General features: G+C 72.6%; 78 protein-coding genes, 1 tRNA gene and 1 pseudogene (1 of these 80 only partly in view). 39 read left to right on the forward strand and 41 right to left on the reverse strand.

Annotation, left to right across the window (positions count from 1 at the left end):
- Positions 1–1,803 carry the 5' portion of an AAA family ATPase gene (locus GC157_07520; protein ID MBI1377314.1) on the reverse strand. It extends 882 nt beyond the left edge of the window, so the window shows 1,803 of its 2,685 coding nt (coding positions 1–1,803); its start codon is at positions 1,801–1,803; its stop codon lies off the left edge, out of view.
- Positions 1,804–1,922: 119 nt separating this feature from the next.
- Between GC157_07520 and GC157_07525 the strand changes: the two genes are divergently transcribed.
- From GC157_07525 to GC157_07535, 3 genes are all read left to right on the forward strand, one after another.
- Entirely contained in the window at positions 1,923–2,447 is a 525-nt protein-coding gene (locus GC157_07525) for a hypothetical protein (GenBank protein ID MBI1377315.1), read from the forward strand.
- A 145-nt stretch (positions 2,448–2,592) separates the two neighbouring features.
- The gene (locus GC157_07530; protein MBI1377316.1) at positions 2,593–3,195 is read left to right on the forward strand and encodes a hypothetical protein; all 603 of its coding nucleotides are present in this window, start codon (positions 2,593–2,595) and stop codon (positions 3,193–3,195) included.
- Between the two features lie 257 nt (positions 3,196–3,452).
- Complete coding sequence (locus GC157_07535; protein ID MBI1377317.1) at positions 3,453–4,679, forward strand: FAD-binding protein; 1,227 nt, start codon at positions 3,453–3,455, stop codon at positions 4,677–4,679.
- Positions 4,680–4,717: 38 nt separating this feature from the next.
- Here the strand turns inward: GC157_07535 and GC157_07540 are convergent.
- The 17 genes from GC157_07540 to GC157_07620 form a co-directional block, all read right to left on the reverse strand.
- Positions 4,718–4,790, reverse strand: a tRNA-Arg gene (locus tag GC157_07540).
- Positions 4,791–4,930: 140 nt separating this feature from the next.
- On the reverse strand, positions 4,931–7,402 hold the full coding sequence (locus tag GC157_07545) for an FAD-dependent oxidoreductase (GenBank protein MBI1377318.1): 2,472 nt from the start codon (positions 7,400–7,402) through the stop codon (positions 4,931–4,933).
- Positions 7,403–7,430: 28 nt separating this feature from the next.
- Positions 7,431–9,029, reverse strand: a complete 1,599-nt coding sequence (locus GC157_07550; GenBank protein MBI1377319.1) for an amidohydrolase family protein — start codon at positions 9,027–9,029, stop codon at positions 7,431–7,433.
- A gap of 7 nt (positions 9,030–9,036) precedes the next feature.
- A complete protein-coding gene (locus GC157_07555; GenBank protein ID MBI1377320.1) occupies positions 9,037–10,416 on the reverse strand; it encodes an amidase in 1,380 nt (459 codons plus the stop codon).
- Positions 10,417–10,601: 185 nt separating this feature from the next.
- Positions 10,602–12,458 carry a hypothetical protein gene (locus GC157_07560; protein ID MBI1377321.1) on the reverse strand — a complete coding sequence of 619 codons (1,857 nt, stop codon included), beginning with the start codon at positions 12,456–12,458 and terminating at the stop codon, positions 10,602–10,604.
- A gap of 1,776 nt (positions 12,459–14,234) precedes the next feature.
- Positions 14,235–14,588: an EthD family reductase gene (locus tag GC157_07565; protein MBI1377322.1), complete on the reverse strand. Its 354-nt coding sequence runs from the start codon at positions 14,586–14,588 to the stop codon at positions 14,235–14,237.
- A gap of 17 nt (positions 14,589–14,605) precedes the next feature.
- Positions 14,606–16,009 (reverse strand): amidohydrolase family protein, encoded by a 1,404-nt coding sequence (locus GC157_07570; protein MBI1377323.1) that lies wholly within the window; start codon positions 16,007–16,009, stop codon positions 14,606–14,608.
- A complete protein-coding gene (locus GC157_07575; GenBank protein MBI1377324.1) occupies positions 15,891–16,634 on the reverse strand; it encodes an MBL fold metallo-hydrolase in 744 nt (247 codons plus the stop codon). Before GC157_07575 ends, GC157_07570 begins: the two co-directional genes overlap by 119 nt.
- Complete coding sequence (locus tag GC157_07580) at positions 16,631–17,440, reverse strand: SDR family oxidoreductase (protein ID MBI1377325.1); 810 nt, start codon at positions 17,438–17,440, stop codon at positions 16,631–16,633. The genes GC157_07575 and GC157_07580 overlap by 4 nt, the downstream gene beginning before the upstream one ends.
- A gap of 5 nt (positions 17,441–17,445) precedes the next feature.
- Positions 17,446–18,429: an acetoin dehydrogenase gene (locus GC157_07585; protein ID MBI1377326.1), complete on the reverse strand. Its 984-nt coding sequence runs from the start codon at positions 18,427–18,429 to the stop codon at positions 17,446–17,448.
- Entirely contained in the window at positions 18,413–19,279 is an 867-nt protein-coding gene (locus tag GC157_07590) for a thiamine pyrophosphate-dependent dehydrogenase E1 component subunit alpha (GenBank protein MBI1377327.1), read from the reverse strand. The genes GC157_07585 and GC157_07590 overlap by 17 nt, the downstream gene beginning before the upstream one ends.
- Before the next feature lie 127 nt (positions 19,280–19,406).
- On the reverse strand, positions 19,407–20,069 hold the full coding sequence (locus tag GC157_07595; protein MBI1377328.1) for a hypothetical protein: 663 nt from the start codon (positions 20,067–20,069) through the stop codon (positions 19,407–19,409).
- Positions 20,066–20,983, reverse strand: coding sequence for an ATP-binding cassette domain-containing protein (locus GC157_07600; GenBank protein ID MBI1377329.1), 918 nt, complete (start codon positions 20,981–20,983; stop codon positions 20,066–20,068). Before GC157_07600 ends, GC157_07595 begins: the two co-directional genes overlap by 4 nt.
- On the reverse strand, positions 20,848–21,861 hold the full coding sequence (locus GC157_07605) for an ATP-binding cassette domain-containing protein (protein MBI1377330.1): 1,014 nt from the start codon (positions 21,859–21,861) through the stop codon (positions 20,848–20,850). Before GC157_07605 ends, GC157_07600 begins: the two co-directional genes overlap by 136 nt.
- A complete protein-coding gene (locus GC157_07610) occupies positions 21,858–22,799 on the reverse strand; it encodes an ABC transporter permease subunit (protein ID MBI1377331.1) in 942 nt (313 codons plus the stop codon). Before GC157_07610 ends, GC157_07605 begins: the two co-directional genes overlap by 4 nt.
- Positions 22,754–23,689 carry an ABC transporter permease subunit gene (locus GC157_07615; GenBank protein ID MBI1377332.1) on the reverse strand — a complete coding sequence of 312 codons (936 nt, stop codon included), beginning with the start codon at positions 23,687–23,689 and terminating at the stop codon, positions 22,754–22,756. The genes GC157_07610 and GC157_07615 overlap by 46 nt, the downstream gene beginning before the upstream one ends.
- Before the next feature lie 53 nt (positions 23,690–23,742).
- Positions 23,743–25,413, reverse strand: a complete 1,671-nt coding sequence (locus tag GC157_07620; protein ID MBI1377333.1) for a twin-arginine translocation signal domain-containing protein — start codon at positions 25,411–25,413, stop codon at positions 23,743–23,745.
- A 670-nt stretch (positions 25,414–26,083) separates the two neighbouring features.
- Between GC157_07620 and GC157_07625 the strand changes: the two genes are divergently transcribed.
- The 10 genes from GC157_07625 (at position 26,084) to GC157_07670 (ending at position 36,245) form a co-directional block, all read left to right on the forward strand.
- Positions 26,084–27,061 carry a LacI family DNA-binding transcriptional regulator gene (locus GC157_07625; protein MBI1377334.1) on the forward strand — a complete coding sequence of 326 codons (978 nt, stop codon included), beginning with the start codon at positions 26,084–26,086 and terminating at the stop codon, positions 27,059–27,061.
- A gap of 144 nt (positions 27,062–27,205) precedes the next feature.
- A complete protein-coding gene (locus GC157_07630; GenBank protein MBI1377335.1) occupies positions 27,206–27,919 on the forward strand; it encodes a GntR family transcriptional regulator in 714 nt (237 codons plus the stop codon).
- A gap of 115 nt (positions 27,920–28,034) precedes the next feature.
- Positions 28,035–28,733, forward strand: coding sequence for an EthD family reductase (locus GC157_07635; GenBank protein MBI1377336.1), 699 nt, complete (start codon positions 28,035–28,037; stop codon positions 28,731–28,733).
- Between the two features lie 55 nt (positions 28,734–28,788).
- A complete protein-coding gene (locus tag GC157_07640) occupies positions 28,789–29,889 on the forward strand; it encodes an aminotransferase class I/II-fold pyridoxal phosphate-dependent enzyme (GenBank protein MBI1377337.1) in 1,101 nt (366 codons plus the stop codon).
- Positions 29,890–29,904: 15 nt separating this feature from the next.
- The gene (locus tag GC157_07645) at positions 29,905–30,705 is read left to right on the forward strand and encodes an SDR family oxidoreductase (protein ID MBI1377338.1); all 801 of its coding nucleotides are present in this window, start codon (positions 29,905–29,907) and stop codon (positions 30,703–30,705) included.
- Between the two features lie 2 nt (positions 30,706–30,707).
- Positions 30,708–32,165: a hypothetical protein gene (locus GC157_07650; protein MBI1377339.1), complete on the forward strand. Its 1,458-nt coding sequence runs from the start codon at positions 30,708–30,710 to the stop codon at positions 32,163–32,165.
- A gap of 28 nt (positions 32,166–32,193) precedes the next feature.
- Positions 32,194–32,943: an MBL fold metallo-hydrolase gene (locus tag GC157_07655; GenBank protein ID MBI1377340.1), complete on the forward strand. Its 750-nt coding sequence runs from the start codon at positions 32,194–32,196 to the stop codon at positions 32,941–32,943.
- 35 nt (positions 32,944–32,978) lie between these two features.
- Positions 32,979–33,830, forward strand: a complete 852-nt coding sequence (locus GC157_07660) for a fumarylacetoacetate hydrolase (GenBank protein ID MBI1377341.1) — start codon at positions 32,979–32,981, stop codon at positions 33,828–33,830.
- Entirely contained in the window at positions 33,830–35,119 is a 1,290-nt protein-coding gene (locus tag GC157_07665; protein ID MBI1377342.1) for a M20/M25/M40 family metallo-hydrolase, read from the forward strand. Before GC157_07660 ends, GC157_07665 begins: the two co-directional genes overlap by 1 nt.
- A gap of 25 nt (positions 35,120–35,144) precedes the next feature.
- Positions 35,145–36,245 carry a class II histone deacetylase gene (locus GC157_07670; GenBank protein ID MBI1377343.1) on the forward strand — a complete coding sequence of 367 codons (1,101 nt, stop codon included), beginning with the start codon at positions 35,145–35,147 and terminating at the stop codon, positions 36,243–36,245.
- Positions 36,246–36,288: 43 nt separating this feature from the next.
- Here the strand turns inward: GC157_07670 and GC157_07675 are convergent, their stop codons facing one another.
- The 9 genes from GC157_07675 to GC157_07715 form a co-directional block, all read right to left on the reverse strand.
- Complete coding sequence (locus tag GC157_07675; GenBank protein MBI1377344.1) at positions 36,289–37,947, reverse strand: sulfatase-like hydrolase/transferase; 1,659 nt, start codon at positions 37,945–37,947, stop codon at positions 36,289–36,291.
- A 66-nt stretch (positions 37,948–38,013) separates the two neighbouring features.
- The gene (locus GC157_07680; protein MBI1377345.1) at positions 38,014–38,475 is read right to left on the reverse strand and encodes an AsnC family transcriptional regulator; all 462 of its coding nucleotides are present in this window, start codon (positions 38,473–38,475) and stop codon (positions 38,014–38,016) included.
- Positions 38,476–39,945 (reverse strand): aminotransferase class III-fold pyridoxal phosphate-dependent enzyme, encoded by a 1,470-nt coding sequence (locus tag GC157_07685; GenBank protein MBI1377346.1) that lies wholly within the window; start codon positions 39,943–39,945, stop codon positions 38,476–38,478.
- Positions 39,946–40,097: 152 nt separating this feature from the next.
- A complete protein-coding gene (locus GC157_07690; protein MBI1377347.1) occupies positions 40,098–42,215 on the reverse strand; it encodes an AAA family ATPase in 2,118 nt (705 codons plus the stop codon).
- A gap of 156 nt (positions 42,216–42,371) precedes the next feature.
- Positions 42,372–43,370, reverse strand: coding sequence for a DNA topoisomerase IB (locus GC157_07695; protein MBI1377348.1), 999 nt, complete (start codon positions 43,368–43,370; stop codon positions 42,372–42,374).
- A gap of 67 nt (positions 43,371–43,437) precedes the next feature.
- A complete protein-coding gene (locus GC157_07700) occupies positions 43,438–44,283 on the reverse strand; it encodes a hypothetical protein (GenBank protein ID MBI1377349.1) in 846 nt (281 codons plus the stop codon).
- Entirely contained in the window at positions 44,280–45,611 is a 1,332-nt protein-coding gene (locus tag GC157_07705; protein MBI1377350.1) for a sulfate adenylyltransferase, read from the reverse strand. The genes GC157_07700 and GC157_07705 overlap by 4 nt, the downstream gene beginning before the upstream one ends.
- Before the next feature lies 1 nt (position 45,612).
- Positions 45,613–46,539: a sulfate adenylyltransferase subunit CysD gene (cysD, locus tag GC157_07710; GenBank protein MBI1377351.1), complete on the reverse strand. Its 927-nt coding sequence runs from the start codon at positions 46,537–46,539 to the stop codon at positions 45,613–45,615.
- A gap of 26 nt (positions 46,540–46,565) precedes the next feature.
- The gene (locus GC157_07715; protein MBI1377352.1) at positions 46,566–51,032 is read right to left on the reverse strand and encodes a DUF2309 family protein; all 4,467 of its coding nucleotides are present in this window, start codon (positions 51,030–51,032) and stop codon (positions 46,566–46,568) included.
- Here GC157_07715 and GC157_07720 point away from each other — a divergent pair.
- Positions 50,851–51,291, forward strand: a complete 441-nt coding sequence (locus GC157_07720; GenBank protein MBI1377353.1) for a MarR family transcriptional regulator — start codon at positions 50,851–50,853, stop codon at positions 51,289–51,291. The genes GC157_07715 and GC157_07720 overlap by 182 nt on opposite strands.
- 45 nt (positions 51,292–51,336) lie before the next feature.
- Here GC157_07720 and GC157_07725 read toward each other — a convergent pair whose 3' ends face one another.
- Positions 51,337–56,352 carry a hypothetical protein gene (locus tag GC157_07725; GenBank protein MBI1377354.1) on the reverse strand — a complete coding sequence of 1,672 codons (5,016 nt, stop codon included), beginning with the start codon at positions 56,350–56,352 and terminating at the stop codon, positions 51,337–51,339.
- 288 nt (positions 56,353–56,640) lie between these two features.
- Between GC157_07725 and GC157_07730 the strand changes: the two genes are divergently transcribed.
- Positions 56,641–58,116 carry a hypothetical protein gene (locus GC157_07730; GenBank protein MBI1377355.1) on the forward strand — a complete coding sequence of 492 codons (1,476 nt, stop codon included), beginning with the start codon at positions 56,641–56,643 and terminating at the stop codon, positions 58,114–58,116.
- A 30-nt stretch (positions 58,117–58,146) separates the two neighbouring features.
- On the opposite strand, the gene GC157_07735 is transcribed toward GC157_07730, so the two are convergent.
- The 5 genes from GC157_07735 to GC157_07755 all read right to left on the reverse strand — a co-directional run bounded on the left by GC157_07735 (position 58,147) and on the right by GC157_07755 (position 62,394).
- Entirely contained in the window at positions 58,147–58,518 is a 372-nt protein-coding gene (locus GC157_07735; protein ID MBI1377356.1) for a glyoxalase/bleomycin resistance/dioxygenase family protein, read from the reverse strand.
- Between the two features lie 68 nt (positions 58,519–58,586).
- A complete protein-coding gene (locus tag GC157_07740; protein ID MBI1377357.1) occupies positions 58,587–59,096 on the reverse strand; it encodes a MarR family transcriptional regulator in 510 nt (169 codons plus the stop codon).
- 56 nt (positions 59,097–59,152) lie between these two features.
- Positions 59,153–60,775 (reverse strand): alpha-D-glucose phosphate-specific phosphoglucomutase, encoded by a 1,623-nt coding sequence (locus GC157_07745; protein ID MBI1377358.1) that lies wholly within the window; start codon positions 60,773–60,775, stop codon positions 59,153–59,155.
- 217 nt (positions 60,776–60,992) lie between these two features.
- On the reverse strand, positions 60,993–61,631 hold the full coding sequence (locus GC157_07750) for a 3-oxoacid CoA-transferase subunit B (GenBank protein ID MBI1377359.1): 639 nt from the start codon (positions 61,629–61,631) through the stop codon (positions 60,993–60,995).
- 1 nt (position 61,632) lies between these two features.
- Positions 61,633–62,394: a 3-oxoacid CoA-transferase subunit A gene (locus GC157_07755; protein MBI1377360.1), complete on the reverse strand. Its 762-nt coding sequence runs from the start codon at positions 62,392–62,394 to the stop codon at positions 61,633–61,635.
- Between the two features lie 237 nt (positions 62,395–62,631).
- Here GC157_07755 and GC157_07760 point away from each other — a divergent pair, with 237 nt between their 5' ends.
- From GC157_07760 to GC157_07770, 3 genes are all read left to right on the forward strand, one after another.
- On the forward strand, positions 62,632–63,051 hold the full coding sequence (locus GC157_07760) for a TIGR03618 family F420-dependent PPOX class oxidoreductase (protein ID MBI1377361.1): 420 nt from the start codon (positions 62,632–62,634) through the stop codon (positions 63,049–63,051).
- A gap of 63 nt (positions 63,052–63,114) precedes the next feature.
- Complete coding sequence (locus tag GC157_07765) at positions 63,115–64,095, forward strand: aldo/keto reductase (GenBank protein ID MBI1377362.1); 981 nt, start codon at positions 63,115–63,117, stop codon at positions 64,093–64,095.
- A gap of 92 nt (positions 64,096–64,187) precedes the next feature.
- On the forward strand, positions 64,188–65,777 hold the full coding sequence (locus tag GC157_07770) for a hypothetical protein (protein MBI1377363.1): 1,590 nt from the start codon (positions 64,188–64,190) through the stop codon (positions 65,775–65,777).
- A gap of 73 nt (positions 65,778–65,850) precedes the next feature.
- Here the strand turns inward: GC157_07770 and GC157_07775 are convergent, their stop codons facing one another.
- From GC157_07775 to GC157_07785, 3 genes are read right to left on the reverse strand one after another with little or no spacing between them, the layout of a single operon-like run.
- A complete protein-coding gene (locus GC157_07775) occupies positions 65,851–66,423 on the reverse strand; it encodes a TetR family transcriptional regulator (GenBank protein MBI1377364.1) in 573 nt (190 codons plus the stop codon).
- A complete protein-coding gene (locus GC157_07780) occupies positions 66,416–67,228 on the reverse strand; it encodes an alpha/beta fold hydrolase (GenBank protein ID MBI1377365.1) in 813 nt (270 codons plus the stop codon). Before GC157_07780 ends, GC157_07775 begins: the two co-directional genes overlap by 8 nt.
- 44 nt (positions 67,229–67,272) lie before the next feature.
- Complete coding sequence (locus GC157_07785) at positions 67,273–67,596, reverse strand: hypothetical protein (GenBank protein ID MBI1377366.1); 324 nt, start codon at positions 67,594–67,596, stop codon at positions 67,273–67,275.
- A gap of 76 nt (positions 67,597–67,672) precedes the next feature.
- Here GC157_07785 and GC157_07790 point away from each other — a divergent pair, with 76 nt between their 5' ends.
- The 8 genes from GC157_07790 (at position 67,673) to GC157_07825 (ending at position 78,526) form a co-directional block, all read left to right on the forward strand.
- Complete coding sequence (locus tag GC157_07790) at positions 67,673–68,398, forward strand: TetR family transcriptional regulator (protein MBI1377367.1); 726 nt, start codon at positions 67,673–67,675, stop codon at positions 68,396–68,398.
- 105 nt (positions 68,399–68,503) lie between these two features.
- Positions 68,504–71,536, forward strand: a complete 3,033-nt coding sequence (locus GC157_07795) for an EAL domain-containing protein (protein MBI1377368.1) — start codon at positions 68,504–68,506, stop codon at positions 71,534–71,536.
- 145 nt (positions 71,537–71,681) lie between these two features.
- Positions 71,682–72,341, forward strand: a complete 660-nt coding sequence (locus GC157_07800; protein ID MBI1377369.1) for a hypothetical protein — start codon at positions 71,682–71,684, stop codon at positions 72,339–72,341.
- A gap of 102 nt (positions 72,342–72,443) precedes the next feature.
- On the forward strand, positions 72,444–74,195 hold the full coding sequence (locus GC157_07805) for an STAS domain-containing protein (GenBank protein ID MBI1377370.1): 1,752 nt from the start codon (positions 72,444–72,446) through the stop codon (positions 74,193–74,195).
- Between the two features lie 89 nt (positions 74,196–74,284).
- Entirely contained in the window at positions 74,285–74,599 is a 315-nt protein-coding gene (locus GC157_07810) for a hypothetical protein (GenBank protein MBI1377371.1), read from the forward strand.
- An 82-nt stretch (positions 74,600–74,681) separates the two neighbouring features.
- On the forward strand, positions 74,682–76,082 hold the full coding sequence (locus tag GC157_07815) for an FAD-binding protein (protein ID MBI1377372.1): 1,401 nt from the start codon (positions 74,682–74,684) through the stop codon (positions 76,080–76,082).
- A 67-nt stretch (positions 76,083–76,149) separates the two neighbouring features.
- Positions 76,150–77,391 carry a methyltransferase domain-containing protein gene (locus GC157_07820; protein MBI1377373.1) on the forward strand — a complete coding sequence of 414 codons (1,242 nt, stop codon included), beginning with the start codon at positions 76,150–76,152 and terminating at the stop codon, positions 77,389–77,391.
- 94 nt (positions 77,392–77,485) lie between these two features.
- Complete coding sequence (locus GC157_07825; protein ID MBI1377374.1) at positions 77,486–78,526, forward strand: IS30 family transposase; 1,041 nt, start codon at positions 77,486–77,488, stop codon at positions 78,524–78,526.
- 20 nt (positions 78,527–78,546) lie between these two features.
- On the opposite strand, the gene GC157_07830 is transcribed toward GC157_07825, so the two are convergent.
- Together GC157_07830 and GC157_07835 are read right to left on the reverse strand one after the other, a co-directional pair.
- Positions 78,547–79,545, reverse strand: coding sequence for a diguanylate cyclase (locus GC157_07830; protein MBI1377375.1), 999 nt, complete (start codon positions 79,543–79,545; stop codon positions 78,547–78,549).
- Positions 79,546–79,766: 221 nt separating this feature from the next.
- Positions 79,767–80,765 (reverse strand): diguanylate cyclase, encoded by a 999-nt coding sequence (locus GC157_07835; GenBank protein MBI1377376.1) that lies wholly within the window; start codon positions 80,763–80,765, stop codon positions 79,767–79,769.
- A 610-nt stretch (positions 80,766–81,375) separates the two neighbouring features.
- Here GC157_07835 and GC157_07840 point away from each other — a divergent pair.
- Positions 81,376–83,391: a DEAD/DEAH box helicase gene (locus GC157_07840; GenBank protein MBI1377377.1), complete on the forward strand. Its 2,016-nt coding sequence runs from the start codon at positions 81,376–81,378 to the stop codon at positions 83,389–83,391.
- Positions 83,392–83,636: 245 nt separating this feature from the next.
- On the opposite strand, the gene GC157_07845 is transcribed toward GC157_07840, so the two are convergent.
- Positions 83,637–84,494 (reverse strand): methyltransferase domain-containing protein, encoded by an 858-nt coding sequence (locus GC157_07845; protein ID MBI1377378.1) that lies wholly within the window; start codon positions 84,492–84,494, stop codon positions 83,637–83,639.
- 112 nt (positions 84,495–84,606) lie between these two features.
- Here GC157_07845 and GC157_07850 point away from each other — a divergent pair, with 112 nt between their 5' ends.
- The 3 genes from GC157_07850 to GC157_07860 all read left to right on the forward strand — a co-directional run bounded on the left by GC157_07850 (position 84,607) and on the right by GC157_07860 (position 86,603).
- The gene (locus tag GC157_07850; protein ID MBI1377379.1) at positions 84,607–85,284 is read left to right on the forward strand and encodes a transcriptional regulator; all 678 of its coding nucleotides are present in this window, start codon (positions 84,607–84,609) and stop codon (positions 85,282–85,284) included.
- A gap of 194 nt (positions 85,285–85,478) precedes the next feature.
- A complete protein-coding gene (locus GC157_07855; protein MBI1377380.1) occupies positions 85,479–86,093 on the forward strand; it encodes a hypothetical protein in 615 nt (204 codons plus the stop codon).
- Positions 86,094–86,207: 114 nt separating this feature from the next.
- The gene (locus GC157_07860) at positions 86,208–86,603 is read left to right on the forward strand and encodes a DUF1992 domain-containing protein (GenBank protein ID MBI1377381.1); all 396 of its coding nucleotides are present in this window, start codon (positions 86,208–86,210) and stop codon (positions 86,601–86,603) included.
- Between the two features lie 352 nt (positions 86,604–86,955).
- On the opposite strand, the gene lexA is transcribed toward GC157_07860, so the two are convergent.
- On the reverse strand, positions 86,956–87,678 hold the full coding sequence (lexA, locus tag GC157_07865) for a transcriptional repressor LexA (GenBank protein MBI1377382.1): 723 nt from the start codon (positions 87,676–87,678) through the stop codon (positions 86,956–86,958).
- Between the two features lie 911 nt (positions 87,679–88,589).
- On the opposite strand from lexA, the gene GC157_07870 reads away from it, so the two are divergent.
- Together GC157_07870 and GC157_07875 are read left to right on the forward strand one after the other, a co-directional pair.
- Positions 88,590–88,844, forward strand: a complete 255-nt coding sequence (locus GC157_07870) for a LysM peptidoglycan-binding domain-containing protein (protein ID MBI1377383.1) — start codon at positions 88,590–88,592, stop codon at positions 88,842–88,844.
- A 5-nt stretch (positions 88,845–88,849) separates the two neighbouring features.
- A complete protein-coding gene (locus GC157_07875) occupies positions 88,850–89,035 on the forward strand; it encodes a hypothetical protein (protein ID MBI1377384.1) in 186 nt (61 codons plus the stop codon).
- Here the strand turns inward: GC157_07875 and GC157_07880 are convergent.
- Positions 89,004–89,090 (reverse strand): annotated as a pseudogene (locus GC157_07880) (PE family protein). The gene GC157_07875 and the pseudogene GC157_07880 overlap by 32 nt on opposite strands.
- Before the next feature lie 535 nt (positions 89,091–89,625).
- Here GC157_07880 and nrdR point away from each other — a divergent pair.
- The 7 genes from nrdR to GC157_07915 all read left to right on the forward strand — a co-directional run.
- A complete protein-coding gene (nrdR, locus tag GC157_07885; GenBank protein ID MBI1377385.1) occupies positions 89,626–90,111 on the forward strand; it encodes a transcriptional repressor NrdR in 486 nt (161 codons plus the stop codon).
- A 203-nt stretch (positions 90,112–90,314) separates the two neighbouring features.
- Entirely contained in the window at positions 90,315–93,179 is a 2,865-nt protein-coding gene (locus GC157_07890) for a vitamin B12-dependent ribonucleotide reductase (GenBank protein ID MBI1377386.1), read from the forward strand.
- 245 nt (positions 93,180–93,424) lie between these two features.
- Entirely contained in the window at positions 93,425–98,653 is a 5,229-nt protein-coding gene (locus GC157_07895; GenBank protein ID MBI1377387.1) for a DEAD/DEAH box helicase, read from the forward strand.
- Complete coding sequence (locus GC157_07900) at positions 98,650–101,529, forward strand: DEAD/DEAH box helicase (GenBank protein ID MBI1377388.1); 2,880 nt, start codon at positions 98,650–98,652, stop codon at positions 101,527–101,529. The genes GC157_07895 and GC157_07900 overlap by 4 nt, the downstream gene beginning before the upstream one ends.
- Entirely contained in the window at positions 101,526–105,521 is a 3,996-nt protein-coding gene (locus GC157_07905; GenBank protein ID MBI1377389.1) for an N-6 DNA methylase, read from the forward strand. Before GC157_07900 ends, GC157_07905 begins: the two co-directional genes overlap by 4 nt.
- 75 nt (positions 105,522–105,596) lie before the next feature.
- Positions 105,597–106,340 carry a hypothetical protein gene (locus GC157_07910; GenBank protein ID MBI1377390.1) on the forward strand — a complete coding sequence of 248 codons (744 nt, stop codon included), beginning with the start codon at positions 105,597–105,599 and terminating at the stop codon, positions 106,338–106,340.
- A partial coding sequence (locus GC157_07915; protein MBI1377391.1) for an ATPase occupies positions 106,337–107,025 on the forward strand: 689 nt, incomplete at its 3' end. The genes GC157_07910 and GC157_07915, both read left to right, overlap by 4 nt.

Consider the following 107,025-nt stretch of genomic DNA (forward strand, 5'->3'; position numbering starts at 1 on the left):
GACGCCGCTCGGCTCGCCCGTGGCGGTGCGCAGCTCGATCGCCTCGGCCAGCATGGCCTCCGCGCGCGCCCAGTCCCCCTCCCTGCGGTCGCGCTCGGCGGAGAAGAACGCCGCCACGGCCACGAGCTCGGGCTGTCCGGACGCGCGCAGGGCGCGGTCGAGGCTGCGCATCCGCCGGTCGTGCTCCGCGTCGTCCCCCAGCCAGCCGGCCACCGTGGCCCAGTCGACCGCGCGCTCGGGCGGCAGGGACGCGGGATCCACGTCGGCGGACCGGGCCTGCGCCTCGCGCAGCAGCGGGACCCCGCGGTGGTGACGGCCGAGGAAGGTGAACGCCATCCCCAGGGCGGCGGTCGCCAGCCACGACGAGCCGCCGAGCCGCTCGGCCTCGGCACCGACGGCCAGCTCCTCGAGCCTGGCCACGTCCGAGGCGTGGATCGCCGCCCACACCGACGCGACGCTGCTGCGCAGCGCCAGGGGCTCCGGCAGGTCGAGGTGGTCGAGCTGGCGGGTGAGCTCGACGAGCTGCGCCGGGTCGGCCCGCTCGTCGGCGTCCACCCGCACCATCACGCAGCGGGCCAGCAGCACGGGCTCCTGTGTGGAGGCCTGCACCTGCTCGGCGAGCTCGACGGCGCGCAGGCCCACGGAGCACTCGGCCGCCAGCACCCGCAGCCGGTCCCGCTGCGCCGGGCCGGAGGCGAGGCGCGCGCCGGCGAGCGCGAGCGCCGCAGCCGACGGGCCCGGGCGCTCGGCCGCCGCGACCTCGGCGAGGCGGACGAGCGCCTCGGCGAGGTGCTCGTCCGGACCGGTCGCGGCCAGCGCGAGGTGCCGCACCGCGAGCTCCTCCTCGTCGCGCGCACGCAGCACTTCGCCGAGCGCGGCGTGCGCGGCGCGCCGTTGCGCCGGGTCCGCGGCGGAGTGCACCGAGGCCCGCGCCAACGGGTGCACGAACTGCGGCACCGCACCCAGCCGCACCAGGCCGGTGCTCTCGGCGCGCTCCCACAGCCCGGCGCCCAGCCCGAGCCGCTCGCGGGCCTCGGACACCAGCGTCGGGTCCGTGCCGTCGTCGGCCGCGAGCAGCACCAGCAGCCGGCGGGCTGGCTCCTCCAGCGAGGCGAAGCCTTGCGCGTAGCGACTCTGCACCGCGTCGCTCACAGGCAGTGGCTCGGGCAGCGGGTCGCGGCCGAGCAGCTCGTCCTCGGTGAGCAGCCGCCCCACCTCCACCAGCGGCAGCGGCACGTGCCCCAGCGCGTCGGCCACCTCGTCCGCGCGGGTGGTCGTCATCGCCGGGAACCGCGCGCGCAGCAGCTCGCGGCTCGCCTCCCGGTCGAGCGGGGGCACCTCGGTCGCTGGGAACGCCTCGAGGCTACCGAGGTCGCCGGGACGCGACGACAGCACCATCGCCACCGGGTCGGCGAGCAGCCGGCGGGCCGCGAAGCCGAGCGCCTGCCGGGTCGCGACGTCGAGCCACTGGGCGTCGTCGACCGTGACCAGGAGCGGCTGTTCGCGGCTGGCGGCCACGAGCGCATCGAGCACCGCGTGCACCGCGGTGTCGGCGGGATCGGCGTCGAGCAGGCGCAGCAGCAGGCCTGTCCCGGCGGCGGTGATCGCCGACTCGGCCTCAACCGCGACCAGGCGGACGACGCGCATCCCCGCCGCGACCGCCTGCTCGGCGGCCCAGTCCAGGAGCGCGGTCTTGCCCAGCCCGGGCTCGCCCACCAGCAGGAGGGAGGCCGACCGGCCCGTGCGGGCCCACGCCAGCACGGCGTCCAGCGCTGCGCACTGAGGCGCACGACCCACGAGCACACCCGGATGGTGGCACGGCTCGAGAACCTGGGGATTCACCCGAGGAGGGGATGTGCGTTCGGCTCCCAGTCTGGGAGCAGTCCCGGCCGACCGGCCGGACCGTCCGCAAGGAGAAGGCCATGCACCGCACCCGCGCCCTCGTCACCGCCGCCGTCGCCACCCTTGTGGTGGCCGGCACCGTCGTCGCCGCCGACGCCGCCAGCGCCAGCGACCATGACTCCGACGGCCGCTCCGGCTGCCGCTACGGCGCCGGCCCCGTCGGCACCTGGAACGAGACGGTCGACCCGGTCGGGCCGCCTCCCCCGTTCGTGTCCCTCGTGCAGTTCCACTCCGACGGCACGATGGTGGACGCCGTCTCCTCGACACCCCTCAACCCGGCGCTCGCCCCGCTGCACCCGGACGGCGCGACGAGCGGCCTGGGCAGCTGGACCCGCGACGGCGACTCGTTCCGCTTCGCGTTCGAGCGGTTCATCACCTCGGGCGGGGTCAACGTCATCGACCAGCGCATCGAGGGCACGATGACGGTCGCCTCGGACTGCATGTCGACGCAGGGTACGGCCCACGTGACCTTCACCCGCGCCTCCGACCACAGCGTGCTCGCGCAGGCCGACGTCGTCACCGGGGGGACCCGCCTCATGCCGTGACCGGGCGCGGACACGGGGACGGGGCGGGTCACGTGCGACCCGCCCCGTTCCGTGTCCCCTGGGTCTGCCCCACGGCCGCTCGCGGCTCGGCCCGCCGGCTCGGCACGGCGCGCCTCGGCATCGGGCACCGGCCTACCGTGGAGTCGTGAGGACGGGCCGTGGCTCCCGTTCCGCCGCGATCGCCGCGACGGCGGTGGCGTTCAGCCTCCTGGCGCTCGGCTGCTCCACGACGTCGGAACCGCCGGCCGGCCCGTCGGGATCCCCGTCCGCCTCCCCCAGCGCGACGTCGGCGAGCCCGACCACGTCCTACTCCACGGACCCCGTGGAGCGGCCGCCGGGCCAGGCGGGCTTCGCGCTGCTGACGGCCGTGCGGCTCGCCGGTCACGTCGGCTACGACCGGTTCGTCGTCGAGTTCGATGATCACGTGCCGGGCTACCGCGTCGAGTACGCGAGCAAGCCCGTCATCGCCGACCCGTCCGGTGAGACGGTCGCCGTGGCCGGCGACCACGTGATCCTCGTGCGCCTCGAGCCGGCCGGGACCTTCGACACGGCAGGCTCCGGGACGCAGGGCTACGACGGACCGCGCCGCGTCTCGGCCGACACGTCGGTGGTCACCGAGGCGGTGCAGACCGGTGACTTCGAGAGCGTGCTGGCCTGGGTGCTCGGCGTCGACGGCATGGCGCCCTTCGCCGTGAGCACGCTGCAGGACCCGGCCCGCCTGGTCATCGACGTCCAGGCTGCCGGCTGACCTGGGCGCGGTTCGGGGCGACAGGGTCGGTCGGGACCACGTTGCGAGGTGTCTCCGCTCGTGGACGCCGAGCCACGTGGCCGGCAGCCCGTATCTCATGACCGGCCACCGCGACGGCCCCGGACCACGCGGAGCGATCCGCGGACGTCCGCACCACGGTTGGCCAGGCGGCGCACATTCCAGCCGTCCGCCTGCCAGGGTCGTGCACGGGCAGCGGCACGGTGGTCGGGCTGGCCAGACGTCTCCCGGGAGGCCGTATGACGCAGTGGAACTGGGCGCACAACCACGCCTACGCCCATGAGCGATGGGCCGAACCGGCCGACGTCGACGAGCTGGCCGGGCTGGTGACCAGCGCGACAAGGGTCCGGGCCGTCGGCTCGCGACACTCCTTCAACGAGCTGTGCGACAGCGACGACCTCGTCGTCGACCTCGCTCGCCTGCGGCAGCCGCCCGCCGTCGACCCGGAGCGCCGGGTCGTCACCGTCAGCCCCGGAGTGCGGTTCGGCGACGTCGCCCGCGCCGTGGCCGAGCACGGCCTCGCGCTGCGCAACCTCGGCTCGCTGCCGCACATCTCGGTGGTCGGGGCGACCGCCACCGGCACCCACGGATCAGGGATCGCGAACCCGGTCCTGGCCACCGCCGTCTCGAGGGTGCGGCTGGTCCGCGCGGACGGCTCGACCAGCGAGCACCGCCGCGGCGACGCCGGCTTCCCGGCCACGGTGCTGTCGCTCGGCGCGGCCGGGATCGCCGTGGACATGGACCTCGACCTCGTGCCGGAGTTCTGGATCCGGCAGACGCGAGAGCCGGTGTCCTTGCCCGACCTGCTCGACGACGCCGAGCACATCCTGAGCGAGGGGTACAGCGTCAGCATCTTCACCCGGTGGGCTGCCACCGAGCAGTCCGAGGTGCTCCGCAAGACCGCCGTCGACCCGGGCTCGCCTGGTCCACTGCCGGCGGCGTCGGTGCCGAGCCTGCTGCTCGGCGACGGCGACAACCTCACCCCGACCGACGAGCCACTGCTCTGGCACGACGGCCTGCCGCACTTCCGGCTCGACCATCAGCCCAGCTTCGGCGCCGAGATCCAGTCCGAGTGGTTCGTCCCACGCGAGCGCACAGCGGCGAGCCTGCACGCCGTGGCTCAGCTCGCGCCCGAGCTGGCACCGCACCTGCTCGTCAGCGAGATCCGCTCGATCGCGGCCGACGAGCTCTGGCTCTCGCCGGCCCAGGGCCGCGACAGCACCTGCCTGCACTTCACCTGGAAGCAGCACCCCGAGGCCGTCGCCCGGTTGGTCCGTCAGGTGGGGACGCTCCTCGAGCCGCACTCTGCCCGCCCGCACTGGGGCAAGGTCTTCACCGCGGACCAGCCCGACTGGGCCAGCCTGTACCCGCACCTCCCGGACTTCGTCCACGTGGTCGAGGAGCTCGACCCCGCAGGCACGTTCAGGAACAGGTTCTTGAACCAAGTGCTGGGGACCGAGGCATGACCCCACGAGGGATCGGCGCTCCGATGTCCCCGATCCGGTGCCCCCGAGAGGATTCGAACCTCCGACACACGGTTTAGGAAACCGTTGCTCTATCCCCTGAGCTACGAGGGCGGGGCCAGACACTGACCCACGTCCTGGGTCGTGGGGGCGTCGCGCCCCGCACCGGCTGGATTCAGGCTGGCAGCACAGCCTAGATCACGGGCACGCCGCCCAGAGCCTTGGCTCGGGCAGCGCAGCGTTCTCGGCGGACGTCAGGCCCGCATGCGGGTGCCGCCGGGATCGTAGGCCGGGTCGAGCGTCGCGACCGCAGGGAACCGCTCAGCGGCGACCTCCACCTCGAACGCGTCCACCAGCCCGCCGTGCCGCGGGTCCTCGCCCGGCTCCAGAGTCACGTAGCCGAGGCCCATGCTCCGATCGAGGCTGTGCCCGTATGCCCCCGACGTGATCCGCCCTACCGCCACCCCATCGCGCAGGATCGGCTCGTTGTGGTGGAGCAACGGGGCGTCCGACGCCAGCTGGAACTGGAGCAGGTGCCGGCGTACCCCTCGAGCGCTCGCGGCGGACAGCTGGTCCCGCCCGATGAAGCCCCCAGGCTTGTCCCAGGCGACAGCGAAGCCGAGGCCGGCCTCGAGCGGTGTGTCGTCGGTGCCGATGTCGTGCCCCCAGCTCCGGAACGCCTTCTCCACCCGGAGGGAGTTCAGTGCGTTGTACCCCACCAACGCCGCGGTCCCGTCCGCGTCCCTCACCTGGTCGAGAACGTGCACCGCATACTCGGTCGGGATGTAGAGCTCCCAGCCCAGCTCCCCCGTGTAGCTGACCCGGCTGGCTCGGACCCGCGCATAGCCGATCTCGACCGTGCGGGAGCCGCCGAACGGGAATGCCGCGGTCGAGAAGTCGTCGATGGAGGCGCGGGAGAGCACCGCCCGGGATCCAGGACCGAAGACGCCGAGGACCGCATAGGCCGACGTGACATCGAAGGCCGTGCAGCCGGCCTCCTCGCCGAGCTGCCGCTCGAGCCACGCGAAGTCCCGCCGCTGAGTGGCCGCAGCGGTGACGACGAGGAAGCTGTTCTCAGACTCCCGGGTCACGGTGACGTCCGCCTCGACGGTCCCTCTGTCGTTGAGCCACTGCGTGTAGACGATGCGCCCGACAGCGACGTCGACCTCGTTGGCGCAGATCCGGTTGAGCGCCCGGCACGCCCCGGGGCCCTTGACGACGAACTTCCCGAAGGAGGACAGGTCGATCAGCCCGACCGCGTTGCGTACGGCGAGGTGCTCGGAACGTGCGTGCGGGAACCAGCCCTCCCGGCCGTAGCTGTAGTCGTACCGCGGTTCGCGACCGGGTCCCGCGTACCAGTTGGCCCGCTCCCACCCGGCGACCTCACCGAAGAAGGCCCCCTCAGAAGCGAGCTGCGCGTGGAACGGCGTGCGACGCACGTCGCGTGCTGTCTCGTACTGACGGCTCGGCCAGTGCATGGCGTACAGGAGCCCGAGCGACTCCGTCGTGCGATCACGGAGGTAGTGGCTGGTGCCTTGGAAGGGCATCATCCGCCGGACGTCGACGTCCCACAGGTCCATGGGCGGATACCCGTCCACGATCCAGTCGGCGAGGACACTGCCGGCGCCGCCGGCGGACTGGATCCCGATCGAGTTGAACCCACAGGCCAGGAACAGCCCGTCCACTTCTGGGGTGGGCCCCAGCAGGTAGCGGTCGTCCGGCGTGAACGATTCAGGGCCGTTGAAGAACAGCTGGATGCCGGCGTCCCCCAGGACCGGGACGCGACGCACCGCCTGCTCCATCAGCGGCGCGATGTGGTCGAGGTCCGGCGGCAGCGTGCCGAAGGCGAACCCGTCCGGGATGGCGGGCACACCACGGACCTTCTGCACCGCCCAGGGCTTGGCCACCGGCTCGAACCAGCCCACGAGCAGCTTGCCCGCGTCCTCCTTGAAGTAGGAGCAGCCGTCGGGATCCCGGAGCACGGGCATGCCAGGAGGCAGACCCGGCACCGGCTCCGTCACCACGTAGAAGTGCTCGGCAGCATGCAGCGGGACGTCCACCCCGAGCGGATGCATCAGCTCGCGCGCCCACATCCCGGCAGCATTGACGACCGTCGAACAGCTGATCTCGCGGTCCACGCCGTCCAGGTGGTAGCGGACTCCTCGGACCCGGCCGCTCTCCACCACGACCGAGGTCGCTGCAGCGTGCTCGACGACCGTCGCGCCCCGCGCCTTGGCCCCGAGAGCGAAAGCTCGCGTGGTGTCGACGGGGTTGGTGGACCCGTCGCCCGGGAGGAACACTCCTCCGACCACGTCCTCCAGCTCAGCGATCGGCACCAGCTGCTCGATCTCGCGTGGACCGAGCCGGTGCGCCTCGAGGCCGAACAGGCGAGCCGCCGACACGTTCCGGAGGAGCTCGTGCATGCGCTCGCCCGAGGTTGCGACGCTCACCGAGCCGCGTTGCTGGAACCCGGTGGCCTGACCTGTCTCCCGCTCCAGGTCCGGAAGCAGCTCCGCCGTGTACTTGGCGAGCCGCGTGAGGTTCTGGCTCGACCGCAGCTGCCCGACCAGCCCCGCAGCGTGCCATGTCGTCCCGGACGTCAGCTCCGCCCGTTCGAGGAGCACGAGGTCGCTGACACCACGTCGGGCCAGGTGGTAGGCGACGCTGCAACCGACGATCCCCCCGCCCACCACGACGACCTGTGCCTGCTCAGGGACAGGGGTCATGCTCGGGGCTCCGTCCCTCGAGCGGGGCTCACTCGCCCCCGCGATCGCTGTTCCACACACACTCCCCTCCGAGATGCGTGCTGAGCACACGGACCCGGCCCAGCTCCAGGGGATCCACCTCCCGCGGATCCTCCGACAGGAGCGCGAAATCCGCCCTCTTGCCGACGGACAGGCTTCCCACGTGGTCCTCGAGGAACCCGCCATATGCGGCGTTCGTCGTGAACAGCCTGAAGGCGTCCTCGACGTCGAGGGACTCGTCTGCGTGCAGGACGGTCCCGTCGGTCCGCCGGCGGGTCACGGCCGTCGCCACGTTGCCCAGGATGGACACGCTCGACGGCACCGTCCCGGTGCTGTCCGTCCCGCCGAGCACCCGGATGCCCGCCGCTGCGAGCGAGCGCACGGGCGCTCGTGGCCCCGTCTCGTCGGCGCTCATGCTGTGCAGGAACTGAGGTGTGGTCACCATGAGCGCCCCGCTGGCCGCGATGAGCCCGAGGTCCTCGAGGTCCACGTAGTCTCCGCCGTGCTCGATGCGGTGACGTCGCGGGTTCCCGCGGTGGCCACCGGCCTCGAGGATGGCGCGCGCCGCCATGCGCACGCCGTCCGCGGTCAGCGAGTGCAGCCACACCTGGATCCCCCGACGATCCGCCTCGACCACGAAGGCGCTCAGCTCGCCCTCGGTCCATTTGACGTCCTCGAGCCGCGAGCCAAGGCCGTCGTGCCCGCACCCGTTGACGAACACCTTCAGGCCGCCGAACGAGAACGTGTCCGTCGGTTGCTCCGCCCGCAGGAGCTGCGAGGCCTCGTCCATCGTCGCGACGCCGGGTGAGATCAGGTAGTACCGCTGCCGCAGACCGAGACCGCGTTGCCGGTGGAGCTCCCTGAGCAGGTGCACCTGACGAACCGACTCGGGCATCGTGAGCACCGTCGTGGTGCCTGATGCACCGAACAAGTCGTGGCCGTGGCGCTGCACCGACCGGAGGAACTCGTCGTCCGACCCCGGCGAGGGAACCATCATGAACACTTCGGTGACCACGCCCGTCGGCGTCCCGTCGCCGTCCCGGTGGACGACTCCGTGGAAGGGATGGGGCGCCGAGGAGTCCCACAGACCCAGACGGCGCAGTGCGACCGTGTTCAGCGACGCGACGTGCAGGCTGGCGAAGACTGCGAGAGGCCGACGATCCGACAGACGGTCCAGCTCCTGTCGTGTGAAGAGTCGCTGCTCGCGCACCTTCTCGTGGGCGGCGAAGCTCGAGCGGCAGAGCAGCCACTCGTCGCTCGTCTCGTCGTCCTCCTCCAGACGCTGCCCGATGGCTTCAGCGATCTCCGTCAGCGAATCGAAGGGCGGCGTGTGGACGTTGAGCCAGCGATCCGTGGTCACGCACGTGAGCTCGAAGTGACAGTGCCCGTCGACGAAGCCGGGCACGACGGTCGCCCCGCTGCAGTCCAGAGTCCGCGCCTCTCGACCGGCCGCACCGAGGATCTCGGCCGTGGAGCCCACCCGGGCGATGCGCCCGTCCACGACGAGGAAGGCAGAGGCGGACGGCACTACCGCGTCGAACGTCCACACGCGAGCGTTGACCACCGCGATCGGCAGCGGTCGGGCGACGTCCGTCTTCGCCTCGGTCACGGCCACGTCACCCGTCGACGACGACGTCGGGCGCGGTCAGGGCGGTCTCGAGGTGGCTGCCGATGCCGAGCAGCAGTCCATCGGCGAACCTTCCCCCCACGAGCTGCACGCCGATCGGCAGCCCCTCGCTGCTGAGCCCGCACGGGACGCTCAGCGCCGGATTGCCGGTGAGATTGAACGGATAGGTGAAGGGCGTCCACGACATCCAGTTCGCGTCCGGCCACCCGGGAGGCACGTCGCCGCCGGCGTCGAACGCGACGATCGGCATCGTGGGAGTGATGAGGACGTCGACCTCCGACAGGATCCGGTCCACGGCAGCGGACAGGGTCACCCGTGCCTCGAGAGCGGCGACGTAGGAGGTGGCCGGGATGTGCCGTCCCACGTCAGCGATCGCTCGCAGTCCGGGGTCCACCACGGCCAGGTCCGCAGGAGTCAGCTGGTCGAGAGCTCGCGCCGCTCCGGCGTTCCAGATCGTCTCCACCTCCTGGCGCGGATCCTCGAAGGGCGGCTCCGCGAGCAGCCGTACCTCCGCGCCGAGCGAGGCCAGCGCGTCGACCGCCGCCCCCACGACGCGCAGGATCTCGTCGTTGACCGGGACGTCGCCCGGCCGCGGGCAGTAGGCCACGCGGAGCGAGCCGGGGGGGACAAGAGGACCATCGGCCCATGGGTGCCCATCGCGTCGCACCGAGTGCGGGTCCAGTCCCGAAGGGCCGGCGATGGTCGCGAGCAGCAGCGCCGCGTCCTGCGAGGTCCTCGCATGCGGCCCCAGGTGCGACAGGATCCCGAACGGGCTCGGGGGCCACTGCGGCACGAGACCGTGGGTCGGCTTCAGACCGACGACTCCGCAGAAGGACGAGGGGATCCGCACCGATCCGGCACCGTCGGTGCCCAGAGCGAGAGGGACCATCCTCGCCGCTACCGCGGCCGCACTTCCGCCCGACGACCCGCCCGCCGTCCTGGCTGTGTTCCAGGGGTTGCGCGTGACGCCGGTCAACGGGCTGTCCGTGACCGCCTTCCACCCGAGCTCCGGCGTCGTCGTCTTCCCGGCGAGCACGGCGCCGCCGGCGCGCAGCCGCTCCACGGCCGGCGCGTCCGACGAGTCCACCTCCGTGGTGGGGGTCCGCGACCCCTTCCGCGTCGGCCACCCCGCCGCTCGGATCACGTCCTTGACGGCGACCGGCACTCCGTCGAGAGGCCCGAGCGGTGCCCCACGGCGGTGGCGGTCCTCGGACCGCCGTGCGTCCTCGATCGTCGCGGTCTCGTCCAGCCAGCAGAACGCGTTGATCGTCGGGTCGACCCGCTCGATCTGCGCCAGGCAGGCCCGAGCCACCTCGACCGGCGACAGGTCGCGCCGACGGTAGGCCTCCGCGAGCGCGACCGCGGTCATGCCCAGGACATCTCCCGACCCGGGTTCCCTCACCGACGCCACCGTCCTGTGCCGCGGTCCGGCACGCATCACTGGGACTCGCCGGGCCTGCGACGAACGGCCTCGCCGCGACCCGCCACGCGGCACACCGCCGCGCTCGGAGACGGTAGCGCAATACGAGCGCATTCTCGCGATTTTGCCCCAATCTAGTGCAGAATCCGGTCTGTCCACGGTGCAGCTCCGGCTTCCGCGGACACGCTCACTCCCTGGTAGAGCGGATACAGGATGTGCGGCGACGGGACGTAGCCCGTCACGCTCGTGCGCCACGCCCACACGTCGTTCGGGGACAGCAGGGGGATGTAGGGCAGCTCGGTGGCGAACACCCGCTGCACCGCGGACGCCGCCGACGCCAGCTCGTCGTCGGTCTCGGCGCGCAGCCAGTCGGTGGTGCACCGGTCCAGCGCCGGGACGGATGCGCGCGACCAGTTGGGGAACGGCGCAGTGCTCGTGGACGAGAACCCGATGAGCGCATCGAGGGGATCGGGCCACAACCACTTCGAGATCGAGCTCGCGGGCCCCGCCGCGCACGCGTCGTAGAACTCGGCGAAGGGTCGTGCGTACCGGATGCCCAGCTCGACCCCGATCGCTCGCAGCTGATCCGCGAGCAGCGTCGCCACGTCTCGGAACACCGGGTCGTCCTGCACCACGCACTCGAACGACAGGCGCACCCCGTCCCTGCCCCGGACCCCGTCGGCGCCCCGGGCCCACCCCAGGGAGTCCAGAGCCGTCTCAGCCCTGCCGACATCGGGCCTGCGCCCCGAGTCGACCTCGGGGTCGTAGTACTCGGTGCCCGGAGGCACCGGGCCCCAGGTGGGGCTCCCGTGGCCGGCCAGGGCCCCGCGCACCAGTCCGTCGCGGTCGATGGCCGACGACAGCGCCCTTCGAAGACGCACGTCGTCGAAGCCCAGGTCCCGCCGGTCCCAGTTGAGCGAGAGGTACATGCTGGACGCCTGCCCCGCCTCGTAGACCTCGAACCTCGGGTCGTCCGCGAGTTCGTGCACCCGGTCGTAGTCGATACCGTGCACGCAGTCGACTGCCCCCGCGCGCAGGGCCTCCCAGCGGTCGGCGGGATCGGGGAGCGCGAGCCACTCGACGCGGTCGAGGTCCGAGGAACCCCGGGGCAGACCGGGCACCGCCAGGTTCGGGTAGCCCTCGACCCGGTCGGCGATGATGCGGTCGGCGTCCAGAGAGGCAAGCCTGAAGGGGCCGGTCCCGTCACAGATCGACACACCGAAGTCGTCGGGATGTGCCAGCTGCGCGGCACGGTTGAAGACGGCCGTGTGAGTACCCCACAGCAGCGCAGGCAGACGCCGGTACGGGTGATGGAGCGTGAACCGAAGTCGCCTGTCGTCGAGCGGTTCGACCCGGTCGACCGGGTCCCAGTACCACAGCTGACGATCACCGGGCACGTGCCAGCGCAGCGCATCGAGGCTCTCCGCGACCGCACGGGAGTCGCAGACCGCCCCTGAGTGGAAGACCGCGCCGTCACGCAGCTCGAGCGTCCAGGCGAGCCTGTCCTCGGATATCTCGGCAACGCGGGCGAGACAGGGGTGGCCTCGACGGTCGTGGCCCTTCACGAGCAACGTGTCGTACAGCGCGATGGAGGGCGGGTCGATGTGGGCGCCCATCGGATCCAGGCGTGAGAAGGGGTAGTCGAAGGCTTCGCGCAGGACTCGCATGTCTCTCGCTCTCAAGACGGTCGGTGCCATGCCCCGGTCAGGCTCTGTGCGTGGCGGGCGGGGGCTCGAGCATGCGGTCGACCGCGTTGCGCACGACGCGCGCCAGACCACGGTCACGACGGCTGGTGAGGCACCCGCTCGCGGTGATGGAGCCGAGCGCCAGGACCAGGCCACCCGCCGGCGTCCGGGTGAGGACGACATCGCACCGCACGGAGGGGGCGGGGGCGCGTGCGCCGTCGCGCTCGAACGTGCCGAAGTGATCGCCCGTCGCAGGGCGCGACGTCGCGATGACGACCGACTCGCCGGGCGGCAGGCGGCCCGCATCGAAGACGTCGAACTCGTTGCCCGCGCCCCCGTTCAACCCGCCGCCACCGAACTCGTGGCCGTCCAACCCGTCGAAGATCCACGACCATCTCGGGTCGAAGCTCTCCGGTGTCCGCGAGAAGACCATGGAGGCACCGTTGCCGAACCCGCCGAAGCCGACGCCGACGATGGAGTTGGGAGGACGGCCGGCCTCCTCCCACAGGCCCCCCGTGCGGGATTCGAACTGGTGCAGGCGATCAGCCTCGTCGATCGACCAGGTCTGCGAGCCGCCCCAGCGCCGGATCTCCATCAGGTGCGGCTTGGTCGGGTGAAGCGACGAGACCCAGTACAGCCCGTTGCCACCGAGGTACACCGCGCTGCCACCACCCGCCAGGAATTCCTCGAGCGCATCGAGCATGGTGGCGGTCCAGTACTCGGGATGCGCCGACAGCACGACGACCTTGGCACCGGCCAGTGCTGCGGCGCCGCGCAGGTGAAGGTCCCGGTCGTCGATGGCACCGCACCGGCCGGGGAACTCCTGCCGCATCCAGTGCCAGGCGTAGAGATCGGCCATCATCAGGTGCGTCGCGTTGACACCCGTCGCGAAGCCGTCCCCCGGGTCCACCTCCAGACGTGCTGTCGGCGCGAACGTCTGGGTCGGTCGCAGAGAGGTCGTCACGGTGACGGGAGACCCGTCCTCGTGCAGCGAGTAGTGGGACAACCCCGGCCAGGTGCCGTCGCGACCGAGATTCGCGTAGGCCTGCCATGTGAGCGTCGGCACGAGCAGGGTCACGTCGTCGGCCCCTGAGACGACGAAGGGGAGCTCGTAGGCGACGGCCTCCGACCCCAGCCTGATCGCGTAGAGCCCCGGGGCTGCGTCTTCCGGCACAGCGACCTGAGCGACCGCCGGCCAACCGCAGTCCTCCGTGTCGTCGCGGTGGAAGTGGACGGAGCCCGCTCGGCAGAGCATGCGGCCGGAGGACTCCAGCGGCGACGGGACGGCCGTGCTTCGCATGGGGGCATGGCGCAGGAGCAGCGCCGTTCCGGGGCCGGCGATGACCGGGGCGCGATCAGGGTCGGAACGGTCCGCGAGATCCCATTCCAGGTCGGCCGCGGCCCCGACCCCGTTCATGACGTTCATCAGGTCGACGACATCCAGCGCGCGCCGATGCAGACGAAGTCCTGCGACCTTGCCGTCCAGCTCTCCTCCGTCCCCCCGCGTTCCGATCCACAGGGCCCCCGAATCCGGACGCAGGTCGGCGTCGAGCGGCATCGACTGGAACGGGCCACCTGTCCGTCCCCACACCGAGGCGAGCAGCGTGGCGCTCGCAGCGCCGCCATCCACGCCGGGTGCGCACGTCACACCCACGAACATCCAGGCGCGCTCGCGGATGCGGTAGTCGAGGAGGTGGCGACTGTCCGTGCCCACGAGGGACAACCGTGACCCCGTCACGCACAGGGAACGCGCTCCCCCGGTTGTGCTCCAGGTGGCGAGCACCACGTCGCGGCTCAGGTCGGTGAGCCACACCCACATCGAGAGCGTGAACTCGTCGGTCCCCACCAACGCGTCCTCCGCCGAAGCGAAGGAGCCGACGCTGGGCGCGACGAGCGGCGCCTCGATGGTTCCCGCGCCCCAGTCGCAGTCGTGGACCACGATGCCCGGTCCGTCGGGGTGCGGGTCTCCGTGCAGGTGCTCGCGCACCGTGGCCCGGGAGGTCGGGATGCCGGACCCGTGGATGTCGAGCGAGCCGCCCGGAGGAACCGAGAGCCTGCTCAGGTATGCACGCATCGCTCTCCTCAGGATGACTCGGTCGGTCGGCGGGGTCGCTCGGGTGCACTGCCGAGGCCGGGGTCGACGACGACGCGCACGGCCGATCCGGGCTCCGCGAACGTGGCGGTGTGCGCACGCAGCGCGAGCGCCTCCTCCGAGGCGAGGCTGCGTCTCAGATCCTCCACGGAGTCGAAGTCGAGGAACCCCACCCCGTCATACGCCTGGTCGATCCCCGGTACGTTCGCGGTCGGCTGGAACAGGACGCTCCGCACGTGCGGGAGCGCGCTCGCCAGAGCGCGGTGCTCGCCCAGCCAGGCCGCGAGGAACTCCTCGGTCGTGGAGCCGGGACGGCGTCGCAGGACGGCGATGTAGCGGATCATCACGCACCTCCCGGAAGTCAGCCGAACGTCAGCAGTCCGCCACGGGCGACCAGCTCCCCGCCCTTCCAGACGGCCAGCGGCCGGTTCACCGCCTCGATCTCCTTCCCCACGTCGCCGTCGACGAGGAGCAGGTCGGCCCACAGGCCGGCCCGGATCGAGCCGACACGGTCGTCGAGGCGGAAGGCCTCCGCCGCCGTCGTCGTGGCCGCCGCGAGCGACTGGGCCGCCGACAGCCCGACCTCGCGGTGCAGCGCGATGATCGAGCCGGCCACGGAGCCATGAGCCACTCCGGGCACCCCGGCATCGGTTCCTGCGAGCAGGGGGATCCCGGCCTCGCTCATCGCGGCGAACAGCGGGAGCATCGCGCGGCGCTGCTCAAGCCGCCGCTCGGAGCTGTCCGAGCCGTCGCCGTTGCCGGGCCGGGCCACCATGAGCGTGGGGTCGACGTAGCACCCGGCGTCGAGCACTCGCTTGATGGTCGCGGCCTCCAGCGAGATGGAGCCATCAGGGTTGGTGCAGGTCGCGTGCGCGATGACCCGCGCCCCCACCGACGCCGCGAGCTCCACCGCCTCCGCCGTATGCGCGTGGGTCACCAGCGGGCGGCCGAGGCGGTCGCACTCACGCGCCAGCGCCTCGATCGCCTCGGGCGGGAACTGCAGACGGGTCGGGTTGCTGCCCTCCGTGATGTTGCCGCCCGTGACCATGACCTTGATGACATCGACCCCTGAGGCGACGTGCGACCGCATCGCGCGCACGAGGTCCTCCTGCGAGTCGGCGGTTCCGCCCAGCCAGTGGCAGTGACCCGCCGTCGTCGTGAGCGGAGCCCCGCTGACCAGCAAGCCCGTGCCCTGGAGCCGTCCCGCGGCGATGCCGTCCCGCAGGGCGAGCACGACCTCCGTCGTACCCCCGCAGTCGACCGCTGTCGTGACCCCCTTGGCGAGACCGCGTTGCGCGTTGCCCACGGCACGAGCGAGCTGCGCCGCCACCGACTCCCGGAGGATGTTGTCCACCACGTGCCCGTCGGAGCTGAACGTGAGGTGCACATGGGAGTCGATGAGGCCCGGGAGCAGCGTGGCTCCCGGCGCCTCGACGACCTGCATACCCCGCGTGGACGCATCACCACGGGCGACGACGGAGTCGATGACCCCGCCTCGCACCAGGACGTCGTAGCCGTCCGCGACGTCGCCCCCAGGCAGCAGGACGTGCCCGGGGCGGATCGCCCACACTTCGTCGGGCATCGGAGGTCGTAGCCCTCCGGACAGGCCCGGACCTTCCTGCATGGTGAACCCCTGTCTCCCGCTCCTAGAGCAGGCTGGGCGGCAGCCCGATGCGATTGAACTGGTCGGCGGCGGACTGGACGTGCCGTCGGCCGTTCTCGAGGGAGAAGTTGAGATGACCGGGCATGAGCGCCTGGAAGTCATACTCGAGCAGGAGGTTCATGGACTTCGCGTAGTCCTGGACGCTGGAGTCGGCCACGTTCTGCAGGATGATCTTCCCGCCCCAGAACACATGGTCGCCGCTGAAGAGGTAGCTGCGCTCGCCGCCGGTCACCAGGAAGTTCATGTGACCGTTGCAGTGCCCGTTCGTCTCGATCGCGGTCAGCTGGAAATCGTTGCGCTGCACGGCCTGGTTGTGCGTGAGCTCCACGTCGATGTCGCACGGTTCCCAGGTGAAGTCGCTCGGGTAGAAGTTGAAGGACTTGGCCCATCTCAGGCCGATGACCTCCTCGTCCGCGACGCGGACCGCCGGCGCTGCACGTTCGCTGATGCAGATCTCGAGGTGGTCGTCCAGCGACTCGCGCATGTAGGCGAGCGCACCCGCGTGGTCGGCGTGGTAATGGGTCACGAACAGCTTGGTGATCCGGTTCAGGTCCAGTCCGTCGGCGCGGATGTTGGCGAGGACGCGGTCACCACCGTCGAACCCGGCGTCGATCATCCAGAGCTCGTCACCAGTGTCGATGACGTACACGTTCGAGTCGAGCCGGTTCGACAGGTTGTACCCGTAGTCGCCGCCTCCGACGACGTAGAGATGGTCGTTGATCTTCACTTGGCCAACAGCTCCTCAGGGATGGAGTAGGAATGCGCCCGCAGGCCGCCGTCCACGACGATGTTCTGACCAGTGATGTAGGCGGCGTCGCCCGAGGCCAGGAACGCGAACGTGGCAGCGATCTCCTCGGGCTTGCCCAGCCGCTTCATCGGCACCAGCGGCCAGTACTTCCTCGCCGCCTCCATGGCCTCGTCCGAACCGAGAACGTCCCGGGACTGAGGGGTGTCGAGAGGGCCAGGGCTGACGGCGTTGACACGGATGCCGTGGTCGACCAGCTCGATAGCCATGGTCTGCACCAGGTTCACGATCCCTGCCTTGGCCGCGCCGTAGTGGGCGTACGAGATCGACGCACCCAGGGACGAGACCGAGGACGTGTAGAGGATCGACCCGGGTGTCCCCGACGCGACCATCGCGCGAGCGGCGAGCTGACCCAGCACGAAGCTGCCGCGCAGCATCACCGCGATCGTCCTGTCCCACTCCGACCGCTCGAGCTCGAGGAACGGCGCCGAGGAGTGCGCAGGGGCGTTGCTGACGAGGATGTCGAGCGCGCCACCCACCTCTACCGCCCTGGCGACGACGGCGTCGCAGTCGGCGTCGACGGACACGTCGCCCGGGACTCCCACAACGTTGGCCCCCGTCGACTCGTGGACCTCGGCCACGACCTCGGGGAGGGCCGCAGCGTTGCGGTCCATCAGGACGATGTTCGCGGCGCCTTCCTCGCCGAAGCGGTGCGCCGTGGCCCGGCCGACACCACTGGCACCCCCCGTGATGAGCGCGGTCTTGCCTTCCAGTCGCCTGCATGACATGCGCGTCAAACCTCCATCAGAGCTGACATTGCCTCGGACACTCGGGAAACCGTGGGGAGCACCGCCTGCGCCAACGGCGGCGCGGCGGGCACCGGCGTGCCACGCAGGCCGACGCGTCCGCTGGCGCGCAGCCCGCTCCCCAGCGCGGAGGAGACGGTGCTGACGACCTCGGCGCCGAAGCCGCCGGTCTCGTTCGCCTCGTGGACGACGAGCAGCCGACCCGTCCGCCCCACCGACTCGATGACTGCACCGGAGTCCCACGGGGACAGCCACCGCAGGTCGATCAGGTCCACGGAGGGTGCCGCCGCGTCGGCCAGGGACTCCTCCACCAGAGCGCGTCCCGTGCCCCACGTCACGACCGTGAGTTCCGAGCCCCTGCGCACGGTCTCCGAGACACCCAGTCCCGCGTCGGCCTCTCCGGGAGCCACGTCGCCCTTCGTCGGGTAGAGGCGACGCGACTCGAAGATCATCACCGGGTCCTCGGACTCGATCGCCAGGCGGAGCATGGAGTAGGCGTCGCGGGGTGTCGACGGGACGCCGACCCGCAGACCGGGGACGTGCGCGAACAGCGCCTCCAGGGACTGGCTGTGCTGGGCGCACGCGCCGGGCGTGTGACCCTGCTGCGTCCGGATCACCAGCGGCGCCGTGAGAGCACTGCGGGACACGTACCGTGCGTTCGCCACCTGGTTCACGATCTGGTCCATGGCGACGAGCAGGAAGTCTGCGTAGATCACTTCGAGCACGGGGCGCAGACCACCCATCGCAGCCCCGAGAGCCGTGCCGACCATGGCCGACTCCGAGATGGGCGTGTCGATGACGCGGTCGCCGAAGGCGGCGTGCAGGCCCTTGGTCGCACCGAAGGGCCCGTTGGGGAGAGCCACGTCCTCCCCGAGGACGATCACGCTCGGGTCGGTTGCCAGAGCGTGCTCCAGCGCGAGATTCACCGCGCGGATGTAGGACAGTGCCTGGACGTCAGCGAGCGTAGACATGCGTCCCCGCCTCCTCGGCCTTCGGTGCCGCGATGGCCACGGCGCGTTCGAACGCGTCCTCCACGAGCATCGCGACGTCCGCCTCGACTCGTCCTGCCTGCTCCTCGGAGAGGAGCTTCCTGCCCTGGACCAGGGGGTCCGACTGCCGGTGCTTCTCGAGCTCCCCGGCCGGGCGGTAGGCCTGGGCGTCGCCTGAGTAGTGCCCACCGAGCCGATGCGTGTGAGCCTCGACGAGAACGGGACGCCCGGACTCGAGGGACGTCGAGCGAGCGCCGGCCACGACGTCTCGGACTGCCTGGGGATCGTTCCCGTCGACCTCGAGACCCACCATCGCGTACGCCGCAGCACGCTGGGCCGCAGGGACCGCCGTGAGCATGGCTGAGGGAGTCATCTCGGCGTAGCCGTTGTTCTCCACCACGACGATCATCGGGATGCGCAGCACCGACGCCATGTTCAGCGACTCGTGGACGTTGCCCTGGTTCATCGCACCGTCGCCGATGGACACGACAGGGATCCGGCCGTCCCCGGCCCGGCGACAGGCGAGACCGAGTCCGACGGCGATCGGGACCCCGGCACCGACGATCGAGTTCTCGCCGTACACGTGGTGCTCGGCCGCTGACATGTAGGCCGATCCGGCCCGCCCGCCGTTGAGCGCCGAGTCGCGTCCCAGGATCTCGGCGAAGAAGTCGACCGGATCGACGCCACGCGCCAGCAACCACCCATGGCCTCTGTAGGTGGTGATCAAGGGGTCGTCGTCGCGCAGCGCTTCGCACGCGCCCACGGGAACGGCCTCCTGGCCGATGCACAGGTGCGTCGAACCGCTGACCAGGCCTTGGGTCAGAGCCTGCATGACCCGTTCCTCGATCGTGCGGATCGTCAGAATCGAGCGGTAGTAGCCCTCGGCGTCGGTCACGCCTGTCACCTCCTTCGGTGGCTCGGATCTCCCGAGCCGCGAGCCGCTCGGGACCGGGTTCGCATCACCTGTGCACGCCCGGTGGCACGGGTGGGTGCAGCGCGGGCTCGCCGACGGACGCGTAGGCGATCTGCTCGGCCACGAACGCGGCAACGGAGTGGGTCATGTGGGCGGTCCACCTGTCGCGGGCTCCGTCCGGTGGGTCGAGGTAGTGGACGTGCAGACGCAGCGACCACGCTCGGATCCACCGTCCCAAGCGCTCCATCGACTGGGCTGGCACCTCGTCGCAGGGATCCGCGAGAGCGATGGCGGGGATGACGCGCCACGGCTCCGCACCGGCGAGATCGGCGTCGTCCAGGGTGGGCGCGACGAGTGCGGTCGCCAGCACCGAGGCCGGCGGCACCGCGTAGAGCAGCTCGCATGCCGATCCCACCGCGACCGTCGCGATGTGGGGATGCAGACGTCGGCACTCGTCGAGCGCCGCACCCACGGCCCGGGCTCCGTCGGCGTCCCAGTCCCCCTCGCTGAGCCCGTGACCGGGCAGATCCAGGAGGACCGTGGTCAGCTCCAGCCTGGCGAGCGATGCGGCGAACGGGCGCACGAGATCCAGGTCCGAGCCTCGGTCGTGCAGAAGGAGCACGCACCCTCGGGCGTCCGGCTGCTCTGTCACCTCGCCGAAGACGGAGACATCGGGTCCCAGCGTCAGCTCGAGCGAACGCGGCTTCATCGCTCGACACCTTGCGTCGGCAGCATCGGGATGGAGGCCACGAGCTTCTTGGTGTACTCGTGCTCGGGAGACGTGAGGATCGTCGTGGGATCTCCCCGCTCCACGATCTGGCCCTGGGACATGACGACCACGCGATCGCAGAACTGCCGGACGACGCCGAGGTCGTGGCTGATGAGGACCACCGTGAGCCCCAGGCGCAGCCTGAGGTCCGCGATCAGGTTCAGCACCTGCCCGCGCATGGACACGTCGAGCGCGCTGACCGGCTCGTCCGCGATCAGGACACGCGGGTCCATGGCCAGTGCTCGGGCGATGGCGACGCGCTGCCGTTGACCCCCGGAGAGCTGGTAGGGGTGCAGCGACGCGTACCTGCTCGGCAACCCGACGAGCTCCAGCAACCGCTCGGCCTCGCCCCGGCGCGCCCGCCTGTCGACGTCGCCACGGATGCCCTCGAGGAGGATGCGCTCGATGGTCATGCGTGGGTTCATGGACGAGTACGGGTCCTGGAACACCACCTGCACGAGCCTCGGCAGCTGCCTGCGCTCGGCGCGCGATCCCTCCCACACGTCGATGCCGCAGATCCGCGCCGATCCCGACGTCGGCGCCACCAGGCCCAGGAGGATCCGGGACACGGTGGTCTTGCCACTCCCGCTCTCGCCGACGATCCCGAACGACTCGCCGTCCTCGACCGCGAACGACACGTCGTCCACCGCCCGGTGCAAGCCCTTGCCGGCCCGGGACCTGAACTCCTTGGTCAGTCCGCTGACCTCGACGACGGGACTCACGCGAGCCCCCTCTCGTCCAGAGGGTGGTGACAGCGCACACCGTGGAACTCCGAGCCCGACACCTCGGGGTGGACCTGGCACTGGGAGTCCGCACGCGGGCACCGGTTCGCGAACCGGCAGCCCGCGAGCCACTCGGCAGGCTCGGGAACCACCCCATCGATGTAGCCGAACGGCACCCCGCGCTCCCCGTGGCTCGCGCAGTCGAGCAGCCCTCGCGTGTAGTGATGGCGCGAGACCGCGAAGATCTGCCCGGTGTCACCGGTCTCGACGATCTCCCCCGCGTACATGACGGCGACCCGGTCTGCGAGCTGCGCGACGACCGCGAGGTCGTGCGAGATCCACAGCACGCTCATGTCGAGCTCGTCGCGGAGCCGGTGGACGAGTCGCAGGATGCTCGCCTGAGTCGTCACGTCCAAGGCCGTCGTCGGCTCGTCCGCGATCAGCAGCTTCGGTTCGAGCAGGAGGGCGGTGGCGATCATGACGCGCTGCCTGAGGCCACCGGACAGCTCGTGCGGGAAGGCATCGAACCGACGCTGCGGCTCCGGCACCCCCACGTGGCCGAGGAAGTCGATGGCGCGCCTGCGTGCCGCGCCCTTCGACACGCTCTCGTGCTCCGTGATGGCCTCCACCATCTGCCGACCGATCCGGAAGCACGGATCGAGGCTGGTCATGGGGTCCTGGAAGATCATGGCCATCCGTGGCCCGCGCATGCTGCGCAGACCGGCGCGGCTGGCGGACACCACGGAGGCGCCCGCCGCACGGATGTCGCCTTGGGTCGCTGCCACACCGTCGGGCAGCAGGCCCATGCAGGCGAGCGCGGTCAGACTCTTGCCCGAACCGCTCTCGCCGACCAGGCCCACGATCTCGCCGTCGCCGACCGTGAGGGAGACGTCGGTCACGAGCGGGCGGTGATGCTGGCCGTGCACGACCGAGATCTCCAGCCCGTGGACCTCGAGCGCCGGCTCCGGCACGACTCCGGGCCTCTCCTGAGTGCTGGTCGCCTCGGTCATCGCGAGCTCCGGTTGCGCGGGTCGAACCGATCCCTGAGGTTGTCGGCGAGGGCGTTCATGAGCAGCACGAGGACGGTCAGCGCGCCTCCCGCGAGGACGACGGGCCACCAGCTCTTGCTCAGGTAGTCCCGTCCGTCGGCGAGGATCACGCCGAGGCTCGGCGTGGGCGGCTGTGCGCCCAGTCCGAGGAAGGACAGGCCGGACTCGGCCACGATGGACGTCGACACGAAGAAGACGGACATGACCACGGTGACCGGGAACAGGCTGATCAGAAGGTGCGTCAGGCTGATCCGGATCCGCGAGACTCCGAGCACGCGAGCCGCCGAGATGAAGTCGCGCTCGCGCAGGGACAGGATCTCCCCGCGCACGATGACGGCGAAGCTGGCCCACCCGGTGAGGGCGAGGGCAAGGATCACCGCCGGCAGCCCCGGACCGAGCCAGCCGGCGAAGACGATCGCGAGGAGGATCGCCGGGAACGCCCAGGTCACGTCGACCACCAGCGCCGTGCCCACCGAGGCCGCCCGCCCGAAGAAGCCTCCGAAGACCCCGAGCGCCAGGCCGAGGACGACGGAGATGATCGCGACGCCCACGCCCACGCAGATGGACACACCGAGACCACCCAGGATCCGCCACATCAGGTCGCGCCCCAGGCTGTCGGTGCCCAGCGGGTGGCCCGGCGACAGCGGCGGCTTGAAGGTCGCCAGCAGATCCTGGTCGGTCAGCAGGTGGTTCAGGCTCGGGACGGTCAGGACGATGATCCCCACCAACCCGGCAACGCCGTACACCGTGAGGCCGCCGACGACCCACGGGTTGATCCGCGCGCGGCGGGACTCGCTGCCGACCGCGGTGTAGATCGCGCGGCCGGAGGACACCGGCTCGGAGGTAGGGGCGCTCATGCCGCCTCGGATCCGGTCAGCCGCACCCGCGGATCGGCCCATCGGTAGACGACGTCGGTGATGGCGCTGGAGATGATCACGACCGCAGCGAGCAGGAGCGCCAGGGCCTCCGCCACCGGGTAGTCGCGATGCAGGATGCTGTTCACGAGCTGGGTGCCCAGGCCCGGCCAGCGGAAGATCACCTCGACGATCAGGGTGTATCCGAGCAGCGTCCTGATCTGGATCGATCCGAGCGAGATGATCGGCGAGAGCGAGTTCCTGAGCACGTGCACCCAGTGGATCCTCACCTGACGCACTCCACGTGCCCAGAGGGTGCGGGTGTAGTCGGCGGTGAGCTGTTCCAGCACCGCCGTACGACCCACCCGCACCGTGAGCGCGCAGGGCTCAGCAGCGAGGATCAGCGCCGGCAGGATGAGGTTCTTGAAGGAGCCCGAGCCTGAGACCGGTAGCCACTTGAGGTAGAGGCCGAACACCAGCACCGCGACCAGGGCCAGGACGAAGTTGGGGATCGCCAGGAAGAAGCTGGCAATGGTCAGCGAGAGACGGTCGAACCATCCCCCCTTGTTCAGCGCGGAGACAACGCCGATGGGGACCCCGAGGCCGAAGGCCACGACGAAAGCCGCGAGCGCGAGGATCACGGTGTACGCCGCCGAGTTCGCGATCACGGTGGTGACAGGGAGCTTCGTGACCAGCGAGACCCCGAGGTCCCCGCCGAGCATGCCGGTGAGGTAGTTCCAGTACTGCTGCCAGAGCGGCAGGTTCAGACCGAGTCGGTCCTTGAGCTGCTCCACGACCTCCGGCGGCGTCGTCGCGGGGTTGACGATGCTCGCGACGACGTCGCCGGGCGTGGCTCGCAGGGACACGAAGGTGACGATCGAGGCGAGGAACAGCACGAGGACGGCGTACGCGAACCGCTGCAGTACATACCTCACCTGAGATGCGCTCCTCGATGCCCGTCGCTGTCACTGCTGCCTGAGACGTGGGGTCAGGTGGAGAGCCACACGTCGTTGTAGAACGGGTACAGGTTCGCCTGGTTGGGCGTCCAACCGACGACCTTCTTGGTGGAGGCCCAGATGGTGTCCGGCGTGACCAGCGGGATCAGGGCCAGCTGCTCCGCGAAGGTCACCTGGTAGTTCTCCGCCGCGGTCTTGAGCTGCTGCTCCGTGGCCGCCTGCTCCCAGGGTTGGTACGCCGCCAGGGTCGCCTTCGCGCCCGCGGCGTCCGTCGGCTGGTAGAACTGCACGAACAGCGCGCTGACGTCGACGACTCCGGACCAGAGCCACTTGAATGCGTAGGAGTCCAGCGTGTTCGTGAGCTTCGGGAAGAACGCCGCACCTTCGAGAGCCTCGACCTTCATCTCGATGCCCACCTTCTTGAGCATCTCCACGACGGCCTGCATGACCTTCTCCTCCGTCGACTCCGCCATCTGCAGCGTCGTGAAGGACATGCGCGTCCCGTTCTTGGTGCGGACGCCGTCCGACCCGGCGACCCACCCGGCCTCGTCGAGAAGCTGGTTGGCCTTGCCCGTGTCGTACGCGTTCATCGGCTCGACCGCCGGGTTGTACCACTTGAACCCCGGAGGCACCGGCCCGTAGGTGGCGGCCGCGTGACCGAGGTAGATGGAGTCCACGAGGGCCTGCCGGTCGATCGCCGCGGAGATCGCCTGACGGACCTTGATGTCGTCGAAACCGAGCTTGGAGTTCCCGAGGTTGACGCTCAGGAAGAAGTTCGAGAGCTCTTGGAACTCCACGACGACGAGATCGCTGTTCGACTTCAGACGATCGACGTCCTGGGGCGGGGCGTTCTTGACGGCGTCGACGTTTCCGGACTCCAGCTCGTTCGCGCGCTGCGACGCCTGGGTGATCGGCACCCACTTGATGCCGTCGAGGTACGCCTTCCCCTTGTTCTGGAAGAAGGGCGTGATGGAGCCGGGGTAGTCCTCCCAACGGGAGGCGACGCAGCTCTGCGGCGAGAACGAGTCCATCTTGAACGGCCCCGTCCCGTCGACGACGGACGCCCCGTACTGCGCGCCGGCCTTCTCACGCGCGGCAGGGTTGAGGATGAAGGCGTACTCCGTCGTGATGGTCTCCTGGAACGCCCGGTAGTCGCTCTTCGTCTCGCACTTGATCACCTGGCCCTCGCTGGTGATCTTCGTGATGGGCGCCCACCACGGGAAGTTCTGACCCGTCTTCGGGTCCGCGAAGAGCTTGAAGTCCGTGACGACCACGTCCGGGGTCACGGGAGCTCCCGAGTGGAACTTCAAGCCGTCCCGGAGCGTGAAGTCCCAACCGGTGGGACCGCTGGTGAAGCTGCTGGCCAACATCGGCACAGGCGTGCCGTCGGGGTTGCGGATGATCAGCGCCTCGTAGAAGGCGTAGAACGTGGGGTCGGCCCAGGCGTTCTGGACGGGATCCGGCGGTGTCAGATCGCGGTCGTAACCCTCGCGGAAGGTCCCACCCGGGGTGGGCGAGCCCGTGGGCGTCGGGGTCGAGGAGGAGTCCGGGCTCGGCGACGAGCAGGCGGCGAGGAATGACGACGCGAACGCTGCGGTCAACCCCATCGAGGCAGCGCCCTTGAGGAAGCCGCGTCGCGAGATCCCGGTGTTCGCCAGTTCCCGTAGCCGGGCCTCGCTACTACCACTTCCCTGTTCTGTCATGACAGTCCTCCTTGGCCGGTCGGTGGAAGGGACCTTAAACAAGCGCTTGTCTCGCGTCAACACCTCGTCTATCGTCACTTCGGAGAGGCTGGGGCGCGCGGCACACACTAAGGCGGCAGTCACGTGATGTCACGCGATTCTCGCGATTTCGTTACTTTCGCGATTCCGTCTCGTTGCGCTCGAGCGAGCGCCGACTGCCGGGGAGGGCACGTGCAAGCGGGTCGGGCAGGGCTCGGGTACCGCCGGTCCGCACGCTGGCGACGCCGCCGACAGGCTTGCGTTCTCCCGTGCGCGGGCGGTCCGGGCGCACGAGGTCTATCCTCCGGGACGGCTCCGGAACGGCGTGCGGTCCCGGAACCGGTGCGAGCGGCTCGGCGCGTCAAGTGTGGCCCGCCAGCGAGTCTGGCCGGTGCCGCGAGAAGCGCCCTCGGGTCGGAACGCGGGACGCGCCGCAGGATGCGGTCGGCCACGGGGGAGAGGACACGATGGACATGCCGCGTGCAGCGCATTGCCACGGGCGCACCCGCCGGATTCCGCCTCGGCCGTCCACGGGGCCCGCATCGCGATCCTTCCGGCCGCGGGAGATGACGTGAGCCGGACAGCTCCCCCGCCGCGCGCGGTTCGCCGGCGCACCTCAGTGACCCTCGTAGACGTCGCGCGCGAAGCGGGCGTGGACCAGTCGACCGTCTCGCGCGTCCTGCGCAGCGATCCACGCGCCACCATCTCCGACGCCACACGGGCCCGCATCCGCGAAGTCGCGACCCGGCTCGGCTACGTCCCCAACGCCACGGCGCGGGGACTCGCGATGCGCCGGACGTCCACGATCGGGCTGCTCGTCCCCAACGCGATGAGCCTGGTGTTCACGGACATCATCCGAGGGGCGACAGACGCAGCTCTGGAACTCGGCTACGTCCTGGTGCTGGCGGACGCGTCGGAACTCGGTCGGGCGAGCGATGCCGTACGCAAGCTCGTCCTCGAAGGCCGCGTCGACGGCCTCCTCATCGCGAGCGGAACCATCACCGACCGGGTCACCGACGACCTCATCGAGGGGTTCCACAACTGCGTCGTCCTCAACCGGCGCATCGGCAGCCGGGCCCCGAGCGTCATCGAGGACGACGAGTTCGGCATGTACCTCTGCACGCAGGAACTGATCGCGGCCGGGCATCGCGAGATCGCGTGCCTGGCCGGCCCGGAGGACATCGACACCTCGCGTCGTCGCGTGGCCGGATACCGCAGGGCCATGCGCGAGGCGGGTCTGCCCGTGCGTCGGGGCTCCACCGTCCACGAGCCGTTCGACGAGGCCGGAGGCTACGCCGGGATGTCCACGATCCTGGGGCGCCCCTCCCGACCGACAGCGGTCGCCTCGGCCAGTCTCGCTGCCGCGGTCGGCGCCATGGCCGCCGCCCGCGACCACGGGATCGCCATTCCCGACCAGCTGTCCCTGACCGGCTTCCACGACGCTCCGATCGCGAACTACCTCTCCCCTCCCCTGACCACGGTCTCGATGCCGCTGAGCCAGGTGGGTCGCGAGGCCGTGCTCATGCTGGACCGTCGGCTGCGCGGCGAGCCCGGACGGCTGCACATGACGGTGCAGGAGCCAGCGCCCCAATTGGTGCGCCGGATGTCGGTCGCCCCACCACCACGCTGATCCGGCTCGCTGGACGACCACGCCACGTGATCCGCCTGCGCGCTGCCGCGATTCACGTGTTCCGGCACGAGACTCCGGGAGTGCGACGGATCGCGCGCAACTCCCGAATTGACCAACGTTGGTGAAGTCGGTCTACTTCGTCCCATGCCGACCGCATCCGCAGGGAATCCGCGCGCTCGGACGGGGGAAGGGTCCAGCCGCACCGACCAGGCCTTCCAGCGCCTCCGAGCCGACATCCTCCACGGGCGTCTCCAGCCGGGCTCGCGGCTCCGGGTCGAGTCGCTCAGCCAGATCTACGGGGTCAGCAGCGGGGTGATCCGGGAGGCACTGCCTCGACTGGTGGGCCAGGGGCTCGCTGTCGCCATCCCCCAACAAGGCGTTCGCGTCGTCTCGGTGGACCTCGACGACCTGCGCCAGCTCACCGAGGCGGCGGTCGAGGTGGAGACACTCGTGCTCAGGCGCTCGCTGGAGGAGGGCTCGGTCGAGTGGGAGTCCTCGGTCCTGGCTGCGCACCACCGGCTCAGCCGACTCACGCTGCGCGACGAGGACGGGTCGATCAACGACGACTGGGCCACGGCGCACACCCACTTCCACATGGCGATCCTCGACGGCTGCAGCAACCGCAGGCTGACCGGTCTCGCCGCGACGCTGCGCGACGCCGGCGAGGTCTACCGCCGCTGGTCTGACCGACCGGCGGCGATGACCGAGAAGCAGCACATCGACAACCACCGGCGCATCTGCGACCTCGTCGTGGAGCGCAAGACGGACGCGGCGGTGGCCGAGCTGCGGCGGCACATCGAGCTGACCTCCGAGCTCATCGTGGCGAGCTCCGGGGGCGACGCCTCGGCAGACACCTGAGATATTTCGAGATTTTTGCGAGATTTTCTCGACCCGTCGAGATCTTCTGACTAGTCTCCCCGTACAGCCCTCGGCGCGCACGGCTACCCGCGCGGCCGCTGCGGAAGGAGACCACATGTCGAAGATCATGGTGCTGGTACGCGCGTCCTCCGGACCCGCCGCCGAGGCGGTGCGGGAGTCCGTCATGGCGCGGATCGAGGCGCAGGCACGGACCTACGCCCTCGCGCACCCCGAGGTCACGGGGCTGGTTCTCTCGCACGTGGTCAAGCCGCTCGCCGAGGACGACCCGCTGGTGAGCCTCGTCGCGGTCTGGGGCGAGCAGGTCGACCGGGACGACCTGCTCGCCCACCTCGTGCCCTCGGATCTCCGGGCCGAGTCCGCGCTGACTGCCACCGCCGCCCGGTGCTCGGAGATCGTCTTCCGCCGGGTGCGCGGGTTCGCGGGCGAGGGATCGCCGTGGACCATCAAGCTGGCCGGCACGGCACTGCGTCGTGACGACTTCGAGCCCGACGCGTTCTTCGAGTACTGGACGAATGTGCACGCGCCGATCGGTGGGCACCTGCCCGGCATCGGCGGCTACGTCGTGACGCGGGCACTCGACGACGGGCTGGGCGAGGAGTCGGCCGACGCCATCATCGAGCAGTGGTACCCGGACGAGCAGTCCTTCAACGATGCTCAGAGCACCGAGATGGCACAGGCCGCGTGGAACGACGTGGGCAATTACGCCAAGACCGTCGGCACCGCGTTCTGGCTCATGACCGAATCCGTCGTCGTCGAGCCGCCGGCCACCGGGCCCGGCACGCTCGAGGTGTGACGTGCCGGAGGTGCGTCCGTGGATCCTGGAGACCCCTCACTCAGGCATCCGCCGCATGCTCGAGCATGCCCGCGACGTGGACTCCCCGGTCATGCTCATCAACGGCGACCCGAACTTCACGACGCCGTCCCACATCATCGACGCCGCGGCTTCGTCCGCACATGCCGGGGCGACCGGGTACGCGCCAGGGGACGGCCTCGTTCCGTTGCGTGAGGCGATCACCGACAAGCTGCGCCGCGTGAACGGGATCGACGTCGGCCGCGATCAGGTCTGCGTCACGACCGGTGCCTGCGGAGGCCTCTACACCACGTTCCTCGTCCTCGTGGGGCCCGGAGACGAGGTCCTGGTGCCTGATCCCGGCTGGTCGAACTACGCGGCGATCCTGCACTCGCTGAACGGGAGGGCGGTGCCTTACCCGCTCCGTCCTGACGCCGGATGGACGTTGGACGCCGACGCCCTGGAGGCGTCCATCACCCCGCGCACCCGGGCGATCCTGCTCAACTCGCCGAGCAACCCGACCGGGTCGGTCGAAGGTGCCGAGTCCCTGCGGAGAGTTCTCGAGATCGCCCAGCGGCACGACTTGTGGATCGTCTCCGACGAGGCATACGACGAGCTCGTGTTCGGCGCTCCGGCCACGTCGATCGCGAGCTTGGGCGGTCACGACCGCGTCATCAGTGTCTTCACGTTCTCGAAGACCTACGCCATGACGGGCTGGCGTGTCGGCTACGTCGTCGGTCCGGCGTCGCTCATCCGCCAGGTGGGCCTTCACCAGGAGCCTGTCGTGTCCTGCGCCTCCACGATCTCGCAGAACGCTGCGCTGGCAGCCCTGCAAGGTCCCCAGGACTGCGTCAGCACCATGGTGTCGGCGTACGACCGGCGGCGTCGCCTCGCCTCGGACATCCTGGCGACAGGGGGTGTGCCGTTCGTGGATCCCCGAGGTGCGTTCTTCTTGATGATCGACGTGCGAGCCTCGGGTCTCGACTCCTGGGAGTACGCGCTCAGGGCGCTCCGCGAGCTCGGCGTGGGAACAGTCCCCGGCGCGGCGTTCGGGCTGCGTGGCGAGGGCTTCCTGCGGGTCACCCTGGCAGCGTCGGACGAGGCGATCGAGGACGGCCTCACCCGCCTGACCGCCGCATTCCAGAACCTCACCGCGTAGGGAGCAGGAGTCACCATGGGCTGCGAACGGCTGGTCGGCACATCGGCGCTCATCACCGGCGCCGGCAGCGGGGTGGGGCGGGCGACCGCGCTCCGGTTCGCGCAGGAAGGCGCGTCCACCATCGGAGTGTTCGACCGCGACGAGGCTGCCGCGGTGGAGACCGTCGCCGCCGTCGAGGAGCAGGGGGCTCACGGCATCGCGCTCGTCGGCGACGTCAGGTCGCGACACACGTGCCAGTCGGCGGTGGACGCGGTCGTGGATGCGGCGGGCCGGCTCGACGTACTGGTGAGCAACGCCGGGGCCGACGGTGACGCGCCCTTCCTGGAGATGACCGACGAGGAGTGGCACAGGGTCATCGACGTGAACCTGACGGCGTCCTTCATCCTGGGTCAGGTGGCCGCGCGCGCGATGGTCGCCGCCGGCACGGGAGGTGTGATCCTCTACACGGCGTCCATCTCCGGGCTGGGGGCGTCTGACGGCGATGCGCACTACGGCGTCTCCAAGGCGGGCATCGTCAATCTGGTCCAGACGATGGCCATCGAGCTGATCCCCCACCGCATCCGGGTGAACTGCGTGAGCCCGGGCCCGCTCGACACACCGCTGTCCCGCGCGCTGCTCGGGAGCGACGAGGCGATGGAGGCGGCACGATCGCACTACCCGCTGGTGCCGATGGGTCGCCTCGGGATGCCGGAGGAGATCGCTGCGGCGTATGCGTACCTCGCGTCGGCGGACGCCGCGTACACGACGGGCCAGAATCTGATCATCGACGGTGGGAACCACGCCACCGTCTTCGTGAATCCCGTCGGGAGCTTCTAGTCTTGCCCGATCTCGACGAGGTCTTCGAGTACCGGTTCAGCCCACTGGATCCGGTCCGTGGCGATCACATCGACCCGCCCACGATGGCGATCTACGAGACGCTCCTCACCAAGGGCCCGGATGGCCGGCCGCGGCCCGGCCTCGCCACCTCGTGGCAGGTCTCGGACGACGGGCTGACCTGGTTGCTGAGGGTCCGCGACGGCGCTCGCTTCCACACGGGCAGGACGTGCGACGCGGCAGCCGTCGTCGAGGCGCTCGAGCTGTGCCGCTGGGGCGAGGGCTTCCCCCGTCAGGTCTGGTACTGGGACCCCGTCGACAACGTCACGGCCCGGGACGACACGACCGTGGTCATCCGTCTCCGGCAGCCCACCCCACGCCTCCCGGTCCTGCTGTGGGGCACCCACACCGCCGTGGTCAATGCCCGCAGCTGGGGCCGTCTGGGAGCGGACTTCGGCGTGGCGCTGGCCGATGGGACCGGCCCCTATCGCATGCGGAGCTATCGGCCGGAGGAGGTCGTCGCCGAGCGGGTCGACGCCCGTCCCGGCGCCCCGACCGTCCTCCGTTGGCGTTCGGTGCCCGACGAAGAGGAGCGGGAGGCCATCGCCGAGCGCGGCACCGCGGACATCGTGCGTCAGGTGCCACGGCTCCGCCCTGATCGGACGGCTGGGTGGTCCGTCCAGCGCCAGCCCGAGAACTCGCAGTTCTACCTGGCCCTGAACTGCGCCGATCCTCGCTTTAGCACCGCCCTGGTCCGGCGGTGCATCGACGCGTTCGTCGATCGCGACGAGCTGCTGCAGCGGGCCCTCGCAGGGGAGGGCGATGCCCGACGCTCGCCGGTCCCGGCCGCCGACGAGTTCGCCGGCGCGTACGACCCGCGCGAGGTCCCCCCGATGAGCCGCGGCGAGGCGCGGGAGGCGCTGCGCTCCCTCGGGTGGCTGCCAGGACCCGACGGCGTGCTGGCACGAGACGGCGTCACGATGCACGTCGAGACGGTCGCGCAGGACACCGAGGTCTGCCGCCGGATCGCGGAGGGTCTGACCTCGGCCCTGCGGGACGTCGGGGTGGCGCTCGACTTCCGGTTCGAGGAGCTGTTCGGGCCGTTCTACCGCGCCGTGGAGCAGGGCCCGGCCGCCTTCCTGAACAAATGGCTCTGGCCGGATGCGATGGAGGCCGTCTACGGCTTCAGTCGGACGGACTGCATCGAGCCGGCTGGCGGCAACTGGCAGTCGGCGTCGTGCCCGGTGGTCGACGAGGCCTTCGACGACTTCGGCCGTGCACGGACGGATGCCGATCTGCGCGCCGCGAGCGCCGCCCTTCAGCGCGACTTCATGCTGGAGCTGCCCTACCTGCCGCTCGTGTCTCCGGTGGAGACGCTCGCCACGGGCCTCGCCGTCGGTGGGCTCCGGCTGACCCCACGGACCCTGTACCCGACCTACGAGGGCGTCGTGGTGTCGCGATGACGCGTCTCACCGTGACGGAGGTGGCGTCGTGCGTCTGACGTCGGACGTGTGCCTGGTGGGCGGAGGACCGACCTTCGGCTTCGGGCTCACGCCCGGCACCGACGCCCACGTCTACCTCCTGGACGGCGGTGACGAGGCGGCGCTCGTGGACTGCGGGATGGGGTCCGACGCCTCGTTCGACCAGTTGGTCCGCAACGTACGCGGCGACGGGGTCGACCCTGACTCCGTGACCAGGCTCTTCATCACTCACTACCACGCCGATCACTGCGCCGGGGCGTCTCGGTACCGACATGCCCTCGGCCTCGAGGTGCTCACCGGCCACGACACTGCTGACGCCCTGGAGGCGGCCGACCACCGAGCCACCAGCTACGACGCGTCGCGGGCGCTCGGCGTCTATCCGGCCGACTCCTCCTTCCCGCCATGCGCGGTCGACACCCGGCTCGGTGACGGCGACGAGGTCCGGGTCGGGCGGTTGTCGGTCACCTTCGTCGCCACGCCGGGCCACTGCGCCGGGCACGGCTCCTACGTGGTCTCCGGCGGTGACCGGACCTACCTGCTCTCCGGTGACGCGCTCTTCGCCGGGGGCCGGCTCCTGCTCCAGGCGACGCGCGATTGCGACCTGCAGCGGTCCTTCGCGTCGGTCCGGACCTTGGCGGCGCTGGATGTCGACAGCCTCCTGCCGGGGCACGGCCCCGTGGCTCTGACAGGGGGGCGCGACCACGCTCGTGCCGCGCTGGCCACTATCGACGCGCTGGGTGTTCCCGCGAGCCTGGTCTAGCCGCGGAACCCCTCGAGCGAGAAGAGGAGCACGACGTGAGGATGACGACGATCGCGGATCGAGTGACGATCGTGCTCGGCGGAGGCCTGGTCGACGTCGAGCGCGCGAGCGGGGGCCGATTCGGCCACGCCGCCGAGGACGCGTTCGCGCGATGGGGGGACCTGCGTGCCTGGGTAGACAGCACAGACCTCGCTCCGCACGCCGAGACGGGCATCGCATCCGGGATGCCCTCCCCGCGACCTCGCCAGGTCTTCGCCATCGGTCTCAATTACGCCGACCACGCTGCCGAGTCCGGCGTACCGGTGCCGGCGTTCCCGCCGACGTTCACGAAGTTCGCCACCTGCCTGACGACTCCGGGTTCCGACCTGGTCCTCCCCAGCGACCAGGTGGACTGGGAGGCCGAGCTCGTCGCTGTCATCGGGGTACGAGCGCACAGGGTCTCCGTCAAGGACGCGTGGGACCACGTCGCGGGGCTCACGCTCGGGCAGGACTTCTCCGAGCGCGAGGTGCAGATGAGGGGCGCTGTCCCTCAGTTCTCGCTCGGCAAGTCCTACCCGGGCTTCGGACCGATCGGGCCCTACCTGGTGTCGCCCGACGAGTTCGCCGATCCCGACGACCTGGCCATCGAGTGCGAGATCAACGGAGAGGTGGTGCAGTCCAGCCGGACCTCGCGCCTGGTGTTCTCGGTGGCTGAGCTCGTCTCGATCCTCTCGGGCGTGTGCCCCCTCCTCCCGGGCGACGTGATCTTCACGGGAACGCCGGGAGGCGTCGGGGTGTCCCGGGAGCCGGCTCGGTTCCTCCAGCCCGGCGATGTCGTCGTGACGCGCATCGAGGGCATCGGCGAGATGCGCCAGCGCTGCGTCAGCCCGGGGGAGACCGCGGCCTGATGGACGGCACCGACGACGAGGTCGTCAGCATCCTCAGCGACCTGATCCGGATCGACACCACGAGCACGCATCGGCCGGAGCGACCAGCGGCAGAGCTGGTCGCGACCCTGCTCGACGAAGTCGGGATCGGATCGCGCATCTACGAAGGTGAGCGCGGTCGGGCCAATCTCGTGGCGCGCATACCGGGTGCCGACGCGTCGAGGCCCGCGCTGCTCGTGCACGGACACCTCGACGTCGTCCCGGCTGAAGCCGCCGAATGGTCCGTGCATCCGTTCAGTGGCGAGGTCGTCGACGACTGTGTGTGGGGTCGTGGCGCGGTCGACATGAAGGACATGGACGCCATGGTCCTCGCGGTGCTCCGGGGATGGGCCCGCGAGGGCCGGCGGCCATCCCGCGACCTCGTGGTGGCCTTCCTCGCCGACGAGGAGATGGGAAGCGTCGCGGGCGCGCGCTGGCTCACGGCCGAGCACCCCGACCTGTTCCGGGACTGCACGGAGGCCATCGGCGAGGTCGGCGGGTTCAGCGTCTCGCTCGATGACGAGGCCCGGCTCTACCTCCTGCAGACCGCGGAGAAGGGGCTCGCCTGGATGAGGCTGAAGGCCACGGGACGGCCGGGCCACGGAGCCATGGAGCACCACGACAACGCGGTCGTGCGACTGGCATCCGCCGTCACGGCCATGGGGACCCACAGGTTCCCCACGCACGTGCGACCCGAGGTCCGCCGCCTCCTGGATGAGCTGGAACCGATGGTGGGCCGCCGCCTCGACCCCGACCTTGCGGAGGAGTGGCTGCCCGAGCTCGGCGCGCTGGCCAGGATCGTCGGGGCGAGCCTGCGCAACTCGGCCAACCCGACCCGGCTGGAAGCCGGGTACCAGAACAACGTGGTCCCGTCCACGGCCTCCGCTGTGATCGACGCGAGATTCCTGCCGGGCCAGGAGGACGAGCTCATGACCGACCTGCGCCAGCTCGTGGGCGAGAGCCTGGACCTCGAGGTGCTCACCCACGGCGTAGCGGTCGAGACGGAGTTCTCGGGCGCCACCGTCGACGCCATGTGCGAGGCGATCCGTGCGGAGGACCCCGAGGGGATCCCCGTCCCGTACATGCTCACCGGCGGTACCGACGCCAAGGTCTTCGCGCCATTGGGTATCCGGTGCTTCGGCTTCGCACCCCTGAAGCTGCCTCCCGAGCTGGACTTCCCGTCGCTGTTCCACGGCATCGACGAACGGGTGCCCGTGGAGTCGCTTCGCTTCGGGGTCCGCGTGCTGGACCGCTTCCTCTCCCGCTGCTGATCCCCGAGCCGGCCGGAGGTCGACCATGGCTCCTGCACTCTCCGTGCGACGCGTCGCGCTCGTCCACGAGGAGGACTACTTCTGGCACGAGTCCCGCGTCGACTTCGGGCCGTGGGTGGAGGGGGATGCGCAGTTCGAGACGCCGGAACCACGTCGACGCCTCCTTCAGCTGCTGCAGCGCACCGGGTTGGCCGACCGGTGCGTCCGCGTGCGCGCCTCCGAGCTCACGGACGACGACCTGGTTCGGGTGCACACCCCCGCCTATGTCGCGAGGATCCGTGCGGCCGACCTCACCGGTGGCGAGGCGGGCGAGTCGGCACCGTTCGGGCCGGGCTCGTTCTCGATCGCACGTCGCTCCGCCGGGGGCGTCCACGCGGCCGTCGCGTCGGTGCTCGACGGCACCACAGACTGCGGGTTCGCACTGGTTCGGCCGCCAGGCCACCACGCCGAGGTCGACCGCGGGCGCGGATTCTGCATCTTCGCGAACATCGCGGTCGCGATCGAGAAGGCAAGGGTGTCCGCCGGGGCCGCACCCGTCCGGGTCGCCGTCGTGGACTGGGACGTCCACCACGGCAACGGCTCTCAGAGCATCTACTACGACGATGCCGACACCCTCACCGTCAGCATCCATCAGAGCGGGCTCTACCCCAAGGACAGCGGCAGGATCGAGGAGGTCGGCGGTCCGGCTGCCCCGGGGACCAACATCAACATCCCCCTTCCTCCTGGCAGCGGCGAGGGCGCGTACCTCTACGCCTGGGACACGGTCATCGCGCCGGCCGTCACCGCCTTCAAGCCCGACCTGATCGTGGTCGCCTGCGGGTTCGACGCCTCCCAGCTCGACCCGAGCGGACGGATGCTGCTCACAGCCGGCTCGTTCGCCGCGCTCACCGCCCGGGCTCTCGACCTCGCCGGCTCGCTCTGCAACGGCCGGCTCGTGCTGGCGCAGGAGGGTGGCTACTCCCCCATCTACGTGCCGTTGTGCGGTGCGGCCGTCGTGAGCTCGCTCCTGGGAATCGAGTCGCTCGACGACCCGCTGTCCGGGATCGGTGGCACCGAGCAGCAGCCGCTCCAGGAGCACCAGCGCGAGATCGTCGACCGGGCCGCTCAGGTGCATCAGCTGGCTTGATCCGCGCAGGAGGCACGCGCCCTTCGACGGCTGTGGTTGGAGCTCAGGAGGCTTGGGCGTCGCCCTGCCAGGTGGGGTAGCCGGCGAGCCGGGGGCGCTCGGTGATCCAGGTGTGCTCGTCGGGGCCGATCTCGGCGTCGATCAGCGACTCGAGCCTGCCCAGCAGAGTCGCGACCGTGTCCTGGTGCTCGGGCTCGTAGGCCAGGTTCACCATCTCGTGCGGGTCGGAGTCCCGGTCGTAGAGGACGACGTCGTTCGCGCCCACCAGCTGCTCGACGTTCCGCGGCCGGTTGGGCTCGAGCGGGGAGAAGTAGCGGCCGAAGGTGTAGCGGCCGTCGGTGTAGCCGCGCAGGAAGCCGCGCTTGGTCCAGTCGGGACGCAGCTGCCCTGCCTGCATGCGCGCGGGGCCGTCGGGGGTGCCGAACTCGCGCCAGTACCCGTCGTCGAGCGTCGTGACGATCTCGACGGCGGTGAGGACGCCGTCGCGGACGGCAGCGCCCTCGAGGGCGGGCACCAGCGAGCGGCCATGCAGGCCGGGGAAGCGCTGCGCCACGGTCGCGCCGTCGAGGCCGGCCATCTCGAGCAGCGTCGGCGCGAGGTCGACGGCCGAGGCGAGCGCGTCGCTGGTGCCGCCGCCCGCGACGTCCGGGTGGCTGACGACGAGCGGCACGTGGAAGTTCTCGTCGTAGACGAGGTTGCCCTTCTGCCGCAGCCCGTGCGAGCCGGCCATCTCGCCGTGGTCGGAGGTGAAGACGACGACGGTGCGGTCGGCCTGGCCCGAGGCCTCGAGGGCGTCGAGGACGAGCTCGATGCTGCGGTCCACGTCGCGCGTGCAGTTGAGGTAGAAGCTCATGCCGCGCCGCCATGCGTCCGCGTCCGGCACCGGCCCGAACATGGTCTCCATCGCCGCGGCGTACTCGCGCACCGCCGGGGCCGCGCCGGACAGGTCGTCCCCCGCGCTCGCCGGGACGTCGACGTCCCACGCCTTGCGGTACACGGGGATGTCGGCGGGCGGCCGCACCACCATCGCCTCGGCGAGGTTGGGCGGCGGCGCCACCAGGCGGCGGCCGCCGTAGTCGTAGCTCATGATGTCGTGCGGGTTCACGAAGTTGACCGCCATGAACCACGGCTGGTCCGCGGCGACGACGGGCGCGCGGTTGCGCAGCCACGCGACCGCCTGCCCCGCGATGACCGGGTCGATCTTGAGCCCGGCCCAGGCGCCGCCGTCGAGGTCGCCCCACGCGTTGAACTCCGAGAAGCCGTAGGGCTCGAGCGCGTCCGTCGTCGGCCGGGGGTCGGCCGGGTCCTTGTAGGCCTTCGACAGGTGCCACTTGCCCTGGTACGTGCAGTAGTAGCCGGCCTCGCGCAGCATCGTGCCGATCGTGCCGAGCGCCGGGTCGAGCGGGCGGATGTAGGGCATGGCGTCGTTGTCGTAGATCTCGGTCACCGGCATGTGCCGGCCCGTGTAGATCACCGACCGCGACGAGCTGCACTGGGCGGAGGCGACGTAGTAGCGGTCGAACGAGACGCCCCGCTCGTGGATGCGCTCGCGCGCCGGGAGCGCGAAGCCGGCCGGGCGCGGCAGGCGGTAGCGCTCCTCGTCGGTGCAGATGAGCAGGATGTTCGGGCGCGATCCGCCCTGCGCTCCCACCGTCGACATCCCGGCCACCGTCCCCTCCTCGACCCCCGGACGCATCCTCACCCACGCGCGGCCCTCCCGGGGAGTGGCTCACGATTCCCGCCCACGGCGTGTCGGCGGCTGCGGTGCTCAGTCGGTGCCGGCGTAGCGGTACGCGTCCTTGGTCTCGCGCAGGATCGTCACGACGTCGAGACTGTCGACGCCGGGCACGGTCCTGATGCGCTCGGTCACCAGCTCAGCCACGCCCTCCTCGTCGTCGCAGGCGGCCATGAGGAGGATGTCGTAGGCCCCCGTGGTGATCGCGGCGTAGTCGACCTCCGGCATCACACGCAGCCGCGACTCGACGTCGGCGACGGTGCGGCCCCGCACCCGCACCCCGATGAGCACGCGCCGCAGCCCCAGCTGGAGCGGGGCGATGACGGCGACCACCTGGATGACGTTGCGCCGCTCGAGGCGACGCAGCCGCTGACGAACCGTGGCCTCGGCGAGCCCGAGGTCGCGCGCGATCTCCGTGACCGGACGGCGCCCGTGCGCCTGCAGGGCCGCGATGATCGCGCGGTCGGTGTCGTCGACGGCGCTGTCGCGGCTCACCTACCGGACCTCCTCCGCCACCGACTCGAGCAGGGTGCCGCGCTCGACGGGCGGCTCGGCCGCCACGGCGTGAACAGCGTCGACGATCCTGGCACAGCTGTCGCGGAAGACGGCGGGCGGCATCGTCAGCGCCGGCTGGAGGCGCATGTGCCACTTGCCCCGCTGGGTGATGCCGAGGACGCCGCGCTCGAGCGCGGCCCGGTGCACGGCCACCTGGAAGCGGGGTGCCGGGCGGATCGTGTCGCGGTCCTTCACGAACTCGATCGCCGCCAGCCCGCCGGCCGCCCGCACCTGCCCCACCTGCTCGACGTCGGCGAGCTCGGGGGCCATCTCCTCCAGGAAGATCCGCTCGAGCTCGCGCACGTTCTCCAGCACCCCGCCGCGCTGGATCCGCTCGATGCCGGCAGTCGCCGCCGCGCACGCGGCGGGCGTGAACCCGTAGGTGCTCCCGAGGTGCAGCTCGGTCCCCGCCATCACCTCGTCGGTGCCGAGCACCGCGGCGATCGCCTGCCCGCCGGCCGAGAACGCCTTGCCCAGCAGGATCAGGTCCGGGTCGATGCCGGACCAGCGCTGCATCGCGAACATCTCGCCGCAGCGGCCCATGCAGGTCTGCACCTCGTCGAGGCAGATCAGCCAGCCCCAGCGGGAGGCCAACGCGCCGAGCCGGTTCCAGAAGGCTTGCGACGGCACGTGGACGCCGCCCTCGCCCAGCACCGGCTCGACGATCACGCCGGCCACCTGGCCCGGGTGGATCTGCTGCACGAGGACGTAGTTCTCGAGGTAGTCGAGCACCGCCGTGTCGTCGAACGGCCCCGGGCCCGGCGTGAACGGCGAGCGGTACCGGTTCGGGTACGGCACCGTCACCACCCCGGCGACGTACTGGGCCCGCTGGCTGGTGACGTTGGACAGGTCGCTCGACGTGCCGGCGGTGAGGTACGTCGACTCGCCGTGGTACTGGCCGCCGAACGTGATGACCAGCGGTCGGCCGGAGCTCTCGCGCATGAGCTTCACCGCCGCCTCCACCGCCAGCGTCCCCGTGACGGAGTACTCGACCCGCGTGAGCCGCGGCGTCGGCGCGATCTCGACCAGCTTCTCCACGAGGTCGAAGGCCGGGACGTTGGCGACCCACCCGCTGATCTGCATGCCGTGGCGGTCCCACGCGGTGGTCATCGCCTCGCGGACGTCCGGCGGGGTGGGGCCGAACGGCGAGGAGCCCCAGGCCGACATGTGGTCGGCGAAGGTGTTCCCGTCGACGTCCTCGATGAGGTAGCCGGTCTTGCGCGCCTCCACGAACGGGATCAGCTCGTGGTCGGAGTTCGCGCCGGTGAGGTGCGGGTCGAGACGCTCGAACCACGCGCGGCTGGCCGGGCCGGGCAGCTCGGTCACCACCTGGGGCAGCGCGAGGTCCGCCGCGGTCGGCTCGGGAGCCCTCGCCTGCCCGGTGCCGTCGGTCGCGGGTGCCACGGACATCTCGTCCTCCTGTGCCTCGGCCGGCTGCGGTGCCGGCCCGTGGGCCCGACCGTACGAGCACGGGCCCGGCCGTGGCGCCACGAGATCGAGCAGTGGCGCGTCCGGGAACTGCGCGACTTCGTGCCGGTGGACGCCGTACGCCACGACCCAGGTCAGTCGCGGCGGAGCACGACGAGCCGCTGCGTCGCGCGGGTCATCGCCACGTAGCGGTCCACCGCACCCTGCACCCCCTCACCGAACGAGTCCGGGTCGACGAGCACCACGAGGTCGAACTCCAGCCCCTTCACCAGCTCGGGCGGCAGCGAGCCGACCCTCGCCGTGGGCCGGAACGCCGGCAGACCCACGACGCACGCGACGCCCGCGGGGTTCTCCGCCTCCCACGCCGCGATCAGCCCCGGCAGCGCGTCGAGCCGGCCGTTCTCCACCGCGACGCCGGTGCTGCGGATCGAGGTGGGCACGTTGGCATCCGGGATCGCGGCACGGATCACGGGCTCCGCCGCGTCCATCACCTCGCTCGGCGTGCGGTAGTTCACCCGCAGCGTCGCCACCTGCACCCGGTCGAGCCCCACCCGCTCCAGCCGCTGGACCCACGTCTCGGTGAAGCCGTGCCGCGCCTGGGCCCGGTCCCCCACCACGGTGATGCTGCGGGACGGGCAGCGGCGCAGCAGCATCTGCCACTCGGCGTCGGTGAGCTCCTGCGCCTCGTCGACCACCACGTGCGCGAACGGCCCCGCGAGGAGGTCGGCACCCGCGGTCGGCAGAGCCGCCTCGTCGACGAGCGCGTCGCGGATGCCCGGCTGGCGCAGCTGCGCGAACAGGCCCTCCTCGTCGGCCTGGAGCAGCTCGGCCACCACGAGGTCCATGGCGGCGCGCTCGGCCGCCTCGGCCGACCCGCGGCGGCGGGCCAGGCCGGACGCCCCGCGCTCGCCGAGCCGGTGGCGGGCGGCGTCGAGCAGCGGGAGGTCCGCCGTGGTCCACGCCTGGGCGTCGGGCCGCTGGAGGCGCCGGACGTCGTCGGGGCCGAGCCCGGGCGCGCACCGGCGCAGGAACGCCGGCACCGACCACAGGTCGCCCACGACGTCGGTGGCGTCGAGCAGCGGCCAGGCGAGGTTGAACGCCGAGCGCAGGCCGTCGTCCGCCGCCAGCTCGCGCCGGCACTGCTCCTGCGGGACGCCGCCGGCGTGCCGGGCGACGAGGATCTCCAGCAGCGCCTCCCACACCTGCTCGCGCGCCTCGTTGTGCGGCGTCCCCGCTTCTGGGGAGTCGAACGCCGCGGTCCAGTCCGCCGCGGTGAGCGTGACGTCGTCCCACGGGGTCGAGACGGTGAGCGGGTCGGTCGGCGGCTCCTCGTAGAAGCGGGCCGCCGACTCGATCGCGTCCACCATCGCCAGGGACGACTTGAGCCGGGCCACCTCGGCGTCCGCCTCGTCCGGCGCGCCCTCCCCCTCGGCGACCAGGTCGCGCACGGTGCAGGCCTGCACCCCCTCCTCGCCCAGGCTGGGCAGCACGTCGGACACGTAGGCCAGGTAGGGGCGGTGCGGCCCCACGAACAGCACGCCGCCGCGGCGGTGCCCCAGCCGCGGGTCGGAGTAGAGCAGGTACGCCGTGCGGTGCAGGGCGACGACGGTCTTGCCGGTGCCGGGGCCGCCGTCGACGACGAGGGCCCCGCGCGAGCCTGCGCGGATCACGGCGTCCTGATCGGCGGAGATCGTGGCGAGCACGTCGCGCATCCGGTCGGAGCGGTCCGCGCCGAGGCTGGCGATGAACGCCGAGTCGTCGTCCGGGAAGACGCCGTCCGGCACCGGGCCGGGGACCAGCACCTCGTCCCAGTAGTCGCGCACGCGGCCGTCCGACCATCGGTAGCGGCGGCGGCTCACGATGCCCATCGGGTCCGCGTGCGTAGCCGCGAAGAACGGCTCCGCCCCGGGCGAGCGCCAGTCGACGAGCAGGCGCCGTCCGTCGGCGTCGGTCAGCCCCAGCCGCCCGACGTGCACCGTCGTCCCGTCCTGCGCGACGGTGCGGCCGAGGCAGGCCTCGAGCCCGAAGCGGCTCAGCGTGCGCATCCTGCGGCGCAGCCGTTCGACCTCCTCGTCGCGGTCCATGGCCTCGCGGCCGATCCGCACCGTCTCGTGCAGCGCGGCGTCGATGCGCCGGCCGAGATCGGCGAGCGCGGCCTCGAGCGTCGCGGCCACCGCGGCGAAGTGCTCCTCGTCGGCCGCGATCAGCCGTGGGGCCGCCTTCGCGGACAGGCTGCCGGGGAGGTCGAACACGGTGGCGTCCACGCGCTGCTCCTCGTCGTCGCTTCACCGAAGACCGCGAGGCTAGAGGAGGAACGGACGCCTCATGAGGGCCGCCGATCCGTGCTACAACGGAACCAGGGGGACGACGACGCGAGACGCCGCCGACGCCGGTCCGCCGCGGCGGGGTCAGCCCCCGGCCAGCCCGTCGAGCGCCGGGCCCTCCCCCGCCCGGGCGTCCTCCAGGTCGCCGCGCTCGAAGTCCTCGATCACGCGAGGGTCGACGTAGGCGCGCAGCGCGACCGCGGGGGTGTCGCCCAGTTCCGCAGCGGCCGCCTCGGCGGCCTCGCGGCGTCCCCTCGCGCGCTCCCGCGCGGACGCCGGCGCCTCGTGCCGCACGAGCGCGTCGCGGGCGGCCACCGTGGCGTGCCACGTGCGGAAGTCCTTGGCGCTGAAGCCTTCTCCCACCGTGTCGTGGACGTAGTCGTTGATGTCGCTGCTGCGCAGGCCGTGCCACTCGTCGTCGTCCTCGTAGGCCAGCAGCCGTCCGGTGCGACGCCGGCCGCCGCGCTCGAGCATCGGCCGCAGGGCCGCGGCCAGGCGCCGGTCGCGCAGCTCGACCTCCTGCGCCACCCCGGACTTGCCGGTGAACGCGAGCCGCACGCGGTCGCCGTCGAGCGCGACGTCCGTACGGCGCAGGGTCGCCGCGCCGATCCCGCCGCCGTCCCGCGCGTACTGCTCGCTGCCCACGCGGATGCAGCCGCGGTCGAGGATCCGGAAGGCGGCCGCGAGCGCGCGCCGCCGCGTCGGTCCGGCGTCGCGCAGGTGCCGGGCCACGCGACGCCGCGCCGCCGGCAGCCGCGCGGCGAACCGCTCCATGCGCTCGAACTTCGCCGTGTCCCTCCGGCGCCGCCACTCCGGGTGGTACAGGTACTGCACGCGTCCGGCGTCGTCGACCCCGGTCGCCTGGAGGTGGCCGGAGGGGTCCCGGCAGATCCACACGTCGCGCCAGGCCGGCGGGATCGCGAGCCCGCGGATGCGCTCGCGCGTGGTGGCCGAGGGCGCCCAGCCGGTCACGTCGTCGCGGTAGGAGAAGCCCGTGCCACGGCGGCGGCGGCGGATCCCGGGATCGTCGGGAGAGCTGCGGCGCAGGCCGGTCGGGCGGGTGGTGCGGCGGTCAGCGGGCACCTCGTCCTCCTCGCGTCGACCGGCCACCTACCCGCCGACCGGCCGCCCACACAGGACCGACCTCCGCTCAGGGGTTGCACCGGTCGCAGTGCGCGGGGTCCGCGGCCTCGCGCACGGGCTCGCGCCGTTCGTGACCGCACCCCGGGCAGCCCAGCAGCCGGGCGGCGGCACGACGCGTCGGGGCGCCGCACGCTCGGCAGGGCAGGCCCGGCTCGACCCGGGCGACCCCGAAACCGGGCCGCTCGCACGACGGGCACGGCGTCATCAGTCGCCGGGCCAGTCGCTCGGCAGCGCGCCTGATCACGGGACGGCGGGTCGGGCAGAGGTGGGCCCGCAGGTCGGTCTCCACGATCGCGCGCCCGTCGCGGGACGCGTCCGCGGCGGCCACCACCGCGCGGCGCAGCGCCTCGGGCTCGACGATCCCCTTGGTGATCCGCGCCGGGGAGTCGTCGGCGGGACGGCAGACGAGCGCCTGCGACGGGAAGCCCACACGCGCGAGGAACTCGGCGGGGTCGTGCCCGGGCGTCACCGTCACGGAGGCGGCCGCGGTGTCGAAGGACACCTCTCGCTCCACCACGACCAGCCCCAGGCGGTCGTCGACGAGCAGGACGACCTCGACGTCGACCGTGGTGAACGGGGCGTCGGGGTGCGGTCCGAAGCTGCCCTCCGAGGCGAGGCCGGCGTCCAGTCCGCTCACCCGCATCCCGGCGCGGGCCTTGCGCTCGGCCACCGCGACGGGGTCGCCCGCCCGCGGCTTCTCGCCGGTGAAGGTGCCGAAGGCGTCCGTGTCGACGTCGGCCACCACCACCGTGAGGCTGGTGGGCCGCAGCGCCGGCGCGATCTCGCCCTCCTTGCCGTGCCGCGTGGCCAGCGCCGCGGTGCGACCCTCGAAGGGAGCGGCCGTCGGGCTCACCGGCCGAGCGCCGCCATGCCGGCCGCCAGCGTCGTCCCGTCCTGACGGTCGACGAGCAGGAACGCACCCGTGCGGCGCAGCTCGCGGTAGTCGTCGATCGGCAGCGGCTCCGCGAGCCGCAGGGAGACCCGGCCGATGTCGTTGAGCGCCAGCGGTTTCCCGTCGTCGACGTGGTCGAGGGTCACGAGGTCGAGCCGGCTGCGCACCGCACCCACCCTGGCCAGCGTCGTTCGGGTTCCGTGGTGCACCAGCAGCTGGGCGCCCTCCTCGACGACGCGGTCGGCCAGCACGCACACGGTGGCCTCGAGCTCGCGCACGGGCAGCGGACGCCCGGCGACGCCGGCCAGCAGGTCGCCCCGCGCCGCGTCGACATCGTCGGCGAGCCGCAGCACCACCGACTGCATCGCCGACGCCGCGTCCAGCGGGCCGTCGAGGCCGTCGATCGCCGCCACCCGCGTCTCGCGCCCCGACGGCAGCACGACGACGGGATCGCCCACCCGCACGACGCCGTGGGCGACGCGGCCGGCCAGCCCCCGGTAGTCGGGGTGCTCGGCGGTGCGGGGCCGCAGCACGACCTGCACCGGGAAGCGGAACGGCTCGAGGTCCGGCTCCGTGCCGACCGGCACGCCCTCGAGGTGCTCGAGCAGCGTGGGCCCGTGGTGCCACGGCATCCGGTCCGACCGGGTGACGACGTTGTCGCCGTGCAGGGCGGAGACGGGCACCGGCACCACGTCGTCGAGCCCCAGCGCCGACGCCACCGTCGCGAAGTCCGCCCGGATCGCCGCGTACACCTCCGGGTCGAAGCCCACCAGGTCCATCTTGTTCACGACCAGAGCGACGTGCCGCACGCCGAGCAGGGCCGTGACCGCCGCGTGCCTGCGGGTCTGCTCGACCACGCCGCGGCGCGCGTCGACGAGCACGAGGGCGAGCTCCGCGGTGGAGGCGCCGGTCACCATGTTGCGCGTGTACTCCACGTGCCCCGGTGTGTCGGCGAGGACGAACGAGCGGCGCGGTGTCGTGAAGTAGCGGTGCGCGACGTCGATCGTGATGCCCTGCTCGCGCTCGGCGCGCAGGCCGTCCGTGAGCAGCGCGAGGTCGGCCTCGACGAGCCCGCGCTCGCGGCTGGCCCGCTCCACCGAGGCGAGCGTGTCGGACAGCACGGAGCGGGTGTCGTGCAGCAGCCGCCCGACGAGCGTGGACTTGCCGTCGTCGACGGAGCCGGCGACGGCGAGCCGGAGCAGGTCGCGCGGCGCCGGGTCCACGAGCGGCCGCGGCGACGCGGGGCCGTCCGGGTGGAGCACCGCGGCGGACAGGAGCGGCTCGGTCATCTCAGAAGTACCCCTCACGTTTGCGGTCCTCCATCGCCGACTCGCCGGCCCGGTCGTCGGCACGGGTGGCCCCTCGCTCGCTGACACGGCTCCCGACCAGCTCGGCGATCACCTCGTCGACCGTGCGCGCCTCGGACGCGACGGCGCCCGTGCACGACATGTCGCCCACGGTGCGGTAGCGCACGGTGCGGCGGACGACGGCCTCCCCGGGACGCGGTCCGCCCCACTCCCCCGGGGCCAGCAGCATGCCGTCGCGCTCGAAGACGTCGCGCTCGTGCGCGAGGTAGAGGGAGGGCAGCTCGATCGACTCGCGCGCGACGTACTGCCACACCGCGAGCTCGGTCCAGTTGGAGAGCGGAAACACGCGCACGTGCTCCCCGGGACGGTGCCGGCCGTTGTAGAGGTCCCACAGCTCCGGGCGCTGCCGGCGCGGGTCCCACTGGCCGAACTCGTCGCGGATGCTGAACACCCGCTCCTTGGCCCGCGCCTTCTCCTCGTCGCGGCGCCCGCCCCCGAGGACGCCGTCGAAGCGGTGCTCGGTGATCGCGTCGAGCAGCGGGACCGTCTGGAGCGGGTTGCGCGTGCCGTCCGGACGCTCCCGCAGGACTCCGCGGTCGATGTAGTCCTGGACGGAGACGACGACGAGCCGGGCCCCGTACCTCCCGACGAGCCGGTCGCGGTGCTCGAGCACCTCGGGGAAGTTGTGACCGGTGTCGACGTGCAGCAGCGTGAACGGCAGCGGCGAGGGGCGGAACGCCTTGGCGGCCAGGTGCAGCATCACGATGCTGTCCTTGCCGCCGCTGAACAGCAGCGCCGGCCGCTCGAACTGGCCGGCGGTCTCGCGCAGCACGTGCACCGCCTCGGACTCCAGGACGTCGAGCTCGCCCGGGTACGGCGCCGGCGTCTCGGTGGCGCCGTCAGCGACCATGACGAGCCGGCCGTCGGTGACCGTGCTCATCGGCGTCCCGCCTCACGCGCCATGGCCGGTGCCGCGTCTGCGTGGCCGTCCTCGCCGTCGTCGACCGGTCCGGTCACCTCGCCGTCGGGCACCCACGCCCCGTGCGGGGTGCGCCGCCGCACGGAGCGCCCGCCCGGGTCCACGGCGCACAGGGTGATCCAGCCGCCCGTCACCAGGGCCGCCACCGCGGGCCGACGCGAGAGCGCCGCCTCGATGCGGTCGACCGGCGCGCACACCGTCGCCAGCAGCCGCTGCGGCACGTGGCGCGCCGCCGCGACGCCGCGGTCGGCGCGCGGCGCGTCCGCCATGACCGCCTGCCAGGGCAGGCCGATCCTCAGGTCGCCACGTGCACCGGTCACGACGGCGGACACCGCGGTGCCGTCGCCCACCACGTTGTGCGTGGTCTTGTCGCCCGCGCCGAACCGCAGCGGGTCCACCGTGGAGGCCCAGTACTGCGCGGTGATCCACTGCGCGACGACCACCGGCGCGGCGAGCAGCGTCTCGAGCACCGAGCCGTCGGGGTCGTCCTCGGCGCGGTAGGACTGCAGGAACACGCGGCCGTCGAGATCGGCACCGGCGGTGAGCGAGCGCGGGCCTACCACGATGGCGGCGGCGCCGGCCAGACCCCACTCGGGGCGTGGCTGCGCCCAGTCGACGGCGCGCGCCGCCACGTGGGCGGTCAGCGTGGCGCCGGACGGTGCGGGCGGGGCGTCGGTGAGCTCGCCGGCGCGCTCGGCCCTCGTGGCGGTCGCGGCCGCCGCGAGGTCGGACCGCAGCCGCGCCAGGGTCTCGCGCTGCTCCGGCGAGAGGCGCGCCTCGTTGACGTCGAGCAGGTGCACCACGTCGCGCGTGGTGTCGTGCAGCGCCGCGACCGCGCGGGTGCCCTCCGGGACGACGATCCCGCGCGCCCGCAGGACGTCGCGCACCCGGGAGTCGTTGATCGCGGCGGCGACGGCGCGGGCGCTGACATCGCCCGCCGCACCGCCGCAGGCGCCGCAGTCGTAGGCGGCGACGTGCGGGTTGTTGGCGACGGCCCCGCCGTGACCCGCGACCACCAGCAGCGGCGCCGGGTGCGTGAGCGCGGTCGTGGCGAGGAAGCCCGCGACCGCGTCGGCGAGGGCGTCCACGCCGACGTCGGCCACGACGTCGAGCCGCCCGCCGCCGGCGGGGGCGGCGTCACCGCGTCGCGCGAGCCGGCCAAGCAGCCGGGGGCGCCAGGCCACCACGGCCAGGACCGGCGCCTGGATCCAGCCCACCGCCTCCGCCCACGCGAAGGGCAGGCCCGGCGCCGCCTCCACCGCCCGCACCGCCGAGGCCAGCGCCGCGGTCCACCCGTCGGCGCCGTGCGGGGCGGCGGCGCGCTCGCGGACCGTCGCCGACGGGCGCAGCAGCGCGGGGGCGCGCTCGGTCACGGTGCCGTCGGCGCCGACGTGGCGCAGCGGGAGCCCGAAGAAGCCGGCCGTGCCGAAGGTCTCCCAGGGCCCGACCGACTCCAGGTGCCGCCGGAGCCGCTCGGAGCGGACGTCGATGCACGTGACCACCTGGGCGGCCGCGGCACCCGCGGCGCCGACGTCGGGCCGCAGCGACCGGTGCAGGTCGCGCCGGTAGGCGCCGTCGAGCAGGTCCGCGCGCACGGCCGCCAGACCGCCCTCGGCCAGCGGCGCCACGAGCGCGGCCAGCTCGCGCAGGTCGGTCGCGGACAGCGCCCCGAGGTCCAGCCCGAGGGTGCGCGCCGCCGCCGCTACGAGCCGGCTCGTGGACGGCGCCGGGCGCAGGTCGACGAGGTCCGTCGCGACCAGACGGCGACCCAGCGCGCGCGGGGCGCAGGCCTCGGCCACCACCACCTCGAGCGCGAGCCGGGTGGCCACCAGCTCCGTGAGCAGCGGGTCGCCGGTCGCCGCGGCGTCGCTCGGCCCCGGTCCCGTCTCGAGGCCGGCCTCGCGCCCCAGCCGGGCGTGGCGGGCGCGCCAGGAGAGGTGGCCCGGCCAGCCCGGGTCGCGCAGCAGCAGCCGGGAGAGCAGGGCGGCCCGCTCGCGCGGCTCGAGCCCGAGGTGCTCGAGCAGGGCGGCCACGGCCGCGGCGGGGTCCTCGGGCAGGCCGGAGACGACGGACGCCGCGCCGCGCACCCGCAGCAGGTCGTCGAGGGCGGGCGCCGCGCCGCGCAGCTCGCGCCAGGGCCCGGGCTCCCCCGGCCACGGAGCCCCCGCGAGCGCGCGGGCGCAGCAGTGGTGGCCCAGGGTGCGCACCCGGCGGTCGAGCGGGCCGTCGGCCAGGCCGGCTGCCTCCATCGGAGTCCGGGCCTGCCGCACCAGGGCGAGACCGGCGTCCGCCAGCATCCCCGCGGCCTGCGCGACGTCGGCGTCGGGGACCTCGTCGTCGAGCACCAGCGCGCGCAGGAGCGGGCCGGGGTCGATGCTGCGGCCGGCGACGGCGCGCGGCCGGGTGCCCTCGCCCAGCAGCGCGGTCACCGCGCGGTCGAGGTCCTGCGCGCCGGTCGAGCCCAGCGCGTCGCGGAGGACGGCCCCGGACGGGCCGGCCTGCGCGCCCCACAGCTGCTCGGCGAGCGCCGTGGCCCGGGGGAAGCCGAGCGCCTCCACCCCGGCGAGCGGGTTGCTCGCCACGAACGAGGTCAGCGGGTACACGGGGGCCACCGCCTCGCCGGCCACCGCCACCGCCTGGCGGGCGCGCTCGGCGTCGCCGTCGGCCACGGGCGGCACGGCGAGCGCGGCCACGGGCCGGGGCGCCAGCCGCTCGCGCACCGGCCAGGGGCGCAGCGAGGCGCGGGCCACGCGGCGGGGCAGGCCGGTCGGCAGCGCGCCGCGGCGCACCGCGGTGTCGAGCCACCACGCCGCCGCGCCCACGGCGACGAGCCCCGCGACCGCGCCGCCGAGGACGGGCCCGGCGGGGTCGGCCCAGCCGGCCGGCTCCCCGAAGGCCGGGGCGAGCAGGTGGGTCAGTCCGCGCAGCCCCACGAGGTAGGCCGCGCCGCCGAGCAGCACGGCGGCCGAGGCGAGCAGCCGGGCGCCGGGCGCGGTCGCGCGGGTGGCGAGGTGGGCCAGCGCCAGCCAGAGGACGCCGAGCACCAGCACGAGCGGCAGCAGCTCCGCGGGGGCGCCGAGGGCCGGCCACGGACCGAGCGGCCCGGCGGCCGCGGCGGCGACCACCGCGGCGCTCGCGGCGCCCGCGCCGGCCAGCGCGCGCGCCGACAGCGGCCGGCCCGCCGGCACGGCCGGGCGCCGGGACCGGTCCACGGCACCGCCGGCGCGCAGGAACAGGGTGGCCTTCCAGACGCCGTGGCCCACGATGTGGGCCAGCGCGGCGGCCGGCAGCCCGAGGCCGACCTGCACCGCGAGGTAGCCCATCTGCGACGACGTGGACGCCGCGAGCCGGCCCTTCACGTCCGCGCGGGTGCGCAGCTGGGCGGTGGCCACGAGCGCGGTGGTGGCGCCGAGCAGCAGCAGCGCCGCGCGGGCGGTCCACGTCGCCTGCACCAGCGGCCAGAGCAGCAGGGCGAGCACCCCGAGCCCGTTGACCAGCCCGGCGTGCAGCAGCGCGCTGACCGGCGACGGCGCCTCGGCCGTCTCCGGCAGCCAGCGGTGGGCGGGCACCAGCGCGCTGCGCACGGTCCCGGCCGCGACGACGAGCAGCGCGGCGATCGCGACGACGGCCCCGCCCGACGCGACGGCTCCCGGGAGCGCCGCGAGGTCCCACGTGCGGGTCGTGACGCCGAGGAGCACGACCGCGGCGGCGAGCAGCGCGTCGCCGATCAGGAGCCGCGCGCGAACCAGCCGCGCCGCCTCGCGCGACTCCGCGGTGCCCGCGTGCGACACCAGCACGGGGAGGGCGAGCGAGGGCACCGCCCAGGCGATCGCGAGGAGCGGCAGCGACGCGGCGCTCACCGCGACCACGAGCGCGAGCACCACCGCGAGCAGCGCCACGGCGTACCGCGCCACCCGGTGCTGGCCGGTCAGGTTGCGGACGCTGTAGGACGCGACGACGGCGCCCACGCCGGTGACGAGCAGGAGCAGCACGGCGGTGGCCGCCGTCGTCCGCAGCCCCACGTCGACGGTGCCGCGGTCGCCGAGGCCCACGGTGAGCAGCGACACCTCGCCCTCGCGCCCGCTGAGGGCGAGCAGCAGTGCGGCCAGCGCCCCCGCGGCCAGCAGGGACAGCACGCCTCGGACGACCCGCAGCACCATCATGTGAAGGACAATACCTGAAAGAGATTTCCGGTCAACTCGAACCGCCGAGGGTGCCCGTCGCAGCCGCGGTTCGGGCAGGATGGCGGTCGTGACGACGGCGTCCGGACGTGGCCGCCCCGGCCCCGCAGGGGCCGGTGGCGCGACGGGCACGGAGCCCGGCGCCGCGGAGGAGCCCGCCGGGCGGGGCTGGACGCTGCTCACCTCGCACGGCCGCGTGCTGCTGCTCATCGCGCGCCAGCCCGACATCCGCATCCGCGACATCGCCGAGCAGGCCCGGATCACCGAGCGCTCGGCGACCGGCATCGTCAGCGACCTCGAGCGGGCGGGCTACCTCACGAAGAGCCGCACCGGCCGGCGCAACACGTACGCCGTCAACGCCGACCGGGCCTTCCGCCACCCCGCCGAGGCCCCGCACCACGTCGGCGAGCTCATCGACATCTTCACCGGCAGCGACGCCGCCAGCCCGGACGGCCATGTCCCCGCACCGCGTCCGCGGACCGCGCGCGGGCGCCGGACATGACCGTCCGCCCCACCGGGGGGCCGTGGGGCGGACGGGGAAGGGGCGTCAGCGGGCGGTGACCGCCGCCGACATGCCCGAGTAGGCGCCGGTGCCGACCGCGTTGATCGCGGCGACGCGGAACCGGTAGGCCGTCCCGGCCCGCGGGCCGGTGACGGAGCGGGTGACCGCGGTGGTCCCGGAGTTCGACGTCACCGTCGTCCAGCTGGTCCCGCCGTTGGTCGTGTACTGGAGCGCGTACCCGGTGATCGGCGACCCGCCGTCGGCCGGTGCGACCCAGGTGACCGTGATGCGCCGCGTCCCCGTCGCGCCGGCCACGCCCGTGGGCGCGGAGGGCGCCGAGGGCACCGTGACGTTGGCGCCGGGCCGCACGGCGGCGGACGCCGCCGACCACGCGCCGCCGCCCATGGCGTTGATCGCGGCCACGCGGAACCGGTACGACGTGCCGTTGGTCAGCCCGGTGACCGTCGCCGAGAGCGCCGTGCTCCCGGTGTCGGCCACGGCCGAGCTCCACGTGAGCCCGCCGTCGGTGCTGCGCTCCACCGCGTACCCGGTGACGGCCGAGCCGCCGTTCGGCGCCGGCGCGCTCCAGGTCACCGTGACCTGCGTGTCGCCCGCCAGCACCGACGACACCGTCGGCGCGGCCGGCAGCACGTCCGGCGTCGCGAGGGCGCTGGCGTCGGACCACGCGCCCGTGCCGGCGGCGTTGACCCCGGCCACCCGGAACACGTACGACGTCCCGTTGGTGAGCCCCGTGGCCATGCCGCTGGTGGCGGACGACCCGCTGTCGGCGGTGATCGTGGTCCACGTGGTGCCGTCGGTGCTGCGCTGCACGGCGTAGCCCGTCGCCGGCGCCCCGCCGTTGTCCGCAGGCGCGGTCCAGCTGAGGGCCACGCGGCCGTTGCCCTGCTGGGCCGTCAGCGCGGTCGGCGCGCTCGGCGGCAGGGCCGAGGTGACGACGTCGGACGTCACCTCGCCGGACTCGTTGTAGGCGCTGACGCGGTAGAACCACTTGACCGAGCCGGCTGCCGCGTCCGTGGTCGTGACCTGGTTCGCGAGCGGCGACTGGATCCGCGTCCACGCCCCCGGCGTGCCGTCGGCGGTGATCGGCGCGCGCTCGAGGTGGTAGCCGATCTCGGCCTGCGTCTCGTGGGTGGTCCACGTCGTCGGGTCGTTGTAGTCGACCGGCGTCCCGTCCGTCCACGTCAGCGCGACCGGGTCGGCGTTCTTGTCGATGGTCAGCACCGGCTTGGCAGGCAGGGCCGTCGGCACGTGCAGCACCATCGGCCGCATCATGTCCATCTCCTCGTGGCTGAGCATGTGGCAGTGCCACACGTACTCCCAGCCGAAGTCGGTCATGACGTTGGCGATCGGCCGCGTCATCGGGTTGCCGTTGACGTCGGTGTTGTTGAAGCCGGCCTCCTGGCCGTTGAAGCTGCCGTTCAGGTCGCCGACGGCGCCCTCGGGCATCATCGGGTTGAGCAGCCGCTTGCTGGTGGGCACGCCGAACGGGATCGTCGGGACGATCGGCCGCGCGACGACGTAGGTGTCCTCCAGCGGGCTCACCCGCACGGTGTCCTTCCACCCGAGCTCGTTGGGATCGGGCGGGATGATGATGTTGTCCCACGTGACCCAGTTGAGCAGCTGCACGTCGAACAGGTGGAAGTGCACCGGATGCGTGTCCACCCCGTTGTGCGTGATCTTCCAGATCTGCGTGCCGTCGTCGGCCGAGGCGATGGGTGTCACGTCGAGGCTGCTCGGTGTCGCCTCGCCCCACAGCTCCTCCGTCGCCGGGTTGACGAACGGGTACAGGATGATGTTCTGCGTCAGCGGCGTGGCGCCCGGTGCCTCCACACCCATGTTGGCGCTCATCCGTCCGTACTCGTCGAACGTCGCGGCGTTCATCTCGTCGTGGATCGCCTTGGAGGTCAACGGGATCGAGAGCTTCTTCCCGTCCAGCGTGTCGAAGGTGAACGGGTCGCCGCCCTGCTGCTGGATGCGCGCGTAGCCGTCGCACTTGGCCGGCTGCTTGTCGGCAGGGAGCGCCTTGATGTCGCAGTAGCCGCCGCCGAACGAGGTGCCGTAGGCGGAGTTGTAGGCGGCCTGGCCCACCACGATCGGGTTCTGGCCGGACTCGAAGACGCCTGCCGGCTTGCCCGTGACGGGGTCGACGTGGTGCCCGAACGCCGCCTCGAGCGCGCCCATGCGGTCGTTGGTGGTGTTGGGCCGGTCGAACGCGACGCTCGGCGTCGCCGTGCTGATGCGCACCTGCATGAGCGTGCGGGTGTTGGGCCCGTAGCCCGGCAGCGTGGTAGGCGCACCACCGGTGTCGGTGAGGTCGGCGTCGTCGGTGTAGTAGTCCTGGTTCGCCTGGCGCGCGGGGAACGCGGCCGGGGCGTCGTTGTACAGGATCAGCGTCTTGCCGCGGTACTGCGAGAAGTCGACGACGACGTCCGCGCGCTCGGCCGGGGCCAGCAGCAGCGCGTGCTTGTCGACGTTGCCCGCGTCGAACCGCGTCGGGTCGGTGATCCAGGTGATGGGCTGGTTGGGGATCACGGCGGGCGCCGGCAGGAACCCCGACTCGTTGCCGATCTGGACCCAGCTCGGGCCGGCCGGGCTCTTGTCGAGGTCGGGCTGCGGCACGACCGTGGGGTCGGACTTCGCCGCGGCCACCTGCTGCGGGTCGAGCGCGACCTCGCTCAGAGTCCCGGTCGTGGGGTCGGCGACGTACCACTGGAGGTTCCAGAACCGGTCGTTGCTGCCGTTGAGGATGCGGAACCGGTAGGCCTTCGGGTCCAGCGTGGTCGTGGGGTAGGCGACGCCGTTCACCACAGGGGTGTCGTTGAACGCCTCCATGCCGGTCGACACGTTCGGCGTGCCGGGGATCTGCGCCGGCTGGCAGAAGTCGGCGGTGTCCGGGTCGCACGACGGGTCGTAGTACGGGTTGTCGATCGGCCCGTACTTCATGTTCGTCTGCGGCGGCCAGAACCAGGCGCCGTACATCCACCGGCCGTAGCTGCTGACGCCCTGCGAGCTCGCGGGCGCCTGCGCCGGCATGTAGACGTGGGGCAGCCACATGTTGCCCTCGCCGCCCCAGCGGCTGTAGTCCCAGGTCGGGTCGTCGAGCGCCACGGTGGTGGCGTCCGGCACGAAGGTCTTGTCCTGGATGACGAGCTCCTGGCCCAGGCCCATGCCCTCGAGCGGCCCGCCGCTGCCGGTGAGCTTGTCCTCGGTGGCATCGGTGACCAGGTACGCCGCGACCTCGCCGGCGTAGATGTTGAGGCGGGTGATGCCCCACGCGTGGTCGTGGTAGAAGAGCAGCCGCGCGCTCTGCTGGTTGGTGTAGAAGAACGTCATCGCGCCGGGGCCCGGGTCAGGCATGTCAGGCACGTTGGAGACGCTGACGCCCTTGGGGTAGTCGGTGGTCTCGCCGGCCGGCGTCGTCCACTGGTGCGGCGTCCCGTCGCTGATCCACGGGGTGATGCCGCCGTGCAGGTGCATCGTGGAGCGGTTCTCGGAGTAGCAGTCGGCGGGCTTGGGGAGCTGCCCGCAGTAGGGGTTGCGCACCTCGTCGGTGACCGTGCCCGCGTTCATCGCCATGTCCATCGGGACCTTGGTGACCGGGTCGAGCTTCATGGCGTTCGGGCCCATGCCCGAGCCCATGATCGTGGTGTCGACGGGCAGGAAGAGGTTGCCGCCCTCACCGGTCGGAAGCAGGTTGCGGAAGAGCACGCGCACCGGGCGGTCCTTGCGGGCCACGATCGTCGGGCCGAGGTAGCTCGGCGGGTCGACCGCCGTGTACTGCACGCCGTGCGGGTCGAGGATCGGCGCCGGCGCGACGGCCGGGTCGAGGTTGGCGTTCGTCAGAGGGATCTGCCGGCCGGGCACGACCGAGGTCGACAGCTGCACGTACCCGCGCACGAGCGCCCCGGGCCCGGGGATCGTGCTGTTGAACACGTGCCGGTACTGCACGACGGCGATCTCGTAGTAGTCCGAGCCGGGGTAGGTCGTGGTGTCCGGCACGGCGATCGGGATGTACTCGTCGAGGTTGTTCGCCTTGTCCGCCGTGAGGCCGGGCAGGGTGTCGACGAACTTCTTGATGCCCGGGGTGAGGTAGCCGGCGCCCTGCGTGTCGACCGTGATCGAGCCGATCGCGCCGAGCACGACGGCGTCCGCGGTGGCCGTGGCGCCGGTGCCGGTGCCCGACGCGTCGGTGATGGTGACGTCGGGGGCGGTCGTGTAGCCCTCGCCGCCGGTGACGGACGGTGTGCCCTGGTCCGGCACGACGTCGACCTGGGTCACCTTGAGCGTTGCGGTCACCGTGGCGGCGGTCGGGTTCGGCGTCGGGCCGTCGGTGACGGTGACGACCGGCGCGGTGGTGTAGCCCGAGCCCGGGGTGAGCAGCTGGATGCCGGTCACGTGGCCGTTCGCGTCCATCGTCGCGGTGGCCGTCGGCGCCTCCCCGCCGGCGACGTCGGGCAGCGAGAACGACACGACCGGCGCGACCGTGTAGCCGGAGCCCCCGTCGGTGAGCTGGAGCGCGTCGACGCCGCCGCTGGCGAGCAGCGCCACCGGGGTCGTGGGCGAGCCGCCGGACGCGGAGGCGACCGGGTGCGTGTAGCCGTACCCGGTCTCCTGCACCGTGACCGTGGAGACGACGCCCTGCGAGATGTCGGCGGTCGCCGCGGCCGTCGCGCTGGGCGTCACGCCCGGCGAGGTGATGACGACCGAGGGCGTGGCGGTGTAGCCGGACCCCGGGTCGGTGACGTCGATGTCGGTGACGGCGCCGCTCGCCGGGTCGACCGTCGCGATCGCCGTGGCTCCGCTCCCGGCGTCGCCGGGCGCGGCCTGGATCGTGACGACGGCGTCGGCCAGCGTCTGGGGGCTGTTCACCCAGTTCGGCGTCCCGTAGTAGTCCGGCACCTTGGTGCGGTCGGTGGCGTCGAACGCGACCCAGCCGGCCACCCCAGGTGCGGCGCCGGCGCTCGCGAGCCCGACGGGGGACACGGTGAGCGCTGCGACGGTGGCCGCGACGGCCAGGACGGCAGTGCCTCGACGGGCCATGGGACCCCTCCTCGATCCAGGCGGTGCCCGACGACGGTGACGGGCACGTCGCCCCGACCACGAGGCACGGGACAGCCCGAGTCCTCCGGTCGAGACCAGTGACACTCCTCGGCCTCGCGGGGACCCGGACTGAAGCGGCTCCGACGTCCGCGCGGTGATCTGCCTCACAGGCCCGGGCTCAAGACCGGACATCGTCGCGCCCGATGTTCGCGTCGTTGCGCCGCCTCGCACGGTGCTGCCGGGCGTGCGTCGTCCAGCGGGTCGCAGCCCGCGGAGGAGGAGAACGAGATGACTCGACACGGGGTCCAGGCCGTGATGCTGGCCGGTGCCGTCGCGGTGGCGGCAGCGGTTGCCGCACCGAGCGGCGCGTCGACGGCGCCGCGCACGTGGACCGTCCACGTCGGCAGCTCGGGCGAGCGCGTCGTCGCGCGCTACCCCCAGGTCGAGGTCCCCGTGGACACCGGCCATATGAACGTGAGCCTGCCGACCGCCTTCGACTGGGCGCCGGAGGACCTCGCCGCACCCGCACCTGATGTGCGCTGGAGCGTCGAGCGTGCCGGCGACGTCGTGGGCTCCGGCGCGGACGCGGACGAGGGGGTGCTGGCCGGCTTCGGGTCGACCGGCTCCATCGACGTCACGGCACTGCCCACGCCCCTGACCGTCGGCACCGGCTACCAGCTGCGCCTGCACGCCACGTGGTCGGACGCCGCGCCCGCCGACGCCGGCGACTCGCTCGACCTGGTCACCCCCTTCGAGGTCACCGCCGCGGAGGACGGGTCGGACGTCGCGGTCGAGCTCGCCTTCAGCCACGCCAGCACCGAGTCGCGCGAGCTGACCGTGCCCTTCTCCTCGCGCCCGGCCGGCGGCGACCGGCTCGTGCTCGACACCACGGGGGCCGAGCGGGCCTGGAGCTGGTCGACCGGTCCCGACCCGAGCGTGCCGTGGATCGGCGCCGCCGACGTCACCGCGGTGCTCGAGGCCTCGGCCAGCGACGACGACCCGCTCCAGTCGCTCGGCACGGTGCAGGTCACGACGCCGAGCCCGTTCGGGCTCACCGTCACGCTGCCCGGCGCGGTGCACTCCGCCGCCCGCTGGCTGCGGTTCTCGGCCTCCGGGTCGACCGACCCGTCGTCCGGCCCCAACACCACGCTCGTGGTGCACGTGCCGCTGTCGGTGTCGGCCGGCGTGCCGGCCCTGCGGGCCACCTCCTTGCCGAGGATCACCGGCACCGCGCGCTACGGCTACACCCTGCGCGTCGGCAGGGTCGGCTGGACCCGGACCGCCAGCGGCAGCTGGGGGACCCCGGCCGTCACCGTGACCTACCAGTGGTACCGCGGACGCACGGCGATCCGGGGCGCGACGGGGACGTCGTACCGGCCCACCGCCGCCGACGTCGGCCGCTACGTCTCGGTGCGGGAGACCGGCCGGTCGACCGGCTACCAGGCGGCCACCGTCGGCTCGCGGGGGGTCAAGATCGCACCCGCCCCCGCACCGCGGGTGCTGCGCGCCCCGACGATCTCCGGCACCAGGCGCGTCGGCTCGCGCCTGACGGTGAACCACGGCTCGTGGTCGCTGCGGCCCACCCGGTACGCCTACCAGTGGCTCAGCAACGGGAGGCCCATCACCGGCGCCCGCTCCGCCACCTTCACCGTGCCGGCGTGGATGGTGTGGCACACCATCAGCTGCAAGGTCACCGCCGTGATGCCGGGCCACGCGTCCGGGGTCGCGAGGACGTCGGCCGCGAAGGTGCGACCGCACCTCTGAGCAGCAGGCACCGGAGCAGCGCGCGGCCGCTCAGGCCGCGCGCTGCTCCATGACCGCGTGCCGCAGCCCGTCCGGCGCCTCGAAGAAGGCCAGCCACAGCTCGTGCTCGTCGCCGCGGTGCACCAGGTGCGGCTCGTCGACGAAGCGCACTCCACGCGCCGCGAGGACCGCGACCTCCGCGTCGATGTCGTCGCAGGTGAGGTAGAGGACCGGCCGGGACCGGAACGCGTCGTCCGCCGGGTGCGAGAGGTACAGCCGCGTCGCACCGAGGCGGAAGAAGGCCATCCCCTGCTCGGGCACGAGGATCTCCACCGGCAGCCCCAGCGCGTCGCGGTAGAAGGCGAGCGCCTCGTCGAACGCGTCCGTCGAGATGTGCACCTGGCCGAGCTCGTGCAGTGCCATGGCCGACCTCCTGGTCCCGGTTCCGGGCCAGGTATAGCGCGGCCGCGGCCGCGCTGGGCGGGACTCGGTCAGAAGTCGCCGGCGCGGCGCCGGAGCTGGCGCAGCACGCGCACGAGCGAGTCCACGCCGGAGGGGCTCAGCCCCGGCTCGGCGAACACGTCGCGGTTGAGCGCCTCCGTGGCCTTCTCGGCGAGCACCGCGCCGTCGTCGGTGAGGCGCACGAGGGTGGCGCGGCGGTCCGTGGGATGCGGGACCCGCTCCACCAGGCCCGCGGACTCGAGCCGGTCGACCGCGTTCGTGACGCTGGTCTGGTGCACCTGGAGCCGCGACCCGATCACGCGCATCGGCAGCGACCGGCGGCGGCTGAGGTAGAGCAGCATGAGCACCTCGTACCGCGCGAACGACACGTCGTACGGGCGCAGCACGGCCTCCACGCGCGACAGCGCGATCTGGTGCGCGCGCATCAGCGAGGTGATCGCGGCCATCCCGTCGGCCGCCTCGGTCCAGCCGTGGGCCACCCACTGGCGGTGCGCCTCCTCGATCGGGTCCGCGTCGAGGCGGCGCGAGGGCGGCGTCATGCCCGGAACGATATCCGCGGACGGCGCCCGCCGGCCGTCGCGCACGTGGCCGCGGGTCAGGCGCCGAGCGCCGACGACACGATCGCGCGGGCCTCGTCCTGGATGAGCGCGAGGTGCTGCTGCCCGCGGAAGGACTCGGCGTAGAGCTTGTACACGTCCTCCGTGCCGGACGGGCGCGCCGCGAACCACCCGTTCTCGGTGCACACCTTGAGACCGCCGATCGGCGCCCCGTTGCCGGGCGCCGCGGTGAGGGTGGCCGTGATGGGCTCGCCCGCGAGCTCCGTGGCCGACACCTGGTCCGGCGACAGCCGGGCGAGCACCGCCTTCTGCTCGCGCGTGGCCGGCGAGTCGATCCGGGCGTACGCCGGCTCGCCGAACTCCTCGGCGAGCCGCCGGTAGCGGGCGGACGGCGACTCGCCGGTGACGGCGGTGATCTCCGACGCCAGCAGGCACAGGACGATGCCGTCCTTGTCGGTGGTCCACACCGACCCGTCGCGACGCAGGAAGCTCGCGCCGGCGCTCTCCTCGCCCCCGAAGCCGACGGAGCCGTCGAGCAGCCCCGGCACGAACCACTTGAAGCCCACCGGCACCTCGAGGAGGCGTCGTCCCAGGGACGCGGTGACGCGGTCGATCATCGACGAGCTCACGAGGGTCTTGCCGACCGCGGCGTCCTGCGGCCATCCGTCGCGGCCGCGGTAGAGGTAGTCGACCGCCACGGCCAGGAAGTGGTTGGGGTTCATGAGCCCGCCGTCGGGCGTGACGATCCCGTGCCGGTCGGAGTCGGTGTCGTTGCCGGTCGCGACGTCGAAGTCGTGCTGCCGCGCGATGAGGCCGGCCATCGCCCAGGGCGAGGAGCAGTCCATGCGGATGCGGCCGTCCCAGTCGAGGGTCATGAACCGGAAGGTCGGGTCCACCTCGGGGTTGACCACCGTGAGGTCGAGGCCGTAGCGCTCGGCCACCGCGCCCCAGTAGGCCACGCTCGCGCCGCCGAGCGGGTCGGCCCCGATGCGCACGCCGGCGGCGCGCACGACCTCGAGGTCGACCACCGTCCCGAGCTCGCTGACGTAGGCGTCGAGGAAGTCGTACGTGCCCGCGTGGCGGCTCTCGGCCGACACCCGCCGCACGCCCGACAGGCCGCCGCGCATCAGCTCGTTGGCGCGGTCCTGGATCCAGCCGGTGATCTCCGTGCCGGCGGGGCCGCCGTCCGGCGGGTTGTACTTGAACCCGCCGTCCGAGGGCGGGTTGTGCGAGGGGGTCACGCAGATGCCGTCGGCGCGCGCCCCGCGAGCGTTGGCCACGAGGATCGCGCGCGAGACCGCCGGGGTGGGGGTGTAGCCGCCGCGCGCGTCGACGAGCACGTCGACGCCGTTGGCCAGCAGCACCTCGAGCGCCGAGACCGTGGCCGGCTCGGACAGCGCGTGGGTGTCGGCGCCGAGGAACAGCGGGCCGTCGATGCCCTGGGCGGTGCGGTAGTCGCAGATGGCCTGGCTCGTCGCGAGGATGTGGTCCTCGTTGAAGCTCGCCGTGAGGGCCGAGCCGCGGTGGCCGGACGTGCCGAACGACACCCGTTGCGCCGGGTCGCCCGGGTCCGGGTGGACGGTGAAGTACGCCGTGACGAGCTTCGGCACGTCGACGAGGTCGGCGGAGGTCGCGGGCAGGCCGGCACGGGACGCGTCCATGCCCCGATCCTGGCACCGACGGCGGCGGCCGGCAGGCGCTCGTGCCCTCCGGTGTCCGGCGTCCGGCGCCGTCAGGTCTGCGACTGGGCGTACCCGACGACGCACGCCGCCACGGCGAGCACCACGAAGACGAGGAACGGCAGCCAGCCCATCACGCGTGATCCCATGCGCCCCATGATGCCGCGCAGTGGCGCCCCGAGGCGCTCGTGGGCCGGGCTCAGCCGATCGACACCGTGAGGGGAGCCCCTGCGGCGGCGACGACGTCGTCGGGGCTGACCCCGGGCGCCGTCTCCACGAGCACCAGGCCGTCCACGGTGACGTCGATGACGGCGAGGTCGGTGATGATGCGGTCGACCACGCCCTTGCCGGTGAGCGGCAGCGAGCACTGCTCGACGATCTTGTGCGAGCCGTCCTTGGCCACGTGCTCCATCATCACGATGACGCGCTTGGCGCCGTGCACGAGGTCCATCGCGCCGCCCATGCCCTTGACCATCTTGCCGGGGATCATCCAGTTGGCGATGTCGCCGCGGACCGAGACCTGCATGGCGCCGAGGATCGCGGCGTCGATGTGCCCGCCCCGGATCATCGCGAACGACGCGGCCGAGTCGAAGAACGCGGCGCCGGGCAGCACCGTCACGGTCTCCTTGCCGGCGTTGATGAGGTCGGCGTCGACGTCGGCGTCGCGCGGGTAGGGGCCGGTGCCGAGGATGCCGTTCTCGGACTGCAGCACCACGGTGACGCCCGGCGGCAGGTAGTTGGGCACGAGGGTCGGCAGGCCGATGCCGAGGTTCACGTACTCGCCGTCGCGCAGCTCGAGGGCCACGCGGGCCGCGAGCTCCTCGCGGGTCAGCGCCATCTCACGCCTCCTTGCTGACGGTGCGGCGCTCGATGCGCTTGTCGGCCGCCTGGTCCGGGGTCAGCGCCACGACCCGTTGCACGAAGACCCCCGGGGTGTGGACCGTCTGCGGGTCGAGCTCGCCCGGCTCGACGAGGCGCTCGACCTCGGCGATCGTCACCCGGCCGGCCGTGGCCACGAGCGGGTTGAAGTTGCGCGTGGACTTGTCGAACACGAGGTTGCCGTGGCGGTCGCCCACGCTGGCCCGCACGAGGGCGAAGTCGGTGACGATGCCGCGCTCGAGGACGTACTCGCGTCCGTCGAACTCGCGCGTCTCCTTGGCCGGCGAGGCCACCGCGACGGCGCCCGAGCCGTCGTAGCGCCACGGCATCCCGCCGTCGGCCACCTGCGTGCCCACCCCGGCGGGGGTGTAGAACGCCGGGATGCCCGCGCCCCCGGCGCGCAGCCGCTCGGCGAGCGTGCCCTGGGGGATCAGCTCGACCTCGAGCTCGCCGTGCAGGAACTGCCGCTCGAACTCCTTGTTCTCGCCCACGTAGGACGACGTCATCCGCGCGATGCGCTTCTCGCCCAGCAGCATCCCCAGGCCCCAGCCGTCGACGCCGCAGTTGTTGGACACCACGGACAGGTCCCCGACGCCGGTGTCGAGCAGCGCCGCGATGAGCACGCTCGGGATCCCGCAGAGCCCGAAGCCGCCCACCGCGAGGGTGGCCCCGCTGCCGATGTCGGCCACCGCCTCCGCGGCCGAGCCGACCACCTTGTCCAGTGCCATGGCCTTCCCTCCGTCGTCGCCGGGCGCGCTCGGCGTCCGCGTGCCCCGTGCGGTCGCGCCGGCCGTCGCAGCCGGTGCCCGCGCTGCACGCAGTCAACCACCCGGGCTCGGGGCGTCGCCGCAGGACCGCCGCGCGGGCGGAGCACCGCGCGGAGCGGTGCGCTTCGGGCGTGCCTGGTGCGCGAGCCGGCGCGCGGCGGCAGGCTGGGGCCCTGACCCGGAGGAGATCCCGTGGACCTGCCCACCGCCCTGGCCTTCGCGCACGAGGTGCACCGCGGCGTCGTCACCACGCTGCGCCGCGACGGCCGCCCGCAGCTGTCGAACGTGCTGTTCGCCGCCGACGCCGAGGGCCGGCCCGTCGTGTCGGTGACCGACGACCGCGCGAAGACGGCCAACCTGCGCCGCGACCCCCGCGTGGCCCTGCACGTCACCGACGCGTCGTTCTGGCGCTACGTCGTGCTCGACGGAACGGCCACGCTGAGCGCGGTGGCGCAGACGCCGGACGACGCGACGGTGGACGGCCTGGTCGACTACTACCGCCAGCTCAACGGCGAGCACCCGGACTGGGACGACTACCGCCGTGCGATGGTCGCCGACCGCCGGCTGCTGCTCACCGTCCACGCGACCTCGGCGTACGGCCAGCTCGGCTGAGGCCGGTCGGGCCGGCGGTTCCTGGGCTACAGTCGCAAGGGCATCGACCACAGGGGGTCCTCGATGGACTACGTCCACCTCGGGCGCAGCGGGCTGAAGGTCAGCCGGCTCTGCCTGGGCACCATGAACTTCGGTCCCGTCACGAGCCAGCCGGACTCGGACGCGATCATGGACCACGCCCACGAGGCGGGGATCAACTTCTTCGACACGGCGAACGTCTACGGCTGGGGCGAGAACCGCGGCCGCACCGAGTCGATCATCGGCGAGTGGTTCGCCCAGGGCGGCGGCCGCCGCGAGCGCACCGTGCTGGCCACCAAGCTCTACGGCGACATGGGCGACTGGCCCAACGACGGCAAGCTCTCGGCGCTCAACATCCGCCGGGCGTGCGACGCGTCGCTGCGCCGGCTCCAGACCGACTACATCGACGTCTACCAGATGCACCACGTCGACCGGGCGACCCCGTGGGACGAGATCTGGGAGTCGATGGAGGTGCTGCGCCAGCAGGGCAAGATCCTCTACGTCGGCAGCTCGAACTTCGCCGGCTGGCACATCGCGCAGGGCGTGGAGGCCGCGCGCCGCCGCGGCACCGTCGGGCTGGTGAGCGAGCAGTCGATCTACAACCTGGTGGAGCGCACCGTCGAGCTCGAGGTGCTGCCGGCGGCGCAGCACTACGGCCTGGGCGTCATCCCGTGGTCGCCGCTGCACGGCGGCCTGCTGGGCGGCATCCTGCGCAAGACCGCGGAGGGGTCGGCCGGGCGCAGCACCGGCGGCCGGGCCGCGGAGGCGATCGAGCGGCACCGGCCCGCGATCGAGGCGTGGGAGTCGTTCTGCGACGAGCTGGGGCACGCGCCCGGCGACGTCGCGCTCGCCTGGCTGCTGCACCAGCCGGCCGTGACCGCGCCGATCGTCGGCCCGCGCACGCAGGACCAGCTCGACGGTGCGCTGCGCGCGCTGGAGATCACGCTGGACGAGGCCGCGCTGGCGCGGATCGACGAGATCTTCCCGGGCCCGGGCGGCACCGCGCCCGAGGCCTACGCGTGGTGACGGGACGGCCCCCCGTCCCGACGACGACCCGCGCGCCGAGCGACTCGCGCAGCCTGCGAGCCAAGGGGCGGCTCGCACCGTTGACCGCCGCCGTGGCCGCGCTCCTGGCCGCCGGGCTCGTGCCGGTCGTGGCTGCGGCACCGGCATCCGCGGCGACGCCGGACCCGGACCTCGCCTCGCAGTACTGCCACGCGGTGGCCTCGGCGTCGCCCTCGTGGGGCAACACCACGGCGGACCTCGCTGCCGGCACCGTCACGATCATGGGTCGCACGACGACGTTCGACCCCGAGCACGTCGACCTCGCCGTGGCCCCGGCCGCGTTCTCCGACCCCACGCGACGGCTGTACTGGCAGTCGCTGCTCTGGGCGGTGCCGGTGTACCTCGCCGGGCCGGACGTCGCCCCGGGGCTCAGGGCGGGGATCGTGGAGGGGCTCGCCGAGGACCCGGACCCCGGCTCGGCGACGGCGGACGACCTCGCCGCGGCGGTCGCGGCAGGGTGGTCGGAGGGCACCAACACGCGGCGCGAGCAGGTGCTCAACTGCCTGGTGCCGCTCACCGGCGACGACGCGCTGCGCGCCTCGCTCGAGGCGAGCGTGACCGCCAACCTCGACGCGCGCCGCTACTACGGGCCGCCCTACCACCGGGTGCACAACCACGGCACCATGGCCAACCTCGCGCTCGTCGACAGCTCGGTGGTGCTCGCCCGGCCCGAGCTGGGCGTGGCGGCCGCGCAGCGGCTGCTGGCGGAGATCCCCGCGCTGTTCGACTCGGGCGGCTTCACGCGCGAGGAGTCCGCGGCGTACCACATGTTCAACCTGAGCCTGTGGGAGCGGACCTACGCCGTTCTCGCCGGGCTGCCCGCCCACCCGGACCTCACCCCGCTCGCGGTGCTGATCCGGCGCGCGCGGGTCGTCGCGGCCCAGCTCACCAGCCCCTTGGGCCGGCTGGCCGCGCTCGGCGACGGCTGGCCGACCACGGGCGCGGCCCCGCTGCCGAACCAGGCGCTGTGGCTCACCGACGGCTGGGGCCTGCTGGCCGGGCGCTGGTCGTGGACCGACCCGTCGACGACGTGGTTCACGGTGCGGCTCGGGCTGCCCCGCGTGGCGCACGGGCAGTACGACCACACGTCGTTCACGTGGTCCACGTGGGGCACCGACGTGATCGTGGACCCGGGCTCGTACTCCCACGACCCGACGAACCTGCTCGCGTCGTGGCAGTCGTCGCCGGGGGCGCACAACCTCGCGGTCCCGGCGCACCCCGCAGTGCTCGACCACGGCTCGCGCCTGGTCACCCGGGTGCGGTCGGGGCGCCGGGACACCATGCGGATCACCAGCTCGATGTTCACCGTGCCGGTCACGCGCACGCTGGTGGTCGACGACGCGCTGCACCGGGTGACCGTCACCGACACGGCGCGCACCGCGCTCACCGAGCACCTGCACCTCGCGGCCGGCTGGCGCCTGACGCACCGGACGACCTACACGCTGTTCTTCCGCAAGGGGCACCGCGTGGCCGTGGTGCGGGCGCTCACCCGCGGGGTGCGGCTCTCCGTCGTCACCGGCAGCAGGTCGCCCGTGGCCGGCTGGGTGTTCGGCCCGGCGAAGGAGCAGGCGACCCCGGCGCCCCAGGTGCTCGCCTCCGGTGGCCACGGCGTGACGCTCACCGTCTCCGTCCTGCGCGGCTGACCCCGACGTCACTGGTGAAACGGTTGCTACCCGGCCCGGGAAGCAGCCGTTTCACCAGTGACATCCGGTGGGGTCAGGGGGCGAAGGCGGACGACGCCAGCGCCGCGACCAGGCCGTCGACGAGGCGCTCGAAGCTGCGGTCGATCTCGCGCGGGATCCCGAAGCCGCCGCCGCTCTCGAGCGCGATGAACCCGTGCAGCGCCGCGCGCACCGCCCGCGTCGCGTCCACGAGCGCGTCGCCGTCGAGGCCGTAGCCCGACAGCACGCCGAAGACGACGTCGACCACGGCGCGGCTGGCCGCCGCGTCGTCGGCGTCGTCGGCCGGCGCCGCCCGCACCGTGGCGGCGTAGCGGCCCGGGTGGGCCAGCGCCCACGTGCGGTACGCCGCGCAGACCGCGCGGACGGCGTCGTCGCGCGACCGGCCGACCGCGGCGCGCGAGAGGACCTCGGCCATCTCGGTCTTGGCGCGCACCGCGATGCCGCGCTGCACCGCGTCGAGGCCGTCGACGTGCTTGTAGAGCGACGGCTGGCGCACCCCGAGGCGCTCGGCCAGCGCGGCGAGGGTGAGCCGGGCCAGGCCGACCTCGTCGGCGAGCTGCTCGGCCTCCTCCACGACGCGGTCCGCCGAGAGCCCCGCCCTAGGCACGGCGGGACACCCGCTCGAGGAAGCCGAGCACCGCGGGGGACACGACGTCCGGGCGCTGCGACTGCGGGTAGTGGCCCGACTCCGGCACCAGCACCACCTCGGCGGCCAGGCGGGCCGCGATCCACTCCGCCTCGGCCCGCGGGTCCGGGAAGTCCGGGTCGAGCTCGCCCATCACCACGAGCGCGGGTGCGGACACCTCGCCGAGCCGGCGCTCGACGACGGCGTGGTCGAGCTGGCCGATGAGCCGGGCGAAGGCGGCGGCGTGGCCGGGCCGGCGCATCGCGGCTGCGACGTCGGCGAGGTAGGCGTCCTGGTCGGCCGCCGGGCGCCCGGCGTAGAGCTTCGGCAGGTAGGCCCGCCACGCGGCCGCGGCCCACGGGCGCGCCATCGCCACCCGGATCAGCAGTTTCTGCCACCCGGACCCGGTGTCGCGGACGAACGGACCCACCAGGACCACGCCGGCGACGAGGTCGGGGCGCTCGGCCGCGGCCCAGGCCGCCGCCCCCGCCCCCATCGAGTTGCCCACCACGACGGCCGGGCCGCCGAGGTGTTCGACGAGCGCGAGCACGTCGCGCCCGGTCTCGTCGTCGCCGTAGGAGGTGAAGCCCGTGGTGCTCTCGCCGTGGCCGCGCAGGTCCGTGGTGGCCACGCGGTAGCCGCCCGCGACCAGCGCGGGCGCCAGGAAGCGGTAGGTGGCGCGCAGGTCGCCGAGGCCGGGCACGAGGACCACGAGCGGGCCCTCGCCGGCGACGTCGTAGGCGATCCGGCCCTCGGGCCGGTTCAGGAACAGGGTCTGTGTGCTCATGCGGCTAATGTAGATAGCCAAATGGCTAATGTCAATAGCCAGACTCAGGCCGAGCGCGGGAGCCGCCGGCCGCGCAGCCGCGAGCGCTCCAGCTCGTCGGTGCCGCCCCAGATCCCCACGATCGACGGGTCGCGCAGCGCCACCTCGCGGCACGGGTCGACGATCGGGCAGACGGCGCACCACGACAGCGCCTCGCGGCGCGAGGTCAGGTCGTGCGGGCTGAGCGGGAAGAAGACGTCGGGCGAGGCGTCGCGGCACGCGGCGTCGGACCACTGCGGCGTCTGGAGGTCCTCGGTCCGGGAGTGGAACAGGTACTCCTGCTCCTCGGCGATGACCACCTCGCGCGGACGGACCACGGGACTGGGCACGGGACCTCCTGCACTAAGTGCAGGGAACGTAACACTGAGTGCAGTCGGTTGTCACGCGTTCCCGTAGCATGCGCGCGTGAGCTCCCCGGCCCGTCCCGACAGCCCGTCCCCGGCCGGTGCGCCGGCGGCCGCCGGACGGCGCGGGGACGCCCGGGCCCGGATCACGCGGGCCGCCCTCGAGCTCTTCGAGCGGCAGGGCTACGCCGCCACCACCGTGGACGCGATCGCCGAGCGCGCGGGGGTGGCCCGGCGGACCTTCTTCCACCACTTCGCCTCCAAGGACGCCGTGGTCTTCCCGGACCACGAGGCGCTCGTCGCCCGCGCCGGGCACCACCTCGACACCGCCCCCGGCGACGCCGTGGAGGTGGTGGGCGGCGCGCTGCGGATCGTGCTCACCAGCTACCTGGCCGACCCCGACGTCGCCCTGCGCCGCTACCGCCTCACCCGCAGCACCCCCGAGCTGCGCGAGCGCGAGATCGCCTGGGTGCAGCGCTACCAGCTGCTCTTCTCGCACTACCTGGGGCGCCGCTACGCCGAGCAGCCCATGGGCCCGGTCGCGGCCGACGTGGTCGCGGCCGGCCTGGTGGCGGTGCACAACCACGTGCTGCGCGGCTGGCTCAAGCGCGGCGGCGACGGCGACGCGCTCGGCGAGCTCGCCGAGGCGCTGACCTGGTTCGACCGGTCCGTCGGGCTGGCCCAGCGCGGCGGGCGACCGCGCCGGGTCGTCGTGGCCGTGTTCGACGACGACGTCGACCCGGCCGACCTCGTCGCCCGCGTGCGCGAGGCCACCGGGGAGTCCTGAGGCCCCGGCCCGTCGGCCCGGGCTGTGACCGGTCTGCACGGAATGTGTCACAACCGACGCCGGGCGAACGCGCAACGTGGCCGGTAGTATCCCTAGCGTGGCCTCGTGACGTCGGCACTCACGCGGCCGGCGGCGCCCGGCCCGGAGGGTCCGGGCCGCCGCCGGGAGCCGGACGTCGCCGTCCCCGCGCAGCGGCCGCGCACGATCGAGCGCATCCGGCGCACGGCGGAGGGCCAGCTCCCCCGGTTCACCTGGGACGGGTCCACCCGCGTGCTGCACCTGTCCGCCGAGGCCGCCGCGCTGCTCGCGCTCGACCGTGCCGGCGACGTCGACCTCGCCATGCTGCGGTCGCGGTTCGCCGCCGGCTCGGTGGACCGCCTGGCCCGGCTCGTGGCTGCTGCCCACGTCGGAGACGTGGTCGAGACCGTCCTCGAGCCGGTGCCCGGCGTCGCGCTCCCCGTCGTGCGGCTGCGCGGCATCGTGAGCCCGGGCGACCACGGCGGCGTCGCCGTCACCGGCACGCTCCAGGACCTCGACGACGAGGCGCGATCCGCGGACGGCGTGCGCAACGTCACCCGCGCGCTGAGCACGCTCTCGCAGTCCGGCCGGGTGCTCGCCACAGCGGACAGCGCGCAGGCCCTCCTTCAAGGCGTCTGCGAGAGCGTCGTCATGGACGGCGGGTACCGCTTCGCGTGGTACGGCGTCGTCGAGCACGACGACGCCCGCTCCATCCGGCCGGTCGCGTGGGCAGGACACGAGGAGGGCTACCTCGCCGAGCAGCGGTTCAGCTGGGCCGACGACGACCCCGCCGGGGACGGGCCGGCCGGCCGCGCCGTGCGCACCGGCCAGGCCGCCTTCGTGCACCGCGTGGACACCCACCCGACGATGGGCCCGTGGCGCGAGGCGGCGCTCGCCCGCGGCTACGTCTCGGGCGTGGGGCTGCCAGTGGTGGTCGAGGGGGTGGTGCACGGCTGCCTCGTCGTGTACGCCGCCGAGCCCACCGCGTTCGACGCGCAGGAGGTCGCCCTTCTGGGCGACCTCGCGCTGTTCGTGGCCATGGGCCTCGGCCGGATGACCGCGCTGGCCGAGTTGCACGAGCGGACGGTGCTGGCGCGCGCCTCCCGCGACCGGCTCCAGGCCACGATGGACAGCCTCCGCGACCCGTTCATGCTCCTCGAGGCGGTGCGCGACGCGTCGGGACACGTCGTCGACCTGCGCCACGTGGAGTCCAACGCCGCGGCCGCGGAGACTGCGGGGCTCTCGCGCGAGGAGTACCTCGCGCGCACGATGCTGGAGATCTACCCGGGCCTGGTGAGCAGCCCGCAGTGGGCGGCCTACCTCGACGTCATCGAGCACCGGCGGCCGCTGGCGCTGGAGGCGGTGCCCTACGCCAACGAGGTGCTCGGGTCCGTGCGCTACTACGACCTGCACGGGGCGCCGTGCGGCGACGGGCTCGCCCTGACCGTCCGCGACGTCACCGAGCGGCACGAGTCGCGCCGGCGCCTGGCCGAGAGCGAGCAGCGCTACCGGCTGCTCGCCGAGAACGCGTCGGACATCGTCGCCCTGCTCGACGACGACCAGCGCCTCGTGTGGGTCTCGCCGTCGGTGTCCGCCTCCACGCTGTGGACGCCGGAGGGCGTCGTCGGCCGCACGCTCACCGAGCTCGTGCACGGCGACGACATCCCGGACGTGATGGCCGCCATGGCCGCCGCCCGCGGGGTCGGGGTCACGTTCCGGCTGCGCCGCGGCGACGGCACCTACATGTGGGTCTTCGCGCTGGGCCGCTGGGCCACGGACGAGGACGGCACACGACTCGGCTACGTGGTGGGGCTGCGCGACGTCGACGAGGCGGTGCAGGCCCGGACGGCGCTGGAGCACGCGCGCGAGCACGACGCGCTCACCGGGCTCGGCACCCGCCCCACCACCGTGACCGCACTGGCCGAGACCCTCGCCCGCACGGCGCCGGACGAGACCGTGGCGGTGCTGGCGGTGGGCATCGACCGGCTGCGCCCGGTCAACGACGCCCTCTCGCACGAGGCGGGCGACCGGGTGATCGTCACGGTGGCCAGCCGCGTCGCCGCGGCGATCGGCCCGGACGACGTGCTCGGCCGCGGAACCGGCGACGAGTTCGTGGTGGTGCTGACCTCGCTGGACTCGGCCGCCGACGCAGGCGTCGTGGCGGAGCGCATCCGGGCGCGCGCCCGCGGCCCGGTCGCGGTCGGGGTGCACCGGGTGGACCCCACGCTGAGCATCGGGATCGCCACCGGCGACGGACGGTCGACCGCGGAGGACCTGCTGCGCGACGCCGACCTGGCCATGCAGGAGGCCAAGGCCCGCGGCCGCGACCGCGTGGAGTTCGCCGACCCGGTCGCGGCCGACGAGGCCCGCCGCCGCTTCCTGGTGGACGGCGCCGTGCGCGACGCCCTGCGCGACGGCGAGCTCGTCGCGATGTTCATGCCGATCGTGCGGCTCTCGGACGGTGCGGTGACGTCGTACGAGGCACTGGTGCGCTGGGTGCGCCCGGACGGCACCACCGTGGAGCCCTCCGCGTTCCTGCCCGTGGCCGAGCGCACGGACCTCGTGTCCGAGATCGACCTGGTGGTGCTGCGCGACGCGGTGCGGGCGCTGGCCGCGCTGCCGGACGACGTCACCGTCGCGGTGAACGTGTCCACGGCGAGCCTGGCCCGGCCGGACTACGCCGGCCACGTCCTCGAGGCGCTCTCCACGGCGTCGGTGCGCGCGGAACGCCTGCACCTGGAGGTCACCGAGACCGCCGTGCTGCGGATCACCGAGCAGGTGCGCTCGACGATGCTCCGGCTGGCCGGCGCCGGCTGCCGGTGGTTCATGGACGACTTCGGGACCGGCTACTCCTCGATCAGCCACCTGCGCGACCTGCCCATCGCCGGCATGAAGCTCGACCGCTCCTTCACCGCAGGGCTCGGCGACCACGACCTCCCGTCGGACCGGCTGGCGCAGGCGCTCGGCGGCCTGGCAGCCGGCCTCGGGCTCGACACCGTCGCCGAGGGGGTCGAGACCGCGGAGCAGGCCGCCCTGCTCGCGTCGTACGGCTGGCGGCACGGCCAGGGATGGCTCTACGGCAAGGCCGCCCCGCTCGACCCGCCGCCCACCGCCCCCTGACCTCGGCCCGCGCGCGCGGGCTCCCCGCCGCGCCAAGACGCCCGTGACGCCGGTGCCGCACGGGCGGGAGGGCCTGCGGTAACCCGTTCGGCCCAACGCGGACGGCCGCCTTCAGGCCGCCCCGCGGGGCGCCGAGGACCACAGGGTGACCCGCTCCCGCCCGCTGCTGCGCACGGCGCTCGTCGCCGCGTGCGCGCTGCTCGTGGCGGTCCCGGCGTCCGGCCCGGCCCTCGCCGGCGGCACCGGCCCCACCGGCTCGGCCGCCGGGTCCACCTGGAGCCGCGCCGGCGCGGTGGTGGCCGACGCCGCGCGCGCCGTGGCACCCGACCCGCGCCCGACGCGTGGCCCGGCGGCACCTGCCCGCCCGGCCGCCACCCGCCCCGCGGCCTCGGCCACGCCCGCAGCGACGGCCCGCGCCACCAAGGCCCCGCCCGCGCCCCGCGCGACCACCACGCCTGCCCCCAAGGCGCCGTCGAGCCCGCCCGCGCCCTCGGCCCGGGTGATCAGCCGCTACGTGGACGCCCCCGGGTCGCAGGCCGCCATCGACCGCTGCAACCTCGTGCTCTGGACGCACCAGCCGCTGTGGCTGGCCGGGCACAACTACTGCGGCTACCAGTGGCTGGCGTTCGTGCCGACGGGGACGACCGTGCGCGTCACGTCGGGGGTCGCCGCGGGCACCTACGTGGTGACCGGCCACCAGCGCCTCGACCGGCAGTCCGGCGCGCTCCCCCACGTGTCGGCCGACCTCGTGCTGCAGACCTGCGTGGGCTCGGCGACCGGCCTGACGCTGCTCCGCCGCGCCTGACCGATTCCCGCGTCGACGCGATTCGCCGCCCGGCGCTGTGCCACCCTGTGCGCCGGGTCAGCGTCGGCCGTGCCGGGGCCGCCGGGGCCCCGGGGAGGCGCCGTGCGTGGGGTTCCCGTCGTCCTGCAGAGGTACGACCGCCGCTGGCTGGGCACCGACGTCGTCGCGGGCGTGACTCTCGCCGCCGTCGCGATCCCCGAGGTGATGGGCTACACGTCCATCGCGGGAACTCCGATCGCCACCGGCCTCTACACGATCATCGTGCCCACGATCGTGTTCGCCCTGCTGGGCTCGAGCCGCCTGCTCGTGGTGGGGGCGGACTCGGCCACGGCCGCGATCCTCGCGTCCGGCCTGGCGGCGCTGGCGATCCCCGGCCTCGTGCCGCAGTCGGCGCTGTGGGTCGCCTACTGCGGCCTCGTCGCGCTCGTGACGTGCGTGCTGCTGCTGGTGGCGCGGGTGCTGCGCCTGGGGTTCATCGGGGACTTCCTGTCCGCCTCGGTGCTCATCGGCTTCCTCACCGGTGTCGGCATCCAGGTGCTCAGCGGCCAGCTCCCCGACATGCTCGGCATCCCCAAGGGCTCGGGCAACTGGCTCGAGCAGCAGTGGCACCTCATCACCTCGCTCGGCTCCACCAGCCTGCCCACCCTCGGCTACGCGCTGGGCACGCTCGCGATCGTGCTCGGCTGCCGCCGGTGGGCGCCGCGCGTGCCCGGCGCGCTGATCGCCGTCGTGCTGTTCATCGCGATCTCCGCGTCGGTCGACTCCGAGGCCGCCGGGGTCAGCGTGGTCGGGTCCGTCCAGCCCGGCTTCCCACCGGTGGGGCTGCCGCCCGGGATCACGTGGTCCGACGTCCCCGGGGTGCTGCCGATCGCGACGTCGTGCCTCGTGCTGATCATCGCCCAGAGCGCGGCCACGGCCCGCAGCTTCGCGATGAAGCAGGGCGACCGGGTCGACGTGAACCGCGACATCCTCGGCCTGTCCGGCGCCAACGCCGCGGCCGGGCTCACCGGGACCTTCGTCGTCAACGGCAGCCCCACCAAGACCGAGATCCTCGACGAGCAGGGCGGTCGCAGCCAGGTCGCCAACCTCACGATGGCCGTCGTCGCGCTGCTCGTGACGCTGTTCGCCACCTCGGCGCTGGCCCCGATGCCCAAGGCGGTCCTGGGGTCGATCGTGTTCCTCATCGGCGTCGGGCTCGTCGACGCCGTCGGCCTGCGGCGCATCCAGGTCCGGGCCCGGGGCGAGTTCGTCATCGCCCTGCTCACCGCCGTGGTCGTCTGCGTCGTCGGCGTCGAGCAGGGGATCATCCTCGCGCTGGTGCTCTCGATCCTGATGCTGGTGAGCCGGCAGTACCGCCCGTCGAACTTCGTCGTCGGCGTCGACGCCGCCGGCCAGCCGACGTACCAGTCGGCGCAGCCGGGACTGCAGAGCGCACCCGGCCTCATCGTGTTCCGCTACGACGCCGAACTGTTCTACGCCAACGCCAACCGCTTCACCGACGACGTCGAGGCGCTCGTGCAGTCCGCGCCCGAGCCGGTGCGGTGGGTGGTGCTGGACTGCTCGGCGATCGAGGACGTCGACTACTCCGCCGGGATCGCGCTGCACCACCTCGTCGACTACGTCCACGCGCATCACGCCCACTTCGCCGTCGCCGGGGCCGACGCCCGGCTGCTCGCCACGCTCGAGGTCATGGGCACCCTCGACCTCTTCGGCCGCGACCACGTGTTCGGCAGCCTCGCCGACGCGTTCGCGGCCTACCGCCGCGACCCCTCGCCGTACGTGCCCCCGGGCGGGGCCCCCGGGACCCGCGACGACGCCGGCGGCGGCGCGGTCGGCGCTGCTCCGCCGGGGTGAACCCGGCGCACCCTGGCCGAACGGAGGACTGGCGCGTATCTCACCCAGAGTTACCCTCTGATCACGGTGTGTGGACCTAGGGGTGCGCCATGGACATGAGCGGCATGACCCGGGCGGGCGTCAGCCTGCGATCGACCGGTGTGCTCGTCGAGCCCGACGGCAGGGTGGCGACGCTGTACGCCCCGCCCCCGGCCAAGCACGACCCCGGCCCCGTGAGCGCGGACGTCGCCCGCAGCTGGACGGTCATCATCTGGCTGCTCGTGCTCGTCCCGCCGCTCGGCCTGCTGGTGCTCGACCGGCGCCACGAGCTCAGCCTGCCGCTGCGGGTGGCCGTCGGCCTCCTGGCGACGCTGCTCGTGGGCGCGGTGTGGGTCGAGGTGCTCGGAGTCTCGCCCGGGGGCTGAGCGCGCGGCACCGGTCCCCCGCCGGCGGACGGCGGGGGCCAAAGCCCGCACCCGCGGGAACGGCGCTCGGTAGCGTCGTCCCGTGGCGACCACCGAGACGGCCCCCGCTCCGAGCGCGGAGGGCTACCGGCGCGCCCTCGACGCGCTCACCGCGCAGTACGCCGCCATCCCGCCCGGATCGCCCGTGCGGCTGGCCAAGCGCACCTCGAACCTGTTCCGCGGGCGCACGCCCACCGGCTCCCCCGGGCTCGACGTCTCGGCGTTCTCGGGCGTGCTGTCGGTGGACGCCTCGGCGCGCACCGCCGTCGTCCTCGGCATGACGACGTACGAGGACCTCGTCGCGGCGACGCTGCCCCACGGCCTGGTGCCGAAGTGCGTCCCGCAGCTGCGCACGATCACCCTCGGCGGAGCGGTGACCGGGCTGGGCATCGAGGCGGCGAGCTGGCGCAACGGGTGCCCGCACGAGTCGGTCGTGGAGATGGACGTGCTCACCGGCGACGGCCGCGTGGTGACGGCGCGCCCGGACGGCGAGCACCGCGACCTGTTCTTCGGCTTCCCCAACTCCTACGGCTCGCTCGGCTACGCCCTGCGGCTGCGCATCGAGCTCGAGGAGGCGGCCCCCTACGTCGCGCTGCGGCACGTGCCGTGCGGCGACGCCCTCGACCTCGCGGCCACCATCGCCGAGGTGACCTCGGCCGGCGAGCACGAGGGCCGCCGGGTCGACTACGTCGACGGCACCGTGTTCTCGCGCGAGGAGTCCTACCTCACCCTCGGCACCTACACCGACTCCGCGGACCAGGAGCCCAGCGACTACACCGGCCAGGACATCTACTACCGCTCGGTCCGCGAGCGGCGCACCGACCTGCTCACGGTCCACGACTACCTGTGGCGGTGGGACACGGACTGGTTCTGGTGCTCGCGGGCCTTCGGCGCGCAGAACCCGTGGATCCGTCGGGTGTGGCCGTCGTCCAAGCTGCGCTCGGACGTCTACTGGCGGCTGGTCGCGCTTGACCGGCGCACTGGCTTCTCCACGCGCCTCGACGCCGCGCGCCGGCGCCCGGCGCGCGAGGCCGTCGTCCAGGACGTCGAGGTGCCGGTGGGACGGCTGCCGGAGTTCCTCGACTTCTTCCACCGCGAGGTGGGCATCGAGCCCGTGTGGGTGTGCCCGCTGCGCCAGCGCGACCCCTCCGTGCGCTGGCCGCTGTACGAGCTCGACCCCGAGGTCATGTACGTCAACGTCGGCTTCTGGTCGACCGTGCCGCTGCCGAGCGGCGCCGACCCGGCCGAGGGACGCGTCAACCGCCGCATCGAGCAGGTGGTGACGGCGCTCGGCGGGCGCAAGTCGCTGTACTCCACGGCGTTCTACGGCCGCGACGAGTTCGCCGCGCTCTACGGCGGGCAGACCTACACCCGCCTGAGGGCGGAGTACGACCCGGACGGCAGACTTCCGGACATGTGGACCAAGACGGTGGGCCGCGGCTGAGGCCGGGCACGGGCACGGGCAGGACGACGGACGTGCGAGGGGCAGCGCACGAGGAAGGACGACGACGATGAAGCTCGCGGACATGATCTCCCTGGTGGTCGGGCCGGACACCGACATCGAGCTGACGGCCTACGACGGCAGCCATTGGGGGCACCCGGGATCGGACGTGCGGCTCGACGTGCGCTCACCGCGCGCGGTGTCGCTGCTGATGTCCTCGCCGGGCCAGCTGGGCCTGGCCCGCGCCTACGTGGCCGGCGAGCTCGAGGTGCACGGCGACGTCTACACCGCGCTGGACCGGCTCGCGGGCGCCGGCGTCCACAAGCCGTCGGCCGCCGAGCAGGTCAGGCTCTACCGCGCGCTGGCGCCGTTCGCCCTGCGCCGCGAGTCGCCGCCGGAGGAGGAGGTGCGCCTCGGCGGCCTGCGCCACAGCAAGCGCCGCGACGCCGACGCCATCCACCACCACTACGACGTCAGCAACACGTTCTACCGCTGGGTGCTCGGCCCGTCGATGGCCTACACCTGCGCGGTGTTCCCGAAGGCCGACGCGACGCTCGAGGAGGCGCAGGAGGAGAAGTTCGACCTCGTGTGCCGCAAGCTCGACCTCCAGCGCGGCCAGCGCCTCCTGGACGTCGGGTGCGGTTGGGGCGGTCTCGTGCGCCACGCCGTCAAGCACTACGGCGTCAAGGCGATCGGCGTCACGCTCTCGCAGCGGCAGGCGGAGTGGGGCGCCGACGTGCTCGAGAGCGAGGGCCTCGGGCACCTCGCCCAGATCCGGTTCCAGGACTACCGCGACGTCGAGGAGCGCGGCTTCGACGCGATCTCCTCGATCGGGCTCACGGAGCACATCGGGCTGAAGAACTACCCGGGGTACTTCTCGTTCCTCAAGTCGCGGCTCAACCCGACGGGCCGCCTGCTCAACCACTGCATCACGCGCACGGACACGCACTCGCGCACGGCGTTCAAGCACGGCTTCATCAACCGCTACGTGTTCCCCGACGGCGAGCTCGTGCCCGTGGGCCGCATCATCTCGGCGATCGAGGACGAGGGCTTCGAGGTGCGGCACGAGGAGAACCTGCGCGAGCACTACGCGCTCACCCTCACGCAGTGGTCGAAGAACCTCGACGAGCACTGGGACGAGGCCGTCGCCGAGGTCGGCATCGGCAAGGCCCGCGTGTGGCGGCTGTACATGGCCGCGTCCCGGGTCGGCTTCGAGCGCAACATCATCCAGCTGCACCAGGTGCTCGCGGTCTCGCCCGACGAGCGCGGCTGGTCCGACGTCCCGCTCCGCCTCGGCATCGACCGCACCTGACCCCCGACCCTTCGTCGTTACTGCCCGAAGAACCGGAGAACCGCCGGCGGGTTCAAGGGGTCGTTGCACCTGATGATGTGCGGCGGAGGTTGGGATGCCTGGTGCGCGGTTGACGGTGCATGAGCGTGTGGTGATCGAGCGGGGTCTGGCGCAGGGGTTGACGCATGGGCAGATCGCGGGGTTGATCGGGAAGGATCGGTCAACGGTGTCGCGGGAGGTGGCGCGGAACTCGGGGAGCCGGCCGTGGACTCCGGTGCCGGTGCGTGCTCCTGGGCATCGGGGTCCGGGGCGGGTGGCGCGGTATCACGCGCTGGTCGCCGAGGAGCGGGCGCGGCGTTCGGCTCGGCGGCCTAAGCCCAGCAAGCTGGTCGGGGAGCTGGGGGTGGTGGTGGCGGGGCTGCTCGGGGCGGACTGGTCCCCGGAGCAGATAGCGGCGATGTTGCCCGAGCTGTATCCCGACGACGACGGTATGCGGGTGAGTCATGAGTCGATCTACCGGGCGCTGTTCGTGCAGACCCGCGGGGAGCTGCGCCGGGAGCTGACCCAGCACTTGCGCACCGGGCGCACGGCCCGCAAACCACAGGGCCGGGTCGAGAAGCGGGGCCGCCTGGTCGGGATGACCCCGATCAGCGCCCGACCGGCGCAGGCCGCCGACCGGGCCGTGCCCGGGCACTGGGAGGGCGACCTGCTGCTCGGCGGGGTCGGCAAGGGCGCGGTGATCACCCTGGTCGAACGCAGCACCCGGTTCGTGCTGCTCGCCCCGCTGCCCGACTCCCACAAGGCCATCGACCTGCGCGAGACGCTGACCCCGATGATCGCCTCCCTGCCCGATCAGATCCGTCGCACGCTGACCTGGGACCAAGGCTCGGAGATGGCCGAGCACGCCCGCATCGCCATCGACGCCGACATCGAGATCTACTTCTGCGACCCCCACTCGCCCTGGCAGCGCGGCAGCAACGAGAACACCAACGGCCTGCTCCGCCAGTACTGGCCCAAGGGCTGCGACATGCGCGACCTGACCCAGGCCGACTGCGACGAGGTCGCCCTCAAGCTCAACACCCGCCCACGCGAGACCCTCGGCTGGAAGACTCCCCGACAGGCACTCGACCGAGTGCTCGGTGCAACAGCCGCCTGAACCCGCCGGGCCTTTTCCGGTCATTCGGGCAGTAACGACGGGTCCGGCGGCGGGCTCGCGGGCTGAGGGGCGCGGCCGCGGTCGCGGCCGCGCTTGACGGCGTACAGCTCGTCGTCGGCCCGGCCCAGCGCCTCGGCCAGCGTCTCGTCGCGCTCCCACTCGGCGAACCCCGCCGACCACGGGGCGATGTGCTCGTCGCGCAGCCGCGCCACCAGCTCGCGGGCCTCCCCGCGCGTGGTGCGCGGCAGCACCAGCGCGAACTCGTCGCCGCCGTGGCGGGCCAGCACGTCGCTCGCGCGCAGCTGCGGGCGCCAGGCGTCGACGAGGCTGCACAGCAGCCGATCGCCGGCGGCGTGCCCGCGGGTGTCGTTGAACAGCTTGAACCCGTCGAGGTCGATCATCCCCACCGTGATCACGCCGCCGGAGCGGTCGACCTCGGCGCGCAGCGCGGCGGTGACGACGTCGAGCCCGCGCCGGTTGAGCAGGCCGGTCAGCTCGTCGCGCATCACGAGCTCGTGCAGCGAGGTGACCAGCCGCGAGACCACGAGGCTCACCCCGGCCACGCACACCACGACCGCGAGGTAGGACAGCCAGGTGAGCGAGAGCGGGTTGAGCGCCGCCCCGCACGAGAAGAGCGCCAGCATCGCGACGAGGTGGACCAGGAAGCGCCGCGGGGGCAGGAAGTACGCCGCGTACAGCGCGATCGCCATCACGCCGAGGCCGAGCAGCAGCTGGTAGTCGACGTACTCCACCACCACGACGCCGTACGCCGCGACCACGTAGGTGAGGGCGAGCACGACGTCGATGTGCCACCAGCGCACGGAGCGGCGGAACGCGAGCAGCGCGACGCCCACCGCCAGGAGCAGCACGCCGGACCGCACGGCTGTGACGTTGACCGGGGTGGCCGGGTTGGGCACCGTGCCGAACACCAGCCCGAAGACGCCGGCCACGGCCAGCAGTCCGCCGAGCACCCGGGCCTGCGCCGGGCCGCTCTGCGGCAGCGCGGCCGACGAACGCACGGCACCGCCCGTCCTCGTCGGGGGACGCACGGCGCCCGGCAGATGCACGGCCCGAGACTAGTCACGCCCCCGCGCCCCGTCAGCCGCCCGGTCGCCCCTGCCGGAGAAGCCGCCAGCCGGCCGATCCGACTGCGACGTTACTGCCGCAAGACGCGGAGAACCGGCCCAGTTCCGGTCATTCGGGCAGTGACGTCGCGCGGATCCCGGGCCAGGCCGCGGCGTCAGCGGTGGCGGCGCTTGGCGTCGTAGAGCAGGGCGTCGGCGGCGGAGAGCGCGGTGTAGAGGTCGCACCCGCCGTCCCAGGCGGCGACGCCGGCGGTCCAGGCCGCGGGGTGCGCGTCGTGGAGACGGGCCACGAGCTCCTCGGCGTCGCCGACGTCGGTGCCCGGGAGCACGAGCGCGAACTCGTCGCCGCCGTAGCGGCCGAGCAGGTCGCTGCCGCGCAGCGCGGAGCGCCACGCCTCGACGAGGTCGGCCATGAGCTGGTCGCCCGCGAGGTGCCCGTTCGCGTCGTTGTAGGACTTGAACCCGTCGAGGTCGATCATGACGACGGCCAGCGGCGCGCCGGTGCGCCGCGCGGTGGCCGCGAGCGCCGAGCTGGTCACCTCGAGCCCGCGTCGGTTGAGCGCACCGGTGAGGGAGTCGCGCAGCGCCAGCCGCCGCAGCCGCTCGGCCATCCCCGACACCATCAGCGACACCGCCACGATCACCATGCACACGAGCACGAGGTCCCACGGCGACTCCAGCTGCGGGTTGAGCGCCACGCCGGCCGCGTACGCCGACACCAGGAGCACCAGGTGGGCGAGGAACCGCGGCCGCGGTCGGAAGTACGCGGCGAAGACGCCGAACAGCGTCAGGCAGATGCCGACCAGGAACTGCGCCTCCATGCGCGGCACGGCGTACGCCGCCCACCCGGCCAGCAGCGACACCGTGGCGATGGCGATGTCCAGGCCGAGCTCGTCCGGGATCCGGGGGAGCGCGACCCACGAGGCCAGGGCGAGCCCGGCGAGCACGACGGCGAGCACCGTGTTGTTCGAGCGAAGGTCGGCCTCGTCCTCGAGGACCACGCCCACCAGCAGCACGAACGCCGCGGCGGTGCCCAGCACCAGCGTCAGCACCGCGTAGGGCAGACGCCGGGGGACGGACTCCAGGCTCGTGCGCGCCCGGACCTGCCGAGACGGGGCCGGGCGGGCTAGGCCCCCGTCCTGCGGCCCGCGCATGGCTCCAGGCTAGACAGGCGCCGGTCCGCAGTCCCTCCGGCAGAGGCTCCCGTGATGTGACGTCGGCGGGGTGACGCGGTCGCGCGACCACCGCCGCTCCCCGCTCGGCCGCTCGGGCGGAGGACGGCGTCGGCGCGAAGTCGCCGGAGCCTGGTTGGATCGGTCCGTGACCCCCGACGCCCCGGACGACGCCGTCCCCGATCCCGCGGGCACGGATGGCGCGCCCGGAGGTCCGGCGGGCTCGCGGTCGCGCGCGGCCCGGGGCCGGCGGCGCCCCGCAGGTGGTGCAGGGTCCGCTCCCGCTGCCGAGCCGGCCGCGCTCGACGGGGCACCCACCGTCGACGGTCCCGGCGAGGGCGACGCCGACGCGACCGACGACGCGAGCCACGACGACGACGTGACACGCGCCGACGCGACCCGCGCTGATGCGACCGACACGGACGCGACCGACAGCGACGCGACCGACGGGGACGACGGGCGCGACGCCGACCAGAGCGCCGCGACCGACGACGAGGACGGCGCGGAGGAGCCCACGCCCACAGCGGTCGCGGAGGCGCTGGCCGCCGCTGTCGACGCGCTGCACGGCGAGCACCGCGAGGGGCAGCTGGCGATGGCCGAGGCGGTCGCGGCCACCCTCGCCGGCCGGGGCCACCTGCTGGTGCAGGCGGGCACCGGCACAGGCAAGTCGCTGGCCTACCTCGTGCCCGCGATCCTGCACGCCGTCTCGCCCGAGCGGCGGGTGGTGGTCGCCACCGCCACGCTCGCGCTCCAGCACCAGCTCGTCTCGCGCGACCTGCCGCGCGTGGCCGACGCCCTCGAGCCCATCCTGGGCCGGCGTCCGACGTACGCCGTGCTCAAGGGGCGGCACAACTACGTGTGCCTCGACCGGCTCAACCGCGGCGCCGACGACCGCGAGGACTCCGACGCCGACGCCCTGTTCGCGGCGCCCACCACGGTGCTCGGCCGCCAGGCGCGCGACCTGCGCGCGTGGGTCGACGAGACCGACACCGGCGACCGCGACGACCTGCCGTTCCCCGTGGACGGCCGGGTGTGGCGCGGCGTCTCGGTGTCCGGCCGCGAGTGCGTCGGGGCGCAGAAGTGCGCCTTCGGGCAGGAGTGCTTCGCCGAGCTCGCGCGCGAGCGGGCCGGCGCCTCGCAGGTGGTGATCACCAACCACGCGATGCTCGCGATCCACACGCTCGACGGCGTCCCGCTGCTGCCGGACCACGACGGCGTGGTGATCGACGAGGGCCACGAGCTCGTCGACCGCGCCACTGGTGCCGTCACGAACGAGCTGTCGGCCGCGATGCTCGAGCGGGCGGTGTCGCGGGCGCGGCGCCTGCTCGACCCGGACCTCGTCGAGCGGCTCGAGTCGGCGCACGAGGCGCTCGACGTCGAGCTCGCCGTGCGCGCCGAGGGCCTGTTCGGCCCGGTGCGCGTCGAGACGGTCGAGGGCTCGCTGCTGCTCGCGCTCGCGTCGGTGCGCGACACCACCCACGCCGCCATCGGCGCGCTGGCCGCAGACTCCTCGAGCAAGGACGACCCCGAGGCCAACGCCGCCAAGTCCCGGGCCCGCGGCCTGCTCGGCGAGGTGCACGACGTCGCCGGCGAGCTGCTCTCGCTCGACGAGCAGAAGGTGGCCTGGCTCGACCCGGGGGAGCGCCGCACCCCCACCCTGCGGATCGCGCCGCTCACCGTGGCCGGGCTGCTGCGCAGCACGCTGTTCGACGAGAGCCGCGTCGTCGTCACCAGCGCCACGATGCAGCTCGGCGGCTCGTTCGACCCGGTCGCGCGCTCGTTCGGCCTCGACCTCGCCGACCGGCTCGAGCCCGAGGCGCCGGTCACGAGCACGGGCGGCTCCGGCCCGGCGGTGCGTCGTCCCGCCCGGACCAAGCCCGGGGCGTGGACCGGCCTCGACGTCGGGTCCCCGTTCGACTACGGGCGTCAGGGGATCCTCTACGTCGCGGCGTCCGTGCCGCCGCCCGGCCGCGAGGGCACCGACACCGCGGCGATGGACGAGCTGGCCGACCTCATCGGCGCCGCCGGCGGTCGCACGCTCGCGCTGTTCTCCTCGTGGCGCGGCGTCGAGCGCGCGGCCGAGCACCTCGCCGAGTCGCTGCCCGACCGCCTGCTCGACCGCGGCATCGTCCCGCTCGACGCGCCGGTGCTCGTGCAGAAGCGCGGCGACTCCGTGGCCGACCTCGTCTCGCGCTTCGCCGCGGAGCCGCGCTCGGTGCTGCTCGGCACGCTGTCGTTGTGGCAGGGGGTCGACGTCCCGGGGGAGGCGTGCCACCTCGTCGTCATCGACCGCATCCCGTTCCCGCGTCCGGACGACCCGCTCATCGCGGCGAGGTCGCGCTACGCCGAGGAGCACGGCGGCAACGGCTTCACCGCGGTGTCGGTGCCGCGCGCCGCGCTGCTGCTCGCGCAGGGCGTGGGCCGGCTGATCCGCTCCTCGACCGACCGCGGCGTGGTCGCCGTCCTCGACCCGCGGCTCGCGACCGCCCGCTACGGCGAGTACCTGCGCCGCTCGCTTCCGCCGTTCTGGTACACCACCGACGGCGCGCTCGTGCGCCAGTCGCTCACCCGCCTCGACGAGCTCGCGACCCAGCCCCCCGCCGACTGACCCGCCGCCCGGCCGGTCTCGTCGTTACTGCCCGAACGCGCGGAAACGCGCGCCGGCTCCGGTTCTTCGGGCAGTAACGACGCAGCCGACATCCCGGGTCGCGGTTCCTGCGCTCCCCGGCCGGTCTCGGCGTTACTGCCCGAATGACTGGAGATCCGCGCTGAGTCCGGTTGTTCGGGCAGTAACGACGCAGCCCCCGCCAGGCCCAGGAGGTCGGAGCCCGTGCCGACGGCGGCTGCCCGTGGTCAGCGGCGGCGGGCGAGGTAGAGCAGGTACTCCCACTCCATGACGTGCGCGACCGTGCCGTCCTCGCGCGTCGCCGGAGCGCCGTGCGACGCCGCGAGGTCGTCGAGCGCGGCGTCGAGCGCGGCCGAACGCTCCGGGTCGTCGGCGAGCGAGCGGTAGACCGCCACCGTGGGGCCGTAGTTGCGCTTGAAGTACTCCCGGAAGTCCGACGGCGAGTCGAAGTGGTCCACCCGGACGCTGCGCCGCTCGGTCCGCACGTCGCTCACCCGGTCGCCGAGCAGGCCGGCGAGGTGCTCGGGGTCGCCCCACAGCGGTGCGGGGGACGCGCCGGGCGGGGGCGGTGGCGCGAACGGCGCGACCGCCTTGAGCATCTGGCCCACGTAGCCGGCCGGCGTCCAGCTCACCAGCGCGATCGTGCCGCCGGGCCGGGCCACCCGCACCATCTCGTCGGCGCTGAGCTGGTGGTGCGGCGCGAACATCACGCCCACGCACGAGAGCACGGTGTCGAACGACGCGTCGGCGTAGGGCAGGTCCTCGGCGTCGGCCTCCTCCCAGGCCAGGCTCGCCCCCGCCGCCGCGGCGTTGGCCCGCCCGGCCTCGAGAAGCGCCGGCGTGAGGTCGCTGGCCACCACGTCGGCGCCCGCCAGCGCCGCGGGGATCGCGGCGTTGCCCGGGCCGGCCGCGACGTCGAGCACCCGCTGCCCGGGGCCGACGCCGGCCGCCGCCACGAGGGTCTCGCCGAGGTGGGGGATGACGTCGTGCGCCACGGCGGGGTAGTCGCCGAGCGCCCACATCGTGCGCAGCCGGGCCTTGAGGGCGCGGTCGGCGTCGGAGCGGATGTCGATGGTGCTGGTCATGGTCGGGTCTCCCGGGCTCGTGGGGCCGTGTGCCGACGAACCTAGGAACCGCCCGGCGCAGCGACTAGTACGACATCTGTACCGCCGCCGCCACGCCGCCTAGCGTGGCCGCATGGGAGCGACCTACCACCAGTTCTGCCCGGTCTCCAAGGCGATGGAGCTGCTCGACGAGCGCTGGACGATGCTCGTGGTTCGCGAGCTGGTCACCGGCAGCGAACGGTTCAACGAGCTGCGCCGCGGCGTGCCGCGGATGTCGCCGTCGCTGCTGTCCAAGCGGCTCCAGCAGCTGGTGCGCGCCGGCGTGGTGGAGCGGGTGGAGGACGGCGCCGAAGTCCGCTACGTGCTCACCGAGGCCGGCCGCGAGCTGCGCCCGGTGGTGGAGGCGATCGGGGCCTGGGGCGTGCGCTGGATCGGCGAGCTCGGCGACGAGGACCTCGACCCGCGGCTGCTGCTGTGGGACATGCACCGCAACATGGACCTCGACGCCGTGCCCCGCGGCCGCATGGTGATCGGCCTGAGCTTCACCGACGTCGAGCCGGCGCAGCGCGACTGGTGGCTCGTGGTCGCGCCGGACGACGTCGACGTGTGCGACGACGACCCCGGCTTCCCGGTGTCGGTCAGCGTGCAGACCCGGCTGCGCACGATGACCGACGTGTGGCGCGGCGAGCTCACCTGGCGCTCGGCGGTGCGCGACCACGCGATCGAGGTCTCCGGTCCCGAGCGCCTGCGCCGCGCCCTGCCCACGTGGTTCACCTGGTCGGCGTTCGCCGCCGTCCCGCGCCCCGCCTGACCCCCGTCGTTACTGCCCGAATGACCGGAGACTCGCGCGAACTCCGTGCCTTCCGGCAGTAACGACGAGTCCCGGGCCGGGCGGTCCGGGTGCGGGGGCCGTTGGACCCTGCCGCGGCCCGGCCGGAACGTCGCACGCTGGCAGCGGACCGATACGCGCGGCCCACGCCTGTGCCGGCACCGCGGGAGGTCGCCATGCGCTCGCACATCGGGGTCCGCACCGGGTCCGGCGGCGCCGCCGCCCTGGCCCTGGCACTGCTGCTCACCGCGTGCGTCTCGTCCGACGCCGGGTCGACGTCGAGCAGCACCCCGGCCACGGCTGGCGCGGGATCCTCGAGCGCCCTGCCCTCGCCGTCGCGCACCACCTGGGGGAGCACGGCGTACGTCACGGGGACCTTCGCGGACTTCAACCTCCAGGAGGGGGAGGTCACCACCCAGGCCGACGGCAGCGCGCACAGCCGCAACGGCTCGTTCACCTACCGGCTCGTGTCCGACGACCCGCGGGTCGCGGGCACCGTCACCGGCACCTGGAACAGCGACCGTTGGGGGAGCGGGCCGGACGACGGCGCGCTCGTGCAGTGGGGCGAGTCCACGCTCACCAACGACGGCGGCACCTGGGTGGGCTCCTGGGCTGGCACGATGGCCAGCCCTGTGGGCGACATGGTGAGCCGCTGGTGGAGGGGCACGGGCCAGTACGAGGGCCTCACGTTCTTCTTCTGGATGAAGGCCAAGGACATCACCGACCCCACCAGCACGTGGGACGGCGTGGTCTACACCGGCGACCCGCCGCCGCTGCCCGCGACCAGCTGACCCGGCGCGCAGGCATCAGGCCGTACGACGCCGAGGCCTCAGGTGACCAGCGTCGGCGCCGCCAGGGTCCGCACGACGCGCGGCGGGCGACGAGCGCCGGGTTACCGTGGTGGGGTGGAGCGCTACGAGAGCGCGGTCGACCGCGCGATCCGCGAGGCGACCGAGCGCGGCGCGTTCGACGACCTGCCCGGCGCCGGAAAGCCGCTGCACCTGCGCAACCCCGGCGACGACGACTGGTGGCTCAAGCAGCTCATGGAGCGCGAGCAGATCTCCGGCGCCGAGCTGGTGCCGCCCACGATCGCGCTGCGCCGCGAGGCCGACACCTACCCCGAGGCTCTCGTCGGGCTCTCGGACGAGGAGTCGGTGCGCGCCGTCCTCGAGGACTTCAACGAGCGCGTCCGCGCCGACTGGCGCCGCCCCGGTGTCGGCCGCGGCCTGCCGGTGATCGCCCGGCCGGTCGACGTCGACGACATGATCGCCCGCTGGCGCGCCCTGCGCGCCGCCCGCTGAACGCCGCACCCCGAGCATCCGGGGCTGCGCACGCCGTCCAGGGGTTAGCGTGGGGCTCGCGGGACCCCGAGTCCTCGGCGTCGACATCGCGGGGCGGGCCACGAGATCGGACCGGACATGATGCTGGTCGTCGGGGTGCTGTTCGTCCTTGCCGTCGCGGGCTACGCGATCTGGCGGAACATGTCCGACGGGGTCGGCAACAACCGCATCGGCACACGCAACCGCGGGATCGGCGGCGAGCGCGGCAACGACTACCGCGACGGCGACCTGAGCTAGCGGCGCGCACCTGCGACGGCGCCGGACACCGCGACCGGCCGCCGCAGATGAGGACGGCGGCCGGTCGCGGCGGCGGTCAGAGGCGGCGCAGGACGGCGACGACCTTGCCGACGATGCGGGCGTGGTCGCCGTCGATGGGGGAGAAGTCCTTGTTGGCCGGCAGCAGGCGCACGTGCCCGTTGCGGCGCTGGAAGGTCTTCACGGTCGCCTCGTCGTCGAGCATCGCGGCCACGATGTCGCCGTTCTGGGCGTCCTGCTGGCTGCGCACCACGACCCAGTCGCCGTCGCAGATGGCGGCGTCGATCATCGACTCGCCGACCACCTTGAGCAGGAACAGCTCGCCCCCGCCCACGAGCGACTTGGGCAGCGGGAAGACCTCCTCGATCGACTGCTCGGCGAGGATCGGCCCGCCGGCCGCGATGCGGCCGATGACCGGCACGTAGGCGGCGTCGGGCATCGCGTCACCGATGCCGGTGACGTCGTGCGGCACGGCCGGGTCGACGACCTCCATCGCGCGCGGCAGGCGCGGGTCGCGCCGGATGAAGCCCTTCTTCTCGAGCATCGCGAGCTGGTGGGCCACCGACGACGGCGACTGCAGCCCCACGGCGTCGCCGATCTCGCGCATCGACGGCGGGTAGCCGCGGGTCTCGATGGCGGTGCGGATCATGTCGAGCACGATCCGCTGCCGCACCGAGAGGCCCTCGATCTCGGGCAGGCCCTCGGGCACCGGGATCTCGATGACCTTCGGACGCCCCGCCTTGCGGCGCGGTGCCGGGGTGTCCTTGCTGCTGCTGGCCATGTCGTGCTCCTCCGGGTGCTCGGTCGTGCGAGGTGTCGCGGGGCGTGCGCTGCCGTCGTCGGGTCGTGCCGTGCGTGCTGCTCGCCCCGGACGGCGGTGCCGGAGCGGGGACGCCGTCGGGCCGGGTGCCGCAGCCCCCGCTCGACCCCGGACTGTCGGACCCCCCGAGAAGACTCGGGACGCCGACGAGGTCGGGGCTGGTCGCGAGACCAGCGGATCGAGCGGGTCGGCACCGGGCGATCGGGCGACCAGGAGCCACGGTAGCGACATCGAACACTCGTTTCAAACAACTGTCCCAAAGTCCTTGCTTTCGGCGCGTCGCGCTGGTAGGAATCGCATGGGCGTTCGATCGAACACCCGTTCGGGTCCCCTCCGAGCGGTACGCCGGCCGGCCGCCCACCGCCGCACCCGCGCAGCGATCGGAAGCAGCACGGCGGGACGGCGCAGGACACGGCACGACGGCACGAGCACGCAGACGGACGAGCAGACCAGTCACGCAGGAGGCAGCCATGGCCACGATGACGATCCCCGCACCGGTGCGACGCCGCACCCACGCCGAGCGTCACCCGGTGGTCGGCCGGCCCACGGTGGTGCTGCCCCGGCCCACCCGCCCGGTGCCCCCGCCCGTCGTGCGCACCGGGCCGGACACGCACCTCGCGCAGTCCGCCCGCCGGGCGCTCGGCGCCGATCCCGCGCTCACCGTGCGGATCCCGGCCGCCACCACGCTCTACGCCGCGTCCGCGCACGGCGCGCCCGCGGTCGGCGTCCGCACCCTCGACGAGCACGCCCTCGACGAGCAGCAGCTCGAGCCGGCCGGCTCCCGCCCGGTCACCGTGCCGCGCGGCTCCGCGCCAGTGCGGCTCACCCGCCGCGGGCGCCGACTCGCGCGCACCGCCATCGTCCTGGCCGCGATGCTCGCGGCGTTCGTCGTCTCGATCGCGGGCCACAGCGCCACCAGCTCGGCCGGCGACGGCCCGGCCACCCCGGCCACCACCACGGTCGTCGTCCAGCCGGGGGAGACGCTCTGGCAGGTCGCCCGCGCCGTCGCCCCGGACGCCGACGTCCGCGACACGATCGCCCGTATCCAGGACCTCAACGGCCTCACCGGGCCGGGCGCGGCCACCGTGCGCCCCGGGCAGAGCCTCGTCGTCCCGATCGCCGGCTGATCCCCGTGCGCGTCACCACCGACGACCTCGGCGTCCTGGCGTTCGTCCTGCCCGAGCACCCCAACGCCACGTTCGAGGTGCACGAGTGGCCCGACGGCTCGTACTCCCTCGAGCTGGTCGAGGACGTCGCCGACACCGTGGCCGAGCTCGTCCACGAGCACCGCTACGACGCCGGCCTCCGCTCCGCCTGACGCCGGCCCCCCCCGACCCGCCCGACCCGGCGCCCGCGGTCCGAGCCGCGCCCGCCAGGTCCCGCCCGATGTCACTGGTGAAGCGGTCGTCTCACGGCCCGAGATGCGACCGTTTCACCAGTGACGTCGGGCCGCAGAGGGGCGTAGCGCAACCACCCCATGGCGGGGCGGGTCGGACGCCGGGCCCCAGATGTTGTGGTCCCGCAGCCCCCGCGACACGCCGACGACACGCCGTCCGAGAACCCCGACTCGACCGGATCCGTACGGGTCCGAACACAGCGTTTCCTCAGCAATTCCAGGCGTGTCGCGGCCCCCGCCGAACGCCCGCGGGAACCCCGCCGCGAGCTCGTCCCCGACGGCCCTTGCCACTGTCGGAGGTGGGGTCTACGGTTCCCACATCTAGTAGTTACACCGCTGTAAGTCGTCCACAGGTTGTGGTCCACGGCCCCCAGGTTCTCCCCAGGAGATCCCCAACGCCATCCACAGGCAGCCAGGGCGAAGCGCACGGAACCAGGACATTCCAGGCACACGCGGCACCGCGTCCGGCGCGACCGCACCAGCACCGCCGGGGGCGGGGAGGGAGCGACACGGTGCACTGCCCGTTCTGCCGCCACTCCGACTCCCGGGTGATCGACTCCCGCACCGCCGACGACGGCACCGCGATCCGCCGCCGGCGCCAGTGCCCGGAGTGCGGCAAGCGGTTCACCACGTCGGAGACGGTCACCCTCACCGTGGTCAAGCGCAGCGGCGTCACCGAGGCGTTCAGCCGCTCCAAGGTGGTCGCCGGGGTCCGCAAGGCCTGCCAGGGCCGCCCGGTCAGCGACGACGACCTCGCCCTGCTCGCCCAGACCGTCGAGGAGAGCGTGCGCGCCAGCGGCTGCGCCGAGATCTCCAGCCACGACCTCGGCCTGGCGATCCTCACCCCGCTGCGCGACCTCGACGAGATCGCCTACCTGCGCTTCGCCTCGGTCTACCGCGCCTTCGAGGCGCTCGAGGACTTCGAGGCCGAGATCGCGCTGCTGCGCGCCGAGCGCGACCTCAGCGCGAGCCCCGCCGGCACGCGTGGGTCGCCCTAGACCGGGCACCCCGCGGGCGCCGGCGCGCCCCCGCAGACGACGCACCACCGCACCACGCCAGTACGCCGAGAGCCGAACGCCAGACCGATCGGGACCCCCCGAACCACCCCGGATCCAGGAAGCCCCAGGCCCGGGAAACCGTTGAACACACTGCACGTCGCGCGCCCGTTCCGGGAAGCGGACGGGTCGCTGGAGGAGAGCGCATGACCGAGACGACGGGCCCCACCACCAAGGGCGCCGCGGCGAGCAAGGCACGGCCCAAGGTGGCCGGGCTGACCATCGACCGCATCTACACCACCCCCGGGGTGCACCCGTACGACGAGGTGACCTGGGAGCACCGCGACGTCGTGCAGACCAACTGGAAGACCGGCGAGACCGTCTTCGAGCAGCGCGGCGTCGAGTTCCCCGACTTCTGGTCGGTCAATGCCTCGACGATCGTCACCACCAAGTACTTCCGCGGCGCCGTAGGCACCGACGTGCGCGAGCGCAGCCTCAAGCAGCTCATCGACCGCGTCGTGCTCACCTACACCAAGGCCGGCCGCGACCACGGCTACTTCCTCACCGACGAGGACGCCACCGTCTTCGAGCACGAGCTCACCTGGATGCTGCTGCACCAGGTCTTCAGCTTCAACAGCCCGGTGTGGTTCAACGTCGGCACGCCGAGCCCGCAGCAGGTCAGCGCCTGCTTCATCCTCGCCGTCGACGACACGATGGACTCGATCCTCAACTGGTACCGCGAGGAGGGCCTGATCTTCAAGGGCGGCTCCGGCGCCGGCCTCAACCTCAGCCGCATCCGCTCGAGCAAGGAGCTGCTCTCCTCCGGCGGCACGGCGTCCGGCCCGGTGTCCTTCATGCGCGGCGCCGACGCGAGCGCCGGCACCATCAAGTCCGGCGGCGCCACGCGCCGCGCGGCGAAGATGGTCGTGCTCGACGTCGACCACCCCGACATCGAGGAGTTCGTCGAGACCAAGGCCGCGGAGGAGCGCAAGATCCGCGTGCTGCGCGACGCCGGCTTCGACATGGACCTCGGCGGCAAGGACATCACCAGCGTCCAGTACCAGAACGCCAACAACTCGGTGCGCGTCACCGACGAGTTCATGCGGGCGGTCGAGGAGGAGCGCGAGTTCGGCCTCAAGGCCCGCGGCACCGGTGAGGTGATCGAGACCGTCGACGCCAAGGCGCTGTTCGAGAAGATCTGCAAGGCCGCCTGGGAGTGCGCCGACCCGGGCATCCAGTACGACGACACCATCAACGACTGGCACACCAACCCCGAGACCGGCCGGATCACCGCGTCCAACCCGTGCTCGGAGTACATGAGCCTCGACAACAGCTCGTGCAACCTGGCGAGCCTCAACCTGCTCAAGTTCCTCAAGGACGACGACACCTTCGACGGTGCGACGTTCGCGAAGGCGGTCGAGCTCATCATCACGGCGATGGACATCTCCATCTGCTTCGCCGACTTCCCCACCGAGCCGATCGGCGACACCACCCGCAAGTACCGCCAGCTCGGCATCGGCTTCGCCAACCTCGGCGCCCTGCTGATGGCGACCGGTCTGCCCTACGACAGCGACGGCGGGCGCGCGCTGGCCGGGGCGATCACGAGCCTCATGACGGGCACGGCGTACAAGCGGTCGGCGGAGCTCGCCGGCGTCGTGGGGGCGTACGAGGGGTACGCCCGCAACGCCGCCGCGCACCAGCGCGTGATGCGCAAGCACGCCGCCGCCACCGACTCGGTGCGCACGGTGTCAAGCCTGGACTCCTCGGTGCTCAAGCTCGCGCAGCAGGCCTGGGAGGACGGCAACAAGATCGGGGCGAAGAACGGCTGGCGCAACGCGCAGGCCTCCGTGCTCGCGCCCACCGGCACCATCGGCTTCATGATGGACTGCGACACCACGGGCATCGAGCCGGACTTCTCCCTGGTGAAGTTCAAGAAGCTCGTGGGCGGCGGCTCGATGCAGATCGTCAACCAGACGATCCCGCGGGCGCTGCGCAAGCTCGGCTACGCCGAGGAGACCGTCGAGGCGATCGTCGAGTACATCGCCGACAAGGGCCACGTGATCGACGCGCCGGGCCTTCGGCCCGAGCACTACGCCGTGTTCGACACCGCGATGGGCGAGCGCTCGATCACCCCGATGGGGCACGTTCGCATGATGGCGGCCTGCCAGCCGTTCCTGTCCGGCGCGATCTCCAAGACGGTGAACATGCCGGAGGACGCGACGATCGAGGACGTCGAGGAGATCTACTTCCAGGCCTGGAAGATGGGCATCAAGGCCCTCGCGATCTACCGCGACAACTGCAAGGTGGGCCAGCCGCTGTCCGACGGCAAGGCCGCCAAGGCCGACGCCGAGGCCGACAAGCCCGCCACGGTGGTCGAGTACCGCCCGGTGCGCAAGCGGCTGCCCAAGCGCCGGCCGAGCCAGACCGTGTCGTTCTCCGTGGGCGGCGCCGAGGGCTACATGACCGCCGGCTCCTACCCGGACGACGGCCTCGGCGAGGTGTTCCTCAAGCTCGGCAAGCAGGGCTCCACGCTCGCCGGCGTCATGGACGCCTTCTCCATCGCGATCTCGATCGCGCTGCAGTACGGCGTCCCGCTCGAGGCCTACGTCTCGAAGTTCGTCAACATGCGCTTCGAGCCCGCCGGCATGACCGACGACCCCGACATCCGCATGGCGCAGTCGATGATGGACTACATCTTCCGCCGCCTGGCGCTGGACTACCTGCCCTACGAGAAGCGCTCCGCCCTCGGCATCTTCACCGCCGACGAGCGCAGCGAGCAGGTGGCCGCCAGCTACAGCACCCCGGCGCAGGAGGCCTCCATCGAGGACGACGTCGACGTCGAGTCGCTCGCGCAGTCGGCCCCGGTCGAGACGCCGGCGCCCCGCACCACCGAGATCCCCGCCGGAGCCGTGGCCGCCCCCAAGGAGGCCCACTCCTCCGCCGAGCTCCTCGAGGCGATCACCGGCAAGGCCTCCGACGCGCCGCTCTGCATGACCTGCGGCATCAAGATGCGCCCCGCCGGCTCCTGCTACGTCTGCGAGGGCTGCGGCTCCACCAGCGGTTGCAGCTGATCGCACCAGACGTCCTACTCACACTGTGAGTCGGACAGACAGAGGCCCGGGGTGGGTTGTCGTGGGGAAGCGACAACCCACCCCGACTCATGACCGAGGCCGCCACTACTGGCCTGGTGGTCAGTCGGGTCTGACCACCAGGCGACGGATGAGCCAAGCGCATCCAACTCTGTCGCGTCGGTGAGACCGACCGTCAGCAGCAGTGACTAGGGTGGGCTCGGTTCATGCTGGGCAAGGGGGATCGGGTGGACGTGTTCGAGGTGCACCGCGAGGTCATCGAGGACTACCAGGCCTTCACGTCCGGATTCGTCGAGGTCCGCGACCGTCGCATCAAGGCGTTCGTCGACGAGCAGTTCGCTGCCGGGGTTCAGTGGCCCCACCCATGGCTAAGCCTCAACCCGTCGTTCGCCAGCGGCGGATCGGTGCCCGAGCTGGTTGCCGAGGGCCTCCTGCATCCGGAGTGCGAGCGCATCTTCCGCCGCAAGACGAGTGTTACCGACAGTGGCCGCGATCCCATCGTGCTGCACCAGCACCAGCGCGAGGCGGTCGAGGCAGCCCAGTCCGGCGACAGCTACGTCCTCACCACCGGGACTGGTTCCGGCAAGTCGCTCGCCTACATCGTGCCGATCGTCGACGCGGTGCTCCGCGACCGCGACAACTACGGCGGCGCGCGACGGTCGGGCGTCAAGGCGATCGTCGTCTACCCGATGAACGCGCTCGCCAACTCCCAGCTCGGCGAGCTCGAGAAGTTCCTGTCATACGGCTACCCCGAGGGCGAGGAACCGGTCACCTACGCCCGCTACACGGGGCAGGAGTCGCCGGACGAGCGTCGCCGCATCCTGGCCGACCCGCCGGACATCCTGCTGACCAACTACGTGATGCTCGAGCTGGTGCTGACCCGGCCTGACGAGCGGCGCCACCTGGTGCGCGCGGCGCAGGGGCTGCGGTTCCTCGCGCTCGACGAGCTGCACACCTACCGCGGCCGGCAGGGCGCCGACGTCGCCATGCTCATCCGGCGGCTGCGCGACCAGTGCGCGCAGGGAGACCTGCAGATCATCGGCACCAGCGCGACCATGTCGTCGGAAGGCACGACTGAGCAGCGACGAGCTGTCGTCGCCCAGGTCGCGACCCGGCTTTTCGGAACGACCGTGCGACCCGAGCGCGTCATCGGCGAGACGCTGGTCCGGGCCACCCCTGAATCCGCCGACGACGGGGCCGCACTGGCCGCGTCGGTCAGGGCGCTGCTAGTCGATCCGGAGCACCACCGCGACGCCGGCACACTGCTGGCGGACCCGCTCGCAGCATGGGCCGAGACCACCTTCGGGCTGGACATCGAACCCGAGACCGAGCGTCTCGTACGCCGTGCCCCCACCACCGTGCCGGCCGCCGCCGACGACCTCGCCGAGCTCACCGCTCTCTCCGCCGACGACTGCGCCGAGGCCCTGCGTCACGTGCTGCGCGCTGGCTCCCGAACCAGCGACCCCGTCACCGGACGCCCGCTGTTCGCGTTCCGCCTCCACCAGTTCCTGTCCAAGGGGGACACCGTCTACGTCTCCCTCGAGCCCGAGGACACCCGGCACGTCACCGGCACCTACCAGGTCAGCGTCCCCGGGGAGCCCGGCAAGTCGCTGCTGCCCCTCGGCTTCTGCCGCGAGTGCGGCCAGGAGTACCTCGTGGTGGCCAAGGTCGACCGGCACGGCGACACCGTCTTCGTGCCCCGCCGCGACGCCGACGCCAGCGGCGGCGACGCCGTCACCGGCTACCTCTACGTCAGTTCCGACCTGCCCTGGCCCGACGACCCCCTCGCCGCCGGACGCCTCCCCGACGCGTGGCTGGTCACCGACCCCGCCACCGACCAGATCGACGTGCTCGACAGCAAGCGCAAGTACCTGCCGACAAAGGTCACGCTGTCCCCGGACGGCACGCTCGATCCCGACGGCGCCGGTCTGCCGGCCTGGTTCGTCTCCACACCGTTCGCCTTCTGCATGCGCTGCGGGGTGTCCTACGAGCAAGTTCGCGGCAACGACTTCGGCAAGCTCGCCACCCTCGACGCCGAGGGCCGATCCTCCGCCGTCACCGTGCTCAGTACCGCCGTCGTCCGCGCCCTGCGGCAGGTCCCCGCCGCCGAGCTCGACCCCCGAGCCCGCAAGCTGCTCACCTTCGTCGACAACAGGCAGGACGCCAGCCTGCAGTCCGGGCACCTCAACGACTTCGTCCAGGTCGCCCAGCTCCGCTCCGCACTCGTTCGTGCCCTCGGCACCGCCGGGCCCGGCGGGCTCGGACACGAGGACGTCGCCGCCGCGGTCACCAGTTCCCTGAACCTGACCCCGCACGACTACTCACAGGCGCCCGAGGCCAAGTTCGCGGCCAAGGCCGACGCCGAACGCGCGCTGCGCGGCGTCGTCGAGTACCAGCTGTACGTCGACCTGCAGCGCGGTTGGCGCGTGACGATGCCCAACCTCGAGCAGTGCGGTCTGCTCCAGATCGGCTACCGCGACCTGCCCGAGCTCGCTGCTGACGACGACTCCTGGGCCGGATCTCCCCTGCTGGCTGCCACGCCCGCGGCTCACCGGGCGGAGCTGTCGCGCATCATCCTCGACGAGCTGCGCCGGGTCCGAGCGATCGACGCCGACGTCCTCACCGAAGACGGCTACGAGCGGATGAAGAAGGCCTCCCGCGGCCAGCTCGTCGAGCCGTGGGCCCTCGCTGACGACGACCGCATGGTCGAGGTCGGCGTCGCATTCCCCCGCCCGGCCCGACGCGGCAGCCGTGGGGTGCTCGCCCTCACCGGCCGTGGAGCCTTCGGCCGCTACCTGCGCCGCGACATCTCCGGAGTTCCTGGTGCCGCGTCCCTGAAGTCCGCAGACGCCGACGTCGTCATCGCCGAACTCCTCGACGTCCTCGCCACCGCAGGACTGCTCACCACCAGCGACACCGCCGACGGCCCCGAGTACCGACTGAAGTCAGCCGCGCTCCGGTGGCTGCCCGGCGACGGTGTCCACGGCGCCGAAGACCCCTTGCGCCGGGCGTTCCAGGGCGAGGCAACCGCCCGGGTCAACCCGTTCTTCGTCACCCTCTACCGCGACATGGCCGCCCAGTTCGCCGGCCTGCTCGCCCGCGAGCACACCGCACAGGTCCCCCAACAGCTACGCCTGGACCGCGAGGACGAGTTCCGCGCAGGCCACCTGCCGCTGCTCTACTGCTCACCCACGATGGAGCTCGGCGTCGACATCAGCGACCTCAACGCCGTCGCCATGCGCAACGTGCCCCCCACGCCCGCCAACTACGCGCAACGCTCCGGCAGAGCCGGCCGCAGCGGCCAGCAGGCCCTCGTCCTCACATACTGCTCCACTGGTAACGCGCACGACAGCTACTGGTTCCGCCGGTCCCGCGACATGGTGTCTGGTTCGGTGATCGCACCGCGCATCGACCTGACCAACGAGGACCTCGTCCGCTCCCACGTGCACGCGATCTGGCTCGCCGAGACCGACGAGTCCCTGCATTCCTCGGTCACCGACCTCGTCGAGTCCGGCGGTGACGACCCGGCGCTGACCCTGTACCCGCAGCTGTGGCACACGCTGAACGACCCGGCCGTCACGTTGCGCGCCCAACACACCGCCGACCGTGTCCTGGCCGACCTGCGGCGCACCTGGGAGCTCGACGGCCACGAGCCCTCGTGGTGGTACGACGGCTGGGTGCACGACCAGGTCGCCGGGGCCGCCCAGGCGCTCGACGACGCCCTGGACAGGTGGCGGGAGCTCTACCGCGCTGCGTTGGCCGAAGTCAACGAGCAGCACAAGCTCGCCATCTCCACCACCGCCAGCCGCTGGGACCGCCAGCTCGCCGAACGCCGCCGGGCCGACGCCCGCAACCAGCTCACGCTGCTCCGCAACGACGACAGCGAGCAGGGCGCTACCGACTTCTACAGCTACCGGTACTTCGCGTCCCAGGGGTTCCTGCCGGGCTACTCCTTCCCCCGGTTGCCGCTGGCCGCCTACATCCCCGGCCGCCGCGGCACCGCCCGCGACGGCGACTACCTGCAGCGCCCCCGCTTCGTCGCGATCAGCGAGTTCGGGCCCGGCTCGCTCATCTACCACGAAGGCGCGCGCTACGAGGTCGTGCGCATCCAACTGCCGCGCGACCCCGACCGCGCCGCGGATGGAGGCGCGCTCACCGACACCGCCCGCCGATGCGAGAGCTGCGGCTACCACCACACAACCGCGGTCGGCACCGACATGTGCCAGCACTGCGGTGCACCCCTGGGCCGCACCGAGTTCTCGCTGCTGCGTCTCCAGACTGTCTTCACCAGGCGGCGCGAACGGATCAGCAGCGACGAGGAGGAGCGGCGCAAGAGCGGCTTCGAGCTCGAGGTCTCCTTCCGGTTCGCCGTCGCCGGCGACCGGCCCTCCTCCACGAAGGCGCGGGGCGTCTCCGACGGACGCACTCTCGTCGACCTCGTCCACGGCGCCGCGGCTGACGTCCGCGTCGCCAACGTCGGCCGCCGCCGACGCAAGAACCAGAACGACCGCGGCTACTGGCTCGACCTGCGGGAAGGGCGCTGGCTCACCGACAAGCAGGCCACCGACACTCCCGTCGATACCGAGGCCCTCGTCGACGCCCAGGACATCCGCGACAAGGCCAAGGTCATCCCGTACGTCGAGGACCGACGCAACGTGCTCGTGCTGCGCCTCACCGACGCGGTCGACGACACGGTCGCCGTCACCCTGCGGGCTGCGCTCGAACGCGCGATCGAGGCCACGTTCCAGCTGGAGGACTCCGAGCTCGACAGCGAACCACTGCCCGACCCCGACGACCGCGCCCGGATGCTGCTGATTGAGGCCGCCGAAGGCGGTGCGGGTGTCCTCGTCCGCTTGGTCGAGGACCCAGGCGCGCTGGCAGCCGTCGCCCGCACCGCGCTCGAGATCATCCACTACGACCCCGACACCGGAGCCGACCTCGATCACGCACCCGGCGCACGCGAACGCTGCGAGAAGGGCTGCTACGACTGCCTGCTGTCCTACGGCAACCAGTACGAGCACAGTCTCATCGACCGGCACAGCGTCGTTCCCCTGCTGCACAGCCTGGCTGCTGCGCAGGTCCACGGCGGCGCCGGCGGTCGCACCCGCGCCGACCAGCGCGACCAGCTGACCCGCCTGTCCGACTCCGGACTCGAGCGCGAGTTCGTCACCTGGCTCGACGAGCACGGCCACCGGCTGCCCGACGACGCCCAGGTCACCGTAGACGCCGCCCGTGCCCGACCGGATCTCGTCTACTACCTCGACGGAGCCCGAATCGCCGTGTTCGTCGACGGGCCCCACCACGACGACGCCGTCCAGGCGCAGCGCGACGCTGCCGCCACCGAACGGCTCGAGGACCTCGGCTGGACCGTGCTCAGGATCCGATACGACGACGACAAGGCGGCGTTCACCGCCCGGCACAGCTGGGTCTTCGGACCCGGAAGGACGCCCGCGTGACCGTCACCCACACCCCACCAGGAACGCAGCCGTTCGCGGTGGGCTCGCTCGTCCGCGCTCGCGGACGCGAATGGGTCGTCCTGCCCGGGGGCGACGACAACTTCCTGCTCCTCCAACCTCTCGGTGGCAGCCACGACGACGTCACCGGCGTCTTCCGCGACGAAGGCGTCACCGCCGCATCGTTCCCCCCGCCGGGCCGCGACGACCTCGGCGACGCAGCCTCCACCGGCCTGCTGCGCACGGCGCTGCGCGTCGGCTTCACGTCCTCCGCCGGCCCGTTCCGCTGCCTGGCGGGACTGTCGGTCAGTCCCCGCAGCTACCAGTACGTGCCGCTGCTCATGGCCCTCCGCCACGATGTCGTCAGGCTGCTCATCGCCGACGATGTCGGCATCGGCAAGACCATCGAGGCCGGCCTGGTCGCGTCCGAGCTGCTCGCCCAAGGAAGCGCTCGCCGCCTGGCAGTCCTGTGCTCGCCCGCCCTGGCCGAGCAGTGGCAGCGAGAGCTGCGCGACAAGTTCGGCATCGACGCAACCCTCGTGCTCACGAGCACGGTCCGAGGACTCGAGCGCGACCTCATGCTCAACGAGTCCCTGTTCGACCGCTACCCGCACGTGATCGTGTCGCACGACTTCATCAAGTCCGACCGGCGACGCCACGAGTTCCTGCTCCGCTGCCCCGAGCTCGTCATCGTCGACGAGGCCCACAACTGCGTCGTCGGCGGCGGTTCCGGCCAGCGCGCCAGGCATCAGCGCTACGAGCTGCTCCGCGCCCTCGCCGACGACCCTGAGCGCCACCTGATCCTGGCGACCGCGACCCCGCACTCCGGCGACGAGTCCGCCTTCTCCAACCTCGTGGGGCTGCTGAACCCCGCCCTCGCCATCGCCGACCTGTCCACCGAGTCCGGACGCCGCTTGCTCGCCGCCCACTTCGTGCAGCGCCGCCGCGCCGACATACGCCACTACATCGACGAGGACACCCCGTTCCCCAGCGACCGGGAGACCCTGGATGTGCCCTACCGGCTGTCCCCGGAGTACCGCGACCTCTTCGACGACGTCCTCGCCTACGCCCGCGAGCAGGTCAGCGACGGTCTGAGCGGTGCCCGCGGCCGCGTGCGCTGGTGGTCCGCCCTCGCCCTGCTGCGGGCCCTCGCCTCGTCGCCGCGCGCCGCCGCCGCGACGCTTCGCACCCGTGCGGCCGGCGCTGACCTCACCGACCCTACGGAGGTCGACGACCTCGGTCGCGCCGGCGTCCTGGACACCGGCGACGACGAGAACCTCGAGACGATCGATACCACTCCAGGAGCGCTCGTCGCGGAGGACGGCCCCGACGACGCGCACGCCCCCTCCACCGCGGCCGGTCGCCGGTTGCGTGACTTCGCCCGCCGAGCCTCCGAACTGTCCGGGCCCGAGCACGACCGCAAGCTCGCCGCCGTGGCCGCGCAGGTACAGCAGCTCCTCGCGGACGGGTACGCACCCATTGTCTTCTGCCGCTTCATCGACACGGCCGAGTATGTGGCCGAGCACCTGTCCGCGGTCCTCGGGACCTCCCGACGGCCCGTCCACGTTGCCTCCGTCACTGGCGCGCTCCCGCCTGCCGAGCGGGAACGACGCATCGCAGAACTCACCGACCTCGACGGCCAGCACGTCCTCGTCGCCACCGACTGCTTGTCCGAAGGCGTCAACCTGCAGGAGGCGTTCACCGCCGTCCTGCACTATGACCTCGCCTGGAACCCCACCCGGCACGAGCAGCGCGAAGGGCGCGTCGACCGGTTCGGCCAGCGACGCGACGTCGTCCGCGCCGTCACGCTCTACGGCGAGGACAACGGCATCGACGGGATCGTCCTCGATGTCCTCATCCGCAAGCACCGCGCCATCGCCGCCGCCACAGGTGTGGCCGTGCCCATCCCCGGTGACGGCCAAGCACTCGTCGACGCCCTCGCCGAGGGCCTGCTGCTGCGCGGCCGCGACGCCGCCGAGCTCACCCTCGACCTCGGGCTCGACGAACGCACCCTCGCCCTGGATGCCGCCTGGACGAGCGCCGCCGAGAACGAGAAGCGGTCCCGCAGCCGCTACGCCCAGCACGCCATCAAGCCTGACGAGGTCGCCACCGAGGTGGCCGAGGTCCGCGCAGCCCTCGGCGCCCACGGAGACCTCGAGGACTTCCTGCTCACCAGCCTCAACGCACTCGGCTCGACCGTCACGCCCACCGACGACGGTTACAGGGCCGTCATGTCCACGCTGCCCCTCGCGGTCACCTCATCACTTCCCGTCGCACTGCGTGAGCCGCTGCCGATCCGAGTCCAACCCCCGGCCGGCCGCGGAGAGGCAGCGCTCACGCGCACGGACCCCACCATCGCTGCCCTCGCCCGCTACGTCCTGGAGAGCGCCCTCGACCCGGCCGTCCCGCAGCACGAACGACCGGCCCGGAGAGCCGGGGTGATGAGCACCAACGCCGTCACCACGCGCACGACGCTCCTACTGGTGCGATTCCGGTTCCAGCTGTCACTGCCCGAAGGCGTCGGCGTCCGCCAGCTGGTCGCCGAGGATGCCCGAGTACTCGCCTTCGAGGGAGCTCCCACATCGGCCGCGTGGCTGCCCGACCAACGCGCCGAGGAGCTCCTGCGCGCCGCTCCCACGGCCAATGTCGCCGAAGGCGCTGCCGTCGCCGCACTCGACCGGATCCTCACCGGACTGCCAGACCTGATGCCGGCCCTGGACACCGTCGCCGACGAGCACGCGGACCGACTGCTTGCCGCCCACCGCCGCGTGCGCGCCGGAGCCCAAGCTGCGCGACGAGGTCTGTCCGTCACGGCCCAGCGACCCGTCGACGTCCTCAGTGTGCAGGTGCTGCTTCCTGTTGGTGGTGGGCCTGCGTGAACGGTCGCGATTCTGGGTCTGGTGTGTCGGTGCGGGTGGCGGGTGGGCTGCTGCCGCCCGACGTGCTCTCGGCGGTGCTGGCCGGGTCGGTCGACGGGCTGGGCTCGTCGGACTTCCACCTCGGCGGGGAGAGCCCTCGGGAGGCGGCCGCGCGGGTGTGGTCGCACCTCCTCACGGTCTACCGGCGGTTCCGCGATGAGCTGGCCGGCCTGCCCGAGGGCGACGCGGCGGTCGGGGTCACACGGGAGCGCTGGCTGACCGTGCTGCTGGCCGAGTTGGGTTACGGCCGGGTCCCGGCGACGGGTGCGGGCGGACTGTCGGTGGGGGGCACGGCGTATCCGGTGAGCCACGTGTGGCAGTCGGTGCCGATGCACCTGCTGGGGTGGGGTGTCGTCCTGGACAAGCGGACTCCTGGGGTGGCGGGTGCGGCGCACCGGGCGCCGCACGCGATGGTGCAGGAGCTGCTCAACCGCAGCGACCAGTGTCTGTGGGCGGTGGTGTCCAACGGTCGGGTGCTGCGGCTGCTGCGCGACTCGACAACCTTGACCGGGCAGGCCTATGTCGAGTTCGACCTGGAGGCGATGTTCGACGGGGAGGTGTTCGCCGACTTCGTGCTGCTGTTCCTGCTGGCTCACCAGTCCCGGGTGGAGGTCCCGGAGGGAGCCAGCCCGGGGGAGTGCTGGTTGGAGCGGTGGCGCACGACCGCGGTCAGCCAGGGCGTGCGCGCGCTGTCGTTGCTGCGCGAGGGGGTGCAGGTCGCGCTGGAGACGTTGGGCACCGGTTTCCTGCAGCACCGCGCCAACGGTGACCTGCGCGGCCGGCTCGCCGACGGCGACGCCACCGTCCAGGACCTGCACCAGGCGCTGCTGCGCACGGTCTACCGGCTGCTGTTCTGGACCGTGGTTGAGGACCGCCAGGCGCTCCTGGTCGCCGACGACCCGGTCGCCATCGAGCGCTACGACTCCTACTTCTCCAGCGCCCGGTTGCGTCGTCTCGCGCGCTCCCGGCACGGCAGCGCGCACGACGACCTGTGGGCCGCCGTGACCCTGGTGCTGGATGCGTTGGGCCGCGACGGCGGTGACCCGCGGTTGGGGTTGCCGGGCCTGGGTGGGCTGTTCGCCCCGTCGGAGGCGGACGTGCTGGCCGGTGCCCGGATCGGGAACCGGCCGCTGCTGGCGGCGGTGCGCGCCCTGACCGTGGTGCAGCCGGCCGGGCAGCCGCAGCGGCTGGTCGACTTCCGCCACCTCGGCGCCGAGGAGCTCGGCGGGATCTACGAGTCTCTGCTCGAGCTGGTGCCCCGCTACGACCCGACCACGCACGTGTTCACGCTGGAGACCGCGGCGGGCAACGACCGCAAGACCACCGGCTCCTACTACACCCCGACCGAGCTGGTCGAGCTCGTCCTGGACACCGCGCTGGACCCGTTGCTCGACGACGCGGTCAAGGCACCGGACCCGGAGGCGGCGCTGCTCGCGGTGACGTGCTGCGATCCGGCGGTCGGCAGCGGTCACTTCCTGGTCGCCGCGGCGCGGCGCATCGCGACACGGCTCGCCGCGGTCCGCACAGGGGAGGTCGACCCCACCCCGACCACGGTCACCGACGCGATGCACGACGTGGTCGCGCACTGCGTCTACGGCGTCGACCTCAACCCGATGGCCGCCGACCTGGCCAAGGTCAGCCTCTGGCTCGAGGCGATGACTCCCGGCAAGCCCATGTCGTTCCTCGACCACCACATCAAGGTCGGCAACGCCCTGCTCGGCACCACCCCCGCGCTGCTCGCGGCAGGGATCCCCGACGAGGCGTTCGTCGCGCTCACCGGCGACGACAAGCCCACCGCCCGGTCCTGGCGCGACCAGAACGCGAAGGAGCGCGCCGGGCAGGACACCTTGTTCGACCGCGACACCATTGACGTCGGCAACCAGGACGGCCGCGACCTCGCCGCCCAGATCGCCGACCGCGCCGCCGGCGCCACCCTCGCCGACGTCGCCTGGGCAGCCCAGCGCTACAAGGCCGGCCACGACTCACCCCAGCAGCGTCGCGCCCGTCGCGCAGCCGACGCCTGGTGTGCGGCCTTTCTGGCACCCAAGACCCCGGATGCCCCCCGCATCACCACCGCGACCGTCGAGGCCGTCGCCGCCGGCAGCGCCAGCGCCGAGATCGAGGACTATGTCGACACCGTCGCGGCACGCCATCGGCTGTTCCACTGGCACCTCGAGTTCCCGGAGATCTTCCCCGTTCCCGACGAGGCACCCGCCAACACCCCTACCGGCTGGACCGGCGGATTCACCAGCATGCTCGGCAACCCGCCGTGGGAGACGCTGCAGATGAGCGAGCGTGAGTTCTTCGCGACTCGCGAGCCACGCATCGCCGATGCGCCCAACGCCGCTGCACGCAAGCGTGCGATCGCGGCGCTCGGTGACACGAACCCGGGCCTGCTTGCCGAGTTCGAGGTCGAGCTTCGACGAGGTCAGGTGGAGAATGCGCTCATTCGAGGTGGCGGCCGCTTCCCACTGTGCGCCACGGGGAAGATCAACACATACAGCATCTTCGCTGAGCACTTCCGAAGCAGCCTGGCGCCGCAGGGACGATCCGGACTCATCACTCCCACCGGGCTTGCTACCGATGCGACCACGGCTGCCTTCTTCGCTGACACGGTGTCCGCTGGGCGCCTGGCTGCGTTCTTCGACTTCGAGAACGGCAACATGTTCGAGGCCGTCGATTCCCGCTTCCGGTTCGCCTTCTCGTCCATGACGGGTGGCTTGAGGCTCAACGAAGTGGCACTTGCCTTCTTCCTCCATGCGGCAAGTGACGTTAGTACGCAGACCTTCTCGCTTACCCCAGAGGAGATCTGGCTTCTCAACCCGAACACAGGAACCCTGCCTGTTCTGCGGCATCGACGTGAGGCGGAGATCATGTTGGGCATCTACCGACGGGTCCCCGTATTGGTGCGGCAGGGTGGGTCGAATCCGTGGGCCTTGCGGTTCAGCCAAGGCTTGTTCAACATGGCCAGCGACTCTGCGAAGTTCCGGATGGCAGACGAGCTGTCAACCCTCGGCGCGAGATTCGATGGCTGGTCGTGGACTGACGGGGTGACGACTTGGCTACCCCTGTATCAGGGAATGCAGATGACGCACTGGGATCACCGATCCGCCGACGTGATCCGATCTGAAACGGCCCAACTCCGTCCTAACCAGCCGTCACCCATCTCGGGCTTGGAGAAGGATGACCCCGCACGGGAAGCAGTTGGGGTCTACTGGGTCACGGATCGAGACGTAGCCGAAGCGGCCCCAAGCGGGTGGGCGCGAGACTGGTTCATGGGGTTCCGCAGGCTGACGATTGCGGGGAATGAGAGGACGTTCATTCCATCCGTCTTCCCGCGAACTGCAGTGGGCGACAACGCGTGGGTTGTCACGTCAACCCATCCGGACTTCGACCTGGTCATCGCGATCTGGTCCTCTTACGTCTGCGACTACATCGTCAGGCAGAAGTTGACCGGAACCACACTCAGCAGCTACATCGTCCAGCAACTCGCCTGCCCAGATCCGTCCATGTTCTCCGGTCGTTCCACCTGGACGGACGAGCCGTTGGCCGATTGGGTGCGCCGACGAGTGCTCGAAATGACATACACCACCTATCGCATGCGCGGTTTCGCGGTCGACGTCCTAGCCCGAATGAGCGAGGAATCCGTTGAGACGGTGGATGCAGGAATGCCGTTCAGGTGGGATGCGAATCGTCGGGAGATCCTGCGTGCCGAACTGGAGGCAGCAGCGCTGCTCGTGTACGGCCTCGACCGAGCTGAGGCGGAGGACGTGCTCGACTCGTTCTTCGTCCTCCTCAAGTACGAGGAGCGCGATCACGGCGAGTTCCGTACCAAGCGTCTCGTCCTCGCCGCCTACGACGCGATGGCCGAAGCCGCCCGTACGGGCGTGCCATTCGCGAGCCCGCTCGATCCGCCGCCCGGCGATGGCCCCCGCCATGAGCAGCCGCGATGACGCTCGACGACCTGAGCGAGATCAGTCGCGCGATCCAGGTACGGCATCGCAGTCCCTCTCCAGGAAGCGATGTCCGTGGGCCCCGACCAGAAGGTCGGACCTGTGTCGGCTCGGATGCGCGCGTCGCTGTATGCGTTCGCGCCCGTGCTGCACGACGGGGTGCCGTTGGGCCTGTTCGCCGAAACGAGCTTTCGCCCTCGCGCGACCGTCGCCACGATCATGAGACCGCTCGACGAGTCGATGCTGGTGTCAGGCGACATGTCCCTTGGGGAGCCGCCCTTGGCGCTGGTGGACGAGCCGTTCCTGTTCGTGCTGCGCGGTCGCCGGCTCACGGGGTTCGTCACGCCCGCGGACATGGGCGCCGTCCCGGCCCGGACGCACTACTACATGCAGCTCTCCGAGTTGGAGATCCTCCTCGCACAGCTCGTGCGTCAGGCCTTCGACGACCAGAACGAGGTGCTGGACCACCTGTCCGAGACCAGACGCAGGTCGACGGTGAAGCTGCTGTGCGACCTCCGCCGGCGGGATGAGGTTCTCGACGTCGTCGCAGCGTTGAGCCTCGTCGGCCTCGTCCAGATCGCGCGACAGGTGCCCGGCTTCGTTCCGGCCGCGACGAGAGGCGGCCGTTCGTGGCGGTGGCTGACCAGGGGGCTGGGTGACTTCCGGAACGACGTGATGCACCCCGTACGGGACTTCGCCCGGGCCACGCAGTCGGGGATGATCGACCTCGCGAACTTCGAGGAGCGGGTCCGGACGTTCACCGACGCGTCACGCGCCGTCCTGGACACAGTGCACGCGAACGATGGGGAGCCGGCATGACCACCGACACGACGCAGAGCACGACCAGCGGGTCGACTGTGTCAGCGGCAGAGCCGGATGACGACTGGACCCCGCGGTGCCGCCGTCGGCTGCGAGCGGCGCTGCAGGTGCTCGCCCGGGAGGACCGCGTCATGAGCCCGGCTGAGTTGCGCGATGCCGTTGCGCCGCTGGAGCCTCTCACGACATACGACCTGTCGCTCCCCAAGCCGGACGGCAGCCCGCGGGCCTGGACGAACCTGTTCTGGAACCTCACGACGAACTACGAGCACGCCGGATGGCTGCACGCGACACCCGCCGGTTACCGCATCACGCGGGAGGGTCGCGCCGCGCTGGATTCGGGCAAGGACGGGCTCGCCTTGTTCGACGAGGCGCGCGCCGGCTACATCGAGTGGGACACAGACCGCAAGGCTGTCCTGCCTGATGTCGCGACTGACCCCAGCCGGGACGTCAAGCACGGGGGGTCCGGCGCGGCGCACGCGCTGCGCGCGCTCGAACCGTTGGTCGGGGCTTGGCGAAGCCAGAGCTCCGCCTTCAGCCCGGGTGCCGGCGCTTGGACCGCCGCCTCGACTGAGAGGCTCGCGCAGTTCCTGGCTGCACAGACGCAGGCCTCGCCGTCCGAGCTGCAGGGTCTCGACGATGACGCAGCCCGATTGCTGGCCGCAGAGGCATTCGCGCTGCTGCTCGG

The organism is Frankiales bacterium, assembly GCA_016125335.1.
In the GTDB taxonomy this organism is placed as follows: Bacteria; Actinomycetota; Actinomycetes; order S36-B12; family CAIYMF01; genus Longivirga.

Excerpts from the sequence above, each read along its gene's own strand:
- GC157_07605 (MBI1377330.1), bottom strand. The coding sequence starts at position 21,861 with ATGACCGAGGCGACCAGCACTCAGGAGAGGCCCGGAGTCGTGCCGGAG.
- GC157_07665 (MBI1377342.1), top strand. The coding sequence starts at position 33,830 with ATGGACGGCACCGACGACGAGGTCGTCAGCATCCTCAGCGACCTGATC.
- GC157_07720 (MBI1377353.1), top strand. The coding sequence starts at position 50,851 with ATGGCGGTCGTGACGACGGCGTCCGGACGTGGCCGCCCCGGCCCCGCA.
- GC157_07535 (MBI1377317.1), top strand. The coding sequence starts at position 3,453 with ATGACGCAGTGGAACTGGGCGCACAACCACGCCTACGCCCATGAGCGA.
- GC157_07810 (MBI1377371.1), top strand. The coding sequence starts at position 74,285 with ATGGACATGAGCGGCATGACCCGGGCGGGCGTCAGCCTGCGATCGACC.
- GC157_07670 (MBI1377343.1), top strand. The coding sequence starts at position 35,145 with ATGGCTCCTGCACTCTCCGTGCGACGCGTCGCGCTCGTCCACGAGGAG.
- GC157_07835 (MBI1377376.1), bottom strand. The coding sequence starts at position 80,765 with ATGCGCGGGCCGCAGGACGGGGGCCTAGCCCGCCCGGCCCCGTCTCGG.
- GC157_07735 (MBI1377356.1), bottom strand. The coding sequence starts at position 58,518 with ATGGCACTGCACGAGCTCGGCCAGGTGCACATCTCGACGGACGCGTTC.
- GC157_07570 (MBI1377323.1), bottom strand. The coding sequence starts at position 16,009 with ATGACTTCCAGGCGCTCATGCCCGGTCATCTCAACTTCTCCCTCGAGA.
- GC157_07825 (MBI1377374.1), top strand. The coding sequence starts at position 77,486 with ATGCCTGGTGCGCGGTTGACGGTGCATGAGCGTGTGGTGATCGAGCGG.
- GC157_07705 (MBI1377350.1), bottom strand. The coding sequence starts at position 45,611 with ATGACCGAGCCGCTCCTGTCCGCCGCGGTGCTCCACCCGGACGGCCCC.
- lexA (MBI1377382.1), bottom strand. The coding sequence starts at position 87,678 with ATGGCCAGCAGCAGCAAGGACACCCCGGCACCGCGCCGCAAGGCGGGG.
- GC157_07740 (MBI1377357.1), bottom strand. The coding sequence starts at position 59,096 with ATGACGCCGCCCTCGCGCCGCCTCGACGCGGACCCGATCGAGGAGGCG.
- cysD (MBI1377351.1), bottom strand. The coding sequence starts at position 46,539 with ATGGTCGCTGACGGCGCCACCGAGACGCCGGCGCCGTACCCGGGCGAG.
- GC157_07820 (MBI1377373.1), top strand. The coding sequence starts at position 76,150 with ATGAAGCTCGCGGACATGATCTCCCTGGTGGTCGGGCCGGACACCGAC.
- GC157_07730 (MBI1377355.1), top strand. The coding sequence starts at position 56,641 with ATGACTCGACACGGGGTCCAGGCCGTGATGCTGGCCGGTGCCGTCGCG.
- GC157_07745 (MBI1377358.1), bottom strand. The coding sequence starts at position 60,775 with ATGGACGCGTCCCGTGCCGGCCTGCCCGCGACCTCCGCCGACCTCGTC.
- GC157_07585 (MBI1377326.1), bottom strand. The coding sequence starts at position 18,429 with ATGTCTACGCTCGCTGACGTCCAGGCACTGTCCTACATCCGCGCGGTG.
- GC157_07595 (MBI1377328.1), bottom strand. The coding sequence starts at position 20,069 with ATGAAGCCGCGTTCGCTCGAGCTGACGCTGGGACCCGATGTCTCCGTC.
- GC157_07620 (MBI1377333.1), bottom strand. The coding sequence starts at position 25,413 with ATGACAGAACAGGGAAGTGGTAGTAGCGAGGCCCGGCTACGGGAACTG.
- GC157_07685 (MBI1377346.1), bottom strand. The coding sequence starts at position 39,945 with ATGTCCGTGGCACCCGCGACCGACGGCACCGGGCAGGCGAGGGCTCCC.
- GC157_07590 (MBI1377327.1), bottom strand. The coding sequence starts at position 19,279 with ATGCAGGCTCTGACCCAAGGCCTGGTCAGCGGTTCGACGCACCTGTGC.
- GC157_07645 (MBI1377338.1), top strand. The coding sequence starts at position 29,905 with ATGGGCTGCGAACGGCTGGTCGGCACATCGGCGCTCATCACCGGCGCC.
- GC157_07845 (MBI1377378.1), bottom strand. The coding sequence starts at position 84,494 with ATGACCAGCACCATCGACATCCGCTCCGACGCCGACCGCGCCCTCAAG.
- GC157_07855 (MBI1377380.1), top strand. The coding sequence starts at position 85,479 with ATGCGCTCGCACATCGGGGTCCGCACCGGGTCCGGCGGCGCCGCCGCC.
- GC157_07560 (MBI1377321.1), bottom strand. The coding sequence starts at position 12,458 with ATGCGGGCCGCCTGCCGCCCGGCGAGTCGGTCGTCATCGCGACGTCGC.
- GC157_07780 (MBI1377365.1), bottom strand. The coding sequence starts at position 67,228 with ATGAGCACACAGACCCTGTTCCTGAACCGGCCCGAGGGCCGGATCGCC.
- GC157_07580 (MBI1377325.1), bottom strand. The coding sequence starts at position 17,440 with ATGTCATGCAGGCGACTGGAAGGCAAGACCGCGCTCATCACGGGGGGT.
- GC157_07725 (MBI1377354.1), bottom strand. The coding sequence starts at position 56,352 with ATGGCCCGTCGAGGCACTGCCGTCCTGGCCGTCGCGGCCACCGTCGCA.
- GC157_07525 (MBI1377315.1), top strand. The coding sequence starts at position 1,923 with ATGCACCGCACCCGCGCCCTCGTCACCGCCGCCGTCGCCACCCTTGTG.
- GC157_07555 (MBI1377320.1), bottom strand. The coding sequence starts at position 10,416 with ATGACCGCGGTCGCGCTCGCGGAGGCCTACCGTCGGCGCGACCTGTCG.
- GC157_07750 (MBI1377359.1), bottom strand. The coding sequence starts at position 61,631 with ATGGCGCTGACCCGCGAGGAGCTCGCGGCCCGCGTGGCCCTCGAGCTG.
- GC157_07640 (MBI1377337.1), top strand. The coding sequence starts at position 28,789 with ATGCTCGAGCATGCCCGCGACGTGGACTCCCCGGTCATGCTCATCAAC.
- GC157_07870 (MBI1377383.1), top strand. The coding sequence starts at position 88,590 with ATGCTCGCGGCGTTCGTCGTCTCGATCGCGGGCCACAGCGCCACCAGC.
- GC157_07890 (MBI1377386.1), top strand. The coding sequence starts at position 90,315 with ATGACCGAGACGACGGGCCCCACCACCAAGGGCGCCGCGGCGAGCAAG.
- GC157_07850 (MBI1377379.1), top strand. The coding sequence starts at position 84,607 with ATGGGAGCGACCTACCACCAGTTCTGCCCGGTCTCCAAGGCGATGGAG.
- GC157_07545 (MBI1377318.1), bottom strand. The coding sequence starts at position 7,402 with ATGACCCCTGTCCCTGAGCAGGCACAGGTCGTCGTGGTGGGCGGGGGG.
- GC157_07565 (MBI1377322.1), bottom strand. The coding sequence starts at position 14,588 with ATGATCCGCTACATCGCCGTCCTGCGACGCCGTCCCGGCTCCACGACC.
- GC157_07715 (MBI1377352.1), bottom strand. The coding sequence starts at position 51,032 with ATGTCGCGGATGCGGATGTCGGGCTGGCGCGCGATGAGCAGCAGCACG.
- GC157_07630 (MBI1377335.1), top strand. The coding sequence starts at position 27,206 with ATGCCGACCGCATCCGCAGGGAATCCGCGCGCTCGGACGGGGGAAGGG.
- GC157_07635 (MBI1377336.1), top strand. The coding sequence starts at position 28,035 with ATGTCGAAGATCATGGTGCTGGTACGCGCGTCCTCCGGACCCGCCGCC.
- GC157_07610 (MBI1377331.1), bottom strand. The coding sequence starts at position 22,799 with ATGGGCCGATCCGCGGGTGCGGCTGACCGGATCCGAGGCGGCATGAGC.
- GC157_07840 (MBI1377377.1), top strand. The coding sequence starts at position 81,376 with ATGGCCGAGGCGGTCGCGGCCACCCTCGCCGGCCGGGGCCACCTGCTG.
- GC157_07765 (MBI1377362.1), top strand. The coding sequence starts at position 63,115 with ATGGACTACGTCCACCTCGGGCGCAGCGGGCTGAAGGTCAGCCGGCTC.